At 63.8% G+C, this 112,137-nt stretch carries 113 protein-coding genes, 1 tRNA gene, 1 other RNA gene and 2 pseudogenes (1 of these 117 only partly in view); 61 read left to right on the top strand and 56 right to left on the bottom strand.

Translation table 11 applies throughout. The features are described from left to right. Positions 1–1,149, bottom strand: a 1,149-nt coding sequence (gene dnaX, locus HV796_RS16060; protein WP_175227501.1) for a DNA polymerase III subunit gamma/tau, incomplete at its 3' end; no start/stop codon positions are given. 413 nt (positions 1,150–1,562) lie between these two features. After that, positions 1,563–1,661: signal recognition particle sRNA small type (gene ffs / locus HV796_RS16065), an RNA gene on the bottom strand. Between the two features lie 466 nt (positions 1,662–2,127). Here ffs and trxA point away from each other — a divergent pair. The 6 genes from trxA (at position 2,128) to HV796_RS16095 (ending at position 9,480) form a co-directional block, all read left to right on the top strand. After that, positions 2,128–2,454, top strand: coding sequence for a thioredoxin TrxA (gene trxA, locus HV796_RS16070; RefSeq protein ID WP_006048864.1), 327 nt, complete (start codon positions 2,128–2,130; stop codon positions 2,452–2,454). 353 nt (positions 2,455–2,807) lie between these two features. Next, positions 2,808–4,070 carry a transcription termination factor Rho gene (gene rho / locus HV796_RS16075; RefSeq protein WP_175114899.1) on the top strand — a complete coding sequence of 421 codons (1,263 nt, stop codon included), beginning with the start codon at positions 2,808–2,810 and terminating at the stop codon, positions 4,068–4,070. 231 nt (positions 4,071–4,301) lie between these two features. Next, the gene (locus tag HV796_RS16080) at positions 4,302–5,141 is read left to right on the top strand and encodes a M90 family metallopeptidase (RefSeq protein ID WP_175227502.1); all 840 of its coding nucleotides are present in this window, start codon (positions 4,302–4,304) and stop codon (positions 5,139–5,141) included. A 224-nt stretch (positions 5,142–5,365) separates the two neighbouring features. Continuing rightward, positions 5,366–5,629, top strand: coding sequence for a type B 50S ribosomal protein L31 (locus HV796_RS16085; RefSeq protein WP_175227503.1), 264 nt, complete (start codon positions 5,366–5,368; stop codon positions 5,627–5,629). Between the two features lie 601 nt (positions 5,630–6,230). After that, positions 6,231–7,991, top strand: coding sequence for an ArnT family glycosyltransferase (locus HV796_RS16090; protein WP_175227504.1), 1,761 nt, complete (start codon positions 6,231–6,233; stop codon positions 7,989–7,991). A gap of 73 nt (positions 7,992–8,064) precedes the next feature. Further along, positions 8,065–9,480 (top strand): MATE family efflux transporter, encoded by a 1,416-nt coding sequence (locus HV796_RS16095; protein ID WP_175227505.1) that lies wholly within the window; start codon positions 8,065–8,067, stop codon positions 9,478–9,480. Between the two features lie 92 nt (positions 9,481–9,572). Here the strand turns inward: HV796_RS16095 and HV796_RS16100 are convergent, their stop codons facing one another. After that, complete coding sequence (locus tag HV796_RS16100) at positions 9,573–9,995, bottom strand: carboxymuconolactone decarboxylase family protein (protein ID WP_175227506.1); 423 nt, start codon at positions 9,993–9,995, stop codon at positions 9,573–9,575. A gap of 43 nt (positions 9,996–10,038) precedes the next feature. Beyond that, positions 10,039–10,428, bottom strand: coding sequence for a MerR family transcriptional regulator (locus HV796_RS16105; RefSeq protein WP_175227507.1), 390 nt, complete (start codon positions 10,426–10,428; stop codon positions 10,039–10,041). A gap of 189 nt (positions 10,429–10,617) precedes the next feature. On the opposite strand from HV796_RS16105, the pseudogene HV796_RS16110 reads away from it, so the two are divergent. From HV796_RS16110 to HV796_RS16125, 4 genes and pseudogenes are all read left to right on the top strand, one after another. After that, positions 10,618–16,794: pseudogene (locus HV796_RS16110) on the top strand (alpha-2-macroglobulin family protein). 62 nt (positions 16,795–16,856) lie between these two features. Beyond that, positions 16,857–19,217, top strand: a complete 2,361-nt coding sequence (pbpC, locus tag HV796_RS16115; protein WP_175227685.1) for a penicillin-binding protein 1C — start codon at positions 16,857–16,859, stop codon at positions 19,215–19,217. A gap of 171 nt (positions 19,218–19,388) precedes the next feature. Then, positions 19,389–19,832, top strand: a pseudogene (locus HV796_RS16120) (ComEA family DNA-binding protein); the annotation flags it as partial. A 242-nt stretch (positions 19,833–20,074) separates the two neighbouring features. Then, positions 20,075–20,515: a YidB family protein gene (locus HV796_RS16125; protein WP_175227509.1), complete on the top strand. Its 441-nt coding sequence runs from the start codon at positions 20,075–20,077 to the stop codon at positions 20,513–20,515. A 125-nt stretch (positions 20,516–20,640) separates the two neighbouring features. On the opposite strand, the gene HV796_RS16130 is transcribed toward HV796_RS16125, so the two are convergent. From HV796_RS16130 to HV796_RS16140, 3 genes are all read right to left on the bottom strand, one after another. After that, positions 20,641–21,228, bottom strand: coding sequence for a hypothetical protein (locus tag HV796_RS16130; RefSeq protein ID WP_175227510.1), 588 nt, complete (start codon positions 21,226–21,228; stop codon positions 20,641–20,643). 359 nt (positions 21,229–21,587) lie between these two features. Continuing rightward, positions 21,588–24,185 (bottom strand): ATP-dependent chaperone ClpB, encoded by a 2,598-nt coding sequence (clpB, locus tag HV796_RS16135; RefSeq protein ID WP_175227511.1) that lies wholly within the window; start codon positions 24,183–24,185, stop codon positions 21,588–21,590. A 185-nt stretch (positions 24,186–24,370) separates the two neighbouring features. Beyond that, positions 24,371–24,862, bottom strand: a complete 492-nt coding sequence (locus tag HV796_RS16140) for an Rrf2 family transcriptional regulator (RefSeq protein WP_175227512.1) — start codon at positions 24,860–24,862, stop codon at positions 24,371–24,373. Positions 24,863–25,135: 273 nt separating this feature from the next. Between HV796_RS16140 and HV796_RS16145 the strand changes: the two genes are divergently transcribed. Continuing rightward, a complete protein-coding gene (locus HV796_RS16145) occupies positions 25,136–25,693 on the top strand; it encodes a group III truncated hemoglobin (RefSeq protein WP_175227513.1) in 558 nt (185 codons plus the stop codon). 176 nt (positions 25,694–25,869) lie between these two features. Here the strand turns inward: HV796_RS16145 and HV796_RS16150 are convergent, their stop codons facing one another. The 6 genes from HV796_RS16150 to HV796_RS16175 form a co-directional block, all read right to left on the bottom strand. Then, on the bottom strand, positions 25,870–26,346 hold the full coding sequence (locus HV796_RS16150; RefSeq protein WP_175227514.1) for a molybdenum cofactor biosynthesis protein MoaE: 477 nt from the start codon (positions 26,344–26,346) through the stop codon (positions 25,870–25,872). 10 nt (positions 26,347–26,356) lie between these two features. After that, the gene (moaD, locus tag HV796_RS16155; RefSeq protein WP_175227515.1) at positions 26,357–26,614 is read right to left on the bottom strand and encodes a molybdopterin converting factor subunit 1; all 258 of its coding nucleotides are present in this window, start codon (positions 26,612–26,614) and stop codon (positions 26,357–26,359) included. A gap of 25 nt (positions 26,615–26,639) precedes the next feature. Next, positions 26,640–27,902, bottom strand: a complete 1,263-nt coding sequence (locus HV796_RS16160) for a molybdopterin molybdotransferase MoeA (RefSeq protein ID WP_446687032.1) — start codon at positions 27,900–27,902, stop codon at positions 26,640–26,642. 349 nt (positions 27,903–28,251) lie between these two features. Beyond that, positions 28,252–29,703, bottom strand: a complete 1,452-nt coding sequence (gene thrC / locus HV796_RS16165) for a threonine synthase (RefSeq protein WP_175227517.1) — start codon at positions 29,701–29,703, stop codon at positions 28,252–28,254. 55 nt (positions 29,704–29,758) lie between these two features. Next, entirely contained in the window at positions 29,759–31,102 is a 1,344-nt protein-coding gene (locus HV796_RS16170; protein ID WP_175227518.1) for a homoserine dehydrogenase, read from the bottom strand. Between the two features lie 58 nt (positions 31,103–31,160). Further along, positions 31,161–32,399, bottom strand: coding sequence for a pyridoxal phosphate-dependent aminotransferase (locus HV796_RS16175; RefSeq protein WP_175227519.1), 1,239 nt, complete (start codon positions 32,397–32,399; stop codon positions 31,161–31,163). Between the two features lie 465 nt (positions 32,400–32,864). Between HV796_RS16175 and HV796_RS16180 the strand changes: the two genes are divergently transcribed. The 12 genes from HV796_RS16180 to HV796_RS16235 all read left to right on the top strand — a co-directional run bounded on the left by HV796_RS16180 (position 32,865) and on the right by HV796_RS16235 (position 46,512). Continuing rightward, positions 32,865–33,239 carry an Mth938-like domain-containing protein gene (locus tag HV796_RS16180; RefSeq protein ID WP_175227520.1) on the top strand — a complete coding sequence of 125 codons (375 nt, stop codon included), beginning with the start codon at positions 32,865–32,867 and terminating at the stop codon, positions 33,237–33,239. Between the two features lie 299 nt (positions 33,240–33,538). Next, positions 33,539–35,326, top strand: coding sequence for a glycosyltransferase family 39 protein (locus HV796_RS16185; RefSeq protein ID WP_175227521.1), 1,788 nt, complete (start codon positions 33,539–33,541; stop codon positions 35,324–35,326). Between the two features lie 19 nt (positions 35,327–35,345). Continuing rightward, a complete protein-coding gene (locus HV796_RS16190) occupies positions 35,346–35,717 on the top strand; it encodes a DMT family transporter (protein ID WP_175227522.1) in 372 nt (123 codons plus the stop codon). 135 nt (positions 35,718–35,852) lie between these two features. After that, entirely contained in the window at positions 35,853–37,004 is a 1,152-nt protein-coding gene (locus HV796_RS16195; protein ID WP_175227523.1) for a DegT/DnrJ/EryC1/StrS family aminotransferase, read from the top strand. Positions 37,005–37,075: 71 nt separating this feature from the next. Continuing rightward, on the top strand, positions 37,076–38,119 hold the full coding sequence (locus HV796_RS16200; RefSeq protein WP_175227524.1) for a glycosyltransferase: 1,044 nt from the start codon (positions 37,076–37,078) through the stop codon (positions 38,117–38,119). Then, positions 38,116–39,102 carry a formyltransferase gene (locus HV796_RS16205; protein ID WP_175227525.1) on the top strand — a complete coding sequence of 329 codons (987 nt, stop codon included), beginning with the start codon at positions 38,116–38,118 and terminating at the stop codon, positions 39,100–39,102. The genes HV796_RS16200 and HV796_RS16205 overlap by 4 nt, the downstream gene beginning before the upstream one ends. Then, the gene (locus tag HV796_RS16210) at positions 39,102–40,145 is read left to right on the top strand and encodes a bifunctional UDP-4-keto-pentose/UDP-xylose synthase (RefSeq protein WP_175227526.1); all 1,044 of its coding nucleotides are present in this window, start codon (positions 39,102–39,104) and stop codon (positions 40,143–40,145) included. The genes HV796_RS16205 and HV796_RS16210 overlap by 1 nt, the downstream gene beginning before the upstream one ends. 39 nt (positions 40,146–40,184) lie before the next feature. Beyond that, the gene (locus HV796_RS16215) at positions 40,185–41,081 is read left to right on the top strand and encodes a polysaccharide deacetylase family protein (RefSeq protein WP_175227527.1); all 897 of its coding nucleotides are present in this window, start codon (positions 40,185–40,187) and stop codon (positions 41,079–41,081) included. Between the two features lie 104 nt (positions 41,082–41,185). Further along, on the top strand, positions 41,186–41,647 hold the full coding sequence (locus tag HV796_RS16220; RefSeq protein ID WP_175227528.1) for a peroxiredoxin: 462 nt from the start codon (positions 41,186–41,188) through the stop codon (positions 41,645–41,647). Positions 41,648–42,061: 414 nt separating this feature from the next. Continuing rightward, entirely contained in the window at positions 42,062–43,933 is a 1,872-nt protein-coding gene (locus tag HV796_RS16225; RefSeq protein ID WP_175227529.1) for a PhoH family protein, read from the top strand. A gap of 327 nt (positions 43,934–44,260) precedes the next feature. Continuing rightward, positions 44,261–45,517 (top strand): C40 family peptidase, encoded by a 1,257-nt coding sequence (locus HV796_RS16230; RefSeq protein ID WP_175227686.1) that lies wholly within the window; start codon positions 44,261–44,263, stop codon positions 45,515–45,517. A gap of 188 nt (positions 45,518–45,705) precedes the next feature. Then, positions 45,706–46,512 (top strand): SDR family NAD(P)-dependent oxidoreductase, encoded by an 807-nt coding sequence (locus HV796_RS16235; RefSeq protein WP_175227530.1) that lies wholly within the window; start codon positions 45,706–45,708, stop codon positions 46,510–46,512. A gap of 44 nt (positions 46,513–46,556) precedes the next feature. Here the strand turns inward: HV796_RS16235 and HV796_RS16240 are convergent, their stop codons facing one another. The 9 genes from HV796_RS16240 to HV796_RS16280 form a co-directional block, all read right to left on the bottom strand. Then, positions 46,557–47,486 (bottom strand): inorganic phosphate transporter, encoded by a 930-nt coding sequence (locus HV796_RS16240; RefSeq protein WP_175227531.1) that lies wholly within the window; start codon positions 47,484–47,486, stop codon positions 46,557–46,559. Then, the gene (locus HV796_RS16245) at positions 47,486–48,112 is read right to left on the bottom strand and encodes a DUF47 domain-containing protein (RefSeq protein ID WP_175227532.1); all 627 of its coding nucleotides are present in this window, start codon (positions 48,110–48,112) and stop codon (positions 47,486–47,488) included. The genes HV796_RS16240 and HV796_RS16245 overlap by 1 nt, the downstream gene beginning before the upstream one ends. Before the next feature lie 136 nt (positions 48,113–48,248). After that, positions 48,249–50,678: a replicative DNA helicase gene (gene dnaB, locus HV796_RS16250; RefSeq protein WP_175227533.1), complete on the bottom strand. Its 2,430-nt coding sequence runs from the start codon at positions 50,676–50,678 to the stop codon at positions 48,249–48,251. A 136-nt stretch (positions 50,679–50,814) separates the two neighbouring features. After that, entirely contained in the window at positions 50,815–51,267 is a 453-nt protein-coding gene (rplI, locus tag HV796_RS16255; protein WP_175227534.1) for a 50S ribosomal protein L9, read from the bottom strand. 28 nt (positions 51,268–51,295) lie between these two features. Beyond that, complete coding sequence (gene rpsR, locus HV796_RS16260) at positions 51,296–51,571, bottom strand: 30S ribosomal protein S18 (protein ID WP_175227535.1); 276 nt, start codon at positions 51,569–51,571, stop codon at positions 51,296–51,298. Between the two features lie 2 nt (positions 51,572–51,573). Further along, a complete protein-coding gene (priB, locus tag HV796_RS16265) occupies positions 51,574–51,873 on the bottom strand; it encodes a primosomal replication protein N (protein ID WP_175227536.1) in 300 nt (99 codons plus the stop codon). A gap of 17 nt (positions 51,874–51,890) precedes the next feature. Then, positions 51,891–52,265 carry a 30S ribosomal protein S6 gene (rpsF, locus tag HV796_RS16270; RefSeq protein ID WP_175227537.1) on the bottom strand — a complete coding sequence of 125 codons (375 nt, stop codon included), beginning with the start codon at positions 52,263–52,265 and terminating at the stop codon, positions 51,891–51,893. Between the two features lie 194 nt (positions 52,266–52,459). Then, positions 52,460–53,473 carry an anti-sigma factor family protein gene (locus HV796_RS16275; protein WP_175227538.1) on the bottom strand — a complete coding sequence of 338 codons (1,014 nt, stop codon included), beginning with the start codon at positions 53,471–53,473 and terminating at the stop codon, positions 52,460–52,462. Further along, positions 53,463–54,308 (bottom strand): RNA polymerase sigma factor, encoded by an 846-nt coding sequence (locus HV796_RS16280; RefSeq protein ID WP_175227539.1) that lies wholly within the window; start codon positions 54,306–54,308, stop codon positions 53,463–53,465. The genes HV796_RS16275 and HV796_RS16280 overlap by 11 nt, the downstream gene beginning before the upstream one ends. 146 nt (positions 54,309–54,454) lie before the next feature. Between HV796_RS16280 and HV796_RS16285 the strand changes: the two genes are divergently transcribed. Together HV796_RS16285 and HV796_RS16290 are read left to right on the top strand one after the other, a co-directional pair. Next, positions 54,455–55,351 carry a metallophosphoesterase family protein gene (locus HV796_RS16285; protein ID WP_175227540.1) on the top strand — a complete coding sequence of 299 codons (897 nt, stop codon included), beginning with the start codon at positions 54,455–54,457 and terminating at the stop codon, positions 55,349–55,351. A 9-nt stretch (positions 55,352–55,360) separates the two neighbouring features. Continuing rightward, positions 55,361–55,750 (top strand): cupredoxin domain-containing protein, encoded by a 390-nt coding sequence (locus HV796_RS16290; protein WP_175227541.1) that lies wholly within the window; start codon positions 55,361–55,363, stop codon positions 55,748–55,750. Positions 55,751–55,868: 118 nt separating this feature from the next. Here HV796_RS16290 and HV796_RS16295 read toward each other — a convergent pair whose 3' ends face one another. Further along, positions 55,869–56,780: a LysR family transcriptional regulator gene (locus HV796_RS16295; protein ID WP_175227542.1), complete on the bottom strand. Its 912-nt coding sequence runs from the start codon at positions 56,778–56,780 to the stop codon at positions 55,869–55,871. A 325-nt stretch (positions 56,781–57,105) separates the two neighbouring features. Between HV796_RS16295 and gcl the strand changes: the two genes are divergently transcribed. From gcl to HV796_RS16310, 3 genes are all read left to right on the top strand, one after another. Beyond that, positions 57,106–58,890 carry a glyoxylate carboligase gene (gcl, locus tag HV796_RS16300; protein WP_175227543.1) on the top strand — a complete coding sequence of 595 codons (1,785 nt, stop codon included), beginning with the start codon at positions 57,106–57,108 and terminating at the stop codon, positions 58,888–58,890. A gap of 145 nt (positions 58,891–59,035) precedes the next feature. Next, positions 59,036–59,839, top strand: coding sequence for a hydroxypyruvate isomerase (gene hyi / locus HV796_RS16305; RefSeq protein ID WP_175227544.1), 804 nt, complete (start codon positions 59,036–59,038; stop codon positions 59,837–59,839). 73 nt (positions 59,840–59,912) lie between these two features. Continuing rightward, positions 59,913–60,821 carry a 2-hydroxy-3-oxopropionate reductase gene (locus HV796_RS16310; RefSeq protein ID WP_175227545.1) on the top strand — a complete coding sequence of 303 codons (909 nt, stop codon included), beginning with the start codon at positions 59,913–59,915 and terminating at the stop codon, positions 60,819–60,821. A 274-nt stretch (positions 60,822–61,095) separates the two neighbouring features. Here HV796_RS16310 and HV796_RS16315 read toward each other — a convergent pair whose 3' ends face one another. From HV796_RS16315 to HV796_RS16365, 11 genes are all read right to left on the bottom strand, one after another. Then, positions 61,096–62,700 carry a hypothetical protein gene (locus HV796_RS16315; RefSeq protein WP_175227546.1) on the bottom strand — a complete coding sequence of 535 codons (1,605 nt, stop codon included), beginning with the start codon at positions 62,698–62,700 and terminating at the stop codon, positions 61,096–61,098. Positions 62,701–63,021: 321 nt separating this feature from the next. Next, positions 63,022–64,443 (bottom strand): UbiA family prenyltransferase, encoded by a 1,422-nt coding sequence (locus tag HV796_RS16320; RefSeq protein WP_175227547.1) that lies wholly within the window; start codon positions 64,441–64,443, stop codon positions 63,022–63,024. Positions 64,444–64,634: 191 nt separating this feature from the next. Further along, the gene (locus HV796_RS16325; protein ID WP_246355892.1) at positions 64,635–65,063 is read right to left on the bottom strand and encodes a GtrA family protein; all 429 of its coding nucleotides are present in this window, start codon (positions 65,061–65,063) and stop codon (positions 64,635–64,637) included. Then, a complete protein-coding gene (locus tag HV796_RS16330) occupies positions 65,060–65,800 on the bottom strand; it encodes an SDR family oxidoreductase (RefSeq protein WP_175227549.1) in 741 nt (246 codons plus the stop codon). Before HV796_RS16330 ends, HV796_RS16325 begins: the two co-directional genes overlap by 4 nt. Further along, the gene (locus HV796_RS16335) at positions 65,797–67,119 is read right to left on the bottom strand and encodes an FAD-binding oxidoreductase (RefSeq protein ID WP_175227550.1); all 1,323 of its coding nucleotides are present in this window, start codon (positions 67,117–67,119) and stop codon (positions 65,797–65,799) included. Before HV796_RS16335 ends, HV796_RS16330 begins: the two co-directional genes overlap by 4 nt. 113 nt (positions 67,120–67,232) lie before the next feature. Beyond that, on the bottom strand, positions 67,233–68,279 hold the full coding sequence (locus tag HV796_RS16340) for an asparaginase (RefSeq protein WP_175227551.1): 1,047 nt from the start codon (positions 68,277–68,279) through the stop codon (positions 67,233–67,235). 36 nt (positions 68,280–68,315) lie between these two features. After that, a complete protein-coding gene (locus HV796_RS16345) occupies positions 68,316–69,242 on the bottom strand; it encodes a CysB family HTH-type transcriptional regulator (protein WP_175227552.1) in 927 nt (308 codons plus the stop codon). Between the two features lie 93 nt (positions 69,243–69,335). Continuing rightward, entirely contained in the window at positions 69,336–70,433 is a 1,098-nt protein-coding gene (locus HV796_RS16350) for a sulfate/molybdate ABC transporter ATP-binding protein (protein WP_175227553.1), read from the bottom strand. Positions 70,434–70,447: 14 nt separating this feature from the next. Further along, a complete protein-coding gene (gene cysW, locus HV796_RS16355; protein ID WP_175227554.1) occupies positions 70,448–71,428 on the bottom strand; it encodes a sulfate ABC transporter permease subunit CysW in 981 nt (326 codons plus the stop codon). Next, a complete protein-coding gene (gene cysT, locus HV796_RS16360) occupies positions 71,425–72,315 on the bottom strand; it encodes a sulfate ABC transporter permease subunit CysT (RefSeq protein ID WP_175227555.1) in 891 nt (296 codons plus the stop codon). Before cysT ends, cysW begins: the two co-directional genes overlap by 4 nt. 131 nt (positions 72,316–72,446) lie before the next feature. Beyond that, positions 72,447–73,484: a sulfate ABC transporter substrate-binding protein gene (locus tag HV796_RS16365; protein WP_175227556.1), complete on the bottom strand. Its 1,038-nt coding sequence runs from the start codon at positions 73,482–73,484 to the stop codon at positions 72,447–72,449. A gap of 298 nt (positions 73,485–73,782) precedes the next feature. On the opposite strand from HV796_RS16365, the gene lexA reads away from it, so the two are divergent. The 3 genes from lexA (at position 73,783) to HV796_RS16380 (ending at position 75,659) form a co-directional block, all read left to right on the top strand. Further along, entirely contained in the window at positions 73,783–74,433 is a 651-nt protein-coding gene (gene lexA, locus HV796_RS16370) for a transcriptional repressor LexA (protein ID WP_175227557.1), read from the top strand. Positions 74,434–74,525: 92 nt separating this feature from the next. Next, positions 74,526–74,885 carry a hypothetical protein gene (locus tag HV796_RS16375; protein ID WP_175227558.1) on the top strand — a complete coding sequence of 120 codons (360 nt, stop codon included), beginning with the start codon at positions 74,526–74,528 and terminating at the stop codon, positions 74,883–74,885. 105 nt (positions 74,886–74,990) lie between these two features. After that, positions 74,991–75,659 carry a DUF2939 domain-containing protein gene (locus HV796_RS16380; RefSeq protein WP_175227559.1) on the top strand — a complete coding sequence of 223 codons (669 nt, stop codon included), beginning with the start codon at positions 74,991–74,993 and terminating at the stop codon, positions 75,657–75,659. A gap of 20 nt (positions 75,660–75,679) precedes the next feature. On the opposite strand, the gene HV796_RS16385 is transcribed toward HV796_RS16380, so the two are convergent. Beyond that, entirely contained in the window at positions 75,680–76,138 is a 459-nt protein-coding gene (locus tag HV796_RS16385) for a universal stress protein (RefSeq protein WP_175227687.1), read from the bottom strand. A gap of 330 nt (positions 76,139–76,468) precedes the next feature. Here HV796_RS16385 and nodI point away from each other — a divergent pair, with 330 nt between their 5' ends. Beyond that, positions 76,469–77,383, top strand: coding sequence for a nodulation factor ABC transporter ATP-binding protein NodI (gene nodI, locus HV796_RS16390; RefSeq protein ID WP_175227560.1), 915 nt, complete (start codon positions 76,469–76,471; stop codon positions 77,381–77,383). 6 nt (positions 77,384–77,389) lie between these two features. Further along, positions 77,390–78,220: an ABC transporter permease gene (locus HV796_RS16395; RefSeq protein WP_175227561.1), complete on the top strand. Its 831-nt coding sequence runs from the start codon at positions 77,390–77,392 to the stop codon at positions 78,218–78,220. Between the two features lie 83 nt (positions 78,221–78,303). Here HV796_RS16395 and HV796_RS16400 read toward each other — a convergent pair whose 3' ends face one another. The 3 genes from HV796_RS16400 to mnmH all read right to left on the bottom strand — a co-directional run bounded on the left by HV796_RS16400 (position 78,304) and on the right by mnmH (position 81,386). Next, on the bottom strand, positions 78,304–78,726 hold the full coding sequence (locus tag HV796_RS16400; RefSeq protein WP_175227562.1) for a hypothetical protein: 423 nt from the start codon (positions 78,724–78,726) through the stop codon (positions 78,304–78,306). A gap of 370 nt (positions 78,727–79,096) precedes the next feature. After that, positions 79,097–80,149 carry a permease gene (locus HV796_RS16405; protein WP_175227563.1) on the bottom strand — a complete coding sequence of 351 codons (1,053 nt, stop codon included), beginning with the start codon at positions 80,147–80,149 and terminating at the stop codon, positions 79,097–79,099. 154 nt (positions 80,150–80,303) lie between these two features. Beyond that, the gene (gene mnmH / locus HV796_RS16410; RefSeq protein ID WP_175227564.1) at positions 80,304–81,386 is read right to left on the bottom strand and encodes a tRNA 2-selenouridine(34) synthase MnmH; all 1,083 of its coding nucleotides are present in this window, start codon (positions 81,384–81,386) and stop codon (positions 80,304–80,306) included. A gap of 231 nt (positions 81,387–81,617) precedes the next feature. Here mnmH and HV796_RS16415 point away from each other — a divergent pair, with 231 nt between their 5' ends. Together HV796_RS16415 and HV796_RS16420 are read left to right on the top strand one after the other, a co-directional pair. Beyond that, positions 81,618–83,060, top strand: a complete 1,443-nt coding sequence (locus tag HV796_RS16415) for a DHA2 family efflux MFS transporter permease subunit (RefSeq protein ID WP_175227565.1) — start codon at positions 81,618–81,620, stop codon at positions 83,058–83,060. Continuing rightward, positions 83,057–83,272, top strand: a complete 216-nt coding sequence (locus tag HV796_RS16420) for a DUF3820 family protein (RefSeq protein ID WP_175227566.1) — start codon at positions 83,057–83,059, stop codon at positions 83,270–83,272. The genes HV796_RS16415 and HV796_RS16420 overlap by 4 nt, the downstream gene beginning before the upstream one ends. A gap of 203 nt (positions 83,273–83,475) precedes the next feature. Here HV796_RS16420 and HV796_RS16425 read toward each other — a convergent pair whose 3' ends face one another. From HV796_RS16425 to dusA, 4 genes are all read right to left on the bottom strand, one after another. Further along, positions 83,476–83,760 (bottom strand): hypothetical protein, encoded by a 285-nt coding sequence (locus HV796_RS16425; RefSeq protein WP_175227567.1) that lies wholly within the window; start codon positions 83,758–83,760, stop codon positions 83,476–83,478. A 132-nt stretch (positions 83,761–83,892) separates the two neighbouring features. Next, positions 83,893–84,264 carry a phage protein NinX family protein gene (locus HV796_RS16430; RefSeq protein WP_175227568.1) on the bottom strand — a complete coding sequence of 124 codons (372 nt, stop codon included), beginning with the start codon at positions 84,262–84,264 and terminating at the stop codon, positions 83,893–83,895. Between the two features lie 121 nt (positions 84,265–84,385). Further along, positions 84,386–84,461 (bottom strand) — tRNA-His (locus tag HV796_RS16435). 86 nt (positions 84,462–84,547) lie between these two features. Next, positions 84,548–85,561 (bottom strand): tRNA dihydrouridine(20/20a) synthase DusA, encoded by a 1,014-nt coding sequence (dusA, locus tag HV796_RS16440; RefSeq protein WP_175227569.1) that lies wholly within the window; start codon positions 85,559–85,561, stop codon positions 84,548–84,550. A gap of 181 nt (positions 85,562–85,742) precedes the next feature. Between dusA and HV796_RS16445 the strand changes: the two genes are divergently transcribed. Beyond that, entirely contained in the window at positions 85,743–86,855 is a 1,113-nt protein-coding gene (locus tag HV796_RS16445) for a site-specific integrase (protein WP_175227570.1), read from the top strand. A 53-nt stretch (positions 86,856–86,908) separates the two neighbouring features. Here HV796_RS16445 and HV796_RS16450 read toward each other — a convergent pair whose 3' ends face one another. The 12 genes from HV796_RS16450 to HV796_RS16505 form a co-directional block, all read right to left on the bottom strand. Then, positions 86,909–87,151, bottom strand: a complete 243-nt coding sequence (locus tag HV796_RS16450) for a helix-turn-helix transcriptional regulator (RefSeq protein ID WP_175227571.1) — start codon at positions 87,149–87,151, stop codon at positions 86,909–86,911. Between the two features lie 2 nt (positions 87,152–87,153). Further along, complete coding sequence (locus tag HV796_RS16455; protein ID WP_175227572.1) at positions 87,154–87,381, bottom strand: hypothetical protein; 228 nt, start codon at positions 87,379–87,381, stop codon at positions 87,154–87,156. A 167-nt stretch (positions 87,382–87,548) separates the two neighbouring features. Further along, positions 87,549–87,743: a hypothetical protein gene (locus HV796_RS16460; RefSeq protein WP_175227573.1), complete on the bottom strand. Its 195-nt coding sequence runs from the start codon at positions 87,741–87,743 to the stop codon at positions 87,549–87,551. Continuing rightward, entirely contained in the window at positions 87,736–88,293 is a 558-nt protein-coding gene (locus tag HV796_RS16465) for a hypothetical protein (protein ID WP_175227574.1), read from the bottom strand. The genes HV796_RS16460 and HV796_RS16465 overlap by 8 nt, the downstream gene beginning before the upstream one ends. 12 nt (positions 88,294–88,305) lie before the next feature. Beyond that, positions 88,306–88,467: a hypothetical protein gene (locus HV796_RS16470; RefSeq protein WP_175227575.1), complete on the bottom strand. Its 162-nt coding sequence runs from the start codon at positions 88,465–88,467 to the stop codon at positions 88,306–88,308. After that, positions 88,460–88,975: a hypothetical protein gene (locus HV796_RS16475; protein ID WP_175227576.1), complete on the bottom strand. Its 516-nt coding sequence runs from the start codon at positions 88,973–88,975 to the stop codon at positions 88,460–88,462. Before HV796_RS16475 ends, HV796_RS16470 begins: the two co-directional genes overlap by 8 nt. Beyond that, the gene (locus HV796_RS16480) at positions 88,975–89,208 is read right to left on the bottom strand and encodes a hypothetical protein (RefSeq protein ID WP_175227577.1); all 234 of its coding nucleotides are present in this window, start codon (positions 89,206–89,208) and stop codon (positions 88,975–88,977) included. Before HV796_RS16480 ends, HV796_RS16475 begins: the two co-directional genes overlap by 1 nt. After that, positions 89,205–90,245: a hypothetical protein gene (locus HV796_RS16485; protein WP_246355893.1), complete on the bottom strand. Its 1,041-nt coding sequence runs from the start codon at positions 90,243–90,245 to the stop codon at positions 89,205–89,207. Before HV796_RS16485 ends, HV796_RS16480 begins: the two co-directional genes overlap by 4 nt. An 89-nt stretch (positions 90,246–90,334) precedes the next feature. Further along, positions 90,335–90,568 (bottom strand): hypothetical protein, encoded by a 234-nt coding sequence (locus tag HV796_RS16490; protein ID WP_175227579.1) that lies wholly within the window; start codon positions 90,566–90,568, stop codon positions 90,335–90,337. Continuing rightward, positions 90,565–91,473, bottom strand: coding sequence for a YqaJ viral recombinase family nuclease (locus HV796_RS16495; RefSeq protein ID WP_175227580.1), 909 nt, complete (start codon positions 91,471–91,473; stop codon positions 90,565–90,567). Before HV796_RS16495 ends, HV796_RS16490 begins: the two co-directional genes overlap by 4 nt. A gap of 191 nt (positions 91,474–91,664) precedes the next feature. After that, a complete protein-coding gene (locus HV796_RS16500) occupies positions 91,665–91,904 on the bottom strand; it encodes a DNA-directed RNA polymerase subunit alpha C-terminal domain-containing protein (RefSeq protein WP_175227581.1) in 240 nt (79 codons plus the stop codon). After that, positions 91,901–92,137, bottom strand: a complete 237-nt coding sequence (locus tag HV796_RS16505) for a hypothetical protein (protein WP_175227582.1) — start codon at positions 92,135–92,137, stop codon at positions 91,901–91,903. The genes HV796_RS16500 and HV796_RS16505 overlap by 4 nt, the downstream gene beginning before the upstream one ends. A 502-nt stretch (positions 92,138–92,639) precedes the next feature. Between HV796_RS16505 and HV796_RS16510 the strand changes: the two genes are divergently transcribed. From HV796_RS16510 to HV796_RS16535, 6 genes are all read left to right on the top strand, one after another. Next, the gene (locus HV796_RS16510; protein WP_175227583.1) at positions 92,640–92,969 is read left to right on the top strand and encodes a helix-turn-helix domain-containing protein; all 330 of its coding nucleotides are present in this window, start codon (positions 92,640–92,642) and stop codon (positions 92,967–92,969) included. A gap of 278 nt (positions 92,970–93,247) precedes the next feature. Next, on the top strand, positions 93,248–94,006 hold the full coding sequence (locus HV796_RS16515; protein WP_175227584.1) for a hypothetical protein: 759 nt from the start codon (positions 93,248–93,250) through the stop codon (positions 94,004–94,006). Further along, complete coding sequence (locus HV796_RS16520; RefSeq protein WP_175227585.1) at positions 93,999–94,310, top strand: hypothetical protein; 312 nt, start codon at positions 93,999–94,001, stop codon at positions 94,308–94,310. The genes HV796_RS16515 and HV796_RS16520 overlap by 8 nt, the downstream gene beginning before the upstream one ends. 12 nt (positions 94,311–94,322) lie before the next feature. Continuing rightward, positions 94,323–95,288, top strand: a complete 966-nt coding sequence (locus HV796_RS16525) for a hypothetical protein (RefSeq protein WP_175227586.1) — start codon at positions 94,323–94,325, stop codon at positions 95,286–95,288. Continuing rightward, a complete protein-coding gene (locus HV796_RS16530) occupies positions 95,266–95,796 on the top strand; it encodes a hypothetical protein (protein ID WP_175227587.1) in 531 nt (176 codons plus the stop codon). The genes HV796_RS16525 and HV796_RS16530 overlap by 23 nt, the downstream gene beginning before the upstream one ends. Positions 95,797–95,807: 11 nt before the next feature. Then, complete coding sequence (locus HV796_RS16535) at positions 95,808–96,305, top strand: RusA family crossover junction endodeoxyribonuclease (protein WP_175227588.1); 498 nt, start codon at positions 95,808–95,810, stop codon at positions 96,303–96,305. Positions 96,306–96,331: 26 nt separating this feature from the next. On the opposite strand, the gene HV796_RS16540 is transcribed toward HV796_RS16535, so the two are convergent. Next, the gene (locus HV796_RS16540) at positions 96,332–96,622 is read right to left on the bottom strand and encodes a hypothetical protein (protein WP_175227589.1); all 291 of its coding nucleotides are present in this window, start codon (positions 96,620–96,622) and stop codon (positions 96,332–96,334) included. 104 nt (positions 96,623–96,726) lie between these two features. On the opposite strand from HV796_RS16540, the gene HV796_RS16545 reads away from it, so the two are divergent. The 3 genes from HV796_RS16545 to HV796_RS16555 are packed head-to-tail and all read left to right on the top strand — an operon-like array spanning position 96,727 to position 97,557. Beyond that, positions 96,727–96,942, top strand: a complete 216-nt coding sequence (locus tag HV796_RS16545; RefSeq protein WP_175227590.1) for a hypothetical protein — start codon at positions 96,727–96,729, stop codon at positions 96,940–96,942. Then, positions 96,939–97,169, top strand: a complete 231-nt coding sequence (locus tag HV796_RS16550) for a hypothetical protein (protein ID WP_175227591.1) — start codon at positions 96,939–96,941, stop codon at positions 97,167–97,169. Before HV796_RS16545 ends, HV796_RS16550 begins: the two co-directional genes overlap by 4 nt. Further along, the gene (locus HV796_RS16555; protein WP_175227592.1) at positions 97,156–97,557 is read left to right on the top strand and encodes a hypothetical protein; all 402 of its coding nucleotides are present in this window, start codon (positions 97,156–97,158) and stop codon (positions 97,555–97,557) included. The genes HV796_RS16550 and HV796_RS16555 overlap by 14 nt, the downstream gene beginning before the upstream one ends. Here HV796_RS16555 and HV796_RS16560 read toward each other — a convergent pair. Continuing rightward, positions 97,547–98,218: a hypothetical protein gene (locus HV796_RS16560; protein WP_175227593.1), complete on the bottom strand. Its 672-nt coding sequence runs from the start codon at positions 98,216–98,218 to the stop codon at positions 97,547–97,549. The two genes, HV796_RS16555 and HV796_RS16560, sit on opposite strands and share 11 nt — an antisense overlap. A 234-nt stretch (positions 98,219–98,452) precedes the next feature. On the opposite strand from HV796_RS16560, the gene HV796_RS45400 reads away from it, so the two are divergent. From HV796_RS45400 to HV796_RS16635, 16 genes are all read left to right on the top strand, one after another. Continuing rightward, a complete protein-coding gene (locus HV796_RS45400) occupies positions 98,453–98,746 on the top strand; it encodes an HNH endonuclease (RefSeq protein ID WP_175227594.1) in 294 nt (97 codons plus the stop codon). A 231-nt stretch (positions 98,747–98,977) separates the two neighbouring features. Next, the gene (locus tag HV796_RS16570; protein ID WP_217477921.1) at positions 98,978–100,369 is read left to right on the top strand and encodes a DNA methyltransferase; all 1,392 of its coding nucleotides are present in this window, start codon (positions 98,978–98,980) and stop codon (positions 100,367–100,369) included. After that, positions 100,359–100,697 carry a phage terminase small subunit P27 family gene (locus HV796_RS16575; RefSeq protein WP_246355895.1) on the top strand — a complete coding sequence of 113 codons (339 nt, stop codon included), beginning with the start codon at positions 100,359–100,361 and terminating at the stop codon, positions 100,695–100,697. The genes HV796_RS16570 and HV796_RS16575 overlap by 11 nt, the downstream gene beginning before the upstream one ends. A gap of 145 nt (positions 100,698–100,842) precedes the next feature. Continuing rightward, positions 100,843–102,468, top strand: a complete 1,626-nt coding sequence (locus HV796_RS16580) for a terminase large subunit (protein ID WP_246355896.1) — start codon at positions 100,843–100,845, stop codon at positions 102,466–102,468. Positions 102,469–102,479: 11 nt separating this feature from the next. Continuing rightward, positions 102,480–103,061 carry an HK97 family phage prohead protease gene (locus tag HV796_RS43380; protein ID WP_217477923.1) on the top strand — a complete coding sequence of 194 codons (582 nt, stop codon included), beginning with the start codon at positions 102,480–102,482 and terminating at the stop codon, positions 103,059–103,061. Beyond that, the gene (locus HV796_RS16585) at positions 103,058–104,455 is read left to right on the top strand and encodes a phage major capsid protein (protein ID WP_217477924.1); all 1,398 of its coding nucleotides are present in this window, start codon (positions 103,058–103,060) and stop codon (positions 104,453–104,455) included. The genes HV796_RS43380 and HV796_RS16585 overlap by 4 nt, the downstream gene beginning before the upstream one ends. Before the next feature lie 68 nt (positions 104,456–104,523). Beyond that, the gene (locus HV796_RS16590; protein WP_217477925.1) at positions 104,524–104,796 is read left to right on the top strand and encodes a hypothetical protein; all 273 of its coding nucleotides are present in this window, start codon (positions 104,524–104,526) and stop codon (positions 104,794–104,796) included. Position 104,797: 1 nt separating this feature from the next. Then, positions 104,798–106,264: a phage portal protein gene (locus HV796_RS16595; protein ID WP_246355897.1), complete on the top strand. Its 1,467-nt coding sequence runs from the start codon at positions 104,798–104,800 to the stop codon at positions 106,262–106,264. Positions 106,265–106,287: 23 nt separating this feature from the next. Beyond that, positions 106,288–107,058, top strand: a complete 771-nt coding sequence (locus tag HV796_RS16600) for a hypothetical protein (protein ID WP_217477926.1) — start codon at positions 106,288–106,290, stop codon at positions 107,056–107,058. Beyond that, positions 107,055–107,372 carry a head-tail connector protein gene (locus HV796_RS16605; RefSeq protein WP_175227598.1) on the top strand — a complete coding sequence of 106 codons (318 nt, stop codon included), beginning with the start codon at positions 107,055–107,057 and terminating at the stop codon, positions 107,370–107,372. Before HV796_RS16600 ends, HV796_RS16605 begins: the two co-directional genes overlap by 4 nt. Beyond that, positions 107,369–107,767 (top strand): phage head closure protein, encoded by a 399-nt coding sequence (locus tag HV796_RS16610; protein ID WP_175227599.1) that lies wholly within the window; start codon positions 107,369–107,371, stop codon positions 107,765–107,767. Before HV796_RS16605 ends, HV796_RS16610 begins: the two co-directional genes overlap by 4 nt. Then, positions 107,764–108,267 (top strand): HK97-gp10 family putative phage morphogenesis protein, encoded by a 504-nt coding sequence (locus HV796_RS16615; RefSeq protein ID WP_175227600.1) that lies wholly within the window; start codon positions 107,764–107,766, stop codon positions 108,265–108,267. The genes HV796_RS16610 and HV796_RS16615 overlap by 4 nt, the downstream gene beginning before the upstream one ends. Beyond that, positions 108,264–108,623 (top strand): tail completion protein gp17, encoded by a 360-nt coding sequence (gp17, locus tag HV796_RS16620; RefSeq protein WP_175227601.1) that lies wholly within the window; start codon positions 108,264–108,266, stop codon positions 108,621–108,623. Before HV796_RS16615 ends, gp17 begins: the two co-directional genes overlap by 4 nt. After that, positions 108,620–109,822 carry a phage tail tube protein gene (locus tag HV796_RS16625; RefSeq protein WP_175227602.1) on the top strand — a complete coding sequence of 401 codons (1,203 nt, stop codon included), beginning with the start codon at positions 108,620–108,622 and terminating at the stop codon, positions 109,820–109,822. Before gp17 ends, HV796_RS16625 begins: the two co-directional genes overlap by 4 nt. Before the next feature lie 10 nt (positions 109,823–109,832). Further along, a complete protein-coding gene (locus HV796_RS16630; protein ID WP_175227603.1) occupies positions 109,833–110,165 on the top strand; it encodes a hypothetical protein in 333 nt (110 codons plus the stop codon). A gap of 192 nt (positions 110,166–110,357) precedes the next feature. Continuing rightward, positions 110,358–112,137, top strand: partial view of a phage tail tape measure protein gene (locus tag HV796_RS16635; RefSeq protein WP_175227604.1) — the 5' portion only. The gene runs 311 nt beyond the window's last position; only the first 1,780 of its 2,091 coding nucleotides appear in the window; it begins with the start codon at positions 110,358–110,360; its stop codon lies beyond the right edge, outside the window.

Here is a 112,137-nt window from a genome sequence, read left to right on the forward strand (position 1 = left end):
AGCCGCGCCGCCCTGCGCAGCCGGCCGCGCCGCGGGCACCGGCCCGCCGCCGGCCGCGCCGTTCAAGGCCGGCTCGAACGCGAGCATGCGCAATAGCGTCATCGTGAAGCCCGCGTATTCGTCAGGTGCAAGGCCCAACTCGCTTCGGCCAATCGTCGCGATCTGGTAGAACAGCTGCACCTGCTCGGGGCTCAATGCATCGGCAAAGCGTCGCAGATCGCCCGCCTCGGGCCATTCGGCGAGCACTGACGAGGGCGCAAACTGCGCCCATGCAATCCGGTGCAGCAAGCTCGCAAGATCTTGCAGCGCGGTGGAAAACGACAGGCTGCGCAACGCCATCTCGTCGGCAACGGCCAGCACCGTGGCGCCGTCATTTGCCGCCAGTGCGTCGAGCAGCCGGATCAGATAGCTCTGATCGAGCGCACCCAGCATGCCGCGCACCGCCTCTTCGGTCACCTGGTTGGCCGAGTAGGCAATCGCCTGATCCGTCAATGACAACGCATCGCGCATCGAACCGTCCGCCGCGCGCGCAAGCAGACGCAGCGCCTGCGCCTCGAACGGGATCTGCTCCTCGCCGAGAATCCGCTCGAGATGCGACACGATATGCCCGGCAGGCATCTGCTTCAGATTGAACTGCAGACAGCGCGACAGCACCGTGACCGGAATCTTCTGCGGATCGGTGGTCGCCAGAATGAATTTGACATGCGGCGGCGGCTCTTCGAGCGTTTTGAGCATTGCGTTGAACGCGTGGTTCGTCAGCATGTGCACTTCGTCGATCATATAGACCTTGAAGCGCGCATCGACCGGCGCATACACCGCGCGCTCGAGCAGCGCGGCCATTTCGTCGACCCCGCGATTGCTCGCCGCATCCATTTCGACATAGTCGACGAAGCGCCCTTCGTCGATCTCCCGGCACGCGCGGCACACGCCGCACGGCGTGGCGGTGACGCCCGTCTCACAGTTGAGCGCCTTCGCGAAGATGCGCGACAGCGTGGTCTTGCCGACGCCGCGTGTTCCGGTGAACAGATAGGCGTGATGCAGGCGGCCGCCGTCGAGCGCATGCGTGAGCGCGCGCACGACGTGCTCCTGTCCGACGAGCGACGCGAAATCTTTCGGCCGCCACTTGCGTGCGAGAACTTGATAGGTCATCGGGAAATTGTATCAGCAACGCATAGGCGCACAGGCCGTTCAGCCGGACGCCACAAAGGGGCTGCGAAAAACAGTTGCCGGGGTGACAAACGCGGATCCTGTCATCCGATAGATATCGGAACCACGCGGCAACCGCCAGCGCTCTATTGTATTTGGCTAATTGGCCGATAGAGAAAGACTTCACGTGCGCGCCGCGAAACCACGCGCATCGATGACCCGCGGGCCCAACGCTCAATGAATCGCAGGTCAACCCGACAAAACGCAGACAGCGCACCGACGAACTCCAATGCAATATCTGCGCGACGCGAGGTCCGTCAATTGAAATACGCAGGGAAGATGACGCAGCAACGACGTGACGCAGAAAGACGCGCCAGGGAAAACACGCGAGGGAAACACAACGAAGGAAAGAGGAAGGTGACGAGCCCGACCCTCGGCACTGGTGGAAAACGGCTGTGGCTGCTTCGTTCCCGACCTGACCAGGTTGACCGCCCCTCCATGCGAGGAGGCCCGTCACGAAGCATTCTATCATTGCCGACCGCGCCGCGCGACTGGAAAATCGGGCGGCACGGCTTGCGCGCGTTGCGCAGTGTGCCCGGCCGCGCGCCGCCAGGCCCGTCGAAAGCGCGGCTGCGATGCCTTGCGCACGTCCTCGAGCGCCTCTTGTGTTCGGCCGCCGCCACCTCCAGATAGGTGCCGGAAAGGACCGGTGCACCATGGCGGCAACACACCGATCCTGCTGCCCAAATGGGTACTATCACCACGGGCAGCACATAGCGAATTAGGCTAAACTGCGTGCAAGTGACCCGTAAAGTCAAGCGCCGAGTGCCTTCGCAGGTTCTTTGCAGCGAGTCCCCACAGACCTCGAAAGTCATTCGGTTGAGCGTTTCTTTGCGGTAAAGCGAACGGAGATTTTCTTCAGTTTTGATGTATCGTGGCGAGCATTCAGGCAGGCCTCGAACCGAATGAGGTATTCAGACAATGAGCGAACAAATCAAGCACATCAGCGACGCATCGTTCGAACAGGACGTCGTGAAATCCGATAAACCCGTATTGCTCGATTTCTGGGCAGAATGGTGCGGCCCTTGCAAGATGATTGCACCGATCCTCGACGAAGTCGCGAAAGACTACGCAGACCGTCTGCAGATCGCGAAGATCAACGTTGACGAGCATCAGTCGACGCCGGTGAAGTTCGGCGTGCGCGGCATCCCGACGTTGATCCTCTTCAAGAACGGCGCGGTCGCCGCGCAGAAGGTCGGCGCACTGTCGAAGTCGCAACTCACCGCGTTCCTCGACGGCAATCTTTAATTGCCGAACCGTGATTGCGATGCGTAATCAATTAACCGGCGCATACCGTTAGTTCATCGCCGGTTAATCTTTGCCCGCCCGGCGCGCTGCGCGGCAAGCGGTCGCACCGGGCAAAGTCCAGCGCCGCCGGCATCACGCAAAGGTTGTCCCCGCGCCGATTGCCTGTCCCGGTCTGTTGTCGGTTGACAACACGGACAAAGCAAAGCTGCCGGTCCGCCACGCAGGCCGGATCAGGCGTGTGCTATGCTAGAATCCACAAAACGTCGAAAAGACGAATAAGTCCCTGAGCGGTCCCGCTCAACCCTCCTCCCAGATTCATTTCAGGTCGCACCTTCTCCCTGCGGGTTCTCCGTATGCATTTATCCGAGCTTAAGACTCTGCACGTCTCACAGTTGATCGAAATGGCCAATGGCCTCGAGATCGAAAGTGCGAACCGCCTGCGCAAGCAGGAGTTAATGTTTGCCATTCTCAAAAAGCGCGCGAAGACGGGCGAAACGATCTTCGGTGACGGCACGCTCGAAGTGCTGCCGGACGGCTTCGGTTTCCTGCGCTCGCCCGAAACCTCGTATCTCGCGAGCACGGACGATATTTACATCAGTCCGTCGCAAATCCGCCGTTTCAATCTGCATACGGGCGACACGATCGAAGGCGAAGTGCGCACGCCGAAAGACGGCGAACGCTATTTCGCGCTGGTGAAAGTCGACAAGGTCAATGGCCAGCCGCCGGAGGCGTCGAAACACAAGATCATGTTCGAGAATCTGACGCCGCTGCACCCGAACAAGGTGCTGCTGCTCGAACGTGAAATGCGCGGTGAGGAAAACGTCACCGGCCGCATCATCGACATGATCGCGCCGATCGGCAAAGGCCAGCGCGGGCTGCTGGTCGCATCGCCCAAGTCCGGCAAGACCGTGATGCTTCAGCACATCGCGCATGCGATCAAGCAGAACCATCCGGACGTCGTGCTGTTCGTGCTGCTGATCGACGAACGTCCGGAAGAAGTGACGGAAATGCAGCGCTCGGTCGCGGGCGAAGTGATCGCATCGACGTTCGACGAACCGGCCGCGCGTCACGTACAGGTCGCCGAGATGGTGATCGAAAAGGCCAAGCGCCTCGTCGAAATGAAGAACGACGTCGTGATTCTGCTCGACTCGATCACGCGTCTTGCGCGCGCATACAACACTGTTGTGCCGGCATCGGGCAAGGTGCTCACCGGCGGTGTCGATGCGAACGCGCTGCAACGGCCGAAGCGCTTCTTCGGCGCGGCGCGCAATATCGAGGAAGGCGGGTCGCTGACTATCATCGGCACCGCGCTGATCGAAACCGGCAGCCGTATGGACGACGTGATCTACGAAGAGTTCAAGGGCACCGGCAATATGGAAGTGCACCTCGAGCGCCGTCTTGCGGAGAAGCGCGTCTATCCGTCGATCAACCTGAACAAGTCCGGCACGCGCCGCGAAGAACTGCTGATCAAGCCCGAGATCCTGCAAAAGATCTGGGTGCTACGCAAGTTCATTCACGACATGGACGAAGTCGATGCAATGGAATTCCTGCTCGACAAGATCCGCCAGACAAAGAACAACTCCGAGTTCTTCGATATGATGCGCCGCGGCGGCTAAGGCCCTGTCGCGCGGCATCACCGTGTTTCACCAGCTGGCCGTGACGCCCGCCTTCGCGGGCGCTTTTCGTTGAACGGCGCACTTCGACGGCCGCGCGTTTAACACTTCGCAGGCCGTCGGCCACGCGTTTAAAATTGTCGACGTTCGGATACCCGACAGCCAGACAATCCGTCGCCGCGCGCGAGGCACCGCTATTCGCCAGCGTCACGCGCGGCCCAACCAGCGCTAGCGATGCTCTCGAAACTCACTCACTGGATCGGCGCACGCCGTCGCGAGCGCGCGCTGCGCACCCATGCGATTTCCGACGCGCTGTGGCAAAGAACACTCGCCGGGCTGCCGTTCCTTGCGTGGCTCGACGCGCCGGATCAGGCGCGCCTGCGCGATATGACATGCCTCTTTCTCGCGCAGAAGGAGTTCTCAACCGCGCATGAGCTTGAGCTCACCGACGAGATCAGCGTCGCCATCGCCGCTCAGGCTTGCTTGCCGGTGCTCAATCTCGGCCTCGAACTGTATCGCGGCTGGGTCGGCATCATCGTTTATCCGGGCGAGTTCGTGATTCGCAAGACGGTCGAAGATGAAGACGGCATCGTTCATGAAGTCGAACACGATGCGAGCGGTGAAGCGTGGGAAGGCGGGCCGGTCGTGCTGTCGTGGGAAGACGCGCAAATGACCGATGGCAGCGACGCATACAACGTTGTGATCCATGAGTTCGCGCATAAGATCGATATGGTGACGGGCGCCGCGGACGGTCACCCGCCGCTGTTCCGACGGCTGCACGCGCCGCTTGACAGCAACGCGTGGGCGGACGTGTTCGACCACGCGTACGACCAGTTCTGCGCGAAGGTTGACGCGGTATCGGATCGCCGTTGGGCGCGTTTCGAGCGCGAGTCGCTGATCGACCCTTACGCGGCGGACCATCCATCGGAGTTTTTCGCGGTTTGCAGCGAGGCGCTGTTCGTGAAGCCGCGCGAGTTCGACGCGGAGTACCCGGAGTTGTACCGGCTGCTTGCGCGCTACTATCGGCAGGATCCTGCCCGGACCGGCGCGTTGCAGGCCGATACGCCGGGTTGAGGAGCCGGGGCTGACGAGCCGCAGGCTTGATCAGCCGCGAGGTGATTAGCCTCACGGCATACCAGCATGGGAGCCACGGCCGGCCGACCCGCACGCGGATCGCGAAAAAACCGACGAGATTCTCGCCAAGCGACTGATTTTCTGGCATAATCTCGCGTTTTCGACCTTAGGCAAGTGGCTCGCGAACCCCGCTGGCTGGCTACCGCCCGATCAAAGGAAAAACCATGAAAGAAAACACCCACCCGAATTACCGCGAAGTCGTGTTCCAGGATATGTCGATCGACTTCAAGTTCATCACGCGCTCGACCATCCAGACGCGTGAAACCATCGAATTCAACGGCAAGACCTACCCGCTCGCGAAAATCGAAGTGTCGTCGGAATCGCATCCGTTCTACACGGGTCAGCAAAAGATCATGGACACGGCTGGCCGCGTCGAGAAGTTCAACAAGAAGTTCGGCGCCCGCGCAACCGGCAAGGCCACGAAATAAAGCGTCACGACATTTCCGCGCGCCGGGGCCGGCTGATCATGCTCGACCCGCGCAGCAATCCCCGAGAAAGGGCAGCATCCGCTGCCCTTTTTTGTCGCTGTCTTTTCTGTCGCAGCTTTTTTTATCACCGCAGTACAGGCCGCCACGCGGCCAGCCTCCGTCGCGCCCGACCAGCGCCGACTTTTCATGAAAGCGTGCGAAGCCTGACAAGTGTCACGCTGTTGCAGCCGGTATTTGCACACCGACACGTCGCACGCACGAATCGCAAGCACGATTCGCACGCCGTTCGTACAGCCATGTGCGGCGCGGGCGGCGTCAACGTTTTGCAAGATCCGCGGCGGCTGCACGGTCAACCACGCGTCGTTGTCAACACCCAGTTGTCAGCACACCATGCCCCTTGTTACATGCTCATGACGCGCAGCGCCGCGCACGTCTACAATGCCGGATGCTCAGCATCGGCCGGGTTTCCGAGCTGCGTGCGCGGGTCACGTCGTTGTCCGACCCGCGGGTCACCCCGTCGGCCAACCCGCTGGCCAGCCTGTTAGCCGCCGCGTGCCCATCGCACCACGGAAAAACGCTTCATCACGATCAATAACATCGCATGCGACCCGTTGTCCGACTCACTGCCTCCGCAACCAGCGCGCTGCCGCGTTCGTTGCTGCTTGCCATCTGCGTGATCTATGCATCGTTCGGGCTATTCGGCCGCGATCCATGGAAAAACGAGGATGCCGCCGGCTTCGGCGTGATGTGGACCATGGCGAACGGTAGTCTGCATGACTGGCTACTGCCGAACCTCGTCGGCAAATACATCACGTCGGACGCGCCGCTCGGCTATTGGCTCGGCGCCGCCACGATCCGGGCGCTCGCGCCATGGGTCGACGCGAGCAACGCGTCGCGCGTGTTCACCGGCCTGCTGTTTTGCGCGGCCTGCGCGTTCGTCTGGTACGGCGCCTATCTGCTCGGTCGGCGCCCTGAGGTACAGCCGTTCAAGTACGCGTTCGGCGGCGAACCGGAACCGCGCGACTACGGCCGCACGCTGGCCGACGGCGCGCTGCTGATCCTGCTCGCGTGCTTCGGCCTCGCGGAGCGCGGCCACGAAACCACCCCCGCGCTTGCGCAGTTCTTCTGTATCGCGATGCTCGTTTATGGGCTCGTGCGGCTGCTCGACAAGCCGATCCAGGGCACGCTGATCTGGGGCTGCGGCCTGGGCCTCGTGATGCTGACAGCGAGCCCGGTGCTGGTCGGCGCGCTGCTGATCGGCACGCTGACGATGATGCTGATCGTGCGCGAAGCACGCACTCGCTGGCTGCTACTGACGGGTCTTCCGGTCGCGCTCGTGCTGTCCGCGTCGTGGCCGATCGCGGCACTCGTGTTCTTCCCGGCGGACGCGGTGTGGTTCCTGAATCAGTGGATGCGCGGCAGTTTGAATTCGTTCACCGGCCCGTTCGGCCCCGTGCTGCTGTATGCATTGAAGAACCTGCCGCTTTTCACATGGCCCGCGTGGCCGCTCGCGATCTGGGCATGGATCAGCTGGTCGGGGCTGCGCCGCGCACCGCACATTGCGATTCCGCTGGCGGTGATCGGGCCGCTGTTCGCGCTCGTCATCCTGCAAAGCTCGGAAACGAACCGGCTGTATATGCTCCCGCTGCCCGCGCTGTCGGTGCTCGCCGCGTTCGCGCTCCCCACGTTGAAACGCGGCGCGATCAACGCGTTCGACTGGTTCGCGGTGTTGAGCTTCACTGTGCTCGGTTCATTCGTGTGGCTGGTATGGCTCGCGTCGATGACCGGCTTCCCGTTCTTCCTCGCCCGTAACCTGTCGCGGCTGGTCCCCGGCTATGCGCCGCAATTCAGAATCGTGTCGCTGATATGCGCGATTGCGGTCACGCTCTGCTGGATGGTGCTGGTGCAATGGCGCGTCGCGCGGCATCCGAAGGTGCTGTGGCGCAGCGTCGTGCTGTCGAGCGCGGGCACGACGCTGATGTGGGTGCTGCTCATGACGTTATGGCTGCCGATCGTCAACTACAGCCGGACCTATAAGGACGTCGCGCAACAGATCGCCGCGCACTTGCCCGACGACTACTCGTGCATTTCGCCGGTCCGTCTGGGCAATGCGCAGATCGCGACCTTCGCGTATTTCGGCGGCATGCACTTTTCGTTCACCGACGACGACTGCGACGTGATCCTGCGTCAGGACACGCAGGACTTCGGCGCACCGAGCCCGATGCCGGACTTCGTCTGGAAGCTGGTCTGGGAAGGCCGGCGCGCGGCCGACCGCGACGAGCGCTTCCGCCTGTACGTGCGCATCGACCGCCCGAAGCCCCCCGTCAAGCGACGCAACGTGCGGCCTAAAGCTATACAGTGAGCGGCGCATCGATCGGCACACGAGCCCGCGCAGGCTCCGTGACCCACCGCACGCCACGCGCAAATCATTCGTCATGACGCCAACCGATCAATCGACGCACGCCGCTTCCCTCTTCGCCGACGCGCGCAAGATCGCGGTGCTTGCCTGGCCGGTGCTGATCGGCCAGCTCGCGATCATCGCGTTCGGCGTCATCGATACCGCGATGGTCGGCCGCTATTCGGCGACCGATCTCGCGGCGCTCGGACTCGGCGCGTCGATCTACGTATCGGTCTACATCGCGCTCACGGGCATTCTCACCGCATTGCAACCGATCGTCGGGCTGTCGTACGGCGCGGGCCGTCATGGCGAAATCGGCGAGGATGTGCGGCAGGCATTGTGGCTTGCGGGGGCACTGACCGTTATCGGCTTTCTGATTCTGTACTTCCCCGGGCCGCTGCTGCGACTCGCGCATGCGCCCGACGCGCTGCGCGAGCGCACCGTCGCCTATCTGCAGATTCTCGCGTTCGGTCTACCCGCAAGCCTCGTGTTTCGCGTGTATTCCGCGCTCGCCACCGCGGTCGGCCAGCCAAGACTCGTGATGTTTCTGCAGGTTGGCGCGCTCGCGTTGAAGATTCCGCTGAACCTGTGGCTCATTTTCGGCGGCCTCGGTGTGCCGGCCGCCGGCGGACCGGGCTGCGCGCTCGCGAGCACCGTGCTCAACTGGCTGCTCGGGGGCACCGCGCTGCTGCTGCTCATGAAACTCGAGGTGTTCCGGCCGTTCGCGATTTTCGCGCGCCTGTGCTGGCCGGTCTGGCAACGCCAGTTCGCACTGTTGAAGCTCGGCATTCCGATGGGGGTGTCGTACCTGATCGAAGTGACGTCTTACACGTTCATGGCGCTCTTTATCGCCCGCTTCGGCACGACCACACTCGCCGGTCATCAGATCGCGGCAAACCTCGGCGCGGTGCTGTATATGACGCCGCTGTCGATCGGCATTGCGACCTCGACACTCGTCGCCCGTGCGCTGGGCGCACAGCACATCGCGGCCGCGAGCACGCTCGCGCGGCACGGCATTCTGATGGCATGCGCGATTGCGTGCTGCTTCTGCGCGACCGTGCTCGCGCTGCGGCCGTTGATCATCGCCGGCTATACGACCAACGCGCATGTCGCGGCCGCGGCAATGCCGCTCGTGCTGATCGTGGCGTTCTATCACATCTGCGACGCGCTGCAGATCACGTCGGCATTCGTATTGCGCGCGTATCGGATCGTGCTGGTGCCGACCGCGATCTACGCCTTTGCGCTGTGGGGCGTCGGACTCGGCGGCGGGTATCTGCTCGGCTTTAACGTCGGCGGGGTCGTGCCGGCGTGGTTGACCGGTGCGCGCGGCTTCTGGGTAGCCAATACCGCAAGCCTCGCTGTCGCGGGCCTCGGATTGCTGTTTTACTGGCGCAGCGTGGGTGGCCGCTACGCCAGCAGCGCCGACGCGCCGCGCGACGAATTGCGCACGTAACCGCTCTCGCGTCCCCCGCCCGTCGCATGCTCACGTCGGTCAGGGGAGCGCTACGCGGATTGACCTTGACGGTGCCCGCGTCGTATCGCGCGTCACACCGCGTCGGCTTTTGCATGCGAAATACGGTCGAGTCGGTCGAATACCTCGCGTGCCGCGAATAACGCATTCAACGCCGCCGGAAAGCCCGCATAGACCGCCATCTGCATAAACACTTCGACGATTTCATCACGCGTGCAACCGACGTTCAGCGCCGCCTCGATATGCACCTTCAGTTGCGGCTGCGCGTTGCCGAGCGCAGCGAGTGCGGCGATGGTCGCGATCTCTCGCGCGCGCAAGTCGAGTTTCGGACGGCTATAGATGTCGCCAAACGGAAACTCGATCAGTAAGCGTGCGAAATCCGGCGCGATCGGCGCCAATGCCGAGAGCACCTGCTCCCCGGCCGAACCGTCGATTTCCTTCAGCTTGTTCCAACCTCGTGTGTAGCGCTCATTGCCTTCGTGCTGGTGCTGTTCCATCGTGAAGCCTCGCTCCGTTCGGTGTTTGTCGACATGTCATGTCTCACTGCACGGGATCACGCCGAGCGCTGCGCTCGACCGCTTCGTAGTGGTCGATCTTGTCGCTGATCGCCGCGAGGTTGGTCTGCAACTGCGCGATGCGAGCCAGTACCGCATCGCGATGCGCGACCAGCATTTCGCGACGTGCGCTGACCGTCGCATCACCGTGCGCACGCAAGGCCGCGAACGCCTGCATCCCGGAAATCGGCATGCCGGTGGCCTTCAGGCGCATCACGAACTGCAGCCAGTCGAGGTCGGCCGGCGCATAGAGACGATGTCCGGCTCCGCTGCGGCCGACCGCCCGCAGCAGGCCGGCCTGCTCGTAGTACCGCAGTGTGTGCGTGGAGACGCCGCTCAGCGCGGCGACCTGACCGATCGTAAGTGCTTTGGACATGACGGAACTCAGGTTAGGGCTTCGAGTGCACTCTAAGTCAAGTGCGCAGGCTCGTGAATCGTTGCGTGCGTGGTTGCGTGCGTCGTAGGATACCGGCTACACCCTCTGAGGGTTGGGAAGCCGCATCGCACTCGGTTAGAATCGCCAGCGTTCTGTAAGCAATCAGGAGCACGACCGATGCGAACGCCGATGCAACCTGGCACCCGTCAACGGATAGCGCGATCGGCATGCATGGCGGCTGTCGTGCTCTGCAGCCTCGCGGCGCTCACCTGGCAAGCCCATGCGGCTCGCATCGCACAGGTGTCCCCGCAGGGCACAGTCGCGCAGGTGCGACAGGTCGTCGTCAAATTCGACGAAGCCATGCTTGCATTCGGCACCGCGAACGCCGCGGCTCCCGCGCGTGTGCACTGCGACGATGCGTCGGCCAGCGCTGGCACGGGCCGCTGGATCGATACGAAGACATGGGCGTGGGACTTCAATGCGGATCTGCCGCCGGGCATGCGATGCACGATCGATCTGAACGATGCATTGAAATCGGCGGCGGGTCAGGTGTTGAGCGGCCCGCGTCACTTTGCGTTCGAAACCGGCGGCCCGTTCGTGCAAAGCGTGATGCCGTACAGCGGCGAGATCGAGGAAGATCAGGCGTTTATCCTGCGTCTGAACGGGCCGGCGACCGATGCTTCGGTTCACGAACATATCTGGTGCGAATCGAGCGGTCTCGGCAATCGCATTCCAGTCAAAGCCGTCGACGCATCGGCGCGTACCGCCCTGCTGTCCCACTTTCGCCTGCAGAAGGTCGCGGCGCGCGTGCTCACGCTGCAATGCCAGCAAACGCTGCCGTCCGGCACGAAGATGCAGCTTGTCTACGGCGCTGGTGTCGCCAGTCCGAGCGGCCTCGCGAACGACGTCGAGCGGCGCTTCGACTACACGGTGCGCGAGCCGTTCGCCGCGAGTTTCTCGTGCGAACGCGAAAATGCGAAGGCGCCCTGCACGCCGCTGCGCCCGCTACGTGTGCAGTTCAACGCGCCGATCGCGCGCGCCGACGCCGCGAAGATCCGCCTGAAGGGGCCGAACGGCAGCGTCGCCCCCACCTTCCCGGCTGGCGATAAAAGCCCGGAAGTCGATGCGGTCGAGTTCGCCGCGCCGTTGCCCGAGCACGCCGAACTCACGATCGACGTGCCCGCGCACCTGAGAGACGCGAGCGGCCGCGCGTTGTCGAACGCCGATCTGTTTCCGCTGAAGACCACGACCGCACCGCTGCCGCCGCTCGCGAAGTTTTCATCGGGCACATTCGGCATCATCGAACGCTTTGCGGAACCGGATACGCCTGCGCTCGTGCCCGTCACGCTGCGTAATGTCGAAGCGGACCTGCACGTCGAGGGACTCAACGCGGGCACCGCGCGGTTCAGCCAGCTGCGCGTCGACGCGGACACGGACATTCGCCGCTGGATGCGCGTCGTCGAGCGCTTCGACCAATACGCGATGACCCGCGAGTCGATCGCGAAGCTAATGCCGGGTCTGCTCGATCACGGTCAGCATCCGGTGTTTGTGCCGCGCGCACCGCAGGACACCCCGGAAAGCGGTGACGCCGGCGAATCGAACCGCCTGATCGATGTGCGCTCGGTTTCGTTGCTCGCGGGGCAGCACGGCGTAGAGACGCTGACGCTGCCGAAGGCCGACCCGAAGACACTGCGGCCATTCGAAGTGGTCGGCGTGCCGATCAAAAAACCGGGCTTCTACGTGATCGAGCTGGCGTCGCCGGCACTCGGTGCGTCGCTGCTCGGCAAGCCGGCGCCCATGTATGTGCGCACGGCCGTGCTCGTGACCAACCTCGGCGTCCACTTCAAGCAGGGGCGCGAAAACAGCGTCGTCTGGGTGACGACGCTCGACAAGGGCCAGCCGGTACCGAATGCCGACATCCATGTGAGCGACTGCAACGGCAGCGAACTCGCGTCCGGCAAGACCGACGCACGCGGCCTGCTGACCCTCAACCAGCCGTTGCCAACGCCCGAGCGATGCAACGACGACCACTACGAGGGACTATTCGTCTCCGCGCGCATCGACGATCCGAACACCGGCGCCGACATGGCGTTCGTGCGTTCCGAATGGAACCGCGGCATCGAGTCGTGGCGCTTTAATGTGCCGACCGATATGAGCCGCGAAGAAACGGTGCGTGCGCATACGATTTTCGATCGCACGCTGCTGCGCGCGGGCGAAACGGTCTCGATGAAACATCTGCTGCGGGTCGAGACGTTGAACGGCCTTGCGATGCCGAAGCGCTATCCGACGCGCGTGACGATCCGGCACCTCGGCAGCGGACAAACCTAGCATCTGCCGCTGCACTGGGCCGCCGATCACACCGCCGACTCCACCTTCCCGATTCCCGCCGCGGCCAAGCTCGGCGAATACAACGTGTCGCTCGACGACGGCGACCCGAGCGCCGCCGACACCACGGACGCCACCGGCGCCACCGATCACGCCGACGACGAAAACAACGGCGACACCGCACCGCGCGCGAGCTACGAGTCGGGCAGCTTTCGCGTCGAAGCATTCCGTCTGCCGGTCTTCAAAGGGTCGATTGCCGTGCGCGATGAAAAGACGCATCCGCTGATCGCTGCGCAACAAGCGCCGCTTGCGTTGCAGATCGACTATGTATCGGGCGGCGCGGCGTCGGGCTTGCCGGTGCAGGTATCGGCCCTCGTGAAAAGCGCGTCACCCGCATTCGCCGGTACATACCCCGACTTCAGCTTCACGCCCTACCGCAAACCGGCCGACGACAACGCATCGTCATCCGGTAACGACGACGGCGAAGACAGCGGCGCGTCATCGTCATCGAGCGAAGACACCGCGAAGCTCGTCGCCGACAAGCAGCTGGTGACACTCGACCGCAACGGCTCCGGCACGCTCACGCTAAAGAACCTGCCGCCGCTCGATGCGCCGAAACGCCTTGTGCTCGAAGCGACCTTCGCCGACCCGAACGGCGAAGTGCAAACGATCAGCGGCGGCGCGATGCTGTGGCCGGCCGCAGTGGTGGCCGGCATCCGGTCCGGGCAATGGGTGTCGGTCGGCCATACGGTGCCGGTCAAGGCGCTCGCCGTCGATCTGCAAGGCAAGCCGCTCGCCGGCGTCGCGCTCGACGTGCACGGCATCGCGCGCATCATGACGAGTTCGCGCAAACGGATGGTCGGCGGCTTCTATGCGTACGACAACCATACGGAGACGCGCGACCTCGGCACGCTCTGCAGCGGCGCGAGCGATGCGCGCGGACTGCTGTCGTGCGATGCGAAGCTGCGCGACGCGGGCAATATCGATCTCGTCGTCACCGCGAAAGACCATGACGGCCGGCAGTCGACCGCCACAACGTCGGTCTGGGTCACGCGCGCCGACCCGCTATGGTTCGGCGGCGACAATACCGACCGCATCGACGTATTGCCTGAGAAGCCCAGCTATGAACCCGGCGAGATCGCGCGCTTCCAGGTGCGCATGCCGTTTCGTTTCGCGACCGCGCTCGTCGCGGTCGAACGCGAAGGCATCATCGATACGCGCATCGTGCAGCTCAACGGCACCGACCCGACCATCGAGCTGAAAGTCGAAGAGGCATGGGGGCCGAACGTCTATGTATCGGTCCTCGCATTGCGCGGGCGGATTCGCGACGTGCCGTGGTACTCGTTCTTCACATGGGGCTGGAAAGCGCCGCTCGAATGGGCCCGCGCGTTCTGGTACGAAGGGCGCCAATACGAAGCCCCGACGCCGCTCGTCGATCTGTCGAAGCCCGCGTTCCGCTACGGACTCGCGCAAATCAAGGTCGGCACCGCCGCACACCGGCTTGCAGTTAGCGTGACCCCCGACGCGCAGACCTACACCGTGCGCGGCAACGCACACGTGAAGCTGCGCGTGCGAATGCCCGGCGGCCAACCCGCGCCGGCCGGCACGCAGATCGCGGTGGCCGCGGTCGACGAGGCTTTGCTCGAACTGATGCCGAACCGCAGTTGGGACCTGCTCGACGCGATGCTGCAGCAACGCGCGTACGGCGTCGAAACGGCGACGGCGCAAATGGAGATTGTCGGTCGCCGGCACTTCGGCCGCAAAGCGGTGCCCGCGGGTGGCGGCGGCGGACACGCGGCGACCCGCGAACTGTTCGATACGCTGCTGCTATGGAACCCGCGCGTGACGCTCGACGCGCAGGGCGCCGCATCGCTCGACGTGCCGCTCAACGATTCGCTGACGAGCTTCCGGATCGTCGCGATTGCCGCGGTCGGCACCGGTACGTTCGGTACAGGCAGTGCATCGATTCGCAGCACGCAGGATTTACAGCTGATTTCAGGGCTGCCGCCGCTCGTGCGCGAAGGCGACCTGTTCCGCGCGCAATTCACGGTGCGCAACACCACCGCGCGGGCGATGAAGGTGCTCGTGAAGGCGACTATCCCGGGCCTCCCGCTGCCCGCGCAAACCGTCGATCTTGCGCCCGACTCCGCGCGTGAAGTCGCGTGGACCGTCACGACGCCGGAGGGCCTCGCCGACGCGTCGCAGCCAGCGTTGACGTGGAACATCAGCGCGGCTGAGCAACCGGCGATGCGCTCGGCCGGCCCGCCTGCGAGCGACACGCTGAAGATCACGCAGCGCGTCGCCGCCGCCATCCCGATCACAGTTCAGCAGGCCACGCTTGCGCAAGTCGATGGCACGCTGTCGGTGCCGGTTGCCGCGCCACCTGATGCGAGCGTCGCCAGCAACGGCGCACTACGCGGAGGTATCGCGATAGCGCTGCAACCGACGCTGGCGGACGGCCTGCCGGGCGTGCGCCGCTGGCTCGAACGCTATCCGTACACGTGCCTCGAACAGCTGAGCTCCCGCGCGATCGGGCTGCGCGATGCGCAGCAATGGCAGGCCGTGATCGCGAAGATGCCGGTGTATCTGGATCGCGACGGACTTGCGAACTACTTCCCGCCGGGCGACGACAGCCGCAATACCGGCAGCACAGTACTCAGCGCGTATCTGCTGTCCGCCAGTGACGCAGCATCGAAGCTCGATGCGCGCTTTGCGTTGCCCGACGATCTGCGCGGCAAGCTCACATCGGGCTTGACCGCTTTCGTCGAAGGCCGTATTGAACGCAATGCATGGGCGCCGCGCAAGGATCTCGATCTGCGCAAGCTCGCCGCGCTTGAAGCGCTGTCACGCTATGGCGCCGTCCAGCCGCGCATGCTCGATTCGATCGAAATCGCGCCGAACCAATGGCCGACGTCGGCGGTGCTCGACTACTACGCGGTGCTGTCGCGCGTCAAAGGCGTCGCGCAGCGCGACGCCAAGCTCGCGCAACTCGAGCAGATCCTGCGCGCGCGGCTCAGCTTTCAGGGCACGCGTCTGACCTTCTCCACCGAGTCCGGCGATGACCTGTGGTGGCTAATGACCGGTCCCGAAACCAACGCGGCGCGGCTCGCGCTGATCTTCGTCGACGCGCCCGGCTGGAAGGACGAGATGCCACGCATCGTCGGCGGTCTGCTGGCATTGCAGCGCAACGGCGCATGGCAGACGACGACAGCGAACGTATGGGGCTCGCTCGCAGTCGAGCGGTTCTCGCGCACGTTCGAAAGCGAGCCGGTCACCGGCCGCACCACGCTGCGGCTCGGCGCGATCGACAGGACGATCGCGTGGAATGTCCCACCTGCCGATGCTTCGGCAGCGGCCCGCGCTTCCGTTGCATCGGCAACGAACGCCGCAGCGGCGAAAACCGCCACTCATACCCACAGCGCGCTGCTGCCGTGGCCGCCTGCGACGCACGGCAGCGCGCCGCTGCCGTTGACGCTCACGCACGAAGGCACCGGCAAACCCTGGGCGACGCTCGAAAGCCTCGCCGCCGTCCCGCTGAAAGCGCCGTTCGCCGCCGGTTACCGGATCACGAAGACCGTCACGCCGCTCGATCCTGCCGTCAACGGCGTCTACACGCGCGGCGACGTCGTGCGTGTCCATCTGGACATTGATGCGCAAAGCGACATGACGTGGGTGGTCGTCAACGATCCGGTGCCGGCCGGGGCGACGATTCTCGGCTCCGGCCTTGGCCGCGATTCGCAAGTCGCCGTGCAAGGTGAAAACCGCGACGACAACACGCCACGCAACGCGTGGCCGACGTTCGTCGAACGCGGCTGCGACGGCTATCGCGCGTACTACGAGTACGTGCCGAAAGGCCGCTTCTCGATCGAGTACACGGTTCGGCTCAACAACCCGGGCACCTTCGGCCTGCCGCCGACGCGCGTCGAAGCGCTGTATGCGCCGTCAACTTACGGCGCGTTGCCGAATGCGCCGGTGGTCGTGCGGCCAGCCGCGCTCGCGCCGACGCCGGCGGCCGCCGCTGCTTCGGCCGTCACGCAGTAGCCTCGCATGAGACCGTCATGAACCGCCCGCTCATCCCGCCGCAACCGAACGGACCCGCGCGCATGCGCGCGTTCGCGCGCGCGGCGGTTGTGTGCGCAACCTTGCTGACCGTGCCGCTCTGCGCGCACGCGCTGCCCACCTTCGACGACGTACGCACCCAGTGGCACAGCTCGGACTGGCTGCTGCTGTCACGCGATGGCGAGCCGCTGCAGCGCACGCGCATCGATCTGGCCGAGCGGCGCGGCGAATGGGTCGCGCTCGCCGACGTCTCGCCGGCACTGCGCGAAGCGATTGTCGTGTCCGAAGACAAGCGCTTTTACGCGCACAGCGGCGTCGACTGGCGCGGCGCTGCCGCGGCCGCATGGGGCAACCTGTGGAATACACGCACGCGCGGCGCATCGACGGTGACAATGCAATTGTCGGGCCTCCTCGATGAGGGCCGTCAACGCTCCGGACAACGGTCGATCACGCAAAAGGCAGGCCAGGCCTTCGACGCGCTGCGTCTCGAACGCAACTGGCGCAAGGATCAGATCCTCGAGGCTTATCTGAATCTCGTGCCGCTGCGCGGCGAGACCGTCGGGCTGTCGGCGTTATCGTTCACGCTGTTCGGCAAACTGCCGTCGGGACTCGACAATCGTGAGGCCGCGGTCGCCGCCGCGTTGGTGCGCGCGCCAAACGCACCCTATGCGAAAGTCGCTGCGCGTGCATGCCGGATCCTGCGTGATATGCATGACGCCGCGCAGTGCGCGAATCTGGACAGCTTCGTACAACTGGCGTTCGCACGCCCGACGCCCGCGTTGCTGAGTCCGGCGCCCGATAACGAATCGCTCGCGCCGCACTTCGCACGGCGTGTCGCCAATGACGCACATCCGGCCGCGGGCGCGCGCATCCGCTCGACACTCGACGCGCAACTGCAACGCTTCGCGCGCGAAACGCTCACGCGCACGCTTATCGAACTGAATGCGCGCGCACAGCCACGCAATGTGCATGACGGCGCGGTCATCGTGCTCGACAATGCGAGTGGCGACGTGCTCGCCTGGGTCGGCTCGTCGGGCAATCTGTCGGCTGCGCCCGACGTCGACGCGGTACTCGCGCGCCGCCAGGCCGGTTCGACGCTCAAGCCGTTTCTGTACGCACAGGCAATCGACGAACGGCGCGTGACCAGCGCCACGCTGCTTGACGATGCGCCGCTCGATCTGCCGGCCGGCGGCGGCCTCTATATTCCGCAAAACTACGACAAGGGCTTCAAGGGCTGGGTCAGCGTGCGTACTGCGCTCGGTTCGTCACTGAACGTGCCCGCGGTGCGCACGCTGGTGATGGTCACGCCGCATCGCTTCGCGGACACGCTTGTCGCGCTCGGACTGCCGCTCGAACAGAGCGGTGACTACTACGGTTACAGTCTTGCGCTCGGCAGCGCCGACGTCACGCTGCTATCGCTGAGCAACGCGTATCGCGCGCTGGCGAACGGCGGCATCGCGTCGCCAACCTGCGACCTCGCGATGCAGCGACCCGCCGCCGTGCGCTGTGGCCGCGCCTCGCCGGATGCTCATCGTGTGATCAGTGCCGACGCGAGCTTTATCGTCACCTCGGTGCTGTCCGACAACAATGCGCGCACGCGCACGTTCGGGTTCGACAGCCCGCTTGCGACGCGTTTCTTCTCCGCCGTCAAGACCGGCACCAGCAAGGATATGCGCGACAACTGGACGATCGGCTTCACGTCGCGCTATACGGTCGGCGTCTGGGTCGGCAACGCGGACGGCACGCCGATGTGGGACGTGTCGGGCGTAACCGGTGCGGCGCCGATATGGGCCGCGCTCGTCGGTTATCTGCATCGGCGTGTGGCCAGCACGCCGCCTACCGCGCCCGCCGGTGTGATCCGCACCCGTGTGACGTTCGAGCAGGCGCTCGAACCGACGCGCGACGAGTGGTTCCTGCGTGGCACGCAAATGCCCGTGGTTGCGCTGTCAGCGGGTGCGCGCGGCGACGCAGCCGCCACCGCGGTCACACGACACCCGACGCATGCGGTATCCGGCTCGCCTGCCCCGCCGCGCATCGGCGCGCCGGCCGACGGCACCCTGTTTGCGCTCGACCCCGACATCCCGCCCGCCAACCAGCGCATTGCATTCGAACGGGCAAGCGGCACGTCCGCGCAAAGCCTATGGCAGCTCGACGGCAAGCGACTGGGTCATGCACAGCGGGTCATGTGGCCGCCGTGGCCGGGTCGGCATGTGCTTGAACTCGTCGACGACAACGGCCGTGCCACCGATGCCGTGCGCTTCGAAGTGCGCGGCGCCACTGCGCGTGAGGTCGCGACGCGCTCCCCTTATGGACGATCCGGTCCGTCGGGCCCCGCCTCCGCCGACGCCTCGGCAGCGCCAGCCAACCCAGCGGCGCTGCCCGCACTCGACCCATTGCGCAGATGATTCGAAACGGCGGGTGTGCCTGACACGCAGTCGACCCGCTGCGCATCGCGCGATCGATCACCGGTTTTCGCAATAATGCCGCACAAAGTGGTCTATGCTTGAGTCGCAGTGCTTGCTGACTGGATGCGCGGTCCGTTCCCGGCCTGTTCCGCCCTCAATGGAGTGCTTACCATGTTGAAGAAGCTCTGGATGCTAGGCATCGCGCTGATTCTCGCGCTGTGCGCCGGCCTTGCAGTGGCGGTCGAAGTGAATACCGCCGATCAGGCCGCGCTCGAATCGGTGAAGGGCATTGGCCCGGTTCATGCGAAAGCGATCATCGACGAACGCACGAAAAACGGCCCGTTCAAGGATGCCGACGATCTCGCCGCACGCGTCAAGGGCATCGGCCCGAAATCGGTGAAGAACCTGGAAGCGGCGGGCTTGACCATCAACGGGTCGGGTGCACCGCCATCGGGTGCGGCAAAGTCGGCGTCGAAGTCGACCAAGTCCACGCCGCAGACGACCGCGACGACAACGGAAGCGCCGGCTGCAACCGCGCCTGCAGCCGCATCGGGCGCCAAAGCATCGAAATCGAAGAAGAAGAGCAAGGCGGCCGCGTCCGCAGCCGCCGCATCGGGTACCTGACGATCGATGGCGCGCCGCGGCGCACGCACGCCGGCTCGATCGGCGTCGTTCGCGGCGGCACCATTCACCACAGTGTTCTGTATCGCCCTTTGACGTTGCTTTTACGTCCGCTGCCGCCGCGCCTTTCGTTGCATCTGCAACGACAGTGCGCGGCAATCCGATGCCGCGCGTTGCTCGCGGCGTTTTCCCCAACCGGTGGGCATGGCGCTCGCCGGCCTTCAGGAGAGACAGTCATGAGCCTACTCGATACGATCGGTTCGATGTTCGGCAACTCGCCGCAAGGCGGGGGAAGCCAACAGGCGCTCGTCGCCAGCGCGCTCGAATTCATCAACAACCAGCCGGGCGGTCTGAACGGTCTGGTCCAGCGCTTCCATGAAAACGGCGCGGGCGACATCATCAGTTCATGGATCGGCACCGGCGAAAACAAAGCGATCAGCCCCGATACGCTGCAGAACGTGCTGGGCTCGGAGACCGTCACGAATATCGCGGCGAAAGCGGGCGTCGAACCGGAACAGGTGACCGGACTGCTGTCGCAAGTGCTGCCGCACGTGGTCAACGCCGCGACACCGAACGGCGAAGTGCCCGCCGACGGCAAGGTCGAGCCGTCGAGCGTGTCGGGCGCGATGGGCGCGTTGAGCGCGCTGTCGGGGTTGTTTGGAAACAAGAACGCATAGCGGCCGCAACCTGACCCAACGATCCGCGGGCGGTCGCGCGAACCACTCGTGCGCCGTCCGATCGATTGATGGTTGCGACGCGTCGACCATCGCTTTCGAAGATCGATTGCGCGACGGGATCACGCTCACAGCCGCTGTAGCTGCTGATCGACTGCGACCCGCTCGCGCTCCGCCCGCTCCAGATCTGAAGTCAATGTGCGCAGCGTACTTTCAAGTTGCGTGAGTGACTGCTGGTATCGATCGACCTCGCGCTGCGCTCGCTGCAATTCCGTTTCCCAACCGCGCACTTCGGTGGTCTGCGTATCGATCGTCGGCTGAAGGTTTGCCTCGCCCTCTTGCTGTTTGCGCTTCAAATCCTCGAGCCACTGCTCTGCAAGCCGCTTGCCCGTTTCGCGAGTGGACACCGCCTGCTGTGCATCGTGCTTTTTCCTTCTCTCCTCCTCGATCGACCGTTCCAACGACGTTTTCACGCCGGATAACTCAGCGGCCTTCTGTTCGATTTCCGTTTTGCGCTGTCCGAGTTGCCGGCGCTGCGCTGACGGGTCCGTGTCGCCTCCTCCCTTGAGCCCAATCGAGCCGCGAGGCCTGACATTCGGCGCGTCGACAACCCGATACGCTTTGCCATCCTTAATAATAAAATGCCCTCCGGTGTTCTGATCGACGAAAACGCCAGGAACATCCGACGACCGGTATTCGGATGGAATCGCCGCCAACGGACCCGCACCAGGCCACGATGGCTGCGGCGCACTGGACGGCGGCCGCAAACCACGCCCTGCGGCGGGCAGCGCCGCCCCTTCCGGCGCTTTCGCACCCTGCGCGTGCGCGCTAACGGGCGAATGCATACCCGCCCCCTCCGCCGGCCGCACTTCCGGCACGCTGACCGCCCCCTCATGGATTGGCATGGGACACATCGCTCATCTCCCGCTGATGACATCAATTGAATGCTAGAGATAGGTCGCCAACCTCGGGCAATGTGTATTCAATGGAAACAAAAAAACGGACAACGAATTTCTTCGTTGTCCGCGTTGTTTTCCACCCGCGGTCCGAGCCGCAGCCCGAACCGCATTCCGTCTTAGTGCACGACCCGCTCGAACACCAGCTTGCCGTTCTTCACATCGACCGGTATCACGTCCTTCGGACCGAACTTGCCCGCGAGAATCAGTTTCGCCACCGGGTTCTCGATTTCCTGCTGGATCGCGCGCTTTAACGGCCGCGCGCCGAACAGCGGGTCATAACCGACCTTACCGATCAGTTCGAGCGCGTCGTCGGACACAACCAGCTGCATATCGAGCTTTGCCAGCCGCTCGTGCACCCGATCCAGCTGGATCTTCGCGATCGACTCGATATTCGACCGGTCGAGAGCATGGAACACGACCACATCGTCGATCCGGTTCAGGAACTCGGGCCGGAAATGCAGCTTCACTTCTTCCCACACCGCATCCTTCACCGCTTCCTGCGGCTGTCCGACCATCGACTGGATCACCTGCGAACCGAGGTTCGACGTCATCACAATGACCGTGTTCTTGAAGTCGACGGTACGGCCCTGGCCATCGGTCATGCGGCCGTCGTCGAGCACTTGCAACAGCACGTTGAACACGTCCGGATGCGCCTTCTCGATCTCGTCGAGCAGGATCACGCTATACGGCTTGCGCCGCACCGCTTCGGTCAGGTAGCCGCCTTCCTCGTAACCGACGTAACCCGGCGGCGCGCCGATCAGCCGCGCGACGCTGTGCTTTTCCATGAATTCGCTCATGTCGATCCGGATCAGGTGGTCTTCCGAGTCGAACAGGAACGACGCCAGCGCCTTGCACAGCTCGGTCTTGCCGACGCCCGTCGGCCCAAGGAACAGGAACGAACCATACGGACGATTCGGATCCGACAGACCCGCACGCGAGCGCCGGATCGCATCGGCCACCGCGCTGATCGCTTCGTCCTGGCCGACCACCCGCTGATGCAGCTTCTCTTCGATCTGCAGCAGTTTCTCGCGTTCGCCCTGCATCATCCGTGAGACCGGAATGCCGGTCGCGCGCGACACGACCTCGGCGATTTCCTCCGCGCCGACCTGCGTGCGCAGCAGCCGCGGCCGGGTCGGGTTGTTCTGCTCCTGCGCTTCGGCCTGCGTGACCTGCTTCAGACGTGCCTCGAGCTGCGGCAGCTTGCCGTACTGCAGCTCTGCCACCTTTTCGAGCTTGCCCTGGCGTTGCAGCCGCGCGATTTCCGCACGCGTCTTCTCGATCTCTTCCTTCAGTTGCGCGCTGCCCTGCACCGCGGCCTTTTCGGCGGTCCAGATTTCTTCGAGGTCCGAGTATTCCCGGTCGAGCCGCTCGATTTCTTCCTCGATCAATTGCAGGCGCTTCTGCGACGCTTCATCCTTTTCCTTCTTCACCGCCTCGCGCTCGATCTTCAGCTGGATGCGGCGGCGATCGAGCCGGTCCATTTCTTCCGGCTTCGAGTCGATCTCCATCTTGATCTTCGACGCCGCTTCGTCGATCAGATCGATCGCCTTATCCGGCAGAAAACGGTCGGTGATGTACCGGTGCGACAACTCGGCCGCGGCGACAATCGCCGGGTCGGTGATATCGACGCCGTGGTGCAGTTCATAGCGTTCCTGCAAGCCGCGCAGAATCGCGATGGTCGCTTCGACGCTCGGTTCGTCGACCAGCACCTTCTGGAAGCGCCGCTCGAGCGCCGCATCCTTCTCGATGTACTTCCGGTATTCGTCGAGCGTGGTCGCGCCGACACAATGCAGTTCGCCGCGCGACAGCGCCGGCTTCAGCATGTTGCCCGCGTCCATCGCGCCCTCGGCCTTGCCCGCGCCGACCATCGTGTGAATCTCGTCGATAAAGACGATGGTCTGGCCTTCGTCCTTCGCGATGTCGTTGAGCACCGCTTTCAGACGCTCTTCAAATTCGCCGCGGTACTTGGCACCGGCGAGCAGCGCCGCCATGTCGAGCGACAGCACGCGCTTGCCCTTGAGCGTTTCCGGCACTTCGCCGTTGACGATGCGCTGCGCGAGCCCTTCGACGATCGCCGTCTTGCCGACGCCCGGCTCGCCAATCAGCACCGGGTTGTTCTTCGTGCGCCGCTGCAGGATCTGGATCGAGCGCCGGATTTCGTCGTCGCGGCCGATCACCGGGTCGAGCTTGCCGGCGCGTGCGCGCTCGGTCAGGTCGATCGTGTACTTCTTCAACGCTTCGCGCTGGCTTTCGGCGTCCTGGCTGTGCACCTGCGAACCGCCGCGCACCGCGGCGATCGCCGCTTCGAGCGACTTGCGCGTAAGGCCGTGCTCGCGCGCGAGACGTCCGGCCTCGCTTTTGTCGTCGGCGACGGCCAGCAGAAACATTTCGCTCGCGATGTACGTGTCGTTCAGCTTTTGCGCTTCCTTGTCGGCCTGATTGAGCAGACCCGTCAGTTCGCGGCCGATCTGCACGTTGCCGTCGGTCCCCCGCACTTGCGGCAGACGCACGATCGCGTCGTTCAATGCGGCTTGCAGCGCCTGGGTATGCACGCCCGCCCGCGACAGCAGCGAGCGCGCGGAACCGTCCGGCTGCGCGGCGAGCGCCGCCAGCAGGTGGACCGGCTCGATGTACTGATTGTCATGGCCGACCGCGAGGCTTTGCGCGTCCGCCAGTGCTTCCTGGAATTTGGTGGTGAGTTTGTCGATTCTCATCTAGAGACCTCCAGTTTCGAATGTCATCAAAATGAGGCGGATTCCACGCGTTTCAAGCGGTTATTGGCATCCACAGATAACAATTCGGGCAATTAGCCGCGCTGGCGGCACTAATCCGCCGTCGGCGGCCGCCGGCGGGCAACGCGTACGGTATCAGTAGTATGCCGATCCGGCTGCGGCGACGCTCAGGCGTCCGGGAAGATCGGGATGATCGAGGCGACCGGTGTCGCGGTGGGCATCAGGCCGAGCAGAGTCAACAACGGATCGCTCGGCTGCGCGATGTCGCCGATCGTGTGGCGGTCGAGTTCCGCGAAAAACGCGTCGCGCGCGCCCTCGAGCACGCCTTTCAGCCGGCATTGAGGGCGAATCGCGCAGTCGCGATGCGCGCCGTCGCCATCCGGGAGACAGGCGACCAGCGCGAAGTCGTTTTCGGCCGCGCGCACCACTTCGCCGACCGTCAGCGCCGACGAATGTTCGTATAGTCGAAGCCCGCCATTGCGGCCGCGCACCGTCTCGACCCAGCCGAGTTCGGCGAGCCGCTGGACGACTTTCATCAGATGATTTTTGGAGATTCCGTACGAGTCGGAAATATCCTGGATCGTTGCGAGTCCCTCAGGACGTACGGCGAGGTAGAGCAGCACACGCAACGAGTAGTCGGTATAGTCTGTCAGTCTCATGTATGCCAAGTCGCGATCGGCGAAGACGTAGCCGCAGAGAAGCCGGGCTGCGTCCTATCCAAGGTTGCCGTGAACGCTTTTATCGCGTGCTGTATCGCACTGCTGATTGCAATAAGATGCTTGTATTGCGCATCTTATTGTCGCGTTTGTCGTCTTATTTCGCGTAACTATAAACGCTATGGTTTATTTGCATACGGTCTTTTTTACGAGAATCGCGATGTCTTTTTACAATTGACCGTAAATAGCTATCGCCAGCCTGACTTGTAACGACTGATGAACCCTTCTTTTGAACCTGCCGCGGCGGTTGCGCGGCAATCCGAACCAACCGAAGCGAACATTCGCCAACTGGTTGATGCGTTCTACGACCGCGTGCGTGCCGACGCGCTACTGGGACCTGTTTTCGAGCAGACGATCGCCGGACGCTGGGACGAGCATCTGCCGAAGATGTGCCTGTTCTGGGGCAGCCTGGTGCTCGGGTCGAAGCAGTACCGCGGCAATGTTCAGCAGACGCATCAGCCGTTGGCAGGCATCGAGCCGCGCCATTTCAGCCGCTGGCTGTATCTGTTTCTCGATACGGTCGAAGCGCGCTATGAGCCCGCCGCGGCCGTGCGGTTTATGGAGCCCGCGCTGCGCATCGCGCAAAGCCTGCAATTGAGCCGCTTCGGCTGGGACTACACGATTCCCGACGAGCAGAAGGCGTTACTCGAACGCGTCGCGCCACGTCGGCGCAACGGGGACGCCGATGACGATGCCACGCACCCAGGTCCGCCCAGGTCGCGCGGCGAGCCGTTTCCGGCGAAGATTATCGGGCGCGGGGTCGACGAAGAGTAAGAGTAAGTCGCGGCGGGGCACGCTGCGCCTGTCAATCGAGCGTGCAAAATCGCGGATGTCGGTCGGTGGTCGAGTTGTGGGGCCATGCGAGCGGAACGTGCTGGGCCGCGCAGCGCCGATCAGGCGTCAGGAACGACGCACATGGCCGTCACAGCGCGGGCACACCACCCGGTGCGCTATTGCGCTTTCGCGTTGCCGGAACTCAGCCCCCACCGCTCGAGCGCCGCATCGTCGGTCACGCGCGCATCCACCCAGTGCTCGCCGCTCTCGGTCCTTTCCTTTTTCCAGAACGGCGCGTGGCTCTTCAGGTAGTCCATCACGAACTCGCACGACGCGAACGCATGACCGCGATGCGCGGAAGTCGTCGCGACCAGCACGATCTGATCGAGCGGATAGAGCTTGCCGACGCGATGCACGATCAGCACGTCGATGCCGGGCCAGCGCTCGCGCGCCGCATTGACGATGCCTTCGAGCGACTTCTCGGTCATGCCCGGGTAGTGCTCAAGCTCCATCGTCTCGACGGTCCGGCCTTCGTTCAGGTCGCGCACCGTGCCGACGAAGCACGCGACCGCGCCGACCTTCGGATTCTGCGCGCGCAGCGCGGCCACCTCGGTGGTCAGGTCGAAGTCCTCGGTCTGGACACGCACTGTCATCGCTCGTCCCTTAACCGCCGGTCACAGGCGGGAAAAACGCGACCTCACAGCCGTCGGTAATGCGTGTGCCGGCGTCGGTCATCACGTGATTGCACGCCATACGCAGCGCGCGTCCGTCGGCCAGCGTGTCGGCCCAGATGCCGCCGCGCACGCGCAGCCACACGCGCACGTCGCCGACGGTCACCACTTCAGCCGGCACCTCGACCGCTTCGTCGGCCAGACCGAGCGCTTCACGCACGCTCGCGAAATATTTCAGCTGGATCTTCATCGGCAGCGTTGATTCAGTGTCAGTCCTAGTTCAGCAGTTCCGAGAACGGAATGAAGCGCACGGTCTCGCCGGCGCTTATCGCGTGGTTCGGCGGATTGTCGATCAGCCCGTCGCCCCAGACAGTCGACGTCAGCACCGCGGAACTCTGGTTCGGGAACAGGTCGAGCCCGCCCGCCGCATTCACGCGCGCGCGCAGAAACTCATTGCGGCGATCGGCCTTCTGCTGGGTAAAGTCCGCGCGCAGCGACAGCGCACGCGGCGTGACGGTGCGCACACCGGCGAGCCGCAACACGAACGGCCGCACGAACAGCACGAAGGTCGCGAAGCTTGACACGGGATTGCCCGGCAAGCCGATAAAGAATGTCTCGGCCGGCACGGCTGAGTCACTTGCCGCGCCCGCGGCGCTCACCGTGCTTGCGGCGCCGGCGGACGCGCGACGCACCGCGCCGAAGGCGAGCGGTTTGCCTGGCTTCATCGCGATCTGCCACATCGACAGGCGCCCTTCGGCCTCGACGGCCGGCTTCACGTGGTCTTCCTCGCCCACCGACACGCCGCCGCACGTAAGAATCAGATCATGGTCGCGCGCCGCGTCGCGCAGCGTTGCGCGGGTCGCATCGAGCTTGTCAGGAACGATGCCGTAGTCGGTCACGTCGCAGCCGAGCTTGTCGAGCAACCCGCGCAGCGTGAAACGGTTCGAGTTGTAGATCGCGCCCGGCTTCAGCGGCTCGCCGGGCATGGTCAGCTCGTCGCCGGTGAAAAACACCGCCACTTTCACGCGGCGCACGACGCGCAGTTCCGCGCAGCCCACCGATGCGGCCAGTCCCAGCGCCTGGGGCGTCAGACGCGTGCCAGCCGGCAGGATCACCGCGCCGCGCCGGATATCCGCGCCTTGCTGCGTGATCCATTCGCCGGCCTTCGGCGTATGCAGCAAGGTCACTTCGTTGCCGGCGACCTCGGTTTGTTCCTGCATCACGATCGCGTCCGCGCCGGGCGGCACTGTCGCGCCGGTGAACACGCGCGCGGCGGTGCCCGCCGCAAGCGGCTGCGGCGCGTGACCCGCCGGCACGCGCTGCGACACCGGCAAGCGGCGGTCGCCATGTGCGAGATCGGCGATGCGCACCGCGTAGCCGTCCATCGAACTCGTGTGCATCGGCGGGACGTCGAGCGGCGAGATCACGTCTGCGGCAAGTACGCGGTTTAGCGCGTCGAGCGTCGGCAGCGTGGCTTCGCCGACGATTTGCACGGCCGCGCCCAGCAAGGTCGCGAGGGCGTCGGCGGTCGACAGCATCGGGGCGCGAGGTGCGACAGGCGTGGGTGTGGACATCGGGTGAGTGGCGCGGGGCAGGACGGGAAAGACTATTGTAGCGGGCGGCGAGCGATGGCGGGGTCGGCCGGTGTGGGATAGCGGGCCTATCGCAGATACGGAATGGTGAAGGGCGCGGTGAAAGCGCGCTGAACGGCGGCTGGCCCTTATGACCGGCAACACGGCAAACCGCTACGCAGAGGGTGGCGACACCTCGGCCGTGGTAGCCCTGGCAGAGGCCCTCGCGCGCCGTGGTGCAACGAGCGGGCGGCAAGCCTTCAGACATGGCTGCCACCCGACGTGTGACGCTATTACGCGACGCCGCACGCGTGCATCAAGCGCCCGTCTTCGACGCGACGAACGCCTTCACCTGCTGCGCATCCGCCGGCAGCACTTCGAAACGCTGCGGCAACGCTTCGAGCCCGACAAACGCCGCAGGACGCCCCGGCTCGCGCAGCAGCGCCTCACGAATCGTCTCACCGAACTTGATCGGCTGCGCGGTCTCCAGCACGATCATCGGAATGCCGCTCTGCAGATGCTCGCGCGCCACTTTCAGGCCGTCCGCCGTGTGCGTGTCGATCATCGTGTCATAGCGCTCGAACACGTCGCGAATCGCGTCGACACGGTCCGTGTGCGTGCTGCTGCCCGACACGAAACCGAACGCCTTCACGCGCGCGAAGTCTCCGCTGGCGGCCAGATCGAAACCGCCCTTCTCCTCGACATCGCGGAATAGCTGCAGCACACGCGCCGGGTCGCGGCCGAGCAGATCGAACACGAAACGCTCGAAGTTCGACGCCTTCGAAATGTCCATGCTCGGACTACTCGTGTGATACGTCTCGGCCGCCTTGCGCACGCGGTAGATGCCGGTACGGAAGAACTCGTCGAGCACGTCGTTTTCGTTGGTCGCGACGACCAGCTTTTCGATCGGCAAACCCATCATCCGCGCGATATGCCCCGCACAGACATTGCCGAAATTGCCCGATGGCACGGCGAACGACACGCGCTCGTCGTTGGACTTCGTCGCGGCAAAATAGCCTTTGAAGTAGTAGACGACTTGCGCCACCACGCGCGCCCAGTTGATCGAATTGACCGTGCCGATCTTGTGCGCGGCTTTGAACGCGTGATCGTTGGACACCGCCTTCACGATGTCCTGGCAATCGTCGAACACGCCTTCGATCGCGATATTGAAGATATTCGGATCCTGCAGGCTGTACATCTGCGCAGTCTGGAACGCGCTCATCTTCTTGTGCGGCGACAGCATGAACACGCGCACGCCGCGCTTGCCGCGCATCGCGTATTCCGCCGCACTGCCGGTGTCGCCCGACGTCGCGCCGAGAATGTTGAGCGTTTCGCCGTGTTTCGCGAGCGTGTACTCGAACAGGTTGCCGAGCAGTTGCATCGCCATGTCCTTGAACGCAAGCGTCGGCCCGTTCGACAGTTCGAGCAGCGCGAGCGGCGCGCCGTTCTCGACGCCGAGCGTCTTCAACGGCGTGATCTGCGCGGCCTGTTCGTCGTCGCGCACGTTGCAGTAAGTCTGCGCGGTGTACGTGCGGCGCGTCAGTTCGCGCAGGTCGGCAGCGGGGATGTCGTCGCTGAATTTCGACAGGATCTCGAACGCAAGGTCCGCGTACGGCAGCGCGCGCCAGCGCGTCAGCTCGTCCGCGGACACGCGCGGGTACGCGGCCGGCAGGTACAGGCCACCGTCTTTCGCCAGACCGCCGAGCAGGATGTCGGAAAACGTATGGCGCTCGCCCGCTGCGGCGCCGCGCGTGGAAATGTAGTTCATCAGAAAAGTCCGCTCAGTGTGCTTGCCATGTGCCCGGATTGCGCATGCCTCTCGCCTAGTTCAGCGTTTCCATGCGCAGCTTCGTCACCTTCGATACGACGGTGCGCAACGCCTCGATCTCCGCGATCGCCGTGTTCACATTCTTCTCGACCGTCTCGTGCGTGATCAGCACGATGTCGGTTTCGCCCTTGCCGTGATCGTCGACCTGCTCCGATTCCTTCTGCAGCAGCGCGTCAATCGAAATTCCGGTATTCGCGAGAATGCGCGTGATATCGGCCAGCACGCCGGTCACATCGGCCACGCGCAGACGCAGGTAGTAACCGCTCGTCACTTCGTCGATCGGCAGGATCGGCGTGTCCGAGAGCCGGTCGCGCTGGAACGCCAGATGCGGCACCCGATGTTCCGGATCGGCGGTGTGCAGCCGCGTCACGTCGACCAGATCCGCGACCACCGCCGACGCCGTCGGCTCCGCGCCCGCACCCTTGCCGTAGTACAGCGTCGCGCCGACCGCATCGCCGTGCACGACCACCGCATTCATCGGGCCTTCGACATTCGCAAGCAACCGCTTCGACGGAATCAGCGTCGGGTGCACGCGCAGCTCGATGCCCTTGCCGGTGCGGCGCGTGATGCCGAGCAGCTTGATCCGGTAGCCGAGCTCTTCCGCATAGCGGATATCGATCGCCGCGAGCCGGCTGATGCCTTCGACGTAGGCCTTGTCGAACTGCACCGGCACGCCGAATGCAATCGCGCTCATGATGGTCGCTTTGTGCGCGGCATCGACGCCTTCGATATCGAAGGTCGGGTCCGCTTCGGCATAGCCGAGTTCCTGCGCGCCTTTGAGCGCGGTCGCGAAATCGACGCCGCGGTCGCGCATTTCCGACAGGATGTAATTGGTCGTGCCGTTGATGATGCCCGCGATGTACTCGATGCGGTTCGCGGTCAGTCCCTCGCGCAGCGCCTTGATGATCGGAATGCCGCCCGCGACCGCTCCTTCGAACGCGACCATCACGCCATTCGCGTGCGCGGCTTCGAAAATCTCGGTGCCATGCACCGCGAGCAGCGCCTTGTTGGCGGTCACCACGTGCTTGCGATTCGCAATCGCACGCAGCACGAGTTCACGCGCAACGCCCGTGCCACCAATCATTTCCGCGACGATATCGATCGACGGATCGTCGACCACCGCATTAAAGTTGTCGGTCACGATGGCGCTGCCCGCATCGGTCACACCGATGTCATTCAGCGCTTTCGCCGCCTTCGCCGGATTGCGCACCGCGATGCGCGCAATTTCAATGCCGCGCCCCGCCCGCCGTTTGATTTCTTCCTGATTGCGGCGCAGCACCGTGTAGGTTCCGCAACCAACTGTGCCGAAGCCCAGCAATCCAACTTTGATCGGTTCCATGCAGCGTGTGTGTTTCTATTAAAAGTTTGAGGGAACGGACAGGCGCGGGACGCGTGCGTCAGACCGCGTGCCGTTTGCGGTAACCGTCGAGAAAACGCGCGATCCGGTTGATCGAGTCCGCGAGGTCGTCGACGTTCGGCAGGAACACCACGCGGAAGTGATCCGGCGCTTTCCAGTTGAAGCCCGTGCCCTGCACGAGCAGCACGCGCTCCTCGAGCAGCAGATCGAGGATGAACTGCTGATCGTTCTGGATCGGGTACAGCTTCGGATCGAGCCGCGGAAACATATAGAGCGCCGCTTCCGGCTTCACGCAACTCACGCCCGGAATCGCGGTAAGCATGTCATACGCGAGTTCGCGTTGCCTGAAGAGCCGCCCGCCGGGCGCGATCAGATCATTGATGCTCTGATAGCCGCCCAGCGCGGTCTGGATCGCATATTGGCCAGGCACGTTCGGGCACAGCCGCATCGACGCGAGAATGCCGAGCCCTTCGAAATAGTCTTTCGCGCGGCGCCGGTTCTCGCCGGTCAGCCCCGACACCCACATCCAGCCGGCGCGGTAGCCGCACGAGCGGTAGCTCTTCGACAGGCTGTTGAACGTGACGGTCAGCACGTCTTCCGACAGCGCCGCGATGGCCGTATGCTGGCGGCCGTCGTAGACGATCTTGTCGTACACCTCGTCGGCGAAGATCACGAGGCCGTGCTCGCGCGCGATGCCGATCAGTTCGAGCAGCAGCTCGTTCGAATACAGCGCGCCGGTCGGGTTGTTCGGGTTGATCACGACGAGCGCGCGCGTGTTCGGCGTGATCTTGCGGCGGATATCGTCGGGGTCGGGCATCCAGCGGTTCGACTCGTCGCAGATGTAGTGCACGGGCGTGCCGCCGGAGAGACTCACGCCGGCGGTCCACAGCGGATAGTCGGGCGCCGGCAGCAGCACTTCGTCCCCATCGTTGAGCAACGCCTGCAGCGCCATCACGATCAGTTCGGACGCGCCGTTACCGATGTAAATATCGTCGAGTTCGACGCCGTGCACGCCTTTTTGCTGCGCGTAATGCATGATCGCCTTGCGCGCCGCGAACACCCCTTTCGAATCCGAGTAACCCGACGACGTGGGCAGATTCAGGATCATGTCCTGGATGATCTCGTCGGGCGCATCGAAACCGAACGGCGCAAGGTTGCCGATGTTCAGCTTGATGATCCGGTGGCCTTCCTCTTCGAGCCGTTTCGCGTGTTCGAGAACGGGCCCGCGAATGTCATAGCAGACATTCAACAGCTTGTTGGATTTGAGTATCGGTTTCACGGCAGGGTTTCACGGCAGGTTGCAGTCGGGCACTTCGCCTGGATTCGAGTCTGGCCGGGACGCCGCTGCCGTCCTCCTGAGTGGAGGGCCGCACCGCGCAGGCAGTCGTGGCCCGGCACGCGAGGTGAAGCGCAGCGAAATCGCGGGATAAAACGCGCGGAACGGACAACGCGCGGGAACAAAAAATCGGGCGATTAGCCCAACCCGTGACCAGGAAGCGGGGCAGCGAGCGCCGGGCGGCGCTTTTGACGCTCGCCGGTTTTAATGCTCCCCGGTTTTGACGCTCCGTTTTAACGCTGATGGCGACGCGCGCAGCGCAAGGCGCCGCCGGGCGGCTAAAAAGCTATAATTTAGCGGATTTTGCCCCACTTCCGCAATGCACCAAAGCGCCGGCACGGCATACGGCATCGACAATTTCGCAACCTATTTCGTCGCCCCCATTGGCGACCACCACGGAACACCGGTTTGAAATTACATCAGGATTCGAGCGGCGCGCTCAATACCGTCACGGCTTACGGCGCCGACTATGTCGAAATCAATCTCGAACGTCACGCAGGCAGCATCATCGTCATGCCGCAAGAACCGGTTATCCCATGGCCGGTTTCGTCGTTCGAGGCCCTTGCCCCCGAGCACTTCGAGCTGCTGATCGAACCGGCTCCGGAGGTCGTGATCTTCGGGAGCGGCGACCGGCTGCGCTTTCCTCATCCGCGCCTGACGTCGGCGCTCGCCGCGCAACGCATCGGCGTCGAAACGATGGACTTCAAGGCCGCCTGCCGGACCTACAACATCCTGATGGCCGAAGGGCGCAAAGTCGCCGCCGCGCTGCTGATCGAGGCATAACCCGGCGCGCACGTCGGCAGCACCGCGCCGATCGAGTAAACTGCGCGGCATTTGCGCAAAAGACGCACGCCGGTTCGGGCGCCACGCGTGCGGCCTATGCATCGCCCCTGCGCGCGGCCGGATGCACCAGACGGCGCACCAGAAGCACCAGACGCACCGGATGCACCGCTAAGGCCCCGTTAAGCTTCGCTCAGGCATGCTCGCGGCGCGCGTTCGCGCGCCACCGGCCGCCATTGGCCATTGGCCGTTGCCCGAAATAAGAATGATGCCGCCCGTCGGCGCCGAAAAGGTTGAAATCAATGAACGATGTGCCGTCCCGGCTACCGCTCAATCGCACCGTCATCCTGCTGTTGCTGATCGCGCTTGCGCTGATCTGGTTCGTGCCGCTTGGCTGGCGCCATCTGCTGCCAAGCGATGAAGGCCGCTACGCCGAAATGGCGCGCGAGATGTTCGTCACCGGCGACTGGATCACGCCCCGCTACAACGGCTACAAGTATTTCGAGAAGCCGCCGCTGCAAACCTGGGCGAACGCGCTGACGTTCGCGTGGTTCGGTCTCGGCGAATGGCAGGCGCGTCTCTATACCGCGCTGACCGGCTTCGCGGGCGTGCTGGTGGTCGGCTTCACCGGCGCGCGTGTGTTCAACGCGGCGACCGGCGTGTTCGCGGCAATCGTGCTCGCATGCTCGCCGTACTGGAACCTGATGGGCCACTTCAACACACTCGACATGGCCCTGTCGTTCTGGATGGCGCTCTCGCTGTGCGCACTGCTGCTCGCGCAGCGCCCGGGCTTGCCGGCCGGTGCGGTGCGCGGCTGGATGTGGGCGTGCTGGGCGTCGATGGCATTGGCGGTGCTATCGAAGGGACTGATCGGCGTGATCCTGCCCGGCGCCGTGCTGGTGCTGTACACGCTGATCGCGCGCGATTGGGCGATCTGGAAGCGCCTCTATCTGGTGAGCGGGCTGATCGTATTCTTCGCGATCGTCACGCCGTGGTTCGTGCTCGTGCAGCAGCGCAACCCCGAGTTCTTCAATTTCTTCTTTATCGTCCAGCAGTTCAGGCGCTATCTGACGCCCGAGCAGAACCGCCCCGGCGCGTTCTACTACTTCGTGCCGGTCATACTCGTCGGGTTTCTGCCGTGGCTATCCGTGAGCGTGCAGAGCATTCGGCGTGCGCTTCGAACGCCGCGCCAGGCGAACGGCTTTGCGCCGGTCATCCTGTTGCTTGTCTGGTCGGCGTTCATTTTTCTGTTCTTCAGCGCGTCGCATTCGAAGCTGCTGTCGTACACGCTGCCGATCGCACCCGCGCTCGCGCTGCTGATCGGCATGTATCTGCCGCTCGTCACGAAGGAGCAGTTTCATCGGCATCTGACGGGCTATGCGGTATTCCTGATCGCCGCCGCGTTCGGCGCGGTGTTCCTCGGCCGCTTCGGCGACGAGCGCAATCCGACCGCGCTCTACGTCGAATTCCGCAGCTGGGTGTTCGCGGCGCTCGCCGTTGCGTTCGTGCTGACCTTGCTGGCGATCTGGATCAACCGCCGCAGCCGCGGCGGCATCGTCGGCGCCACCGCCGCGTTCGGCGCCGCATGGCTGCTGCTCGGCACCATCGCCGGCACCGGTCACGATGTGTTCGGCCGGCTCAGCTCAGGCGCGCCGCTTGCGCCCGCGGTGCGCGCGGCGCTCGCGAAGCTGCCGCCCGACACGCCGTTCTACTCGGTCGGCGTGCTTGACCATACGATGCCGTTCTATGTCCGTCATACGATGATCATGGTCGAGCATGCGGACGAGTTGAGCTTCGGCGTGTCGGTCGAACCGCAGAAATGGATACCGACGGTCGATGAATGGATCAAGCGCTGGAACGCGGATCGCTATGCGCTCGCGCTATTGCCGCCGGACCGCTATGCCGATCTTGCGGCGCAGCATCTGCCGATGCAGGTGATCGCGCGCGATGCGCGACGCGTGATCGTGGAAAAACCCGTTATGGAAAATCCGTCGGCCGCTCAACCGGCGGTGCCGCAGCCCGGCTTGCCGAGCCCCGCCGCGCCGGGCTCGGCAGCTGAACCGGCCGCCCCTACAAAAACCACGCCCTGACCTCCATATCACACGCTCGATGAACCCGATCTCCCTTTTCTGCATCCTCGCCGGCGTGACGCTGAATGCATGCGCGCAACTGTTGCTGAAGGCCGGCACGAATGCTGTTGGACACTTCGAATTCACCCGTGCGAACATCCTGCCCATTGGCATCAAGCTCGCGACCCAATGGCCGATCATCGGTGGCTTGGCCTGCTATGTGGTGAGCGTTGCGGTCTGGATTGTCGGGTTGTCGCGCGTCGATGTTTCGATCGCCTATCCGATGCTGTCGCTCGGCTACGTGCTCAATGCGGTCGCCGCGTGGTATCTGTTCGGCGAAGTGCTGTCGGTGCAGCGTCTGATCGGCATCGGCATCATTCTGGTCGGCGTCTTCGTGCTCGCGCGCAGCTAGGCACGCAGCGCGCCGGCCACGGCCACGGCCGCCACGCGCGCGACGCGACACGTCGCCTGAAGGCTCGCGTCAACAGATTGAAAGTTTTCTTATGCTGTCAGCATCGGCCCGTCATCCTTATCGTTCAAGGCTCTCATGACCCAGTCATCCGTCCCGTTTTTGCCGTTCGTTCGCCCGGATATCGACGAAGAAACGATTCGCGGCGTCGCCGACGTGCTCCGCTCCGGCTGGATCACGACCGGTCCGCAAAACCAGGCGTTCGAAGCGGCGTTGTCGGAGTTCTGCGGTGGCCGCCCGGTACGCGCATTCAACTCCGGCACGGCGACGCTCGAAATCGGTTTGCGGATCGCGGGCGTGGGTCCCGGCGACGAAGTGATCACGACACCCGCATCATGGGTCGCGACGGCGAACGTGATACTTGAAACCGGCGCGACGCCGGTGTTCGCGGACATCGACCCGCAGACGCGCAATATCGATCTCGATCTGCTCGAAAAAGCGATCACGCCACGCACGAAGGCGTTGATTCCGGTGTATCTCGCGGGCCTGCCGGTCGATATGGACCGGCTTTACGCGATTGCACGCGAGCACAAGCTGCGCGTGATCGAAGACGCCGCGCAAGCGCTCGGTTCGACGTGGAAAGGCGAGCGCATCGGCAAGCTCGGCGACATCGTGTCGTTCAGCTTCCATGCGAACAAGAACCTGACGTCGATTGAAGGCGGCGCGCTGGTGCTGAACAACGAAGAGGAAGCCGTGCTGGCCCAGAAATATCGTCTGCAAGGCGTCACACGCACCGGCTTCGACGGCATGGATTGCGATGTGCTCGGCGGCAAGTACAACCTGACCGACGTCGCCGCGCGCGTCGGCCTCGGCCAGCTGCCGCATCTCGAGCGTTTCAATGCGCAACGCAAGAAGCTGGCGCGCGCGTACTTTGCGGGATTCGCGGGCGGCGTCGCGGAAAAACTCGGTGTCGGCTTGCCGCTCGCCGATTTCGAGAACAGCAACTGGCATATGTTCCAGATCACGCTGCCGCTCGAGCGGCTGTCGATCGACCGCGCCGGCTTTATGGGCGCGCTCAAGGAACGCGGCATCGGTTCGGGCGTGCACTATCCGGCGCTCCATCTGTTCTCGCTGTATCGCGCGCGCGGTTTCAAGGAAGGCATGTTCCCGCACGCGGAGCGCTTCGGCGCGACCACGGTCACGCTGCCGCTCTTCACGCAGATGAACGAAGGCGATGTCGCGCGGGTATGCCGCGCGGTCAATGAACTCTGCGAACAGTACGGACGCTAGACGCCATACAAGCAAAACCACCGGGCACAACCAGGCACAACCAGGGACCACCAAGCGGAACACAAGCGGATATGAGCCAAACGGAACACCGCCGGGCACGACCGGAAGTCACGGTCATCATCCCGGTCTACAACGAGGAAGCCGGGCTGAACGCGCTCTTTGAGCGTCTCTATCCGGCGCTCGATGCGCTTCACGCGGACTACGAAGTGATTTTTATCAACGACGGCAGCCGCGACAAGTCGGCCGCGCTGCTCGCCGAGCAGTTCCGCGCGCGCCCGGACACCACGCGTGTGATTCTGCTGAACGGCAACTACGGCCAGCACATGGCGATTCTCGCGGGCTTCGAGCAATCGCGCGGCGATATCGTGATCACGCTCGACGCGGATCTGCAGAACCCGCCCGAGGAAATCGGCAAACTCGTCACGAAGATGCGCGAAGGCTTCGACTACGTCGGCACGATCCGCATCCAGCGCCGCGACAGCCTGTGGCGCCGCAAAGCATCGCGGGCGATGAACCGGCTGCGCGAGCGCATCACGCGCATCAAGATGACCGATCAGGGCTGCATGCTGCGCGCCTACAGCCGGCACATCATCGATACGATCAACCGCTGCGGCGAGATCAACACGTTCATTCCCGCGCTCGCGTACACGTTCTCGCAGAATCCGGTCGAAATTGAAGTCGCGCATGAAGAACGCTTCGCCGGCGAATCGAAGTATTCGCTGTACAGCCTGATCCGCCTGAACTTCGATCTGGTCACGGGCTTCTCGGTCGTGCCGCTGCAATGGCTGTCGTTTATCGGCGTGATCCTGTCGATGGGCTCGGCGGGCCTGTTCGTGCTGCTGCTGATTCGCCGCTTTATCATCGGCGCGGAAGTGCAAGGCGTGTTCACGCTGTTTGCTATCACCTTCTTCCTGCTCGGCGTGATTATCTTTGCGCTCGGGCTGCTCGGCGAATATATCGGCCGCATCTATCAGCAGGTGCGCGCGCGGCCACGCTATCTCGTGCAGACCATCCTCGAGCAGCGCAACGGCGAAACCGTGGCGGGCATGCCGAGGCAGACGGTCGTGCAGGCGGTGCAGCCGGCGCCGATCATCGACCAGGGGCCGACGCCGTGAAGCCGCGCGCCGTCGTCTTCGCCTATCACAATGTCGGCGTGCGCTGTCTGCAGGTGCTGCTCGCGCGCGGTGTAGACGTCGCGCTGGTCGTCACGCATGAGGACAACCCGCACGAAAACATCTGGTTCGGCAGTGTCGCCCAGGTCGCGGCCGAGCACGGTATTCCGGTCGTGATGCCCGCCGACCCGCGCAGCACCGAACTGCGTGAGGCGGTGAGCCGCGCGCAGCCGGACTTTATTTTCTCGTTCTATTACCGGCACATGTTGCCGCTCGATCTGCTCGCGCTCGCCGCGCGCGGTGCGTACAACATGCACGGTTCGCTGCTGCCGAAATACCGCGGCCGCGTGCCGACGAACTGGGCGGTTCTCAACGGCGAAACGGAAACCGGCGCGACGCTGCACGAAATGGCCGCGAAGCCCGACGCCGGCGCGATCATTGCGCAGACCCCAGTGCCGATTCTGCCGGACGACACCGCCGCGCAAGTGTTCGACAAGGTGACGGTGGCCGCCGAACAGACCTTGTGGCGCGTGCTGCCCGCGCTGCTCGCGGGCGAGGCGCCGCATCTGCCGAACGATCTCGCGCACGGCAGCTACTTCGGCGGGCGCAAACCGGAAGACGGCCGCATCGACTGGACGCAGCCCGCGCAAAGCGTCTACAACCTGATTCGCGCGGTCGCGCCGCCGTACCCGGGCGCGTTTACCGACATCGGCGGCGAACGCTTTATCGTCGCCCGCGCGCGGCTGATGGCGCCCGGCAGCGCACCTGCGGATTTGCCGCCGGGCCTCCACGTAAGCGATAATGTCATTTTTGCGACATGCGGCGACGGCCGCGCAATCGCGATTCACGAACTTTGGCACCCGAGCGGGCAAACCAGCGGGCCACAAAGCGGGCAACCCGGCGGCGCGATCAGCGCCGGTGGCGGCGCCCTCCTTTCCGTCACGCCCGCCGAATTCACCCGGCTCACCCAACCTTCCCATCACTGATGAAAAAAGTCCTGATTCTGGGCGTGAACGGCTTTATCGGCCATCACCTGTCCAAGCGCATCCTCGAAACGACCGACTGGGACGTGTTCGGGATGGACATGCAGACCGAGCGCCTCGGCGATCTGGTCAAGCATGAGCGGATGCACTTCTTCGAAGGCGACATCACGATCAACAAGGAATGGGTCGAGTATCACGTGAAGAAGTGCGACGTGATCCTGCCGCTGGTTGCGATCGCGACGCCCGCCACCTATGTGCAGCAGCCGCTGCGTGTGTTCGAGCTCGACTTCGAAGCGAACCTGCCGATCGTGCGTTCGGCGGTGAAGTACCGCAAGCACCTCGTGTTTCCGTCGACCTCCGAGGTGTACGGGATGTGCGCCGACGATGAGTTCGATCCGGACGCGTCCGCCCTCACCTACGGCCCGATCAACAAGCCGCGCTGGATCTACGCGTGCTCGAAGCAGTTGATGGACCGCGTGATCTGGGGCTACGGGATGCAGGAAGGCCTGAACTTCACGCTGTTCCGTCCGTTCAACTGGATCGGCCCGGGCCTCGATTCCATCTATACGCCGAAGGAAGGCAGCTCGCGTGTGGTCACCCAGTTCCTCGGGCATATCGTGCGCGGTGAGAACATCAGCCTCGTCGACGGCGGCGCGCAAAAACGTGCGTTCACCGATATCGATGACGGCATCGGCGCGTTGATGAAGATCATCGACAATCCGAACGGGATCGCGTCGGGCAAGATCTACAACATCGGCAACCCGAAGAACAACTACTCGGTGCGCGAACTCGCGCACAAGATGCTCGCGCTCGCGGCCGAATTCCCCGAGTACGCGGACAACGCGAAGAAGGTGCAGCTGGTCGAGACGTCGTCGGGCGCCTACTACGGCGCCGGTTATCAGGACGTGCAGAACCGCGTGCCGAAGATCGACAACACGATGCAGGAACTCCACTGGGCGCCGAAGTCGACCTTCGACGAAGCGCTGCGCAAAATCTTCGAAGCGTATCGCGGACACGTCGCCGACGCGCGCGCGCTCGTCGAATAACGCTGCGTCGAACCCGCTCTCCAGCAAGGCACGCTTCCCTTGGCTCGCATCGTTCTCAAGATCGACGTCGACACGCTGCGCGGTACACGCGAAGGCGTGCCGAACCTTGCGCGCATGTTCGACCGCTTCAAGGCGCGCGCGACTTTCCTGTTCAGTCTCGGCCCCGACCACACCGGCTGGGCGATGCGCCGCGTGCTGCGGCCGGGCTTTCTGAAGAAGGTGTCGCGCACGTCGGTGGTCGAGCATTACGGCATCCGGCAATTAATGTACGGCGTGCTGCTGCCGGGACCGGATATCGGCGTGCGCGCGGCCGCCGAGATGCGCGCGATCCATGAAGCGGGCTTCGAATGCGGCATCCACACGTGGGACCACGTGTACTGGCAGGACAATGTGCGTCAGCGCGAGCGCGAATGGACCACCGCGCAGATGCAAAAGAGCTACGCGCGCTTTCACGATGTGTTTGGCGCGCCGCCCGCGACGCACGGCGCCGCCGGCTGGCAGATGAACAGCCATGCGTTCGGGCAGATCGATGCCTGGGGGATGCGCTACGCGTCCGACGGACGTGGACACACGCCGTACTTTCCGGTGGTCGACGGTAAAACGCTTACGCACGTGCAGATGCCCACCACGCTGCCGACGCTCGACGAAGTCCTTGGCGTCGACGGGATCGACGAACACAGCGTTGCGAAATGGCTGCTGAAACTGACCGCCGCCAACCCACACGACCAGGTCTTTACGTTGCACGCGGAGCTCGAAGGACAAAAGCTCGCGCCGGTATTCGAGCAACTGCTTGACGGCTGGCGCGCACAAGGCCACACGTTCGCAACGATGGGCGATTATCACGCCGCGCTAGACCGTGACACGCTGCCATCGTACCCTGTCACGTGGGGCGAAATTCCAGGCCGCTCCGGTGAGCTGATCGTCCAGCCCGACTGATGCGCGCTGCCCGATCCGAACCGGCCGCGCGTGTCGTCGCGCCGCCCGGCGCACCGGCCTGATTGCGCCTCGGCCCTGCCAAGCCATAACAATCGGAGAAACCCGTGCCCATCGCAGTCGACCAGCCCATCCCCGACTTCACCGCCCCGGCAACCGGCGGCGATTTCACGCTATCCCGCCTTCGGGGCAAGAAGGTGGTGCTGTATTTTTATCCGAAGGACAACACGCCGGGCTGCACGACCGAAGGTCTGCAGTTCCGCGACCTCTATCCGAAGTTCAAGGCGGCCGGCGCCGACATTGTCGGCGTATCGCGCGACAGCGTGCGTTCGCACGAGAACTTCAAGTCCAAGCTGGAACTGCCGTTTACGTTGGTATCGGACCCTGAGGAAACGCTGTGCACGCTCTTCGGCGTCATGAAATTGAAGAAAATGTATGGCAAGGAAGTACGTGGGATCGAACGCTCGACGTTCGTCATCGACGCAAAAGGCGTGCTGCGCCTCGAGTGGCGCGGTGTGAAAGTGCCGGGTCACGTCGATGAGATTCTGGAGGCTGTACAAGCGCTGTGAGGCGCGTTATATTGGGCCGCAATGAGTGCCTGTTCCCACTATTTTCCCCGCAGCTGCGCCCGTCGTCATCACGTTCGTCACACGCTTGACACCTATGCAAGCCACCGCGACGTGAGAGCCGAAAGGCTTATCAGGCGCAACGCGACGACTCAAGTCGAGCCGCTTGCCCCGTTCACCGGGGCGGCGGCTTTTTTAATTGCGCGCGGCTGTTCTAGCGAAACACCGCGTGCGCTCGTCAAGGAGCCGATCGAAAACCAGGCGAACCGGCATTACTAAACGAAGCGCGCCTGCCGGCGCAAACTGCGTGCGCAGCATCGGCACGTTCAGAATGCGGCAGCCGGCGCACACGACATGTTGCACGGATCGCCGCATCGATCACCCGCGATCCGTGCCCCGATTCCTTCGAGGGAAACCATGCCTTTGCCTACTCCGCCCAGCAAGCTCGGAAATCTGTTGTCGCCTGACGAATACAAGGCCAAAGCTCATCCGGCGCGGCCTGCCCGAAAACAGGCGAACGAAGGGGAGCAAGCAGAGTCGCCCGAATTCGGGCGTGCCAATGTCGCCGTGCCTATGTCGGACGCGGCGAATGCGGCGACCACGCTGCGGCCGGTGCCGGTTGCCGCCGCGACCTTGGCCGGGATTGACGCTCCCGCTGTAACGCCTGACTTGCCCGGTGCGGGTGGATCGGCACGAGGCCGCAAGACGAAACAGACCGCCGCGCTGCTGCAGCCGGTGCCGGCCGTGCCCGTTACCGCGGACGAAGAAGACCTCGCGACACGCCCCGTCGCGCGCCGCGGCAAAGCGCCGGCCGGCGCCGACAGCGACGCCGCCGCTACCGCGTCCGCGACACGCGGCGGCACGAAGAAACGCGATACGCGCGGCGCGGCGACCGAGGTTCGCAAGCTTTTTGTGCTCGACACGAACGTGCTGATGCACGATCCGACGTGCCTGTTCCGCTTCGAGGAGCACGACGTCTATCTGCCGATGATGACGCTCGAGGAGCTCGACAATCACAAGAAGGGGATGTCGGAGGTCGCGCGTAACGCCCGCCAGGTGAGCCGCACGCTTGACGCGCTGGTCGCGAACGCGGGCCCGATGACCGAGGGCATTCCGCTCGCGCGTCTGGGCAGCCGCGAGGCGCTCGGGCACCTGTACTTCCAGACCAAGCTCACCGATATCGAGCCGGTCGAAGGCCTGCCGCAAGGCAAGGCCGACAACCAGATTCTCGGCGTGGTGCGCGCGCTGCAGCGCGACCGCGAGGACCGGCAGGTCGTGCTGGTGTCGAAAGACATCAACATGCGGATCAAGGCGCATGCGCTCGGCCTGCCCGCGGAGGATTATTTCAACGACCAGGTTCTCGAAGACAAGGACCTGCTCTACTCCGGCATTCGCGCGTTGCCGCAGGACTTCTGGACCCGCCACGCGAAGGGCATGGAAAGCTGGCAGGACACAAAGACTGGCACCACGTACTACCGCGTGACCGGGCCGCTGTGCGCATCGATGCTGGTCAACGAGTTCGTGTATCTGGAGCCGCAGAACGGCGAACCGGCGTTCCATGCAATCGTGCGCGAGCTCAATGGCAAAACCGCGCTGCTGCAGACGCTGCGCGACTACGGCCACCACAAGAACAACGTGTGGGGCATCACCGCGCGCAACCGCGAGCAGAATTTCGCACTGAATCTGCTGATGAATCCGGAAATCGACTTCGTCACGCTGCTTGGCCAGGCGGGCACCGGCAAGACACTGGTCGCGCTTGCAGCGGGCCTTGCGCAGGTGCTCGACGACAAGCGCTACAACGAGATCATCGTCACGCGCGCGACGGTGCCGGTCGGCGAGGACATCGGCTTTTTGCCGGGCACCGAAGAAGAGAAGATGCAGCCCTGGATGGGCGCCTTCGACGACAACCTCGAAGTACTGCAAAAGACCGATGACGCAGCCGGCGAATGGGGCCGCGCAGCGACGCAGGAACTGATCCGCTCGCGCCTGAAGATCAAGAGCATGAACTTCATGCGCGGACGCACGTTCGTCGACAAGTATCTGATCATCGACGAAGCGCAGAACCTGACGCCCAAGCAGATGAAGACGCTCGTCACGCGCGCCGGTCCGGGCACGAAGATCATCTGCCTCGGGAATATCGCGCAGATCGATACGCCGTATCTAACCGAAGGCAGTTCAGGGCTCACGTATGTCGTCGACCGCTTCAAGGGCTGGGCGCATAGCGGACATGTGACGCTGGCGCGCGGCGAGCGCTCGCGCCTGGCGGACTACGCGTCGGAGATTCTGTAGGCGGCGTCCCCGCTTTCTGTCGAGTGGGTTGTCACGAGCCGCTTCCGGTGGATGCCGGAAGCGGCTTTTTATTGCTTTTTACTCTGCGACACGACCAGCGATCCGTCCCCGGACTCGGCAGAGATACCCAAGCTCAAAAGCAACAGTTAGCGCGTAAACTTCAAGTAATTCATCAGCTTTTCTTGCCGGAGCCAAACCAGACGGGCTACCATCGGGCATCGTCCGCTATGGGCGAGCTCGGCGCTCGCCTCGCCTGGTATGCGCCGTGCCGGTTTTTTGCCTTTGGGTTGTTCGTCCCCGGGTGCTGCATTCCCGGGTGTGACGGCCATCCTGCGGCTGCTGACGCTGCTCCTCGTTGCGTTGCTCGCGGCCTGTTCCAGCGCACCGCAACGGACCGTGCGTTCGAGCGGCGCATCGTCGACAGCCGGCGCCTACCGGACCCCACCCGGCTTCCCGGATTTCGTTGACCACAGCATCGGCCGCGAGGAAATCTCGATCCAGGCGATGAGCCTGGTCGGCGTGCCATACCGATGGGGTGGCAATACGCCGGACAGCGGCTTCGACTGTAGCGGGCTCGTGCACTACGTCGTGCAGCGCGCGGCGTCGGTCAATTTGCCGCGCACCACCGCCGACATGAGTTCGCGTGGCGCGTCGATCGAGCCGGACGAGATCGCGGCCGGCGACCTCGTCTTTTTCAATACGACCGGACGGTCGCATTCGCACGTCGGCATCTATGTGGGCAAGCTGCGCTTCGTGAACGCCCCTTCGACGGGTGGCACCGTGCGCCTCGACTACCTGACCAATCCATATTGGGCAAAGCGCTTCGATGGCATCCGGCGCGTCGCGCCGCCGCTCGCGCCATCGAAGCCGACGCCGTTCGACGGTGCGACCTACGACGCATCGGCACCGTCCCCTCGTGATGGCGATCCGGCCGGTGTGCCACTCGCTGCGCCGGCCGCTGCGCAAGTTGCGGTGGACGGACGCCAACAGGTGCCCGTCACTGCGCAGCGCGATAACCGTATAACAGCCGCGCGTGCGCCGGCGGCTGCGATGGCTGGCCCGGCCGCCGTTGCCACGACAGGCACCACGACAGGCAGCGCGACAGGTGCCACGACGGCCGCCCCGGCCAGCACCGCCGCCGACGCGTTCGAACCGCCGCCGGCCGCGATGAGTGCGGCGCAATCGCAGGCACGTGACGCGGGCGCGGTGTCGCCGGTACGCGTAGCGTCGCCGGCGTCCGCGCCCGTTAACGGCACAGGAAACGGCGCGGCAAGCGCCAATATGATGGCCACTCAAACAACGCAGCCCGCGCAGTCAGGCGCTGCCTACGCCGACGCGCCAGCTCGCGTATCGGCTCAGGCACCCGACCCGATCGACGCGGCCGCGGATGCTTACGAACCTCCGCCTTCCGCGGCGCTCGCCGCGCGTCAGGCACAGCAAGCTCAGCAAACGCCATCCGAATGGCAACGCCCGGCGAGCGGCAGCGCGCGGATCATGCGCGCGTCGACCGTATCGCCCAGTCTTCCCGCCCCCACGCAAACCAACGACGATCCGATCGCCGGCTTCGCAAACAGCAGTTACTGATCGCGCGACCCAGCGTGACGACCAAAGTCGTGCACCCATGTCGCCACACCGATGCGCACCGTATCGTGGATTGAAAGTGCATTGTCAGCGCCGAGCGATGCTGCGCGATGACAAGCAGCCCACGCGCAAGCACAGCGAATGCGCGTCTGCTATCGTGTCCGATATTCCAAGACAAGCAGGTGAACAAGATGGATCTCGGACTGAAAGGCAAGGTCGTTCTGATCACAGGCGGCAGTAAGGGCATCGGCCTCGCGTGCGCGCGCGCATTTGCGGTCGAAGGCGCAAAAGTCGCGATCGTGTCGCGCAATCCGGCTAATCTCGCCCGCGCTCGCGAGCAGTTGAAGAGCGAAGGCTTGCAGGTTCACCTCGCGCGCGCGGATCTGCATGAACAGCACAGCGCCGCGGATGTCGTCGAAGAAGCAACCCAGGCATTGGGCCCGATCGACATCCTCGTCAACAGCGCCGGCGCCGCACGCCGCTACGATCCGGAAACGCTCGACGCCGACGCGTTCAAGGCGACGATGGACGCGAAATACTTTCCGTACATCTATCCGCAGCAGGAAGTGCTGCGCCGCATGGTCGCGCGCGCGAAGTCAGGCGACGCGTCGGAGCCTGGCACGATCGTCAATATCATCGGGATGGGCGGCAAGTACGCGACCGACATTCACATTGCGGGTGGCGCGGCAAACGCGGCGCTGATGCTGGCGACCGTCGGCCTCGCGCACTATCACGCGCGCTACGGCATCCGGATCAACGCGATCAATCCGGGCGCGACGCTGACCGAGCGCGTCGAAGACGCGCTGGCGCTCGAGGCGCAACAACAAGGTGTCGATATTGCCGAGGCGCGCTCGCGCGGCGAAGCGAAGGTGCCGCTCGGTCGTTTTGCGAAGCCGGAAGAGATTGCGGATGTCGCGCTGTTTCTGGCGAGCCGCCGCGCGAGCTACGTGTCCGGCGCGATCATTCCGATGGACGGCGTAAGTACGCCGATGATCTGACCGGTGTGGGCGGTGTGCGCTTCCCGCGCGGCCGCCCTGCATGACTACAGGAACCGATGTCCGAACCACCAGCCGGCGCCCGCGAGCACCGCGGAGGCCGGGATCGTCAGAATCCACGCCCACACGATATTGCCGGCGACACCCCAGCGCACCGCGGACAGCTTGCGCGTCGCGCCGACGCCGACAATCGCGCCCGTGATGGTGTGGGTCGTCGACACGGGAATGCCGAGCCACGACGCGAAAAAGAGCGTCAGCGCGCCGCCGGTCTCCGCGCAGAATCCACCGACCGGTTTCAACTTCGTGATCTTCTGCCCCATCGTGCGCACGATGCGCCAGCCGCCGAATAGCGTGCCCAGGCCCATCGACAGATAGCAGCCGCCGATTACCCAGATCGGCGGCGCGTCGGCGCTCGCCGATGCGTAGCCGGTCGCGATCAGCAGCATCCAGATGATGCCGATCGTCTTCTGCGCGTCGTTGCCGCCGTGACCAAGACTGTAGAGCCCGGCCGACACCAGCTGCAGCCGCCGGTAGCGCCGGTCGACCTTGCTCGGCGGCGTGCGGAAGTACAGCCACGACACGTTCAGCATGAAAAACGAACCCAGCACGAAGCCCAGCAGCGGTGAGACAAAAATAAACGCGATGGTCTTCAGCAGTCCATCGACATTCAATGCACCCCATCCCGATTTCGCGAGCGCGGCGCCGACCAGCGCGCCGAACACCACATAGTGATCGACGATGGCCGGATCGATCGTGCCTCTGCCGACGGTCTCCGCGACCTTCAGGTGAAAGATGAAATACGCAATGACATTGAACATCGCGGCAAACGCGACCGCCTGTTGCGGCTTGAGCACACCGGTCGACACGACCGTCGCAATCGAGTTGGCCGCATCGTGAAAACCGTTCATGAAATCGAATACCAGCGCGACCGCGACCAGCGTCGCGACAGTCCAGATGGCGAGTTGTACCGAATGCATCAGGCGTTTTCCAGCACGATGCCTTCGATGATGTTCGCCACATCCTCGCACTTGTCGGTGACCGCTTCGAGCAGTTCGTAGATGGCCTTCAGCTTGATCAGCGTCTTCACATCGTCTTCTTCGCGAAAGAGCTTCGACATCGCCGCGCGCAGCACACGGTCCGCTTCGGACTCGAGACGGTCGATGTCTTCGCATGCCTTCAGGATCATGCGCGCCTGCTTCATGTCCGGCAGCATCTCGACCGCCGCCTGCACGCGTTCGCAGCACGACGTGCAGATATGCGCGAGCTGGCTCGCCTCCGACGTCACAGCCTGCACGTCGTACAGCGAAATTGCAGTGGCGACGTCCTCCATCAGGTCGAGGATGTCGTCCATCGTGCCGATCAGTTTGTGGATTTCGTCGCGATCGAGCGGCGTGATGAAGGTTTTGTGCAGCAGGTCGATCGTTTCGTGCGTGAGCTTGTCGGCGGCTTTTTCGGCGGCCTGCACGTTCCGTTTGTGAATTTCCGCGTCGCCGAGATTGTCGATCAGCAGCTCAAGCTCATGGCTCGCCGAGACAATGTATTTCGCATGCGCATTGAAGATTTCGAAGAATTTGCCCTCGGTGGGCATGAAACGACCGAACATTGGGTTCCTGAAGGAAGGCTATCGGACCGGTGACCGACAGATGGTACGAACGTATGACAGCGCGTCTGTCATAAATCCGACATATTGTACCGCTCACGGAGCGTCGCGACACCGGCTTCGATGGCCTGCCGTGGCCCTACTCGCTGCCGTAGAAGGTCTGCGCGCCGGCAAAATTATCGAACTTCGTATATTGGCCAATGAACGTGAGCCGAACGGGACCGATCGGGCCGTTACGCTGCTTGCCGATGATAATTTCGGCGGTGCCTTTGTCCGGGCTGTCCGGGTTATAGACTTCGTCGCGATAGATAAACAGGATCACGTCGGCATCCTGCTCGATAGCGCCGGATTCGCGCAAATCGGACATGATCGGCCGCTTGTTCGGACGCTGTTCGAGACCGCGGTTGAGCTGAGACAGCGCAATGACCGGCACGTCGAGCTCTTTGGCAAGGCTCTTCAGCGAACGCGAGATTTCGGAAATTTCGGTTGCGCGGTTCTCGCCCGACGACGACGCGCTCATCAGCTGCAGGTAGTCGACGATGATCAGACCCAGCTTCCCACATTGCCGCGCGAGACGCCGCGCGCGCGAGCGCAATTCCATCGGATTCAGACCGCCGGTTTCGTCGATGAAGATCTGCGCTTCGCTCATTTTCTGCACGGCGTGCGTGAGCTTCGGCCAGTCTTCATCGGTGAGACGGCCGGTACGCATCCGGTGCTGATCGAGACGGCCGACCGAGCCGAGCATACGCATCGTCAACTGCGTGCCCGGCATTTCCATCGAAAACACCGCGACCGGCAAACCGTACTCGACTGCGACGTATTCGCCGATGTTCATCGAGAAGGCGGTGTTATGGGTCACCACGTAGTCGTCGGTGATGTAGAGGCGCGACGGATGCGATACGGAGATGCATTGGGTAGCCGTCTGTCGGGTCGGTTCGATCGCGGCGATGACTGGCAGCTTGCGTCGCGCGCGCCCCGCCGTCAGCCGCGCACGCTTGCCTTCGAACAGAAACAGGTTTTGCGGATCGGGGTGGCTGATCGTGCATTGATAGACCATTGCACCGGCCATGCTCACACCGTCACGGGTAAAACGGCCCTGCTTCCCGGAAACTGTGCACCAACCGCCGAGCGAGCGCACCAATTCGCACACGTCACGCGCCAGATCCGGACTGGCGGTGGAGTAGCGCACCGTGCCCCATCCTTCAACCCAGCCATCGGTATCGAGCAGCCCACGGAGCAAATCAAGCCGCACCGATTTACTCGCATCGAGGTAGGGACGTGGAATGAACTTGTTATCGCTGGTCCGCCCCCACAACCCTAGCTGCTCGAGCGCCTGCCTGATTGGATTGACCGGCGCACGGGCTATTCCGCCTTCGGCCGGGCGCCGCTTGATGCGCCAGTCGTAGCGGCCGGCCCGGCTGAGTTCGAGCACGCCGCCGACGCGCGTGCGCATCCGTTCCAGCGTTTCCTCGGCCTTCACGCTGAAGCGCACCGCAGTGCCGCCGATCGCGCCATCGCCAAGCAACGCGCCGAGTACCCAGGCATCGACGGGCAACGCATCCTGATGACCGAAATCACCGCTCGGCATGTCGATCCATAAGCGGTTTCGATAGCGTTCGCGCGTCAGCAATGTGCGGATTTCCGCCGTGCTGAGAATGCGCGGCGTCGGCCAGTCGCGGTAATGAACGCACCACAGATGTTCGTCGCAGCATTCGGCCGAGCGCCCATCGGAAAAGCTCAGGCGATACACCTGCCGCTCACCCTGCGGATAGCATCCCGTGACCATCGACGGCGCGCCGTCGACCGACGCGAGTGCGTCGCCGACCGCGAGTTCATCCATGCGCTTCCAGCCAGTCAGCGTCCTGACGCGCGCATCGAGCGGCTGCGCCTTGCCCATCGACGGTCTGCCCGCGACGATGATCAGTTCACCGCCATGCATGCCGGAGGTCATCCGGTCGAGGTCGACAAAACCGGTCGGCGTGCCGGTCACGTCGCTCGGGTTCGCGGTGTGATAGAGCGTGTCGATTCGCTCGACCACTTGCGTGAGCAGCGGCCCGATCTCGAGAAAACCTTGCGTGCCGCGCGCGCCGTCTTCGGCGATCGAAAATACTTTCGATTCCGCTTCGTCGAGCAGTTGGCGGACTTCCTTGCCTTGCGGATTGAAGGCATCCGCCGAAATTTCATCGGCCACCGACACGAGCCGCCGCAGCACCGCGCGGTCGCGCACGATTTCCGCGTAGCGCCGGATATTCGCGGCGCTCGGCGTGTTTTGCGCGAGTGCGTTCAGATACGCGAGGCCGCCGACCTCCTCCGCCTTGCCCGACGTGCTGAGCGCCTCGAACACCGTGACCACGTCGGCCGGACGCGTTGCCGCGATCAATCGGCCGATGTGTTCGTAGATGACCCGGTGGTCATAGCGGTAAAAATCGCTTTGCGACAGGAAGTCGGCAATGCGGTCCCATGCGGCGTTGTCGAGCAGCAGACCGCCGAGCACCGATTGCTCGGCCTCGATCGAATGCGGCGGGACTTTCAGCGACTCGATTTGGGGGTCTTTCGACGGTGCGTTCATGGGGTGGGATTATCGGGCAAATGGACGCGCGCGCAAAGTTCACCGGCAGGCGCCGGGCAATAAAAAAGCAGGGGCGGTTTCCCGGCCCCTGCCCTCGCGCCAGCGACTGCCTGGCGCTTTTTTCTGCATGCGGTGCTTAGACGTGCTCGCCGAGCACCGACACCGTCAAGTCGACATGAACGTCCGTGTGCAGCGAAACCTGCACCGGATGGTCGCCGACCATCTTCAGCGGGCCTTCCGGCATGCGCACTTGCGCCTTTTCAACCGCGAAGCCTTGCTTGGTCAGCGTGTCGGCGATGTCCGCGTTCGTCACCGAGCCGAACAGGCGGCCGTCGACGCCAGCCTTCTGGCTGATCTGAACCGTCAGACCGGCCATCTTTTCGCCGAGCGCCTGAGCGGCAGCCAGCTTTTCAGCCGCGACTTTTTCGAGTTCCGCGCGACGGACTTCGAATTCGGCGATCGCGTCCTTCGTCGCGCGGCGGGCGCGCTTGTTCGGGATCAGATAGTTACGTGCGTAGCCGTCCTTCACCTTGACGATATCGCCGAGGTTGCCCAGGTTGACGACTTTTTCGAGAAGAATGATCTGCATTCAAATGCTCCTTATGGCGCCGTCGGGTTTAGGCCTTGTGCTGGTCGGTGTACGGCATCAGCGCGAGGAAACGCGCGCGCTTGATCGCCGTATCCAGCTGGCGTTGATAGTGCGACTTCGTACCCGTGAGGCGCGCCGGCGTGATCTTGCCGTTTTCGCCGATGAAGTCCTTCAGCGTTTCGATATCTTTGTAGTCGATCTGTTCGACGCTGGCAGCCGTGAAACGGCAGAACTTCTTGCGCTTGAAGAGCGGGTTTTGTTGCTGGCGACGCTTGTCGAATTTCTTACCAGTCGGGCGGGGCATGTTCAGTCCTTTCCTATGTCCTGCAAATCTGTGATGTGAAACACCAGAGTTCTCGCGTTGCGGCTTTTCTTCGCCAGGAAGCCGGTGAAGAGCGTTTCGACGCCCATCGCACAGCGTTCCAGCCTGCCGCTCGCTTCACCGGCTGCCACCGCGGGCATCGTCAGTTCAACCTGGCGGGCAATGCCCGCTTCGACGACTTCCGTACGGTGTTGCAACATGCAGCCTGCAATCGGAACGCCGGCGGGGGTGTACCGCAACGGTTCGCGTTCGACGACGCTGGCTGTGAGTTGCAGCCGGTTCACTCTGATGGCTTAGAGTCTTAAGCCTGCGCTTCGGACGGTTGCGTAGCAGCCGCCTTTTTGGCTTCTTCGCGCTGCACTTCCTTCATCATCGGCGACGGGCCGGATTCGGCCTTCTTCATCTTGACGATCAGGTGGCGCAGCACCGCGTCGTTGAACTTGAACGCGTGCTCGAGTTCTTCGAGCGTGGTCTGGTCGCATTCGATGTTCATGCAGACGTAGTGAGCCTTCGCGAGTTTCTCGATCATGTAGGCCAGCTGGCGACGGCCCCAGTCTTCGATACGGTGGATCTGGCCGCCGTGCGACGTGATCGTGGACTTATACCGGTCGATCATCGCGGGCACTTGCTCGCTTTGATCGGGGTGCACGATAAAGACGATTTCGTAATGACGCATACACACTCCTTGTGTTCTTGCAGCGCTTATGGATATAAAGCCACCCGGGCGTCGAACCGGTGTGGCAAGTGAGAAGCCGGAAAGTGTAACCCGGATGGGGCGCGAACGCAATACCAAGTGCGTCCGATCGGGTTATTTCGGTCTTGTTTTCAAGTATTTACGTCCGGCGCGCGCTCATCCTACACCCCGCACGCTCAACCGCCGCTCTGCAGCCGCGCGCGCAGCGCCGCCTCGAGCTGCGTCAGCGATTCCGGCGCCGCGTCGGTCACCGCCCACCACATCATCCCGGCATCGCGCCAGCGCGCCAGCGAGTAGCCGTCGCTCGTCAGCGACGGGCCGGGCGTGCCCGCCGCCGGGTCGTTGTCCGGAAACACATAGACATCGATCACGTGCTTCCGATGCATGTAGGTCAGCACGGCAACCCGCCGATGCCCGACATAATCGAGCCGCCCGCCCGCCAGCGGAAAACCGCTCGAGGCGAGATCGACCACCGGCGGCGCATAGTCGATGCGGCCGTTGAACCACGGCTTCACCGTATGCTGGTCCGACGAGATCACGTCGATGTCGCGCCCCGAAATCTGCGCGCGCACGTGACTCGAGACCAGTTCGTCGACGAGCCCGGCCGGCGCGGCCGAACGCTGCTGCGTGTAGATCACGCCGGCCGCGACCGCCGCGCACACCGCCAACGCCAGCGCGCCGCCGCGCCACGCGGCACCGGACGGTAGCGCCAGCGTCCCGGCACGACCCGAGCCGCCGAGGACCGGGCCGCGGGCGGTGTCGCGCGCGTCACCGTGAGCCGACCGCTTGCCGCGCAGAAAGTCGAGCCAGCGGTTTCTCGTCGGTGAATTGCGCCTGCCACCGCGCGCATCGTCGCGCGGGCTCTCCGAGGTTTGGTCCCGGGTTTGGTCGCGGGTGTGATCCCGATAATCGCCATGATTCCGCTCTGCGGCGGATCGGCTGGTCTCCTCGCGCTGCGCAACGACGTCAGTCGCCGGCAGCGCCCCGATGATCCGCGCACGCAGGGCCTGCGGCGCGCGATGATATTGAGCCGCGGCGCGCACCGCGGCGCTCAGCGCGCGCACCGCTTCGCTTTCGCGCTGGCAGACCGCGCAGCCGTCGATATGCTGCTGCAGCGCGTGCGCATCGGGCGGCGAGAGTTCCCGGTCGACGTTCGCGTCGATCAGCGGGCGTGCGTCGTTACAGTCCATCTGGGCTCTCCTGAGCGATACCGCCCGACGTCGCGCCGGGATTGCGTGGCGATGATCCGGACGGGTTACCGGCCGGCGGGTGCTCGCCGCTCCGGTTGGCAAGCGCGGACGGCGGCAGCCCGCCGGGCGGCGGCATCGAACCCGGCGCCCCGGCTGGAGCCGCGGCGGATACGCCAGCCGCACTGGCCCCGCAGCGCTTGTCGCGGACGCCGCGCCCGTCTGCCGCGGCCGTACCCGCGCTCATGCCCGCCGCGGACCCGCGCGACGGCGCCGGCTTGCCCGCTGCCCGCGCCTGCATTGACGCGAGCGACTCCGCGAGCCGCCGCCGCCCGCGCGCAAGACGCGACATCACCGTGCCCACCGGCAAATCGGCAATCGTCGCAATCTCGCGATAACTGAGCTCCTCCAGTTCGCGCAGCACCATCACCTCGCGATACTCGGCCGGTAACTGCTCGAGCGCCGCATGCACGAGCCGAGCGTCCTGTTCGCGGATCATCAGCGTCTCGGGGTCGGCGTTCGCCTCGCTCCACCCTTCGAAGGTCCGGTCGTCGAGGTTCTCGTCGAACTCGACCGAATGACGCGACATCTCGCGCTTTTGCCATTCGGTGTACCAGGTGCGCCGCACGATTGTCAGCAGCCACGGCCGCGCGTTGTCGCCGTGGAACATATCGAAGTAGCGGAATGCGCGGATATACGCGTCCTGCACGATGTCTTCGGCATCGTTCGGATTGCCGCACAACCAGCGCGCAAGGTTAAAGGCCGCATCGAGATGCGGCAGCGCCATCTGTTGAAAGCGGGCGCTGCGCTGTGCGGCATCACTGTCGGTTTCAATCACCGGAGCCCTCCGAACGTTACCGCTGCTGTACCGGCTACGCGACGAGTTTATTCCCGCTGCAGGCGTCGTTCATCAAAAATTAAACGGGAATAAAAGACCCGCGCGCCCGGTTCGACAGGCAGACCCCCACACTGCGAGGAGCGAGCATGTCATCCACCCTTGGTCATCTGAAACGGCGCGATTTCCTGAAGCTGGCCGCGGTCGGCGGCGCGGCGTTCGCATCGGCGCTGCCCGGCTTCACCTACGGACGCGATCAGGACTTTTACTTCGTGCAACTATCGGACGCGCACTGGGGCTTCGAAGGCCCAGCGGTCAATCCGGATGCGAAAGGCACGCTGCCCAAGGCGATCGCGGCCGTCAACGCACTGCCGGCCAAGCCGGACTTCGTGATCTTCACCGGCGACCTGACGCATACGACCGACGACCCGATGCTGCGCCGCGAACGGATGAAGCAGTTCGCCGCGATCGTCGGCGCACTGAACGTGAAGCCGCTCTATCTGATGCCCGGCGAACACGACGCGAGCCTCGATGCGGGCGCCGCGTACAAGGAGAACTTCGGCCCGACCCACTACACGTTCGATCACAAGGGCGTGCATTTCATCACGCTCGACAACGTGTCGGACCCGGCCGGCCGCGTCGGCGCCGAGCAGATCGCGTGGCTCGCCGCCGATATCGACAAACAGCCGCAGGACGCGCGCATCGTCGTCTTCACGCACCGGCCGCTGTTCGATCTTGCACCGCAATGGGACTGGGCGACGCGCGACGGCGCGCAGGTGATCGACGTGCTGACGCGCAGGCAGAACGTGACGGTCTTCTACGGCCATATCCATCAGGAACACCACACGATGACCGGCAACATCGCGCATCACGCGGCGCGCTCGCTGATGTTCCCGCTGCCCGCGCCCGGCTCGCAGGAAAAACGGCTGCCGGTGCCGTGGGATGCCGCGGCGCCGTATCGCGGACTGGGCTGGAGACAGGTCGACGTGAACACGCAGCCGCGCTCGTTTGCCCTGAACGAAATGCCGATCCGCAACATTTCCTGAGGACGCGCGATGTCAACCACAACCCACCGCTCGCCGCCAAGCGCCGCGCGGCGCAGATGGCTTACCCTCGCCGGCACGGCCGTCGCGCTCGCGGCGATGTCGCACATCCCGGCGCGCGCAGCCGCGCCGCGCGTGATCCAGGTGCACGCGAGGCGCTTCGTGTTTACGCCGAATCAGATCAAACTCGCGCCGCATGAATCGGTGGTGTTCGAACTGACCTCGGAAGACATCACGATGGGCTTCTCGATTCCGCAATACGGCGTGCGTGCCGATGTGCCGCCGGGACCGCCGGTACGGGTCGCGGCGCAAGCGGGCGACGCCGGCACGGTCGAATTCCTGTGCGACATCTTCTGCGGATCGGGGCACGAAACGATGAACGGCGCGCTGATCGTCGGATGAAACCGTGCGCGGCAGATGGGAGCCGCACACTCGGCGGGCGCGAATCGGCCTCCACCGCGCCCGCGATTCACCTTCAATCTGCCCTTCAGGCCGCCTGCAACCCGCTCGCTCCGCGCGGCTAGGCGTCGCCCGCCCAGTATCCGGGCCGCGCGTACACCACCTTCAGATAATCGATGAAATAGCGCACCTTGGCCGGCACGAAGCGCTGCTGCGGATACACCGCAAGGATGTCGTAATCGGGCAGCGCGTAGTCGTCGAGCACGGTTTCGAGTTCGCCGCGCGCGATCTGTTGCTGCACTTCCCACGTCGAGCGCCAGCCAAGCCCGAGCCCTTCCGATACCCAGCGGTGCAACAGCTCGCCGTCGTTGCAGTCGAGCGTGCCGCCGACGCGCACCGTCACAAGCTTGCCGTTGCGCCGGAAATACCAGCCGCGGTTTTGCCCGCCTTGCAGATTGAATGCGAGGCAATTGTGCGCAGGCAGGTCTTCGAGCGTCTTCGGCCGGCCGTGCCTGTTGAAGTACGCGGGCGTGCCGCAGACGACGCGCGAATTCGACGCGAGCTTGACCGCGACGAAGTTCGGATCGACCGCGCCACCGATGCGGATCGACAGGTCGTACCCCTCGCGCACGAGGTCGACGACCCGGTCGGTCAGATTGAACGACACCTGCAATTCCGGCTTGTCGGCCAGAAAGACCGGTGCGAGCGGCGCCACATGCTTGCGGCCGAACGCCGCCGGCGCCGACACGATCAGATGGCCGCTCACCGCGCGATGCCCGGCGCTCAGCTCGTTTTCCGCCTGATCCCATTCGGACAACAGTCCGCGGCAACGCTCCAGAAACGACGCGCCCTCTTCGCTGACGACCAGACGCCGCGTCGACCGGTACATCAGCTTCACGCCGAGCCGCTTTTCGAGCGCGTCGATGCGCCGCCCGAGGATCACCGGCGACACCCCCTCCTCGAGCGCCGCAGCGGCGAGGCTGCCGGCATCCGCGACGCGCACGAAGGTTTCGATCTGTTTGAAGCGGTCCATCTTCGTCTCCGTTGTCGAATCGGCGATGTCGAATCGGCGTTATACCGGTTACCGCGCACGGCGCAGCGCCACGACCCGAAGCGGCAATCCAGCGCCGACGGGACTTGCGCCGCGCATCGATCAGCGCCCGCCTGTTAGCGCTACGCTGATTGCTCGCCATACCCACCGCGATGCCCGTGCCGCCAGCCTGCCCCTCATCCGGCAATTCGATACTTTTTGTATCGGAATAAACGACCCGGACTGATCTTATCAAACCTTTGGTGCAGACCTAAAGTGCGAACAACGCCCCCTTTCCCACATTCGCAGTACACCCCAGGAGACATTCATGGCCAAGATGAGAGCCGTCGACGCAGCCGTACTCGTGCTCGAAAAGGAAGGTATCGACACCGCGTTCGGTGTGCCGGGCGCCGCGATCAATCCGTTCTATTCGGCCATGCGCAAAGCGGGCAACATCAGCCACGTGCTCGCCCGCCACGTCGAAGGCGCGTCGCATATGGCCGAAGGCTATACACGGGCTGCCCCGGGCAATATCGGCGTGTGTATCGGCACGTCAGGCCCCGCCGGCACCGACATGATCACCGGCCTCTATTCGGCATCCGCCGACTCGATCCCGATTCTCGCGATCACCGGCCAGGCACCGCGCGCGCGGCTCTATAAGGAAGACTTCCAGGCGGTCGACATCGAATCGATTGCCAAGCCGGTCACCAAATGGGCCGTCACGGTGCGCGAGCCGGCGCTCGTGCCACGCGTGTTCCAGCAGGCCTTTCACCTGATGCGTTCAGGCCGTCCGGGTCCGGTGCTGGTCGACCTGCCGATCGACGTGCAACTGGCCGAAATCGAATTCGACATCGCGACCTACGAACCGCTGCCGGTCTACAAGCCGAAAGCGAGTCGCGTACAGATCGAAGCCGCGCTGACGATGCTGAACAACGCGGCGAAGCCGCTGATCGTGTCGGGCGGTGGCGTGATCAATGCGGCGGCTGAAGACCTGCTCGTGCAATTCGCCGAAACGCTCGGCGTGCCGGTGATTCCGACGCTGATGTCGTGGGGTGCGATTCCCGATGACCATCCGCTGATGGCCGGCATGGTCGGTTTGCAGACGTCGCACCGCTACGGCAATGCGACGATGCTCGCGTCGGACTTCGTGCTTGGCATCGGCAACCGCTGGGCGAACCGCCACACCGGCAGCATCGACGTTTACACCAAGGGCCGTAAGTTCGTGCATGTGGACATCGAGCCGACGCAGATCGGCCGTGTCTTCGGGCCGGATCTGGGCATCGTGTCGGATGCCAGGGCCGCGCTCGAACTGTTCGTCGAAGTCGCGAAGGAATGGAAAGCGGCGGGCAAGCTGAAGAATCGCGGCGCGTGGGTTGAAGAATGCCAGGAGCGCAAGCGCACGATGCTGCGCAAGACCCACTTCGACAACGTGCCGGTCAAGCCGCAGCGCGTCTACGAAGAGATGAACAAGGTGTTCGGCCGCGATACCTGTTATGTCAGCACGATCGGCCTGTCGCAGATTGCCGCCGCGCAGTTCCTGCATGTGTTCAAGGCGCGCAACTGGATCAACTGCGGCCAGGCAGGCCCGCTCGGCTGGACCATTCCGGCTGCGCTCGGTGTGCGCGCCGCGGACCCGCAACGGCCGATCGTCGCGCTGTCCGGCGACTATGACTTCCAGTTCATGATCGAAGAGCTCGCGGCGGGTGCGCAGTTCAAGCTGCCGTATGTGCATGTGGTGGTGAACAACTCGTACCTGGGTCTGATCCGCCAGGCGCAGCGCGCATTCGACATGGACTACTGCGTGCAACTCGCATTCGACAATATCAATGCGCCGGAAATCGAAGGCTACGGCGTCGACCATGTCGCGGTGGCCGAAGGCCTCGGCTGCAAGGCGCTGCGCGTATTCAAGCCGGAAGAGATCGCACCGGCGCTGAAGAAAGCGCAGTCGATGCTCTCCGAGTTCAACGTGCCGGTGGTCGTCGAAGTAATTCTGGAACGCGTGACCAACATTTCGATGGGCGCCGAAATCGACGCGATCAACGAGTTCGAAGAACTGGCGGCCTCGCATCAGGACGCGCCGACTTCGATCAGTGCACTCAGCGCGCTCGATTGAACACCGTTGAGGCGGCGCGGCGCGCGGTCGCCGGCGCCCGTCACGCTGCGTTTATCCGTTGCTTCCTTTTTTGCAGAGCTTGTCCGGGCGGCTTGCGAAAGCCATCCGGAAGGACGCTGTCCACCTGACCGACCCGAGAGAAACAATGCCTCAATTCGCTGCAAATCTCACGATGCTGTTCAACGACGTCCCGTTCCTCGAGCGCTTTGCCGCCGCGGCTAGCGCGGGCTTCGATGCCGTCGAATTTCTGTTTCCGTATCCGTACCAGCCCGCCGAGCTTGCAGAGCGTCTGCAGCAAAATCGCCTGAAGCTGGTGCTGCACAATCTGCCGGCCGGTAACTGGGAAGCCGGTGAACGCGGGATCGCGTGCCTGCCGGATCGGGTTGGCGAATTCCAGGAAGGCGTAGGCCGCGCAATCGAATACGCGAAAGCGCTCAAGGTGCCTCAACTGAATTGCCTCGTGGGCATTCCGACTGCTGGAGTCGACGCGGACAAGGCGCGCACGACGATCGTCGGCAACCTGCGTTTTGCCGCCGCCGCGTTGAAGAACGAAGGCATCCGTCTGCTCATCGAGCCGTGCAACTCGTACGATATTCCCGGCTTTGCGCTGAACCGCTCCGCCGACGCGCTCGACGTGATCCGCGCAGTGGGCTCGGACAACCTGTTCCTGCAATACGACATCTATCACATGCAGCGGATGGAAGGCGAACTCGCCGCGACGATCAAAAAGAACTTCGCCTCGATCGCGCACATCCAGCTAGCCGACAATCCCGGCCGCAATGAACCCGGCACCGGCGAAATCAACTATCCGTTCCTGTTCGACCTGCTCGATTCGCTCGGCTATACGGGCTTTATCGGCTGCGAGTACAAGCCGCGCACGACGACCACAGAAGGTCTCGGCTGGTTTCAGAACGCAAAGACGAAAAAAGTTGCAAACGCAACCGCATAAGCGCGACGGCGCCCGGCGCGCCGGCAACGGCAAGCGCATCAATTTTTTCTGGATTCCACTGGAGAGTATGTAAATGGCAAAGATCGGCTTTATTGGCCTTGGCATCATGGGCTCGCATATGGCGCGCAACCTTCTGAAAGGCGGCCACACGCTGATCGTGAACGGCGCGTACCCGGTGCCGGACGATCTGACCCAAACCGCGACCGTGGTCAAAAATTCGACTGCCGTCGCGCAAGCGGCGGAGATCGTCGTGGTCATGGTGCCGGATACGCCGGACGTCGCGAACGTGCTGTTTGCCGATGACGGCGTAGCCGCAGGCCTGAGCAAGGGCAAACTGGTAATCGACATGAGCTCGATTTCGCCGCTCGAAACACAGGCATTTGCGAAGAAGATCAACGAGCTCGGCTGCGATTATCTTGACGCGCCGGTGTCCGGTGGCGAAATCGGCGCGCGCGATGCGACGCTGACGATCATGGTCGGCGGTCCGCAGAAAGCGTTCGATCTCGCGAAGCCGCTCTTCGATCTGATGGGCAAAAACATTTCGCTGATCGGCGATAACGGTGCGGGCCAGACCTGCAAGGTCGCCAACCAGATCATCGTCGCATTGAATATCGAAGCGGTTGCCGAAGCGCTGCTGTTCGCCGCGCGCTCGGGCGCCGATCCGGAACGGGTGCGCCGCGCGCTGATGGGCGGCTTTGCCGCATCGCGGATTCTCGAAGTGCACGGCGAGCGGATGACGAAGCGCACGTTCAATCCGGGTTTCCGCATCGAACTGCACCAGAAGGACCTGAACCTCGCACTCGATGGCGCGCGCAAGCTCGGCATCGCGCTGCCGCACACCGCCAGCGCGCAGCAACTGTTCAGCGTGTGCGCGGCGAATGGCGGCAAGGCGTGGGATCACTCGGCGATGGTTCGAGCGCTCGAGATCATGGCGAACTTCGAGGTCGCGCAGGCGCCCGCCAGCGACGCGAAGGCGGCCTAGCCCCCGTCGCCCGGCACAGCCAACCACGCCAGACTCGGGCTGCCGCGCAGGCGTCGCGACAGCCCACAAGTGGGGCGTCCGGTTCGAAGCGCGCAACGCGACGGACTGGACAAATCGGGCCGCTCTGGGCTGAGGGCGGCTAGTGGGGTCCGCAGCGGCACCCGGCGGCGACGGGGAAGCCTTGGTCGGTCAGACGCCGTCGTCGGGTGTCCGCCTGTCGGATCGCATCACGCGCGTGCCACGCGCGCCACCGCTTGTGCCACGCGAGGGCAACCTAGCACGGCGCATAGCGTCCCGGTTGGAAAATCCTCAACAGATAGTCTCTGACGGACGGGTCAAAGTCCGGCCGCTCGATCGTATCGAGCACACGGGTCAGCGACGCGAAGCGGAATTCGACCGGATACGTCTGGTCGACATAGTCCTGCAAATCCTTGCGTGTCTGGAACGGCGTGAAATCGACGACGCACGAACCGGCGTGCTGGCTCGCGATACGCGACTTCAGGTCGGCGACCGTATCCGGAATGCCATAAGGCGCCGACAATACATTGACGATCGCCTTGCCCTTCGGATAGTAGAGACCATAGAACCCGTCCACCATCGGCGACACATCGGGCAGCTGCAAGGTCACGATCACGTCCGCATTCGTCCCTTCACTCTGATAGCGGGTCAGCGCCTGCGACGGAAAGATGTAGTTGCCCGACAACGCCTCTTTCAGCTGGAACGGCAGCAACCCATCTTGCGCGACGAGCAGGATAAGCCCGCCATAGAGCGCGAGCGGCACAGCCGGAAACGTACGTGCCCTCGCACGGGTCATCATCCCGATCCATGCGGCTGCAACGAAGGTCAGGCCGTAGCTGACGGTGCGCGGCGAATACAGGTCATATTGCGTTTGCGTACGCAGATAGAACGCCAGCAGCAAAAAGCCGAGGCCCGCGACCATCAGCAGCCGGCACGCGCGCACATCATTACCGCCACGAGCCGCACTGCCCGGCTGTGAAGGCCACGACCAGTGTTTTCTGGCCAGCCACAGGAACAGCACAGCGGCCACGCCAAACCAGACACCTTCTTTCGCCAGCTGGAGAATGAATTTGAATGTCAGGAAGCCGAACGTTTCAGGCGCCGGAATACGTGCGATGCCTGTGCCGAAGCCGGTCGTGTGGACATTGAATGACTGATACGCGATAAAGAAGACTGCGGAGACGACAAATGCCGGCAACGCGAAGAGCGCGGTTTTTCTGCCATACGCGAGCCACGCGCCGATAAAAATGGCCGCCGCGAACGGCGCAAAGAAGTAACGCGCGGAACAGCCGATCATCAGGAACATCGCCAGCAGGAACACATTCCAGTACCGCTGTTCGCTTCGATGGAGTCGCGAAATCGCATACACGGCGCCGCAGAATGCGAACAGAAAAAGATTTTCAGACCACGTGTATTGATACAGCCCGAACGACAGCGGGTTGATGATGACCAGCGCAGGAACGAGCACATTGCGGAAGGAGTTCATCAGCAACCAGAACCCACCGAACGCGAGCATCAGGTTGGTCGCCTTGCTGCTCAGGATCAGGTCCGCAATTTCGTGTGACGGCGCCGTCAATGCAATCGCAAGCGGATAGCCGCATGGGAAGATCGCGAAATACGAGCCGTCGACCGTGCATCCGTCACCCTGAAGAATCGATTGGGCGAGGTGCAGATAATTCCACGAATCGACCGTCAGGAAGCCAAATGCGCAGGCCGCGAGCGCGCCCGCCGCAAGCACGAAAAAGATGGCCAGAAAATACGCGAATCTCGTTGAAGTCCAACTGCTCGCGGTGGCCCGCTGCCGTTCCTGTCGCGCGGGCATCGCCCCCGCGGACTCCATCCCGGTGGACGTGGGAGGCATGATGGTCGGTCCCTGCAAGCCTCCCGACACCCACCGACATAACTGAGCCGCTAGCATCTTCGCATGTCCTCCAACAGCGCAACAGGCCTCGTGCGACGGCTGCTGCACGAGCCGTCGCATCGATCGGGATAGCCGCACAATGCGGCTCATGGTCAGTCAAGGGGATGCACCGCCGCGCGATGCTGCGAGCGGGCAATATCGAACCATCGCGGCCGTCACCGGTGTTATTCCGGCGCCGCGACTCCCCCCGCCAGTGTTGCGGGCGCTGTGCGCTCCGCTGTGTCACCGCTGCTCACTGCTGTATAACACCTGTGTACCCGCTTAGATCGCGAGCACCACGCTGATCGCGCACAGCCCGATCACCGCACCGCTCACGCGGTCCTTGAACGTGAACACGATCGGGTCGTCATGCATCTGCCCTCGAAACGCAAACATCCAGATCCGGCTGACCCAGTAAAGCGTCAGCGCGAACACCGCCCACAGCAATTGAGGATGCCGGTACAACTGCGACATTTCCGGCGAATTCAGATAAAGCGCCAGCACCAGCACCGCGAGATACGCCGACGACGTGCCGAACGAACGCAGAATCGACATGTCCTGCGTGATGTAGCCGCGCCCTGCCGCTTCCATCTTGCCCTGACGCAGGATGTTCTCGAGCTCGACGTAGCGCTTCACCATCGCGAGGCTCAGGAAAATCGGCACGCAAAACAGGATCAGCCAGTACGACAGCGGGATATGCGTCGCCGCACCGCCCGCGATCACGCGCACCGTGTACAGGCACGCGAGCATGAAGACATCGATCAGCGCCATGCGCTTCAGGCTGAACGAATACGCGACGGTCGCCGCCATATACGCGGCAAGCACCGCGCCGAAATGCCATGGCAGCAGCAACGCGAGCCCTGCGCCCGCGGCAAGCAGCAGCACGGTCATCACAATGCCGAACGACAGCGACAGGTTCCCCGACGCAAACGGGCGGCTGCACTTTCGTTCGTGGCGGCGATCCGCGTCGAGGTCGAGCATGTCGTTGAGCAGGTACACCGACGATGCGCACAGACTGAACGACGCGAACGCGATGCAGGCGGCGAGCACCGCTTGCAGATCGGTGAAACGGTGGGCGGTCAGCATCGGCACGAAAATCAGCACGTTCTTCACCCACTGGTGCACGCGCATCTCTTTGAGCACCAGCGGCACGATGCGGCGCTTGCTCTCGAAAAAGATAATCGCTTCATTGACCTTGCGCGCGGCCGCAGCGATATGCCGGTCGCCCACCACGATCGCCTGGCGCGCCCGCCGCCACACCGGCACATCGGCAAGCGCATCGCCGCAGTAGTCGAACCCGTGGTCGCCGAACTCCGCGACCAGCGCGTCGGCCTTGTTGCGGCCAAGCAGATTGCGCTCGGCCGTGCTCGCGAACACGCCTTTGAACAGGCCAAAGTGGTCGGCCACCTGGCTCGCAAAGCGATGATTCGACGCGGTGCACAGGTATAACGGCCGCCCGGTGGAGTGCTCGTCGCGCAGATAGTCGACGAGCTGACTGTTATACGGCAACACGCCGACATCGAGGGTGACGCGTTTTGCGATCTGATCCTTCAGATAGGCCTTGCCGCGCAGCATCCATCCGATGCAGAGAAAAATCGCCCACGGGTTGTGCTTGACCAGCACCAGCAACCCTTCGAGCAGGAAGTCCGTACGCGTGAGCGTGCCGTCCAGATCGACGCATAACGGAATTGCCGTGTTCGCCATGTGCTACCTCGCAGGCTTGACTTCTTTTTCGGTCCACCCTGTGTGCCTCAAAAGCGGATCTCATACCCCATCGATCCGCAAAGCCAACCACAGCGGCAGCTGCCGTCACGCACAATCCGCATAGGAAATCCCGCGCGACCTTGTCATGCTATCGACGCGACACGGAAGGCTCTGTGCGGCACCGCACCCGATCAAGCGAACACAAAGCGTTTATCGAGGTGGTACTTCGCGAAATAGCCGAGCGTCAGTCCGATCGCGCCGCCGGCGAGGCGCGCCGGCTCGGTATGGAAGATCGCCTGCGCACTGAATTCGACGGCCCAGAAGAGCGCGGTCGTCCCGAGGCCCATCACGACGTACATCGTGAAGGTCTGCAGACCGTGTGCGACGCTGCGATGCGGGTAACGAAAAATCCAGACCTTGTCGAGCAGGTATTTGACGACGAGGCCGACGCCCGTGCCGACGCATACCGACAGCGGCACCGCGAGCCAGCCGCTGTACAGCCAGAACGCGAACTTCTGGCTGGCGAGGTTGGCAAGGATCGACAAGGCCGCGAACACCGCGTACCAGACCACCAGTTGTGAACGGCCAAGCGGCGCCGCCGCCACGGCAGGGCCGCTCACAGCGACACTCGCTTGAAAACAAAACCCGGCAGCGAGCGGATGATCAGCATGATCCCGCTCCAGAACCATGGCGTGTACAGCGCATCCTTGCCGCGTTCGATCGCGCGCACGATATCGGCCGCGACCCGCTCCGGCGACGCGACGAGCGGCCCCGGCAGCGACAAACCCGCGGTCATCGGCGTATCGACGAACCCGGGCTTGATCGTCAGCACGCGCACGCCGTGTTTGAAGAGCCGCGCGCGCAGACCTTCGCAGAAGGTCGCCACCGCCGCTTTCGCCGCGCCATAGACGTAATTCGACGGCCTGCCGCGGTCGCCCGCGACCGACGCGATCACCGCGAGCGTGCCGCTGCGCTGGCTCTCGAACACGCCGGCGAGCAAGGTCAGCAACGCGATCGTCGAGATCGCATTGGTCGACAGTTCGTGCAGCGCGGCGCCGACGTCGCGCTCGCATTGCGTCTGATCGGGCAGCGACCCGTGCGCGATCAGCACGATGTCGATCTGCCCGAGTTCGCGACGGCACGCTTCGAGCATCGCCGGGTGCTGCAGATGGTCGTTCATGTCGAGCACGTGCGTAAAAACGTTGCCCGCGCCGCGCACGCGCAGGTCCTGCGCGACCGCGTCGAGCCGCAGCGGTTGACGGCCCGTCAGGAACAGGTTCGCGCCCTGCTGCGCCCAGCGCCGCGCGCAGGCGGCCGCAATCGCGGACGAGCCGCCGATGATCAGAACGTTTTTCATTGCTGTGTGGTCCGTAGCCAGAATCGCGACATCAATGCCGGGTCGCGGTTTCGTTCGAGTTGCTGCCAAGCCGGATACGCGGCACGAAAACAGGCGCCGCCCATATGCGCGTCTTTCGCCGGATACTGCCGGCCGCCCGCTTCACCGACGATCGCGTCGAGCCGCGCAAACAACGCGTCATTGCGGCGCGCGTGTTGCGGAAAGTCCAATGCGAGCGACACGCCCGGCATCGGAAACGAAAGCAATCCCGGTGACTCGAGCGTTCCGCAACGCTTGAGCACCGCGAGAAACGAGCCTGAGCCGCTTTGTGCGATGGTCGACAGAATTGCTTGCAACGCATCGCGCGCGGCCGCCTCGGGAAGCACGCACTGATGCTGCTGAAAGCCGCGCCGGCCGTAGATGCGGTTCCAATGCAGGATGCTGTCGAGCGGGTACAGGAAGCGAATCAGATCGACCTGCGCGTGCGCGGTCCGATGCAGCTGACGACGGTAATACAGCGCGTTGAACGGCTTGAGCGTATAGCGGTTGATCAGCGAAAGCGGCAACGCGAAAGGCACGGTACGCACGCGCGCCGCGGGCATCGACAGATCGCCGTCGCTCGCGTGGTCGCCGCACATATAGAGGCCGCGCCCGAGCGCCGCGCCGCGCGCGAGACAATCGACCCACGCGACCGCATATTCGTGCTGCGCATCGAGTTCGTCCGACAGCGCGAAAAAACCGTCGAGATTGTCGAAGCGAATGGACGTCGTCGAAATGCGGCTCGATCGCACCGGCATCAACTGGATTTCGACCCACTCGATCACGCCGGTCAACCCGAGGCCACCGATCGTCGCGCGAAACAGTTCGTCGTTTTCGCCGGGCGCGCATTCGGTCGGCGCTCGATCGGAGCGCAGCAGCGAGAAGCGCCTGACATGCCGGCCAAAGGTTCCGCGCAGATGATGGTTTTTGCCGTGGACATCGTTCGCGACCGCGCCGGCGAGCGTCACAAACTGCGTGCCGGGCGTGACCGGCAACATCCAGCCACGCGGAACGGACAGCGCGAGCACGTCGCCCAGCGTCACGCCCGCCTCGGCCCTGAGAACGCCGGCTGTCCAGTCCGCGTCGATGAAACGGCCGACGCCGCGCATATGCAGCACATGGTCGGTTGCCGCGAGGCAGCTGTCGCCATAGCTGCGGCCGTTGCCGAATGCGAGGGTCGTGCCGAAGCGGGCGCTCACGCGCTCCAGTTCCAGCTGGATTGCGTCGCGCCACGATAGCGGATGACTCGATTGGGGCGCGTGGGGATAGTGTCCCCACGACTGCAGCTTCGACGCGCTCATTGGCTCCCGCCCTGGTCCGGATGAGCGCGATATTAGCGGCGCGGGCCGCGCGTGACCGTGGGTTGCCTCACAAAGGCGGGTGAAAGTTTCGCGCGCCGGCGCGGCCGTGCAGGCTAGTAGAGATCGAACACCCGCTGCAACTCGGCCGGCCCTGTGCCGCCGGCCGCCAGCGCGAGCATCAGCAGCACGCGTGCCTTGTAAGGATTGAGCGAGTTCGCGGTGACGAAGCCGAGCGCGTCGTCCGACGCCGCGCCATTGTGCATCACGTGCCCCGAGCCCACGCGCGAAGCGCGCACGACCGCGACGCCCTGTGACGCCGCATCGGCGAGTCCCTGTTGCAACGCTGCGTGAATCGAGCCATTGCCGGTGCCGGCGACGACGATGCCGCGCACGCCCGCCTGCACGAGCGCATCGACGATCGTGCGTGTGGCGCCCGCATAACTCGTGACGATCTCGACCGCGGGCCACGCATCGGCCGACGCCGGCCCGCTCGCAAACTCGGTGGCGACCGTGTGAGGCCGCACGACGCTGCGCTGAAACTCGACCCGTCCGTCCTGCACCCAGCCAAGCGCGCCGACTTCGGGCGACTGAAAGGTATCGACGGCGAACGTGCTCGTCTTCACGACGTCGCGCGCGCTATGAATCCGGTTATTGAACACCACCAGCACACCCTGCCCGTGTGCCGCGCGATGGCCCGCGACGCTCACCGCATTGAGCAGGTTCAGCGGTCCGTCAGCCGACAGCGCACTTGAGGGCCGCATCGCCGCGGTAAGCACCACAGGTTTGGTGCTCCTGACAGTCAGATGCAGCAGATACGCGGTTTCTTCGAGCGTATCGGTGCCGTGCGTGATCACGACGCCATCGATGTCTTCGGTGGCAAGCAGCGCATTCACGCGCTGCACCAGCGTCGTCCACAATGCGAGCGACATGTCCTTGCTGTCGACGCTCGCGATTTGTTCCGCGTGAATATTCGCGACGGTCGATAACGCCGGCACCGCCGCCAGCAGTTGCCCAACGCCGACTACGCCGGCCTGGTAACCCGCGGTGCTGGTCGCGTCCTGCGCCGAGCCCGCGATGGTGCCGCCGGTCGCAAGCACGGCAATGCGCGGCAGCGCCGCGTAGAGGGTCGAAAACGGCGACGAAGCAGGAGAGGTATTCATGGCGGCGATTGTAAGCGATGCGCCACGCGGCGCCCGTCAGGCCGCTTCGCGCATTTGCGCCGCGATTTCCGCCTCGCTCAATTGCGGCGCGAACATTTCGATCAGACGGTACGCGTAGGCACGCAAGAACGCCCCTTTGCGCAAACCGACCCGCGTCGTACTCGCTTCGAACAGATGCTGCGTATCGAGTGCGACGAGCTCGCTGTCGCGCTTCGGATCAAACGCCATCGCCGCGACAATGCCCACGCCCATGCCGAGTTCGACATAGGTTTTGATCACGTCGGCGTCGATCGCGGTCAACACGACATCCGGCATCGCGCCGACCTTCGAGAATGCCTGGTCGACATGCGCGCGGCCGGTGAAGTCCTGCTCATATGTGACGATCGGGTATTCGGCAATCTCTTCGAGCGTCACATTTGCGCGGCCAACCAGCGGATGCCCCTTCGGCACGACGACCACGTGATGCCACGAATAGCACGGAAACGTCACGATATCCGGGTAACGGTCAAGCGCCTCGGTCGAAATGCCGATATCCGCTTCGCCGTTGATGATCATCTGCGCGATCTGCTGCGGGTTACCCTGGCGCAGCGCCAGATGCACTTTTGGAAACACGTCGGTGAACTGACGAATCACCTTGGGCAGCGCGTAGCGCGCCTGCGTATGCGTCGTCGCGACCACGAGGTGGCCATTGTCCTGGTCCGCGTATTGGCGCGCGACGCGGCGCAGGTTCTCCGCATCGAGCAGCATCCGCTCGATCAGCTGATGCACCGCCTTGCCCGGCTCGGTCAACCCCGTAAGCCGCTTGCCGCGGCGAATGAAGATATCGACGCCCAGTTCGTCCTCGAGGTCCTTGATCTGTTTCGACACGCCTGACTGCGACGTGTACAGCACGTTCGCGACTTCGGTCAGGTTCATGTTCTGGCGCACGGCCTCACGCACGAAGCGCAACTGCTGGAAGTTCATGGTCGTCTCCAATCTCGCTGCGACAAAGCGCGCGAAGGGGCATTGGTATCGGTGAATGGCATCATGTTGCACTCGTTGCCGGTCGTGCGCGAATCACTGCGCGCGGGCGGGAAATACGCGCAGCACGCGCGGCACCGCGGTGACCGGGTCGCCGACCGCGAGCCGCAATTCGCGCCACGCTTCGCGATCCAGCTCCGCTTCGAGCACGGATGGGCCGCGCCCGTCCGCCGCCGCCCATCCGTCCAGCCCTTCGAGCTCGACGCGCACCGAGCCGCCGAGCGTCACGACACGCCGCACGCCGAGCGTGATGCCATCGCGATGGCCGCCGCCGGCTGCGCGCGGGTACAGCACCAGGTCGTGCGGCCGCACGTACGCGAACGCCGGGCCTTCGAAGCCCGCGGCAATCGCGATCGGCTGCGCGGCGCCGTCGGCCACGAAGCCACGCCGATCGACCGTGCCGCGCAGACGATTCGCCGCGCCGAGAAATTCGTAAACGAACGACGTCTGCGGATGATCGTACACGTCCTGCGGGCTGCCGACCTGCTCGACATGCCCGTGATTCATCACGACGATGCGGTCCGCGACTTCGAGCGCTTCTTCCTGGTCGTGCGTGACGAAGATCGTCGAGATGTGCAGATCGTCGTGCAGGCGGCGCAGCCAGCCGCGCAGTTCCTTGCGCACCTTCGCGTCGAGCGCGCCGAACGGCTCGTCAAGCAGCAGCACCTTCGGTTCGACGGCCAGCGCACGCGCGAGCGCGATGCGTTGCCGTTGCCCGCCCGACAACTCCGACGGGTAGCGCGGCGCAAGCCAGTCGAGTTGCACGAGCTTCAGCAGCTCATGCACCTTTTCGCGAATCACCGCTTCCGTTGGCCGCTCGCCGCGCGGCTTCACGCGCAGGCCGAATGCGACGTTCTCGAACACGGTCATATGCCGGAACAGCGCGTAATGCTGAAACACAAAGCCGACCTGGCGCTCACGCGCGCGCACGTCGGCGACATCCTGTCCTTGCAGCACGACCTGCCCGTCGTCCGCGAATTCGAGGCCCGCGATCACGCGCAACAGCGTGGTCTTGCCGCAGCCGGACGGCCCGAGCAGCGCAACCAGTTCGCCGGGCGGAAAGTCCAGCGACACATTGTCGAGCGCGGTGAAATCGCCGAAGCGCTTGTGCAGGTTACGAACGGTGATACCCATCTGTAGCGACTCCTTTATTGGACCTGGCGACCGGCGCCCGCGCCGGACGACGCGGGCGTACCCGTGATGCCGGATGCGGCGGCCCCCGCCGCAAGCGCGCCGCCGCGCGGCGAGCGCGCCTGCTCCGACATATGACGCTCGGCAAGCAGTTTGAGACCAAGCGTCACCAGCGCCAGCAATGCAAGCAGCGACGCGACGGCGAACGCGGCCGAGAAGTTGTATTCGTTGTAGAGAATTTCGACGTGCAACGGCATCGTGTCGGTCTGGCCGCGGATATGCCCCGACACCACCGACACCGCGCCGAACTCGCCCATCGCACGCGCATTGCACAGAATCACGCCGTACAGCAAGCCCCACTTCACGTTCGGCAGCGTCACGCGGCGAAAGATCTGCCAGCCCGACGCGCCGAGCACGTGCGCGGCTTCTTCTTCGTCGGTGCCTTGCGCTTGCATCAGCGGAATCAGCTCACGCGCGACGAACGGGAACGTGACGAACACGGTCGCGAGCACGATGCCGGGCACCGCGAACACGATCTGCACGTCGTGCGCCTGCAGCCAAGGACCGAACCAGCCTTGCGCGCCGAACAGCAGCACATAGATCAAACCGGAAATGACCGGCGACACCGAAAACGGCAGATCGATCAGCGTGGTCAGCAGCGCCTTGCCTTTGAAGTCGAACTTCGCGATACACCATGACGCGACGAGCCCGAACACCAGATTGAGCGGCACCGCGATCGCCGCGGTCAACAGCGTCAGCTTGATCGCGGACAACGCGTCCGGGTCCGCGAGCGATTCGAAGTAGAACCCAAGGCCCTTGCTCAACGCCTGATAGAACACGGCGGCAAGCGGCACCACGAGGAACAGCACGAGAAACAGCAGCGCGATGCCAGTCAGCACCCAGCGCACCGCGCGCGGCTCGGTGACCGGGTCGTTGTGGCGTGCGGCCCCGGACGCCGCGCGGCGTGTGCTCGACAGCACGACCGAATCGTCGCTCATCGCGCCCCTCCGTCCTGCGTGGCGGCCAATGCGCGCGCCGGCGCGGCGGCGCTACGGCTCGTGCGCCGCTGCAAATACCATTGCAGCGTATTGATGAAAAGCAGCATCAGGAACGACACGATCAGCATCACGACCGCGATCGACGTCGCACCCGCGTAGTCGTATTGCTCGAGTTTCGTGATGATCAGCAGCGATGTGATTTCGGATTTCATCGGCACATTGCCCGCGATGAAAATCACCGAGCCATATTCACCGAGCGCACGCGCGAACGCGAGCGCGAAGCCGGTCAGCAGCGCCGGGAACACCGCCGGCAACACCACACGCCGGAAGGTCAGCCAGCGCGATGCGCCAAGGCACGCGGCCGCTTCCTCCTGTTCACGCTCGAACTCCTCCAGCACCGGCTGCACGGTGCGCACGACGAACGGCAAACCGATAAACGTCAACGCGACCAGCACGCCGAGCGGGGTGAACGCGACCTTGAGACCGAGCGGTTCGAGAAACTGTCCGATCCAGCCGTTGCCCGCATAGACCGCAGCGAGCGAAATACCGGCCACCGACGTCGGCAGCGCGAACGGCAGATCGACGATCGCATCGATCACGCGCTTGAACGGGAACGTATATCGCGTCAGCACCCACGCGACCAGAAAGCCGAACACCGCGTTGATCAGCGCGCCCCCGAGCGCCGCGCTAAATGTCAGCCGGTACGACGCGAGCACGCGCGGTGACGCCACCGCGCGCACGAACTGGCTCCAATCGAGCGTCGCCGTTTTCAGAAAGGTGGAGGCGAGCGGAATCAGCACCACGAGGCTCAGATACGCCACCGTGATACCGAGCGTGAGGCCGAAACCCGGTAGTGCGCTCGGCTTGCGGAAGGTCAACATCGTCATGCCAGATACTCTTTTCGGTTGTGCGCGGCAGGCCATGGACAGCCTGTCAACCACGCGAGCCTTGGATGACAAGCTCAAAAGCGCGCCCGAAGGCGCGCTTGCCGGCTTCATCCGCCGCGATCGTTGCCGGACTACTGCGGCTGGTAAATCGAATCGAATACGCCGCCATCGGCAAAGTGGGTTTTCTGTGCGTTCGCCCAGCCGCCGAAGGTGTCGTCTACCGTATACAACTTCAGCTTCGGAAACTTCGCAGTCAGCGCTGCAGGCACTTTGTTCGAACGGGGACGGTAGAAGTTCTTCGCGGCGATCTCCTGTCCCTCCTCGCTATACAGAAAGTTCAGGTACGCGTCGGCAAGCTTGCGTGTGCCATGCCGGTCGACGACCTTGTCGACGACCGCGACCGGCGGTTCCGCAAGGATGCTGACCGACGGCACCACGATCTCGAACTTGTCCGGTCCGAACTCCTTCAGCGACAGGAACGCTTCGTTTTCCCACGCGATCAGCACGTCGCCGATCCCGCGCTGCACGAAGCTCGTGGTCGCGCCGCGCGCGCCGGAATCGAGCACGCCCGCGTTCTTGTACAGCTTCGACACGAATTCCTTCGCCTTCTGCTCGTTGCCGCCCGGCTGGTGCAGCGCGTACGCCCACGCGGCCAGATAGTTCCAGCGCGCTCCGCCCGATGTCTTCGGGTTCGGTGTGACGATCGACACGCCCGGCCTCGTCAGATCGTCCCAGTCCTTGATGTGCTTCGGGTTGCCCTTGCGCACCAGAAACACGATCGTCGACGTGTACGGCGACGCGTTGTCGGGCAAACGCTTCTGCCAGTTGCTATCGATCAGCCCTTTGCTGGCGAGCGCGTCGATGTCGTAGGCCAGCGCCAGCGTCACCACGTCGGCCTGCAGGCCGTCGAGCACCGAGCGCGCCTGCGCGCCCGACCCGCCGTGCGACTGCTTGAACGTGACCGACTCGCCGGTCTGTGCCTTCCATTGCTTGCCGAAAGCCGCATTGATGTCCTGATACAGCTCGCGCGTCGGGTCGTACGACACGTTCAGCAATGTGGTATCAGCATGCGCCTGTGTGGCGAGACCAAGCGTCGCGGCCGCACTAACGGCCAGCAATGCGAAGAATTTTTTTGCGTGTGCCGCCAACCCCGTACTTCGATTGCTCATTCCTGTTCTCCGCTTGTCGGTCATTCCAAGGCCCGGCGGCCGGCGTGTCCGCCTTGTCTGCCGCGCCTGTCATCGATTTGCGGCCAGTCTATCCGCGCGGCTTCATCATTAAAAATAATGTTTCTTCATTTTTTAATACGCAAAAGTGGTAATGACGGCCGGATGCGGCGTTCCAGCGCGAATTCTGCTGTCGACGCGTCGGCGATCGACGATGTTGGCGAGCAACTTAAAGTAAAACTTGAATTGCGCCCGATACTGTATAAAAATACAGGCACCTGTCTATCCATACAGTGGCGCCATGACCAAACTCACCGCACGACAGCAGCAGGTTTTTGAACTGATCCGCCGCGCCATCGAGCGCACCGGCTTTCCGCCCACGCGCGCCGAAATCGCGGCCGAACTGGGGTTCAGCTCGGCGAACTCGGCGGAAGAACATCTTCGGGCGCTGGCCCGCAAAGGCGTGATCGAGCTCGCGGCCGGCGCGTCGCGCGGCATCCGGCTGCTCGCCGGGCAGGACGACGCGCCCCACCAGTTCACGCTGCCGCACGCGGCGCTGATGCAGTTGTCGCTGCCGCTGATCGGCCGGGTCGCGGCCGGCAGCCCGATCCTCGCGCAGGAGCACATCGCGCAGCACTATGCGTGCGACCCGGCGCTTTTCTCGAGCAAGCCGGACTACCTGCTGAAGGTGCGCGGTCTGTCGATGCGCGACGCGGGCATTCTCGACGGCGACCTGCTCGCGGTGCAAAAGCGCAGCGAAGCGAAAGACGGCCAGATCATCATTGCGCGGCTTGGCGACGATGTGACGGTCAAACGGCTAAAGCGTCGGCCGAACGGCATCGAGCTGATCGCCGAAAACCCCGATTACGAAAACATTTTCGTCGAGGCCGGCAGCGCGGATTTCGCGCTCGAAGGCATCGCGGTGGGCCTGATCCGGCCGACCGAATTCTGATACCCCTGCTTTTGCCCGCGTTTTTGCACGCTGTTGCGCGCTTTTTGCCCGCCGGCGCCGCGCGGTATTTATTGCACTGTCTGGAGAAATTCATGGAACGCCTTGCCCGCCTGCTGCCCTTTCGCCAGTTCGGCCGTTTGCGTCACCTGCGCAAGCTCGCGCCATGCGCGCCGCTCGACGCTGCCGAAGCGCCGCGCACGGGCTCGCTGTTCGATTTCGACGAACACGAACGGGCAGTGGCTGCGTCATTGCGCCCGTCGCTACCGTCAGCGTTGCCCGCATTCGCGCGCGTATCGCTGAATGCGGGGCTGAACGCCGAACCCGCCCGGCGTGCGCCGGTGCGGGTGTACCACGGGCCATCGCGGCTCATCATGGTCGGCACGGTCGACGCAGTATGCAGAATGATCGACCGCGCGATCGCGGAGGAGCACGCCGCCGCGCAACCGGCCTGATAAAAAAGTCAGCCGGCGCGCACGTGACGAACACATTGCACGGAATCATTTTTGCGAGAATGGGGTCCACGTTAAGTCCGCCCATTTGAAGGAATGTCCCGCACGATGACGTTTCGTACAGGCCGCGCAAAGCGCGCGATCAATCACCGCCATAACGGCAGCGTCAAGCGGTCGATGCTGGTCGCGCTGGTCGCGATCGCCGTTCTGATTGCATTGGCATTTGTCTACGCGTCGCCGTATATCGCGCTTGATCGCCTGAAGCGTGCCGCCGACGCGCGCGATGCCGCAACGGTCAATCAATATGTCGACTTCCCTGCTTTTCGTGACAGCCTCAAGGAGCAACTCGTCGTGCTGCTCAAACACCGGCTCGGCGCCGAAAGTCACGGCAATCCGTTCGCCGCGCTGGGTGCGATGATTGGTGTCGCGTTGGTAGGGCCGCTCGTCGATGCGTATGCGACGCCGGACGGCGTCGCTGCGTTGTTGAACGGTATGCCGCCACGCGGTGAGCCCGGCGAGCGGCCGCCTCCACCGCCGGATACGCGTGCGTCGACCGATGGACCGAATACGCAGGCCGGCGCCACGCCGCCGCCCGCGCCACCCGCTGACGAACCATCGAAACCGCCCCAGCCGCCGCAAACCACGGCTGGTTATCGCAGCGTCAATGAATTCGTCGTCACCTACCAGCACGGTGTCGGCGATACGCGCTATTCAGCGATTTTCCACCGCGAGGGGCTATTCACATGGAAGCTCGCGGCCGTCGATCTGAACGGTTGACGCCGACGGTCGACGTCGCCTTATGCGGCGGCCGGTTGCTGGTCGTCGGAACACGCGACCAGAATGCTGCACGACACACGATCGAGCAGCGGCGTATTGCCGGCGCCCATCCACCATCGCGACAAACCGTGACGGCAGCGATGGCCGACCACGACCAGATCGACCTTCAGTTCATCGGCGAGCGCCGCGATTTCATCGATCGGATGACCGAACGCGAAATGCCCGTGCGCCTGGACGCCGCGCTCGGTCAGCCAGTCGACGCCTTCCTGCAGGATGTCGCGTGCGGTCTTCTCGAAGCTGCCGCACGCAACATCGGTTAGCAGCCCCGCGCTTTGCGCGATGCTCGAGCGCATGTCGACCACCGACAGCAAGTGCGTCTCAGCCTTCAGATCCAACGCCAGATCCGCGCCGCAACGCAGTGCCTTGCGGCCTTCGCGCGAGCCGTCGTAGCACAGCAGAATTTTCTGGTAGCTCGCCATCGTGGTTCTCCCTTCCGCGCCGATCGCGGACGTCGAATCAATCATGGTGCGCCGCAATTGCGCTTGCAAGGGATGGAAAACGCTAACTGTGCGCAGCACCTCCGATACGGGATGCCGCAGCGCAAGAAAACCCCTGGCGCGGGTGTGGCGGCGCTCGCGGCGCTCGCGGATCATGGCCTAGAATAGGCAGCCTTTCGAAAGACCTCGCCGTTGCCGTTTGCCCCGATCCAGCGCTTCATTCAGTTGGACACACCATTGCGTCCGCTGTTTCGCGATCGGGCGCCAGGTCTTCGAGGCCGAACCCGACCACCGCCACTGGACAATCCGCCCATGCCTGAAGCCGCTATCGAATTTCATCGGGTCGAAAAACGCTACGGCGGCAAGAAGGTCGTCGATGGCCTGTCATTCGATGTGCGCGTCGGCGAATGCTTCGGTCTGCTTGGCCCGAACGGCGCCGGCAAAACCACCACGCTGCGCATGCTGCTCGGCATCGCGGCGCCTGACGCCGGCGCGATCCGTCTATGCGGTGAACCGATTCCCGCACGTGCACGAATCGCACGTGCGCGCGTCGGCGTGGTCCCGCAGTTCGACAATCTCGACCCGGACTTTACCGTCCGCGAGAATCTGCTCGTGTTCGGCCGCTACTTCGGCCTGTCCTCCCGCGAAATGCGCGATCTCGTGCCGTCGCTACTCGAATTCTCGCGGCTCGAGAACAAGGCGGACGCGCGCGTCGCCGAGCTGTCGGGCGGCATGAAGCGCCGGCTCACGCTCGCCCGTGCGCTCGTCAACGACCCCGATGTGCTGGTGATGGACGAACCCACCACCGGCCTCGATCCGCAGGCGCGCCACCTGATCTGGGAACGGCTGCGCTCGCTGTTGTCGCGCGGCAAGACCATCCTGTTGACCACGCACTTCATGGAAGAAGCCGAGCGGCTGTGCGACCGGCTGTGCGTGATCGAAGAAGGCCGCAAGATCGCCGAGGGTGCGCCGAAGGAACTGATCGCATCGGAGATCGGCTGCGATGTGATCGAAGTCTATGGCCCCGATCCGCTTGCGCTGCGCGAAGAACTGGCGCCGTTCGCGGTACGCATCGATATCAGCGGCGAGACGCTCTTCTGCTATGTCGACGATCCACAGCCCGTGCATGCGCGGCTCAAGCAGCGCGCCGATTTGCGCTATTTGCACCGCCCCGCGAACCTCGAAGATGTATTTCTGCGGCTTACCGGCCGCGAGATGCAGGACTGAACGACCATGGATGCACGCTCATACGACACGCCCGATCGCCCGCTCAAACCGACCCGTGAACGTTTCGCCGCACTGCCCGCCAATGCGCTCAACTGGGTCGCTGTGTGGCGCCGCAACTATCTGGTCTGGCGCAAGCTCGCGGTCGCGTCGATGTTCGGCAATCTCGCCGATCCGATGATCTATCTGTTCGGTCTGGGCTTCGGACTTGGGCTGATGGTCGGACGCGTCGACGGCGTGTCGTATATCGCGTTTCTGGCAGCAGGCACCGTCGCCTCGAGCGTGATGATGTCGGCAAGCTTCGAATCGATGTACTCGGGCTTTTCAAGAATGCATGTGCAGCGCACGTGGGAAGCGATCATGCATACCCCGCTCACGCTGGGCGACATCGTGCTGGGGGAGATTGTCTGGGCAGCGAGCAAATCGCTGCTGTCGGGCGCAGCGATCCTGATCGTCGCGGGCCTGCTCGGCTATGCGGAATTTCCGTCGACCCTCGTCGCCCTGCCGGTGATCGCACTGGCGGGGCTGTCTTTTGCGAGCCTCGCGATGATCGTCACCGCGCTCGCGCCGTCGTACGATTTCTTTATGTTCTATCAGACGCTGGTGCTCACGCCAATGCTGCTGCTGTCCGGTGTGTTCTTTCCGGCATCGCAACTGCCGCCCGCGGCGCAGTACGCAACGCAGTTGCTGCCGCTTGCGCATGCGGTGGACCTGATCCGGCCGGCGATGCTCGACCGGCCGCTGGATAACGCGGCGCTGCACATCGCGGTGCTCGCCGTCTATGTGATCGTGCCGTTTCTGATTTCAGCGGTGCTGCTGCGCCGCCGGATGATGCGATAGTCGCTCACGCGTATCGCGGCAGGCATCCTGCGGCGAGCGCGTCAATGCCGGTCGCGACGCGGATGCCAGCCGTCGGTGTTCGGTCAGTCTTCGTCGTCCGACCACGGAATATCGACGTCGGAGATAAACGCGACCGTCGCGAACGGCCCGCCTTCCTGACGCCCGATCTTGCCGTCGGCGCGATGCCATTCGACGCGAAACACCGTGCCGGGATCGTCGGCCAGCAGCCGAACGGTGCGCACTTCATCCGGGTCCGCCTCTTCGACCGCACCGTCGAGCGAGACCAGCAGCACCTGCGGCCACAAGCCGTCCGCCGGGTCGTAGATGCGGTCGCCGTCTGGAATCAGCGTGGACACCTCGACGCCGATCGTCGCGGATGCGTCGATGATCATCTTGCCGAGCGCCCGCAGCAGCGCGGTCGCGCGCGCTGAATTGGCCTGGCGGATCGCGAGGTCTCCACGCGTGAGCGCCTGCTCGAGCTTCGGATTGGTCTTCTGTTGCGCCATGCGATGTCCTGTGTGGGATCGTCTTGTTGACTGTGTGACTATGAATAATTGCCGGACCGGCTGTCGCGCTGCGCCACCCGCTTGCGGCAACTGACAAACGGCGGAACCGTCACCGCCATCGGTCCCGCTTTCGTGCTTGCAGCGGTTCACCGGCAACTCGCCGCTCCCCGTTCACACCGATTCCGGTTCACCCAGTTTAGTTCGAGATTCGACCGTTTGACGTGGCTTGAAACTGGCTGAAACTGTTGAAACCACCTGAAACGGGTTTGAAACCACTTCGATGCGACGCAATAAGACGCGTTTACGCGCGTCAAGTCACGTTCACAGGCCACTGTATAGCCCATTTCGCCGATTGTTTCAGAGCCCACGTTCACAAACCAAGCGCGACCGCCAGCAGGCCCGACACGACGCCCAACCCGACCACCGCCGCCGCGACGATGGCCAGCATGCGCGCCCGGAACGAGCGTGCGAGCATCACGAGCGACGGCACGCTGATCGGCGGCAGGGTCATCAACAGCGCGCCGGCGGGGCCCACGCCCATGCCGAGCGCCAGCATCGCCTGGATAATCGGCACTTCGCCTGCGGTCGGAATCACGAAGAGCATGCCGGCGACCGCAAATGCGACGATCCAGCCGATGTCGTTACCGATCGCCGGGCCGATATGCGGGAACAGCCATGCGCGTGCCGCGCCGAGCAGCAGGATCAGCACCACGTATTCCGGCACGAGGCGCACGGCCATGCGCGCGAGGATCGATAGCCAGCGGGTGAACGCATTGCCATCCGGCTGATGCGCGACGAGTTCGGCCAGGTGCGCGTCGGCGGCACGCGCTTCGCCCGGCGTCACGAGCCGGTTCACCACGTAGCCGAGGCCGAACACCATCAGCACACCCAACGCAAGGCGCAGGCCCGCCCATTGCCAGCCCAGCACGAAGCCCATGAACACGAGGGTCGCCGGATTCAGCACCGAGTTGCCGAGCCAGAATGCGATCGCGCCGCCGGGCGACGCCTCGCGCGCGCGCAGCCCGACGACGACCGGCGCCGCGCAGCAGGTGCACATCATGCCCGGGATCGCCAGCAGGCCGCCTGCCGCGACACTGCCGAAGCCGGTCTTGCCGAGCACCTTCGCGACCCAGTGCGCCGGCAACAGGGCCTGCACGGCAGAGCCGAGCAGCAGGCCGAGCACCATCGCCTGCCAGATCGCCTTGCCATAGGCCCACGCATAGCCGAGCGCCGCGTCGAATGACGGCGCGGGCGGACTTGCCGCGGTGCCCATCAGGATCGACGCGCCGATCGAATGGGTCGACGCCGCGGTGAATGCGCGGTGATAGTACGGAAACCACTTCACATAAAAGAGTCCTGCGACCGCCAGCAACAGGAAGATCAGCCAGCCCGACGCTGGGGCGGCTTGCCGCGTAGTGTTCATCTGGGTTGTCCTCTGATGCGTTTATTGTTCGTTGATTCGCTTGTTGGTGGTTCGGATGCTTTTCTTTGCCGGCCAAAACGGATGCGTGATGCATCTTGCCGTGGCGTTTCAGCGCTGCTTGCTTCCGGTATCGGCTGGCCCGTTCATGCGGCCATCATGTCGGCGCATGCATCGCTGTCGCTTCGCCGGTGGTCACCGACAACTGCGCGAGCAGCGCTTTCGCCTGGCTCACCGTATCGCCGGCACTCGGCCTGAACGTGAAGTGCTGCGCGTGCGCGAGCTGGCTGAAGTGCTGCCGGCTGCTGCGCTGATACGCGGGGTCGTAGTGCCGCTCGAGCAGCTGGTGGAGCAGTTCGCCGCGTGCGCGTTCATCGATCAGTTGCTGCCAGTGCATGATCTGCGCACGGCTATGCAAGCCGATTAACAGACTGAGCTGCCGCTTGAACCCCGCCGGATCGTCCAACAGGTGCCCGTAGTCTTCGAGCAGGAACGCGACCCGCTCGTCGAGCGCCGCGCGAATTTCGACGCACGCCCCCTGATGAAAACGCTCGAGCAACGCATCAGGCAACGTAATCGCACCGATGCGCCGGCTTTCGGATTCGACGAACACCGGTTGCGCCGGGTGGAATTGCGCAAGCGCGCCCACGAGTGCGCTATCGAACGCCTTTTGCGACGGCTGCGGCCGGCCCGGCCATGCGCCAAGCAACGAGCCGCGATGACACGCGAGACCTTCGAGGTCCAGCACCTGCGCGCCGACGTCGCGCAAAGCATGCAACAGCCGCGTCTTGCCGGTGCCCGTATGACCGACGAGCGCGATATAGGCGAAGCGCCTCGGCCATGTCGCGAGCTTTTCGACCACCGCGCGACGGTACGTCTTGTAGCCGCCGTCCAGTTGCCGCGCCTGCCAGCCGATCATGTTGAACACGTTTGTCATTGATCCCGAGCGCTTGCCGCCGCGCCAGCAATAGATCAGCGGACGCCAGTTGCGCGGCCGGTCGGCGAAGGTCGTGTCCAGATGATGGGCAATGTTGCGCGCTACGAGCGCGGCGCCGTGGCGCGTCGCTTCGAACGGCGACTGCTTGTACATCGTGCCGACGATCACGCGCTCTTCGTTCGACAACACCGGCGCGTTAAGCGCGCCCGGAATGTGATCTTCGGCGAATTCGAGCGGCGTGCGCACGTCGACGATTTCATCGAAGCGCGCCAGCTCGGTGAGCGGCACAAGCAGACTTTTCAATTTGGCAATATCAAACGAAGGGGGATTCCGTGCGCAAGCGACGCCCGCGCCCGATTCTGAGAATTCGTGATTATCTCATGCGGCGGCGTTCGCACACTGCCTCTGCCGATCAACCGTTCACGCGACGAAAGCTGCCGCGATCAGTAGAATGTCGGTCCGACGCCCGCGCGCCGCTGTATCGCGATTCGCGATGCATGGTTCGCCTGTTTTCACATCCACCCCGTCCGCCCGATGCCAGATTCGCCGTCCGCCGCCACACGTTCAGAAGGCTCGTCGTTGATCGTGATGCTCGTCGCGGCCGCGTTCTTCATGGAGAACCTCGACGGCACGATCATCGCTACCGCGTTGCCGCAGATGGCGCGCTCGTTCGGCGTGCATCCGGTCGATCTGAGCATCGGCATCACGTCGTATCTGCTCACCCTCGCGGTGTTTATCCCGATCAGCGGCTGGGCCGCCGACCGCTTCGGCGTGCGCAACGTGTTTACTGCCGCACTGGCCGTGTTTACCGCGGCATCGATCGTATGCGGGATGACCGACGGCCTCGTCAGCTTCACCGCGGCGCGTATCGTCCAGGGCATCGGCGGCGCGATGATGGTGCCGGTCGGCCGGCTCGCGGTGCTGCGCGCGACACCGAAGGACGATCTGATGCGCGCGATCGCATTCATCACCTGGCCGGGGCTCGTCGCGCCGGTCATCGGGCCGCCGCTCGGCGGGTTCATCACGACGTACTCGTCGTGGCGCTGGATCTTCTATCTGAATCTGCCGCTGGGCCTCGCCGGCATCGCCCTTGCATGGCGCTTTATCCGTGCCGCCGGCGACACCGAACGGCGCCCGTTCGACGGGCTCGGCTTCGTGCTGTGTGGGCTTGCCGGCACGGCGATCATGTACGCGATGGAGCTGCTGGGCCGCGTCGATACGCGCTGGTCGCAAGCACTCGCCTTTCTCGCGGTCGGCGCGCTGGCCGGCACAGCAGCCTTCCTTCACGTGCGGCGCACGTCGCATCCGGTCATCGATCTGCGCGCGCTGCGCGTGAAGACATTCGCGGTATCGATGGCGGGTGGATCGCTGTTCCGCGTGTCGATCAGCGCGGTGCCCTTTCTGCTGCCGCTGATGTTTCAGATCGGCTTCGGCATGAACGCGTTCCGCTCAGGGCTGCTGACGCTCGCGGTATTTGCCGGCAATCTGTTGATGAAGCTTGTCACGACCCAGGTGATGCGGCGCTTCGGCTTTCGCTCGGTGCTGCTTGTCAACGGCGTACTGGCCGCGCTGTCGCTCGCCGCGATGAGCCTGCTCAAGCCCGACACGCCGTACTGGATCATCGTCGCGGTGCTGTTCGCGAGCGGACTGGTGCGTTCGCTGCAGTTCGGTGCGATCAACACGTTGAGTTTCGCCGATGTGCCGAAACAGCAGATGAGCGGCGCATCGACGCTCTCGAGCACGATCCAGCAACTGACGATCGGCATGGGCGTCGCGCTCGGCGCAATCGCGCTGCGCGTGGCCGCGTGGCTTCATGGACATGGCGCGCAGTCCGTGACGACAGCCGATTTCAACGTCGCTTTTCTGCTGGTGGCCGCAGTCGGTCTCGCATCGATTTTCGACGTGTTCGGACTCGACGCGCGCGCCGGCGCACATGTCAGCGGGCATCGCACGTCCCGCACGGAGGCCACGCAATGAAGACCGAAGACCTTGAACTGCTCGTGACACGTGTGATGCCGTTCGGCAAGTACAAGGATCGGGTCATCGCCGACTTGCCGGGACACTACCTGAACTGGTTTGCGCGGGAAGGCTTTCCGACCGGTGAAATTGGGCGGCTGCTGGCGCTGATGCACGAAATCGATCACAACGGCCTCAAGTCGATACTGGACCCGTTACGCCGCGCGACATAGCGCCGGCTCAAATTTGTCAGAAGGGCGATAACTGTCGTATTCCCGACATGAAGCCGTCTGAAGCCGTCGGTTTCGTAACCGTTTGTTATTTTCAACGGCTTGAAATCCCGTTTTTAAGCGGATACTGTAGTGCTGCGCTTGATCTCCAAGGAACCTTTTTCATGCGCAGCCCCGCTCCCGACTTTCGGCGGGGTTTTTTTTCGTCAGCGCGCGGTATGCGTTGCAGCGCTTGTGCGCGGTCCGACTACTGGCAGCAGGTCGACCAGTCGGTGCCCTTCTGCGTAACCCGCGTCGCGCGCTTCGTCCTCGCTGCGAAACGTCGTGACCATTTCCTGGAAGCGTGTGCTCTGGCCGGCGAGATGAGCGTCCGCGCCATGCCGGCAAAAGTATGCGGTGTAATGCCAGAGGGTATCGGGTGCGGGTGGTCCATACGCCAGCACGGGCAATACCCAGATTTCGTAGCCGTTATGCTCGATTCGATCCCACATGGTCGGCTCCTGATGGCGAATCATCAGGAATCCTAGCATGCGGTATGGGCCTGGAACGAGGATGAGTCGCTGAGTCGCGACATGCGCGTGCGCGACATGTGCATCCGCCATGCGGTTGTGACGCCGGTGGCGTTAATCGGCTGCGGGCTCGGTTTCGTCGGGCACGTTGTTGCCGAACTTGATCGCAACGTAGTAACGCATCGCGGCGACCAGCGGCGTCGCGCCGTGCGACTGGAATTGCGGCGCATCCGCGGTCGGTCCGGCACCCCATCCGCGCGCTTCGGAATAGCCGACACAGATCTGCGCGCGCTCGATAATCGGACCGCCGTGCGTCCAGTCGGTTGACGGCGTAAACGCGGCTTCCAATGCACCCGCGGGATCGCCATCGCAAGCCGGTTCTTCGATCCAGCAAAAGCCGTCATCGACACGCGGCTTGGGCAACTGCGCGACACGCGCCACCCAGAAATCGAGCAACGGACCTTCCAGATCGGCAACGTTCTTCATTGGTTCTCCCCTGGTTCGACGCCAAAGATAAATAGTAGCTTTTGTTGGACGTCGATGCCGGATCGGCGCGTGAGCCAGGCGTGAAATGGCATGCGGACTAAAACGGTGCGGGGAAACAGTATGGGGTGGCTGATGGGACTCGAACCCACGACGACAGGAATCACAATCCTGGACTCTACCAACTGAGCTACAGCCACCACTGGAACATCAACCTGGCTCGCCAGAACTGGCTCACCGATGAAGAAGCGAGATTATACAAATACGTTCCGCTTTTGCCTAGCCCTTATTCCAACATTTCGATCGCGGCGCGTTGTGTCGGCTCGCTTTCGACGGATTCGCGCAAATGCTTTCGCGCTTCATCGAAGATCGACAGATCGCGTGCCGCGAGCTTGCGGTTATCGGACAACACACGACGCCAGCCGCGCGCGCCGGCCACACCGCGATACAGACCGAGCGCATGACGCGTGATCGCACCCGGATACGTGCCGCGCGCGAGCTCCGCCGCACAGTAGTCGATCAGCCTGGCCTCGACTTCGTCGCGCGTCGGCGCCGCTTCGGTCGAACCGTAGAAGCGCGCATCGACACCCGCCAGCACGTAAGGATTGTGATAAGCCTCGCGCCCGAGCATCACGCCGTCGACGTGTTGCAGATGCGACGCGACTTCGTCGAGCGTCTTGATACCGCCGTTGATGATGATCTCGAGATCCGGAAAGTCGCGCTTCAGCCGATACGCGTATTCGTACTTCAGCGGCGGAATCTCGCGATTCTCCTTCGGGCTCAGGCCTTTCAGAATCGCGTTGCGCGCATGCACGATAAACACGCGGCAACCCGCGTCGGCAATCGTCCCGACGAAGTCGCGCACGAACTCGTAGTTCTCGACGGTATCGACACCGATCCGATGCTTGACCGTAACGGGCACCGACACCGCGTCACGCATCGCCTTCACGCAGTCGGCGACCAGTTGCGGCTCGTTCATCAGACACGCGCCGAACGCGCCGCGCTGCACACGCTCCGACGGACAGCCGCAGTTCAGATTGATTTCGTCATAGCCCCACTGCTCGCCCAATCGCGCCGAATGCGCGAGGTCGTCGGGTTCGCTGCCGCCCAGTTGCAATGCGACAGGCGCCTCATCCGCGGTGAACGCGAGATGGCGCGCGACATCGCCGTGAATCAGCGCGCCGGTCGTGACCATCTCGGTATACAGCCACGTATGGCGCGAAATGGCCCGATGAAATGAACGGCAGTGACGATCCGTCCAGTCCATCATAGGTGCAACGCTTACTTTTCGTGCGGTCATAACTTGCCTAAAATCCTTATCTGGCGGGCCTTTCGGCTGATTCGACTGGACCAACCAGTGCGACTATAATTGCTGCGACGGCCCCCGTTTTTTCCCGGTTTTTCCCAACATCACCTTCCAAGTGCGACGGGAAAATGCGACGGGCCACCCCCCGAATACGGAAAAGTGGACTGGACCAACAATGGCCTCGATACGGAAAGTCAACGGCAAGTGGCGTGCCGAAATTCGCCGCAAGGAGTACCCCCCACAAGTGCGTAGTTTCCTTACTGAAAAGGAAAGCCGCAAGTGGGCACGAGACGTCGAAATCGCGATGGACGAAGGCAACTTCGAGCCGGTCGACAAGGACGGGCACAAGCTGACGGTCGAGGGCCTTATCAACCGCTTCGTCGAACACCGTGAGGCGCGCCACCGAACCAAACTGAAAGCTCGCAAGGCTGGCTCGGAGGTCGAGTCGCCCGCTATCGGGCGCTCGACAATGGGCGCGCTTGCCAACCTCAAACGCCTGCTCGGGGACCGGAACGCCGCTCGCCTGACGGCGGACGGCGTACTCGCCTTCGCGCGGGACCGTGCCAACGAAGGTGCGGGGCCGGTTACGGTTGCGCTCGACATCTCGACCCTTGGCACCGTCTACAAAACGGGTCGGAGCATTTTGCACTTGCCCGTAACCAATCCGGTGCCCGAGGCGCGGGCGCGACTCAATGACGCGGAACTCGTCGGCAAAAGCAACGAGCGCGACCGCCGCCCGACCCTTCCCGAACTGAAGCGCATCAAGGCATGGTTCGCTGCCAAGAGCCGCCAGAAAATTCCGATGCCCGACATTATCGACTTCGCCGTGGCCAGCGCCATGCGGGCATCTGAAATTACCCGGCTCGCGTGGGATGACCTTGACGAAAAGAACTGCACTATTTTGGTGCGCGACCGCAAGGACCCGAAGAAGAAGATAGGCAACAATCAAGTGGTGCCACTGCTGCCCGATGCGATGGAGGTCATCCTGCGCCAGCCGAAGGTCGCGGGCGAGCCGCGCATCTTTCCTTACAACCATAAAAGCTTCTCTTCCATCTTCCCGCGTGCCTGCACCGCGCTGAAAATCGAAGACCTGCGCTTTCACGATATGCGGCATGAAGGCATCAGCCGCCTTTTCGACATGGGGATGCAGATTGCACAGGTGGCGCTGATCAGCGGCCACAAGGACTGGAAGCAACTCGCGCGCTATACGCAGGTTAAACCCGCAGCCGTACACGAGCAGTTCAAACGCCTGAAGTTGCTCCAAGACCAGAGCGAACAGGCCGCGTAGGATATCACGGGGGAGAAACGGGGTGCCGGGAGACTGGCACCCCGTTTTTTTGTTCAATGTGTGCGCTCGAAGGCTTCGCGGGCCGTTGCGCGCTCGCGGTCGAGATATTCCGCGACGTCGCGCACGTCGATCAGCACCCGCTTTCCCTGCTTGCGATGCGGCAACGGAAAGGTGCCCATCGAGATCTGGTTATAGCCGGTCTTGGTGGCGATACCGATTGCTTCGCACGCTTCATCCAGCGTCAGCACGACGCGCCCATCAAATTGCGCGGCGAGATAGAACATCGAGCTTGCCATCGCTAGTCTCCTTTCGCCCGGTGCCGCCACGGCATCACGCTCGGCAACTCGCCACCTTTGACATCGAAGCGCACGAGCCGCAGCACCAGCACCGGCACCTCGCCTGATTCAACTTCAAGCACCGCACGCGACACGCCTTCGAGCACCTCGCCGTCGATCAGCACGAGGGGGTGCGCGCCCGAAAGGTCCAGTTCAGCGATCGGTCCCATCGCTTTCGTTTCGTTCGTCATCGTCCGCATCCCCTGCAATCAGGTCCGCGATCGTGTCGAAGCACACCTCGCACAGCCCGCTGATGCGCGTCTCGATCCAGCCCGCCTCGCTGTAGACATTGGCGTCGCTGAATGGCTGACCGCAGCAGCGGCAGCGTGTACGAGGTGGGCGGAACACAATCATCGCCTCACCAGTTCGCGGGGTCGAGGCACGCGTCCTCACCCCACGTACAGGCACCGCACATCGATCCGTCATAGACCACCTTCCCGTCACGCACGCCGCTCACGCATGGCGTCTCGCCGCATACCTCACACTGCCGACCGTAGTTCGGCACCCACTCGTCGACGGCCATGCCCTGCGCGTCGCTGACGGGTTCAGGCACAGCAAACTTCTCGCGGCGCTTTGCGTTCCTCGCGGCCATGATCCACTCCAGTGTTGACGGGCGCGAGCAGCTTCGGGAAGTCGAGCAGATACGCGGGCGCAACGGGCCGCACATGCTCGGGCTGCGAGCGCGTCACAAAACCAAGCTGGCGCTCGCAGTGCGTGATGACGGTCGTGTTCAGCCGGTGACGCCGTGCGATCGTGCGCAACGCGACGGGCCACTCGACGGGCAGGTTCGCGTCGTGCATCTCCTGCAGGTCGCGCAGCAGCGGCATGTGGATGTACAGGAAGCGAGCGAACTTCGCGCCGTAGTCCGTCTCGATCAGGCGCGCGGCGATATCGCGCACGCCGAAGAACTCCAGCGCCTTCGAGTAGACGTCATCGGGGATCAGCCAGCCGATCGCGCACCGCTTGCCGTCCGGTGCGCGGTACAGACACTTCACGCGGTCGAAGGCGGTCGCGCGCGCGTTCTGCCGCAGCAGGTTCCAAGCGACGATATCGAACACGTCCTGCCGGTCAAGTGTGCCGAGCATGGTTGTCGTCAGTTTCATGACGGACCTCCTTTAAATGGGACAGACTGCGAATACGGTGATCAGCCAGCGCACGATGGCGACAACGCCTGCAAACGTGCCAACGATCAGCAGCAGCGTCAGGCCGAACGACGCGAGCAGGAGCAGCCCGAAGAGCGCTCTCGCCAGCGGCGGCATCGGGCGCGTGCTATTCATCGTCCTCGTCCTCGTCTGAGTTGACCGCGTTCGACATATCGATCGTTGCAGGCACCTGCCGCTTGAGCAGGCCGACGAGCTTTGCGGTCTCGTCGGGCGTGGGCAGCACCTGCGCGCGCGCCTCGCACGAGCACGTACCGCCTTCCTTCGCGATGAAGATAAACTTGCCGAGCGTCGACTCGACGAACAGCAGGTCGCCCTTGCCGCGCCCGTTGCCAAGATGCAAGTGCAGGCCGACCGCATCCCATTCGCCCGCCCACTTCTGCTTGCCGAGTTGCGGGAACCGCACGTGCGTGAGGTGATCGGCATCGTCGAGCAGCGACGGGTCCGCGCCCGGATCGATCTCGTACAGCGACTCGCGCAGGCCCGGGCCGAGCGATTCGAGGTAGGTGTTCGGCACATCGAAGCCGAGTTTGATATCGACGGCGGTGCGTTCCACGTCGCCATGCTGTTCGGTCCTGACGTTCAGGTGCAGGATCTTCACCGGATGCTTCTCAAGGGCGATCATCAGCTTCTCCTCTGATCAAGAGACGCACCGAACCGACGCGCCTCGATGTGAAACCTCTCAAGCAGGAACACGGCGGACAGTTCATCGAGTCCGGCCAGTTCGAAATTCACGTCGAGCATCGACTTGAAGCCCGCATAGAACGCGAGGCGCATCTCGTCGCGTTGCAGCGGCGGCGCATCGGGTGCGACCACACGCGCCTCGAAGTCGGTCCAGCGATCCGCGATCGTCTTCATGACTGTCCCTCATCGAACTCGGCCATGCGCGCGTGGTACAGACTCTCGAGTTCGGTGCGCTGCTGCTGGTCTTTGATGTGCTTGATCAGATCTGCTGCCTCGCTGGCAGCATCGGCGCTCGTCGCCGCGTTCAGCGCATCAGCCACCTCGGCGTAGGTGACGACCGGCGCGGCGCTCTTGCCAGCGGCATCCGGCTTCGGATCGGCCTTGCCAGCCGTGTCTGTTTTTGCCGCCGCTTTTGAGGCCGCAGCACCTTTGCCCTTTGCCCCGGCCTTGATGCGCTCCTTCGCGGCAGCGGTGCCCTTGCTACTGGCGGGTGGCGGCGCACCCTCACCAGCGGCTTCGCCAGCGGCCTCGCTCATGTCGAACCACTCGTCGGGCGTGCTCATGTCGTCGCGCAGCGACGCATAGACGCGCTTCAGACTGACCACCTGCGCGGGCGTGATCGCATCGAGCCTGCGCTGGATACGCTTCTCGATGTGCTCCTTCGTGACGCCGAACGGCGCGAACGCTTCGAGCATCTTGTCCATCGCCTCGGGGCTGGTATCGGCCTTCGCCTTGAGCGTGGCATCGGCCTGCGCCATCGCCGCATCGATCACATCGCCGGGGATCACGGCTTCCAGACACGCGCGCACGCGACGCTGCGCCATGTTCGCGCACAGCTCGTAGATATCGCGCTCGTCGCGCAGCGCGTAGCCACCCTGCTTGGTATCGCGCCAGTGCGGCACGATGAAGGCGATACGCTTGCGCGTGCGGCTCTGCATGTCGACGGCCACGGCCTCGACCTCGGAGTACGCGATACCGCGCCCGTCGATGCCGCGAGAGCGCTCACGCCATGCCGCGTCGATGTTTTCCCACTCGGCGGCGATCGCCTCCATCGCCTTGATGCTCGGGCCGCGAATGTCGGTGCCGCCGCGCGAGAACTGGTACTGGCTTTTCTCCGCGAGCGCGGGCCGCGTGAAGGCGTTCAGGATGCGGTCCATTGCCTTGACAGGATCGCGCGGGAACTGCCGTGCCATCAGCGCCATCACCTGCATGTCCGCGAGTTCGCGGCTCTGGTCCTGACGCGCCCCAGCCGTTTCTGCGACCTCCTTGCGCGCGCCGAACGGCGACTCGACAAGATCGTTCATTGAGCATCTCCTTGGTTGAGCACCGCACGGCCAGCGTCCGTGATAGTGACGGCGCGGTACATGAGGCCACGTCCCTTTGCGATGAAGCTGTTTTGCGTCTCGGTCTGCGGGCCGAGCACGCGCACGAGGCCCTGCTCGATCAGCGAGTCGAGCGCAGCACCTTGGCACTCGCCGTACTGCCCGTCGTCGTATCGGAGGAAGTCGAGCAGCACGCGTTCGTCGTCGGTCATGACTTCTCTCCCTTGCGCGCGGAAAAGCGGAAGTCGACATACGAGGCCGGATCGACGGAGTAGCCGTCACGCTTGATCACCTTTCGCGTATAGCCACCGCCGTTCGGCAGGAGGCCGACCGAGGCGTCGCCCATCAGGTGCATGATCCTGGCCTTGGCAGCGTCCGCGCCTTTCTCCATCAGGTCGCGCTGCTCGGAGAAGTCGAGACGCGCATAGTGCAGCGCCTCGGCCTCGGGCGGCAGCTTGACCGTTTCTCCGCTCGTGCCGGGGTACATCTTTTTCAGCAGACCGATGGCGCTCGCGTGGGTGTAGTCGAGCGATGGCGGTTCCTTTTTTTCGATGTGCTTCCAGAAATCACCTTCGCCCGATTCGACAAGATCGATCATCTCGGGATCGCGCTCGATGTGATAGACCTTGAGCGAATTGCCACCGACGCAGGCGGCGAGGTGCCATACCTCATAGCCCGACACCGCGAGGTAGTGGTGGCACTGCATGAGGTACTCGGTCGGCACCTGATCGGAGTGCTCGTCGCCCCATTCACCGAAGCGGTACGAGAGCGAGTCGACGTTTTTGCATTCGACGCCTTCGCGTTTGCCGTCGACCGTGCGGTCGTAGGAGCCGAGCATCCACGGCAGCTTCGCGTGCTGCGCCAGCTTGTTATGCCGACGCAACTTGACGCCATAACGCTTGGCGTACATATCCGCGATCACCGCTTCGATTGCCTGCCCGAACTCCATGCGTTCGACCGCGTCGGGCGCAACGAGCATGTCACCGGGGATCAGGCCGAGCTTTTCCTGATAAAGCTGGAACGCGGTCTTGTGCCGCGACTGACCGAGCGCCGCCGCCGCATCGCTGCCGCCGATGCCGCGCTTGCGATCGGTGAGCCATTCCTCACGCGCATTCATAACGGACTCCTTTACTGTTCCCGAGGTGGGATGTGTCAGATGGGGCCTCACGCCACTCAGGCGTGAGATTGCGACGCGCGGTTCGCTGTACTGCCAGCGCATCGACCACCATTGCCGGTGCAGCGTTTTCGGGATCGTGCGCAACACCGCGCGATAGCTCATGGGGCTGCGGCTCGTGAAGCGATAGCAGGTCATGAGCGCTGCTCTTCGGCTCGCAGCGAGCGGCCTGCGCGTTGCAACGCGGCCTCCACCTCGTGCAGTGACTTCGTACCGAACCCGGGCAGCTTCATCAGGTCACGCGCGGTGGTTCGGCACAGATCGCCCACGCAAAAGATGCTTGCCGCGCGCAGCCGGTTCGTGATGCGGCAGTGCAGGCCGAGCACTTCCACCGCGTCGGAGTCCGCGACGACCTCGACGGGTGTCGCATTCATGAGGTCCTCCGCGTGCGCACGCACGCGCACCAGCTTCCGTTGCTCACGTCCTGCCGGACCTTGCCCACCTCGGGGCACTGCTCGACGGGCAGCACGTTCTTCACGTCCAGCGCGCTCGCAAGCACCGCGTCGTAGTCAGAACCGCAGACCATCACGCGCACCGCGCCGTCCTCGTCGGTATCGAGGTCGAACGTAATGCCGGGGATATTTGAGAACTTCAATGGCGATTGCATTTTCTTTAGCCTTTTCCCGATTGAATCGGGATTGGTCTTTAGCGTTGTTCATTACCGATCCCACCGCAAGTGGCTAAACCGGCACGCAATGCGGAATTAATCGCCTTATTAACTCGCAATTCAGATGGCCATAATGTGCAAATATCTGAAACGAAGCATCCTTGACTGACATGACTTGGACCTCAATCCGCGCCCCGACCGCGCCCAAGACCCGCGCCCCGAGCGCGCCCGAACCGCGCCCAAAACCACGTCAAACCCTAAGCGGGAAAACACCTAGGACTCCGTCGCATCCGGTAGGGAGACCGGGGCATCGTCGACGGCGCGGGCCTCACTCACGGCGCATGATATTTTTTTGAAAGGCGGAATCCCTGTCACATAAGGCGAAGACAGCAATCCGCGCCCAAGCCGCGCCCAGACTTGATTTGCCGGTGTTGGCAATCCGCAGACCACAGGTCTACACTCTTCGGACGTCCCACTTTCTGAACGACAGAAGGAGGCAGGCATGGCAGGCAAGGACACCCCGGCGCTGCGCGCGCTGAACACTGCGATCGCACTCTGCGGCGGGTCGCGGCGGGAGCTTGCGCGCCGTATTGCCGAGACCGGCTATCGAGGGGTGCGGGCACCGATCAGTTCGCAGCGCATCGACAACTGGATCAACCGCGACGGCGCTGTGCCCATCGAGGTCGCGCCGTTCGTGGCTGCGGCGGTCGACGGCAAGGTCTCCGTCTATGACCTCTGTCCCGGCTATGAGGGCTGGCAGGTGCTTCGAGCGTTACTGCTCAATGAGGCGGGAGAGTCATCGGAGCTACAGCAGGAGCGGGAGAGCGCGTAAGGAGCACGCGCCGTTGCATCCCCAAGGCCCGGGACTGAGGGGGCCTGACTAACGACTCCAATTACAGCATTGAGTGCCGCGATTAGTACTGGCGTGGGCTTTGTTGCGTCCGTTCGCCCTGAAAAAAACACCGGAGATGCTAACTCCGGTGCTATCAGGCTTTGCCGAATCGATTAATCCGGTAAAGAGGACCGGCCAAAAGTATCACGAAGGCTTTGCAATTGAAACCGGAGAAGTTTCTAACCCCGGCGAGAGAAGCGATTAACGAGGACTTGCAAGTGGATAAGGATATCTTCTTCGTCGAGGGCGCGGAGTTGCGATCGCTCAAGGAGCATCCCCTCTGCGTGTTCGTGCCCGCGAGTGCGGGCGTGTCGGCTGCGCGCAATCGCAAGATCGTGATGCCGGTCGTGCTGATCGGCAGCGACATTGTCGATGGGCGCGCACGCGTGCGTGAGGCCGTGCGTCTCGGCCTGACATGTCCATGCCGTCTGTTCAATCCCGAGTTCGACGGGCACCCCGCGACGTTCATCGCGGAGATGGCGCGCGAGCAGCGCAAGCTCACCACGCCACAACGCGCGGTGCTGGCAGCGAGCCTCGTGCATCAGATCATGCAACGGCCCCAGTGGCTGGAGCGATACGACAACGGCCTCACGAACCAGCTGCGCACCCAGCGCGGGCGCGAGCCCTTCCTGCAAGCCTGCGGGATCTCGTCGCGCACGTACCAACGCGTGCAGGGCATCTTCGACGCCGATCTGTTGCAGGCCATCAGTGACGAGCGCGTGTCGCTGCGCGATGCACATGCCGCGCGTGATCTCGGTGCGGTCAAGCGTCGCCGCATCTTCGCGCTGCCTCATGCCGAACAGACCGCAGCATTCGAACGCGCGATCAGCCGCGCAAAAAAACGCGTGCCCAAGACGCGTCCGCTCGACCTCCCGAGAACGGAGGCCATCATGAAATTCGTGCGCCGCATGCGCACCGACTTCTATCAGGGTTCGTGGGCAAGCGCCATCAAGATCAAAGGAGACAGCGATGAATGACGATGTGAAGGTGACCATCAAGATCAGCGTGCCGCCCGCCAAGGACCTCGTGCAATGGCTCGCGGCAGCACGCCTCGTGCGCGAGGACGCGCCGCAGCTTGTCGAGTATGTCGAGCGCCGTTTTCGTGAAGGGCTGCACGTCGCGCATGTGAGCGACACCGGCCACTGCCATACGATCAACGACCCGGGCCATTCGCACGGTCTGGAGCGTGGCCTGTTCGAATCGTTCGTCGTCGATCAGGAGCGCGAGAGGATGGCGCGCAACCTGACGATCGTGCGGCCCTTGCCGTGCGACCGTGAATGAGGCTCGACTGCCATGCCGCGTATCCGCACCATCAAACCGGAGTACTGGACCAACCCGCAGGTCTGTCGTTGCATCCACGCGGCACGCCTGCTTTTCATCGGCACATGGAGCTTCGCGGACGATCATGGCAACCTGCCTCGTGACCCCGAGAAGCTCAAGATGCAGGTGTTCCCGAGCATGCATGACTCCGGTATCGACGTCGAATCGCTGATCACTACACTGATTGCACAGGGATTGCTCATGGAGTACTCAAGCGCCGATGGACAGCGCTTTTTGCACATCCCGACGTTCACGAAACATCAGGTGATCAACCGGCCTTCAAAGCCGCAATATCCGCAGCCTGAAAAAACACTCATTGAGCAGTACATGAAAGCCGTCAACGCCATGCTGGACAAGGCAGAGCGGGAATCACGCGTGTCTACTCAAAACGGCAAGGTCGAGGAAAATCACACACCACTCACGGAGCACTCACGTCTGGAAAGGAAAGGAAAGGAAAGGAGTAAACCTAAAAGCAAGAGTGCTAACGCACTCTGTCGATCTGAGATCGACCGCGCGAACGGTCACGGCGACGAGGTGACGAAAATTTTCGTCTACTGGCAGGAGCGCATGTGCTCGCCGCGCTCGAGTCTGAGCGACAAGCGCAGGCGGCTGATCCTCTCCGCGCTCCGGCAGCACACGCCTGCCGACCTGTGCAGGGCGATCCGTGGCTGCTCGAAGGACGCGTGGCACATGGGCATGAACGATCGCGGCAGAGCGTTCAACTCGATCGAACTGATCCTGCGCGACGAGCAGCACATCGAGCAGTTCATGGCCTACGACTCAAACCCGCCGCTGCCGGTGCGCAATGACGGTCCCGTCTCGCGGCAGGAACGCCGTCGCAAGACCGCCGCAGCGTTCGGCTTTGTACCGGGTGCGCAGGACGATTCGACGATCGATCTGCCACCGGAGGATGCCCATGTTGTCGACACCAAGCACTGAGACGCGCGGTGCGTGGCTCTGGCGAAAAATGATGAACGTCTACGGTGCGAGGTTCCTCGACATGTGGGAAGGCGTCGACGTGAGCGAGATGCAGGTCACGTGGACCGAGGGTTTGCGCGGCCTGTCGCGCGAGGCGATCCAGCGTGGCGTCTCCCGGCTCTATCACGCCAAGCACCCGCCGACGCTGCCCGAGTTCATCGCGCTATGCGAACCGTCGCCTGCGATGCACCGGCAGAACACGCTCGCGCTCACCAACGAGGCGAACCGCACGCCACCCGAGCAGGCGCGCGAACAACTCGTGAAGGTGCGCGAAGTCGCGCAATCGCTCGTGCGTCCGGTCGAGCGCGGCAGTGGCGTCGCCTGGGCGCAGCGGCTGATCGACCGTGCTCAACGCGGCGAGCACGTGACGCTGCACCAGCTTGCGTGCGCGAAGGCCGCGATCGAACAGTGGCAGATCACGCACGGCACGATGCGGCACACGCGCGAACCCGGCAGCGACGACGAATGAGGACCACAGCCATGCGAATCGAGTTCACGATCCTCGGACAGCCGGCCTCGAAGGCGAACAGCCGCGAGATCGTCGCGCGCAAGGTGCGGAACAAGTCGACAGGCGAACTGCAGACGCGGCCCATGTCGATCAAAAGCGACGCTGCGCGCGATTACGAGAAGACGTGCCTCAAGCAGATTCCGCCGAAGGCCCGACAGCGCCTCGAAGGTCCATGCCGCATCGCCGTGCGCGTCTGGTACGCGACCGAGCGGCCCGACCTTGATCTGTCCGTGCTCATGGATTGCCTGCAGGACCGCTACGAGTGGGTGAAGCGCGGCACCGGCGAAAAGCGTGTGCTCGTGCATCGTGGTGTGGTGCGCAACGATCGCCAGTTTCGCCAGCAGGTTTTCCTGCATGGCATCGATCGCGCGAATCCGCGCGCCCACATCATCGTCGAACCGCTTCACGCGCAGCAGCTTACGCTTGCGCTCGACAGCAATATCGACCCTTTCGAACTGCTTGCGCTATGAACAGCCATCAACTGAAAACTTTTAGCTCACGACTCGCAGTCCGGTTTGTCGGGACGCGGTGGGAAAGCCTGCCCATCGGGCGAGATCCCCGCACGTTTGGCGTGCTGGAAATACAGCCAGTAGTGGCAGGTCGAGATGTGCGAATGGAACTCGCCATGACGCTCCGTCAGACAGGCGATCCACTCGTACACGTCCGCAACGGACGGCTGCGGGAATTCCTCGTGGCAAAGACATGCCAGCAGAAAGGCGTCGACTTCCTTCGGGGTGCCAGTGGCGATGACAGCGGGTATGGCTGTCGATTCACGTTGATCAGGCATTGCCGCTCACCGTTCAGGTTTTGCCGGGATAGCCATTTTATTCCCACTTCTGCCGACCCCGCTTCTGATGCGGCTATCGCAAGCTCGTTTTCAAATTGCACACCATGAACCGCCAGCACCTCACACGGCATGCCCTGTCTGCGCACCTGCGCGTCTCGCATGAGAACGATCGCTTGCGCGAAGTACTCGCGCTGATCGCAGACATCGCGGAAGGTAGCACCACTGCCAACAGCCTGCCGAACATCGCGCGCCTTGCCCGCGTCGCGCTCGTCGGCTCGCCGCCCGCCGACCCGACGCTTCAACACCCGGAGGTCTCATGACCCACCGTTGCCTCTGGCCCGGTTGCGAGCGCAACGTGTCGGCCTCGATGTGGGGATGCCGCACGCACTGGTTCGCGCTGCCCGCTAGACTTCGGTCACGTATCGGTCACGCATATCGCGATGGCGTCGACGTTGGAGAGCATCCGACACGGCGCTGGCGTGAAGCGCATGCCGATGCGCTCGCATGGATCGCGCAACACGAAGAGGAGCTTCATGGACGGTATTGATCGGCTGCTGCTCGACTGGCACGAGTGGCAACTTGGATACGAACCTGTGCGTGGCTATCCGCCTGATGCGGGATTCGGTGAGGCATTTCAAAGCAGCAGGCAATGGATGGACGTCGACGACCTCAACGAAGAAGTCGAACTGCGCCTGCGCGAAAGCGTCGGACGGTCTGTCGACCCGTTGGTAATGGCACTCGATCTGCGTCTGCGCATTGCCGTTTCAACCGCTGTGCGCAACCTTTATGCGGGCACGACCGTGTGGGTGAATCCGCGATGGCCAGCAACGCAGGAAGCCGACTATGCCCGCGCGAAGGCGACGCTCGCCCCGTCGCTCGTCTCGCGCGGTCTACTCCCTAAGACAGATCTTCAGGCGATGAAGGTCACACTTTGATCGGGCCGAACATGCCCGTATAGATCAACGCTTCCCAGATTTTTTTCATAGCTTGTCCAGTTTCCTGATTGATGAACAAGGATGACCTGCTGCCGTGCGGACGCCCGATAAAGTATGAACGCATCGACTCCCATGTTTCCGCGACCTGCGCGTCCCAGACGCAGGGAAGCTCCATTTCCAAAAGCATGGGCATCGCGACCCGCAAAGGGATCGTGCCATCACTGTTGAGCGGCTGGAACCAATCGCACTTGACCAATATCGGCGTGCATTCAGGGTTATAGAGCTTGACGTCCAGCCGCTCTGCAGTGACGGATGCAGCCGGATGGTACGGAAACGCCTGCACCGAGTCCAAGACCTCCTGCCCATCGTTGTACGGACAGGTGATGAAGCCATTAACGAAATACCTCGTGTGGTCGAGACCCTTGTAACCGTATTCCATGCTGGGAGTTGTGGTCGGATAGCTTCTGCGTTCGTAGTTTCGGACCAATGGATGCCAGCTCGGATACGCATCAACAACGGGTCCGAGCGTCACGGAAAGATCATGCAGGGCCTCTCGACTCCGTGCCCGTTCCTCTTCGCCGAGGTACTGCGGGCGCGGAACAAGGTAATCCATCACGCTTGCAAGTCCGGCCCGCGCCGATTCGTCTGCCCGAAAAGCCATTTGATCCCTCTCCATGATCGTTTAGATTTGTGCATGATATCGACACACAACGCACAACACAAGTACATCACGCACAAGATCACTGTTTCATGCGTGGATTGCTAGGCTAGAAGTTTTGGTGTTTAATCCAAAGCGCTGCCGCATTGCGTCCAGCAAAAACGCAAGGCCCCGTCAGGAAACTGTCGGGGCCTTTTGTTTTGGCCCACAGCCCTCTTTCCTTCGTCCCCCACGATCATGTCCGCAGCCACGCCTCGCACAGTCGGGAGCCGGTGGAGGGTCATCCGTGCGCGTCAGCTACGGCACCACCCGCTTTGTGCGGAGTGCCTGCGCCGTGGACATGTCACCGAGGCAACCGAAGTGGATCACATCATCCGGCTGGAGGACGGCGGCACCGACGCCGACACGAACCTCCAGTCCCTCTGCCACGACTGTCACGCCCGCAAGACCGCGAAGGAGAACGGCGCGCGCCCTCGCGGGTGCGACGCCAATGGCATGCCCACCGACCCGGAGCATCCGTGGTCGCGCTGACCTTCATGCCGTCGCGCGCGCGGCTCGCCGGGGACGCCCCTCGGGGGGGATTGTGTGAATTTTTCGCAACACTTTCCGTCACCCCGTGGCCTCCTCTTTTTTCAACGCGCCACATCTCGATCGGGGGGGCGTCACAGGCCGGCAAACGCCCGCGTCGCGTGACGTGCGGGCGCACGTGCCAACACAAACCGGAGGTCGGCTATGTGGGCTGACGCCATCGAGCAGCGGCCTGTGGCGGCGCTGAACGCCTACGCGAAGAACGCGCGCACGCACAGCGAGGCACAGCTCGCGCAGCTTGCCGATTCGATGCGGGAGTGGGGGTTCACGATCCCGGTTCTCGTAGCCGAGGACGGGACGATCATCGCGGGTCACGGACGGGTCGAGGTGGCGAAGCGCCTCGGTTATGAGGCGGTGCCGGTGATCGTTGCGCGCGGCTGGAGCGCGCAGCAGATACGCGCCTACGTGCTTGCGGACAACCGGCTCGCGGAGAACGCGGGATGGGACAACGCGCTGCTCATCTCCGAACTCGAAGCGCTCACGCTCGACGGCTTCGCGATCGGGCTGGCGGGTTTCAGCGAACTCGACATGGACCGGCTGTTGCGCGGTGCGCGCGGTCGGGACGACGAGGACGATATCCCGCCAGTGCCCGAGCAGGCCGTCACCGTCGAAGGTGACGTGTGGGTGCTCGGCGGGCACCGGCTGGCCTGCGGCGACTCGACCAAGGCCGAAGTGGCGGCGGTGGCGCTGGCGGGCGTGCGGCCTTCGCTGATGATCACCGATCCGCCATATGGCGTGGACTACGACGCCGACTGGCGGAACCGCGTCGTGATGGTCGAAGGCGAGCGGCGCGGCACGCATGGCACGCGCTCGACGGGCAAGGTGCTCAACGACACGCGCGCCGACTGGCGCGAGGCTTGGCAGCACTTCGCGGGCGACGTTGCCTACGTGTGGCACGCGGGCATCTACGCGGACGTGGTGGCGGGTTCATTGCGCGCCTGCGGGTTCGGCATCCGCAGCCAGATCATCTGGGCGAAGCACACGTTCGTCGTCTCGCGTGGGCACTACCACTGGCAGCACGAGCCGTGCTGGTACGCGGTGCGCGAAGGCAAGACGGCTGGCTGGACGGGCGACCGATCGCAATCGACGCTCTGGCAGATCGAGCACCGCAGGAGCGAGTCGGGCCACTCAACGCAAAAGCCCGTCGAGGCCATGCGCCGTCCGATCGAAAACCACACCTCTCCCGGGCAGGCCGTCTACGAACCGTTCTCCGGTTCGGGCACGACGATCGTCGCCGCCGAATCGGTGGGCCGCACGTGCCACGCCATCGAACTCAATCCCGCCTACTGCGACGTGGCGATCCAGCGCTGGCAGGTCGCGACGCGGCAGCAGGCAGTCCGCGAGCGCGACGGACTCACTTTCGCGCAGGCCGCACAGGCCGCAGGCATCGAGGTCAGCAATGGCAAGGACACGACCACCGCTTCCAACGGAACTGAAGCTGGTGCAAGGGACGCTGCGTCCGTCCCGCGCAAACAAGCGGGAGGCAAAGCCCGAAAAGGCGATGCCGACACCGCCCGCCCATCTCGGCGCGATCGGAAAAACGGAGTGGCGGCGCATGGCACGTGAGCTATTCGATCTCGGGCTGCTCACGCGCATCGATCGCGCGGCGCTCGCCGCCTACTGCATGGCATACGAGCGGTGGGTGCTGGCCGAGCGGGCGCTCGCCAAGATGGCCGAGCGCGACATGCTCACTGGTGGCCTGATGATCAAGACCACCAACGGCAACGCGATCCAGAACCCGCTGGTCGGCACCGCGAACAAGGCGATGCTGATCATGGTGCGTTTCTGCACCGAGTTCGGCATGACGCCCGCTGCGCGTGCTGGCATCGAGGCGGGCAAGCCCGGAGAAGGTGATGGCAAGCAGCGCGACGTCCGGCAGAAGTACGGCTTCTGATCCGGCGACGCAGTACGCGCGCGATGTGGCAAGCGGGAAAATCGTGGCCGGTCCCGATGTGCGCAATGCCTGCAAGCGGCACCTCGACGACCTCGTGAATGCGAGCGCGCGAGGTTTCACATGGAACCCGGCAGTCGCGCAGCGCGTGATCGACTTCTTCCCCGAGGTGCTGTGCCTGAACGGCGGCGACTTCGAAGGCGCACCGTTTCACCTGCTCGACTGGCAGAAGTTCATCGTCGGCTCGCTGTTCGGCTGGCTACGCGCCGACGGCTCGCGGCGCTTCCGTGAGGCATACGTCGAAGGCGGCAAGGGCTGTGGGAAGTCGCCGCTCGCGGCAGGCATCGGGCTTTACATGATGCTGGCCGACGCCGAGCAGCGCGCCGAGGTCTATGCGGCGGCAACGCGTCGCGATCAGGCAATGGTGCTGTTCCGCGACGCGGTGGCGATGGTGCAACTTTCACCGAAGCTGCGCGAAGCCACCAGCATGCAGGGCCGCGACGATCGCGTGTGGAACATCAGCCATCGCAGGAGCGGCTCGTTCTTCCGTCCGATCGCCAGCGACGAGAGTGGTCAGAGCGGGCCGCGCCCGCATTGCGGCCTGATCGATGAAATCCACGAGCACCGCAATGGCACCGTCATCAACATCATGCGCGCGGGTAAGAAGGGTCGCCGCCAGCCGCTGATTTTCATGATCACGAACTCGGGCTTCGATCGCACCTCGGTCTGCTACGAGCAGCACGAGTACGCGACCCGCATCGCCAGCGGTGTGCTGGCCGACGACGCCTTCTTCGCCTTCGTTTGCTCGCTCGACGAGGACGACGACCCCTTCGAGAGCGAGGACTGCTGGAGCAAGGCCAACCCGTCGCTCGGGCAGACGATCAAGCCCGACTACCTGCGCGAGCAGGTGCATCAGGCGCGCGGCATGCCGTCGCTCGCCTCGACCGTGAGGCGCCTCAACTTCTGCCAGTGGGTCGACGCTGAAGATCCGTGGATCGAAGGGCCGCTGTGGTTCGCCTGCGAAGTGGGACGCCCGCCCGAGTCGGGCGACGTGCTGCGCGGCGATGCCGGTGCGCACGAACTGATGCGGCGGGCCGAAGCGGCGAGGCTCGACCTGCGCGCCTCGTTCAAGGGCAAAAAGGTCTCGGGTGGTCTCGACCTGTCGGGCACCCGCGACCTCACCGCTGCCGCGTTCGTTGCGGTCAACGAGGACGAGACGGTCGACGCGTTTGTCGACTTCTGGACGCCCGGTGAAACGATGATCGAGCGCGGCAACCACGACAAGGTCAGTTATGACGTGTGGGATCGCGCGGGCTTCATCCATGCCACCGAGGGTCGCTCGGTGGCGTACCGCGAGGTCGCACGCACGCTCGCCGCGCTCGATGCCGAGATGGAGATCGAGGGCATTGCCTGCGACCCGTACCGGCTGAAGGATTTCGAACGCGAGTGCGATGCCGAGGGCGTGGTGCTGCCGTTCGTGACACACGGTCAGGGCTTCGGGCGCTCGTCCGAGTCGGGCCTGTGGATGCCGCGCTCGATCGAACTGGTCGAGCAGCTGATCTTCGAAGGCAGGCTGCGCGTGGTGTTCAACCCCTGCCTGCGATGGAACGTGTCGAACGCTGTTGTCGAGGCGGATGCGAAGGAGAACCGCATCTTCCGCAAACGCAAGGCGATCGGACGTATCGACGGACTCGTGGCTCTCACGATGGCCGTGGGCCTCGCGCTCAACAAGAGCGCCGAGCGCGAACCCGAATACCAGATGTACTTCCTCTAAGGACGCCGATCATGGAACGTGCTTACTCGCTGCTCACCGTTCGCAGCGCGGATGATGCTGCCCGCGTGATCGAGGGCATTGCCTCGACACCGACGCCCGATCGCTATGGCGATATCGTCGAACCGCTCGGCGCGAAGTTCAGGACGCCCATGCCGCTGCTCTGGCAACACGACGCGCGAGCGCCTGTGGGCCAGGTCGAGTTCGCCACGGCGACTGCAGACGGCATCCCGTTTCGCGCATCCATCGCGATCATCGACGAACCCGGCACGCTCAAGGAGCGCCTCGACGAAGCATGGCAGAGCGTCAAGGCGCAACTCGTGCGCGCCGTCTCGATCGGCTTCCGGCCTATCGAGTACGCCTTCATGGATGACGGTGGCATGCACTTCCTCGAATGGGAGTGGCTCGAACTGTCGCTCGTCACGATCCCCGCGAATAGCGAAGCAACGATTCAAACCATCAAGTCAATCGATACGACCACCCGCGCCGCGCTCGGTATCGGTGGTGGCCATGTCGTGCGCCTGAGTCAACCCGCGCGCGCCCGCGCATCGAAAGCGTTCGTCATCCAGACGATCCATCGGGAGAACCAGCAATGAAGCCCACTATTGCAGAACAGATCGCCGCGTTCGAAGCAAGACGCGCGGCATCGTGCGCGCGGATGGCCGAGATCATGGACACCGCAGCCGCAGACGGCGCGACGCTCGACGCCGCGCAGCAGGAAGAGTTCGACACGCTCGAAAAGGACATCGAGTCGATCGATGGCCACCTGCGCCGCCTGAAGACCATCGAGGCGCATGTCGTGAAGAGCGCCACGCCCGTCAATGGCGACAACCCGCAACGCTCCAGCGTGACGCGCTCGGTCGGTGCTGGCCCGAATCCGATCATCACGATTCGCGGCAACCTGCCCAAAGGCACCGCCTTCACGCGGTACGCGATCGCACTGGCGCGCTCGCAGGGCAATCTGATGCAGGCGGTCGAGATCGCCAAAAGCTGGCACGACTCGACACCCGAGGTCGAGAGCGTGCTGCGCGCTGCCGTCGCCGCTGGCACCACGACCGATCCGGCGTGGGCCGCACCGCTGGTCGACTATCAGAACATGACCGAGGAGTTCATCGCGCTGCTGCGGCCTGCCACGATCATCGGTCGGATCAACGGCTTCCGCCGCGTGCCGTTCAACGTCGCCATGCCCGCGCAAACCTCGGCCTCGTCCGCGCAGTGGGTCGGTGAAGGCAAGGCCAAGCCGGTGAGCGCGCTCGGCTTCGAAACGATGCGCCTCGGCTTCGCGAAGGTCGCGGGGATCGTCGTACTGACCGACGAGCTTGTGCGGTTCTCGAATCCTTCGGCAGAGCCGATCGTGCGGCAGGACCTGATCGACACCATCACGCAGCTTATCGACCACGACTTCATCGATCCCGACAAGGCCGAGGTCAAGGACGTGTCGCCGGAATCGATCACGCATCAGGCGACGTATATCGAAGCCTCGGGCACCGATGCCGACGCATTGCGCAACGATATCCGCGCGCTGTTCTCGGCCTTCACCGCGAACAACGTCTCGGTCGCGGGTGCCTACTGGATCATGGACCCGGTGATGGCGCTGACCATCGGCATGATGCAGAACGCGCTCGGCCAGCCCGAGTTCCCCGGCATCGACATGAACGGCGGCACGTTCTTCGGCCTGCCTGTTGTCTGCTCGACGAACGTGCCGAAGGACGCGACCGACATGACGCGCATCATCCTCGTCCAGCCGAAGGAGGTCCTGCTGGCCGATGACGGTGGCGTGACGCTCGATGCCTCGCGCGAAGCGTCCCTGCAGATGGACAGCGCGCCGAACGGCAACGGCACCGGCCTCGTGTCGCTCTGGCAACAGAACATGGTCGCGCTGCGTGCCGAGCGCTTCATCAACTGGAAGGCCCGTCGCGCCCTCGCGTGCGCGTACATCCGTGGTGCCAACTATGGTGCGCCGCCCGTCGATGATGGCGGCGGTGCCTGATGCGCTTCATGTGCTGACGTGGGTGGACCCTTCGCGGGTCCGCCCGTTTTCATAAGGAGCGCACCACCATGAAGATGATCGCGACAAAGAGCTTCACCTATGCCGGGAAGTCGCGCAGGCCGGGAGACGAGTTTGACGTGGCCGATCGCGATGTGAAGCTGCTCGCGGCGGTCAAACGGGCCAAGCCGGCGCCGCAGTCGCCGCCACCCGCAAAGCCGGTGAAAAAACGCGACATGACACCCGAGCAGCCCGACACTCCGCAGGCCGATGAAGGCAAGCCGCGCAAGGGCCGTTATCGCCGCCGCGACGTGCGTGCCGAAGACGACGCGACGGAGGAATGACATGCGCATCTTCGGCCTTCAGATCACGCGGGCCGCGCCGCGCGCCGCTGTCGCGCAACACGCGTCGCCGGTCAGCGCATGGGGCGGCAACGGTGGCTGGTGGCCGTTGATCGTCCGCGAACCCTTCTCGGGCGCGTGGCAGCAGAACCGTGAACTCGCGCCCGAGACGACGCTCGCCTATTACGCGGTCTATGCGTGTGTGACGCTGATCAGCGCGGACATTGGCAAGCTGCAGATCAACCTCATGCAGCGCGACCCCTCCGATATCTGGAGCAAGGCGCAGTCGCCCGCGTTCTCGCCGGTGCTGCAGAAGCCGAACACTTACCAGACGCACATCCAGTTCATCGAGAACTGGATCATGTCGAAGCTCACGCGCGGCAACGCGTATGTGCTCAAGGAGCGCGACCAGCGTGGCGTCGTGATCGCGCTGTACGTGCTCGATCCTTCACGCGTGACGGTGCTGGTGGCCGACGATGGCTCGGTCTATTACCGGCTGAACAGCGACAAGCTCGCAGGCATCCCCGACGACGATATCGCGGTGCCCGCCAGCGAGATCATCCATGACCGGATGAACTGCCTGTTCCATCCGCTGGTGGGGACCTCGCCGCTTTTCGCCTGCGCACTCGCGGCACGGCAGGGCCTCGCGATCCAGAACAACAGCGCGTCGTTTTTCGAGAACGGTGCGCAACCGGGCGGCATCCTCGTCGCGCCCGGTGCGATCAGCGATGAAACCGCGAAGCGCCTCAAGGACAAGTGGGAAGAGAACTTCGGTGGTGTGAATCGCGGTCGGCTCGCGGTGCTCGGTGACGGTCTGAAGTACGAGGCCCTCACGATGAACGCGGTCGATGCGCAGCTGATCGAGCAGCAGAAGATGACTGCCGAGATCGTCTGCTCGGTGTTTCATGTGCCCCAATACATGGTCGGTGTGGGCACCGCGCCCACTTATAACAACATCGAGGCGCTGTCGCAGAACTACTACTCGCAGTGCCTGCAGGCGTTGATCGAGTCGCTGGAACTGTGTCTCGATGAAGGGCTGACGCTGCCGAAGGACTATCGCACCGAACTCGACCTCGACGGCCTGCTGCGCATGGATACAGCAGCGCTGATCAAGACGCTGACCGAAGGCGTCGGCGGCGGCATCGTTGCACCGAACGAGGCGCGCAGAAAGATCAACCTCAAGCCGGTCAAGGGTGGCGCGACGCCATACCTGCAGCAGCAGAACTACTCGCTGGCGGCACTGGCCGAGCGCGATGCAAACGAGCCCTTCTCGAAGCCCGCGCCGACGCCCACGCCCGCGCCCGATGATCCTTCCGCCGAACCTGCTGCCGGTCCTCCTGCCGATCTGAACGCGACGCAGGCTCCAGAGGGCAAGGGCCTCGATGCATTGACCATCGAGCGTGAAGCGCAGCGGCTGATGGCCGACGCCATTGCCGAAGCAAAACGTTCAGGAGTGCGCGAGCCATGCTGACCAGAGACGATATCGCCGCACTCGTGCGCGGCCTGCTGCCTTCCGTCATGGATTACGCCAACGGGCTGGTCGACACGATCACCGCTCGCGTGAAGGCCCTCGAAGAACGCCAGCCCGAACGCGGCATCGATGGCAAGGATGGCATCGATGGTCGTGATGGCAAGGACGGCGATGCCGGTCGCGATGGCGTCGACGGCAAGGACGGCATCAACGGGATCGACGGCACGCACGGCGGCGACGGCGAGAACGGTCACGATGGTGTGGATGCCAAGGATGGCCGGGACGGACGCGACGGACGCGACGGCATTGATGGCAAGGACGGTCGCGACGGCATCGATGGGCGCGATGCGTCCGACCTCGATGTGCTGCCCGCGATCGACTTTGGCAAGGTCTATGGGCGCGGCACGCTCGCCAGTCACCGGGGCGGATTGTGGCGTGCCTTCACGAACACCGATGGCGAGCGTGGCTGGGCCTGCATTGTGGATGGAGTGGACGGTATCGCGATCGAGGCCGAAGAGCGTGGCTTTGTGATCAGCATCACGCGCTCCACCTGTGCGGTGCAGACATTCCGCTGCGCGCTGCCGGTGCTGATCTATTGCGGTGTGTACGAGTACGGACGCCGCTATGACGCGGGCGACGTGGTCACCTTCGGCGGCTCGCTCTGGCATTGCAACGCGGCAACAGGTGCGAAGCCCGACGAGCACACCGACGACGCGGTGAAGCCGTGGACGCTCGCCGTCAAGCGCGGGCGCGATGGCAAGGACGCTCGCCTTTCTCAAGGAGAGCACGCATGAGCACGCCCGCATACGAAATCGTCTCGATCGACGACGCGAAGAAGTGGATGCGCGTCGACGGCACGGCGATGGAAGCCGACATTGAACTCGCGCTCGCTGGTGCGACGGCTTCCGTCTACGCGTATCTCAAGCGGCCCGCGCCGTACTCGGAGTCGGACCCCGCACCCGCCAATGTCGTGCAGGCGATCGTCCTGCTGGCGGGCATGTTCATTCGTGATCCTGATATCGCGGACGCATCGTCATGGCAGGCGGGTTATCTGCCCGCGCCGATCGTCTCGATCCTGTATCCGCTTCGCGACCCGGCGCTCTCATGATCAGGCAAAGCGGCATCAAGGCTGGTCCGCTGAACCAGCGCATCACGATCCAGCGGCCTGTGGTCAGGGTCGACCCGGCCTCGGGCGAGCCGCTGGTCGACGCATGGGAGGACTTGCCGGTGGACCCGGTGGTGTGGGCCGCGATCGAGACATTGAAGGGCATGGAGTACCTCGCATCCGCCGAGTTCCGTGCGGGCGTGACCACGCGCATCCGCGTGCGCTGGCGCGACGACCTCACCTCGGCCATGCGCGTGCTGTTCCGCTTGATGAAGGGCGACGTGCTGGTGCGCGAGACGGTGTACGAAATCCAGTCGGTGCTTCTGCAGTACCAGTCGATGTCCGAGGTGCATCTGATGTGCGCCGATGGCGTGATCACCGAGGGAGGTCAACCGTGAAGATCGATCTGGAGGTCAAGGGCCTCAAGGAGGTCGAGCAGTTCCTCAAGACGCTGCCCGACGAGGTGTCGCGAAAGATGCTCTATGGCGCGCTCATGGGTGGAGCGAAACCGATCATGGATCAGGCGAAGCAGAACGTGGTCGCCAACTTCGGCAACTCGGCGCGATTCACGCACACGCTCGCAGAGTCGTTGGTGCGCGGTCGCACCCGCAAGACGGGCCTCGCCGCCCGCGTGGACGTGAAGATCAGGAAGGGAAAGACGAAGGACCGGATGGTCAAGGCAGGCGTCATCAAGCCGCACGGCGACGATGCGTTCTATGGCCGGTTCCTCGAGTTCGGCACCTCGAAGATGCCCGCCTACCCTTTCCTCAAGCCCGCCGCCGATGCGAAGGCGGGCGAGTCGATCAAACGCTTCAACGACACGCTCATGAAGCGCATGGCGAAGTGGTGCAAGGAGAACGGTGTGGTCTACCGCTCGCCGGGAGGCATGACATCGTGACCGGCGACGAACTCTTCGCGCTGCTCGATCAGGCGCTGCCCGGTCGCGTGTTCAAGACGCTCGCACCGCAGGGCACGTCCGAGCCGTATGTGATCTATGCGCTCACCTCGGGCATGCCGCGCAACACGATGTGCGGCAGCGCCCACGCCGCGCAGATGAGTTACCGCGTGGACTCGTATGCAAAGACGCAGCGTGACGCGCTGGGCGTAATCGATGCGATCGGCGCGCTGGTCGATGCTTGCGAAGGCGATCCGATCATCGAGAACCGGCAGGACATGTACGAGCAGGACACGCGCATCCACCGCGTGAGTGTGGTCCTTTCAACTTGGCAGCTTGACGACGAGGTGCAGACATGAAGAAGGCAATCAGCGCGCAGAAAACGCGCATGTATCTGGAGAACCTTGATGCGCCCGCCGCTGCGACGGGCCTGCTCAGAGGTGGCTCGAAGTCCAAACCTTGCGTCGTGCAGTTCGATGACGCGACGAAGCTGCGCAGCGGCGCGGCGATCTTCATCATCGGCAGCGGATGGTCGAGCATCGATCTGAAGTCGTGGGTCGTGCAGAACATCAACCTCGATTCGAAGACCGCCGAACTCGCCAACAGCGACACGAGCGCCGAGACCGAGACCTTCGGTGCGAACGCGGCATGGCTGCTGCGCTCGTACATCGACGTCTGTGCGGTGTCCTATCAGATCAACCAGAACGCCGCCGCAGATATCGACACGACGACGCTCTGCGACGATGAAAAGACTTCGCTGGTGGGCTTCGGTGACCCCGGCACGCTGACGTTCGACTTCTTCATCGATCCCACCGACCCGGACTATCAGGAGCTTCGCGACGCGCAGAAGGATGGCAGGACGCGCATGTTCGAGATCGTCTACCGGAACAAGGCCACGCGCACGCTGCCGGTGATCGTGCAGTCGGTCAACGAGTCGGGTGGCGTCGATCAGGCCGTGCAGGGTTCGGCCACGCTGAAGATCACCGGCCCCGATGTGCTCACGATGCCGCCCGGGCAGACGACCGATAACTATGTGCTGATCCCGGTGCTCGCGCCAGTCACAGGTCAGACGCCGCTCGACGTGACGCTCACGCTCAACGAGGCAGGCGGCGCTGCGAGCAAGTATGCGATCGACTGGAAGGACGGCGGCTCCGTCGAGCAGGCGACGACCAAGGTGATCTCCCACACCTACATCAAGGCAGGCAGTTTCACGCCGTCCGTGATCGCCACAGTCGCCGGGTCGCTCACGGCACCGTTCAAGGCGCAGACGACCGCCGTGGTCTCGGCCCCGCCCTATGCGCTGACGGTCGACGTTGCGCCGCTCGCGGGTGTTGCGCCGCTCGCGGTCACGCTCACGCTCGACGAGACGAATGGCGAGGCCGACTTCTTCGACGTCGATTGGGGTGACGGTGGCGCTTCCGAGCGAGTGTCGGACCTCACCGCACCCCACACGTATGCGGCGGCGGGCAGCTTCACCGTGTCGGTTGCGCCGACGATCGCTGGCGTGGCAGGCTCGCCGGTCGCAGCGGCTGCGCCTGTCGTGCCGACTGCTGCATAAGGGGCATGCCATGAACGATCGGCTACCAGCTACGCAGCGCGAGAAGCTCTTCGTCGTGCAGCCGAAGGAGACGGTGGTGGAGACGGACTCCTTCGGCGCGGTCACGCTGCGCGCGATGAACGTGCGGCGCTTCCGCGAGCTATCGCAGAAGCTCACCGACGACCGGCCCGAGGACTTCGGCTACGACCTGCTGTGCGAGATGGCGCGCGGCCCGAACGGCGAGCGCTTCACGCCGTCCGCGATCGCGGGCCTGCCCGCGCATGTACTGCCCGACCTGCGCAAGCTGGTCGACGCGACGGTGCTGCTCTGTGGTCACAAGCCCGCCGATGCAAAAAAAGACTGACCGACCCGGTAACGCGCCTCGTCTTTGCGGTGGCCTCGCACCTGCACATGACGGCCGGGGAAGTTGAAGCGCGCATGGATTCGGACGAGCTTTTCATGTGGGCGAACGTTCTCTTCGGATGGGGCAACGTACCGGGCGATGACGCCGAGGTGCTCGCCGTCGAGGATGAAATAGCAGCGTGGAGGTAAGGCAATGGCATCCGCTGGTTCGCTGATCTTCGAGCTTGCCGCTGACGTGGCGCACTTGCGTCAGGACATGGCGAAGGCGAACGACACGATCACATCCTCGCTCAAGGGCATATCGAACTCGGTGGCAGGCATCGCTGTGCTACAGGGCGCGCAGTTCGCCATGAGCTTCGCGCGTGGCTTCGCAGACAAGGTGAAGCAATCCATCGACGAGATGGACGCGCTCGGCAAGCTGGCACAGCGCATCGGCACCAGCACGGCTGAACTCTCCGCGCTGTCCTACGCCGGTGAGTTCGCGGGCGTGTCGCTCGACGATCTGTCGACCGCGTTCAAGGGGCTAAACAAGTCGCTTCTCGAAGCGCGCGATCCGTTGAGCGATAGCGCCGCCGCATTCAAGGCGCTCGGCCTGAACGCAGACGAGTTGCGCAAGATGGACCCGGGCAAGGCGTTCGAAGAAATCGCAGGCGTCTTTCCGAAGTTCGCGGACGGAGCCGAGAAGGCCGCGGTGGCGACGCAACTGTTCGGCAAGCAGGGTCAGGCATTGATCCCGTTGCTCAACGGAGGCAAGGAAGGCATCGAGGCGATGCGCAAAGAGGCCGAGGATATGGGCCTCATCGTGTCGAGCACGACCGCGCAGGCGATGGGTGATCTGAACGACGACCTCACGCGCATCAGCAACCTCGGCAAAGGTGCCGCCGCTGTGATGGCAACGGAGATGCAGCCCGCGATCTCCGAGGTCGTGAAAATCCTCAAGGAAGCCGCGACCGAGGGCACCGTATGGAATGGCGTGCTCGACGGGATCGTCGGCACCGCGAAGATCGCCATGCAGGTGATCATCGGTCTGACGGGCACGCTCTCCGCGTTCGCGAAGCTCGCCTCCGCAGTCGGGCAGGCGCTCAATCAGGAGGCGTCCTTCGAGGGCATGAAGAACGCCGCGAAGATCGTCTCGGACGCGTGGAACACGGCGCGCGACGATCTCACGAAGGTGCATGACGCGCAGGTGCGCATCGGCAAGTCGGCCTCCGAATCCGAGAAGGCTGCGAAGGCCCAGGCCGATGCATACCGGTCGATCGACTCGCGGCCCGTTGTGCAGTTCACCGCGAACCTCGATGCGAACGCAAAGGCCGCGAAGAGCGCGAAGAAGGAGGTCGACGAGTACGGGAACATGCTCAGGTCGTTGCAGGACCAGTACCGCGCCGCGCAGGCGAACGGCGACGAGATGCTCATGCTTCTCACCGATCCGAAGTTCGCGAAGTTCACTACCGAGCAGCAGCGCAACCTGACCGACCTCAAGCAGGCCACGCTCGATCTGACTGCCGCCAACGAAGCCGCGAAGCAGGCCGAAGAAGATCTGCAGAAGGTTCGCGACGACGCTGACAAGGCCGAGATCGCGCGTGTCGAAGGGCTGCGCACGCTGGCCGACAGCACGCTCGATGCGCTCGATCCGACGCGCGAGTACGTGCGCACGATGACCGACCTCGTCGCCGCGCAGCAGGCCGGGTTCCTGTCGACCGAGCAGCTTGCCGCCGCACAGGAACTGCAGGCGAAGAAGCTGCAGGAGGCGATCGACAAGACCGATCCGATGAAGGAGCAGCTGAAGTCGCTGCAACAGGCGGTCGAAGGCTTCGGCAAAAAGTCGAGCGACGCGCTGGTGGACTTCATCTTTTCGACCAAGGACGCGAGCGTCAGCTTCTCCGAGATGGTGACCGCGATGCTCAAGGACATCGCGAAACTGCTCGTCTACAAAAACGTGTTCGAACCGCTTGTCGGCAGCATCAATAACAGCG

The organism is Paraburkholderia humisilvae (assembly GCF_902859855.1).
In the GTDB taxonomy this organism is placed as follows: domain Bacteria; phylum Pseudomonadota; class Gammaproteobacteria; order Burkholderiales; family Burkholderiaceae; genus Paraburkholderia; species Paraburkholderia humisilvae.

What these genes read in the sequence shown, in the direction of transcription:
- HV796_RS16430 (WP_175227568.1), bottom strand. Translation starts at nt 84,264, where the DNA reads ATGAAGAACGTTGCCGATCTGGAAGGTCCGTTGCTCGATTTCTGGGTG.
- HV796_RS16240 (WP_175227531.1), bottom strand. Translation starts at nt 47,486, where the DNA reads ATGCATTCGGTACAACTCGCCATCTGGACTGTCGCGACGCTGGTCGCG.
- HV796_RS16425 (WP_175227567.1), bottom strand. Translation starts at nt 83,760, where the DNA reads ATGTGGGATCGAATCGAGCATAACGGCTACGAAATCTGGGTATTGCCC.
- HV796_RS16090 (WP_175227504.1), top strand. Translation starts at nt 6,231, where the DNA reads ATGCGACCCGTTGTCCGACTCACTGCCTCCGCAACCAGCGCGCTGCCG.
- HV796_RS43380 (WP_217477923.1), top strand. Translation starts at nt 102,480, where the DNA reads ATGGAACGTGCTTACTCGCTGCTCACCGTTCGCAGCGCGGATGATGCT.
- HV796_RS16545 (WP_175227590.1), top strand. Translation starts at nt 96,727, where the DNA reads ATGAACCGCCAGCACCTCACACGGCATGCCCTGTCTGCGCACCTGCGC.
- HV796_RS16245 (WP_175227532.1), bottom strand. Translation starts at nt 48,112, where the DNA reads ATGTTCGGTCGTTTCATGCCCACCGAGGGCAAATTCTTCGAAATCTTC.
- HV796_RS16625 (WP_175227602.1), top strand. Translation starts at nt 108,620, where the DNA reads ATGAAGAAGGCAATCAGCGCGCAGAAAACGCGCATGTATCTGGAGAAC.
- HV796_RS16330 (WP_175227549.1), bottom strand. Translation starts at nt 65,800, where the DNA reads ATGAAAAACGTTCTGATCATCGGCGGCTCGTCCGCGATTGCGGCCGCC.
- HV796_RS16630 (WP_175227603.1), top strand. Translation starts at nt 109,833, where the DNA reads ATGAACGATCGGCTACCAGCTACGCAGCGCGAGAAGCTCTTCGTCGTG.
- HV796_RS16145 (WP_175227513.1), top strand. Translation starts at nt 25,136, where the DNA reads ATGAACCCTTCTTTTGAACCTGCCGCGGCGGTTGCGCGGCAATCCGAA.
- HV796_RS16505 (WP_175227582.1), bottom strand. Translation starts at nt 92,137, where the DNA reads ATGCAATCGCCATTGAAGTTCTCAAATATCCCCGGCATTACGTTCGAC.
- HV796_RS16310 (WP_175227545.1), top strand. Translation starts at nt 59,913, where the DNA reads ATGGCAAAGATCGGCTTTATTGGCCTTGGCATCATGGGCTCGCATATG.
- HV796_RS16495 (WP_175227580.1), bottom strand. Translation starts at nt 91,473, where the DNA reads ATGAATGCGCGTGAGGAATGGCTCACCGATCGCAAGCGCGGCATCGGC.
- HV796_RS16485 (WP_246355893.1), bottom strand. Translation starts at nt 90,245, where the DNA reads ATGCAGGTGATGGCGCTGATGGCACGGCAGTTCCCGCGCGATCCTGTC.
- HV796_RS16285 (WP_175227540.1), top strand. Translation starts at nt 54,455, where the DNA reads ATGTCATCCACCCTTGGTCATCTGAAACGGCGCGATTTCCTGAAGCTG.
- HV796_RS16150 (WP_175227514.1), bottom strand. Translation starts at nt 26,346, where the DNA reads ATGACAGTGCGTGTCCAGACCGAGGACTTCGACCTGACCACCGAGGTG.
- HV796_RS16590 (WP_217477925.1), top strand. Translation starts at nt 104,524, where the DNA reads ATGAAGATGATCGCGACAAAGAGCTTCACCTATGCCGGGAAGTCGCGC.
- HV796_RS16275 (WP_175227538.1), bottom strand. Translation starts at nt 53,473, where the DNA reads ATGGACTGTAACGACGCACGCCCGCTGATCGACGCGAACGTCGACCGG.
- HV796_RS16560 (WP_175227593.1), bottom strand. Translation starts at nt 98,218, where the DNA reads ATGGCTTTTCGGGCAGACGAATCGGCGCGGGCCGGACTTGCAAGCGTG.
- rplI (WP_175227534.1), bottom strand. Translation starts at nt 51,267, where the DNA reads ATGCAGATCATTCTTCTCGAAAAAGTCGTCAACCTGGGCAACCTCGGC.
- HV796_RS16335 (WP_175227550.1), bottom strand. Translation starts at nt 67,119, where the DNA reads ATGAGCGCGTCGAAGCTGCAGTCGTGGGGACACTATCCCCACGCGCCC.
- HV796_RS16510 (WP_175227583.1), top strand. Translation starts at nt 92,640, where the DNA reads ATGGCAGGCAAGGACACCCCGGCGCTGCGCGCGCTGAACACTGCGATC.
- HV796_RS16520 (WP_175227585.1), top strand. Translation starts at nt 93,999, where the DNA reads ATGAATGACGATGTGAAGGTGACCATCAAGATCAGCGTGCCGCCCGCC.
- HV796_RS16475 (WP_175227576.1), bottom strand. Translation starts at nt 88,975, where the DNA reads ATGATCGCCCTTGAGAAGCATCCGGTGAAGATCCTGCACCTGAACGTC.
- HV796_RS16125 (WP_175227509.1), top strand. Translation starts at nt 20,075, where the DNA reads ATGAGCCTACTCGATACGATCGGTTCGATGTTCGGCAACTCGCCGCAA.
- HV796_RS16365 (WP_175227556.1), bottom strand. Translation starts at nt 73,484, where the DNA reads ATGAGCAATCGAAGTACGGGGTTGGCGGCACACGCAAAAAAATTCTTC.
- dnaB (WP_175227533.1), bottom strand. Translation starts at nt 50,678, where the DNA reads ATGAACGCACCGTCGAAAGACCCCCAAATCGAGTCGCTGAAAGTCCCG.
- rpsR (WP_175227535.1), bottom strand. Translation starts at nt 51,571, where the DNA reads ATGCCCCGCCCGACTGGTAAGAAATTCGACAAGCGTCGCCAGCAACAA.
- HV796_RS16420 (WP_175227566.1), top strand. Translation starts at nt 83,057, where the DNA reads ATGAAGACCGAAGACCTTGAACTGCTCGTGACACGTGTGATGCCGTTC.
- HV796_RS16100 (WP_175227506.1), bottom strand. Translation starts at nt 9,995, where the DNA reads ATGGAACAGCACCAGCACGAAGGCAATGAGCGCTACACACGAGGTTGG.
- hyi (WP_175227544.1), top strand. Translation starts at nt 59,036, where the DNA reads ATGCCTCAATTCGCTGCAAATCTCACGATGCTGTTCAACGACGTCCCG.
- HV796_RS16480 (WP_175227577.1), bottom strand. Translation starts at nt 89,208, where the DNA reads ATGAAGACGATCGCGGATCGCTGGACCGACTTCGAGGCGCGTGTGGTC.
- rpsF (WP_175227537.1), bottom strand. Translation starts at nt 52,265, where the DNA reads ATGCGTCATTACGAAATCGTCTTTATCGTGCACCCCGATCAAAGCGAG.
- HV796_RS16195 (WP_175227523.1), top strand. Translation starts at nt 35,853, where the DNA reads ATGACCCAGTCATCCGTCCCGTTTTTGCCGTTCGTTCGCCCGGATATC.
- HV796_RS16405 (WP_175227563.1), bottom strand. Translation starts at nt 80,149, where the DNA reads ATGAACACTACGCGGCAAGCCGCCCCAGCGTCGGGCTGGCTGATCTTC.
- HV796_RS16585 (WP_217477924.1), top strand. Translation starts at nt 103,058, where the DNA reads ATGAAGCCCACTATTGCAGAACAGATCGCCGCGTTCGAAGCAAGACGC.
- HV796_RS16380 (WP_175227559.1), top strand. Translation starts at nt 74,991, where the DNA reads ATGACGTTTCGTACAGGCCGCGCAAAGCGCGCGATCAATCACCGCCAT.
- clpB (WP_175227511.1), bottom strand. Translation starts at nt 24,185, where the DNA reads ATGAGAATCGACAAACTCACCACCAAATTCCAGGAAGCACTGGCGGAC.
- HV796_RS16350 (WP_175227553.1), bottom strand. Translation starts at nt 70,433, where the DNA reads ATGGGTATCACCGTTCGTAACCTGCACAAGCGCTTCGGCGATTTCACC.
- HV796_RS16185 (WP_175227521.1), top strand. Translation starts at nt 33,539, where the DNA reads ATGAACGATGTGCCGTCCCGGCTACCGCTCAATCGCACCGTCATCCTG.
- HV796_RS16290 (WP_175227541.1), top strand. Translation starts at nt 55,361, where the DNA reads ATGTCAACCACAACCCACCGCTCGCCGCCAAGCGCCGCGCGGCGCAGA.
- HV796_RS16610 (WP_175227599.1), top strand. Translation starts at nt 107,369, where the DNA reads ATGATCAGGCAAAGCGGCATCAAGGCTGGTCCGCTGAACCAGCGCATC.
- HV796_RS16190 (WP_175227522.1), top strand. Translation starts at nt 35,346, where the DNA reads ATGAACCCGATCTCCCTTTTCTGCATCCTCGCCGGCGTGACGCTGAAT.
- HV796_RS16315 (WP_175227546.1), bottom strand. Translation starts at nt 62,700, where the DNA reads ATGCCTCCCACGTCCACCGGGATGGAGTCCGCGGGGGCGATGCCCGCG.
- HV796_RS16160 (WP_446687032.1), bottom strand. Translation starts at nt 27,902, where the DNA reads ATGCTGTCGACCGCCGACGCCCTCGCGACCTTGCTGGGCGCGGCCGTG.
- HV796_RS16320 (WP_175227547.1), bottom strand. Translation starts at nt 64,443, where the DNA reads ATGGCGAACACGGCAATTCCGTTATGCGTCGATCTGGACGGCACGCTC.
- HV796_RS16490 (WP_175227579.1), bottom strand. Translation starts at nt 90,568, where the DNA reads ATGACCGACGACGAACGCGTGCTGCTCGACTTCCTCCGATACGACGAC.
- thrC (WP_175227517.1), bottom strand. Translation starts at nt 29,703, where the DNA reads ATGAACTACATTTCCACGCGCGGCGCCGCAGCGGGCGAGCGCCATACG.
- HV796_RS16340 (WP_175227551.1), bottom strand. Translation starts at nt 68,279, where the DNA reads ATGAATACCTCTCCTGCTTCGTCGCCGTTTTCGACCCTCTACGCGGCG.
- HV796_RS16375 (WP_175227558.1), top strand. Translation starts at nt 74,526, where the DNA reads ATGGAACGCCTTGCCCGCCTGCTGCCCTTTCGCCAGTTCGGCCGTTTG.
- HV796_RS16085 (WP_175227503.1), top strand. Translation starts at nt 5,366, where the DNA reads ATGAAAGAAAACACCCACCCGAATTACCGCGAAGTCGTGTTCCAGGAT.
- HV796_RS16555 (WP_175227592.1), top strand. Translation starts at nt 97,156, where the DNA reads ATGGACGGTATTGATCGGCTGCTGCTCGACTGGCACGAGTGGCAACTT.
- HV796_RS16450 (WP_175227571.1), bottom strand. Translation starts at nt 87,151, where the DNA reads ATGGCAAGCTCGATGTTCTATCTCGCCGCGCAATTTGATGGGCGCGTC.
- lexA (WP_175227557.1), top strand. Translation starts at nt 73,783, where the DNA reads ATGACCAAACTCACCGCACGACAGCAGCAGGTTTTTGAACTGATCCGC.
- HV796_RS45400 (WP_175227594.1), top strand. Translation starts at nt 98,453, where the DNA reads ATGTCCGCAGCCACGCCTCGCACAGTCGGGAGCCGGTGGAGGGTCATC.
- HV796_RS16595 (WP_246355897.1), top strand. Translation starts at nt 104,798, where the DNA reads ATGCGCATCTTCGGCCTTCAGATCACGCGGGCCGCGCCGCGCGCCGCT.
- moaD (WP_175227515.1), bottom strand. Translation starts at nt 26,614, where the DNA reads ATGAAGATCCAGCTGAAATATTTCGCGAGCGTGCGTGAAGCGCTCGGT.
- gcl (WP_175227543.1), top strand. Translation starts at nt 57,106, where the DNA reads ATGGCCAAGATGAGAGCCGTCGACGCAGCCGTACTCGTGCTCGAAAAG.
- HV796_RS16550 (WP_175227591.1), top strand. Translation starts at nt 96,939, where the DNA reads ATGACCCACCGTTGCCTCTGGCCCGGTTGCGAGCGCAACGTGTCGGCC.
- HV796_RS16605 (WP_175227598.1), top strand. Translation starts at nt 107,055, where the DNA reads ATGAGCACGCCCGCATACGAAATCGTCTCGATCGACGACGCGAAGAAG.
- HV796_RS16105 (WP_175227507.1), bottom strand. Translation starts at nt 10,428, where the DNA reads ATGTCCAAAGCACTTACGATCGGTCAGGTCGCCGCGCTGAGCGGCGTC.
- cysW (WP_175227554.1), bottom strand. Translation starts at nt 71,428, where the DNA reads ATGAGCGACGATTCGGTCGTGCTGTCGAGCACACGCCGCGCGGCGTCC.
- HV796_RS16530 (WP_175227587.1), top strand. Translation starts at nt 95,266, where the DNA reads ATGTTGTCGACACCAAGCACTGAGACGCGCGGTGCGTGGCTCTGGCGA.
- HV796_RS16575 (WP_246355895.1), top strand. Translation starts at nt 100,359, where the DNA reads ATGGCACGTGAGCTATTCGATCTCGGGCTGCTCACGCGCATCGATCGC.
- HV796_RS16415 (WP_175227565.1), top strand. Translation starts at nt 81,618, where the DNA reads ATGCCAGATTCGCCGTCCGCCGCCACACGTTCAGAAGGCTCGTCGTTG.
- nodI (WP_175227560.1), top strand. Translation starts at nt 76,469, where the DNA reads ATGCCTGAAGCCGCTATCGAATTTCATCGGGTCGAAAAACGCTACGGC.
- HV796_RS16470 (WP_175227575.1), bottom strand. Translation starts at nt 88,467, where the DNA reads ATGAATAGCACGCGCCCGATGCCGCCGCTGGCGAGAGCGCTCTTCGGG.
- rho (WP_175114899.1), top strand. Translation starts at nt 2,808, where the DNA reads ATGCATTTATCCGAGCTTAAGACTCTGCACGTCTCACAGTTGATCGAA.
- HV796_RS16080 (WP_175227502.1), top strand. Translation starts at nt 4,302, where the DNA reads ATGCTCTCGAAACTCACTCACTGGATCGGCGCACGCCGTCGCGAGCGC.
- HV796_RS16095 (WP_175227505.1), top strand. Translation starts at nt 8,065, where the DNA reads ATGACGCCAACCGATCAATCGACGCACGCCGCTTCCCTCTTCGCCGAC.
- HV796_RS16455 (WP_175227572.1), bottom strand. Translation starts at nt 87,381, where the DNA reads ATGACGAACGAAACGAAAGCGATGGGACCGATCGCTGAACTGGACCTT.
- pbpC (WP_175227685.1), top strand. Translation starts at nt 16,857, where the DNA reads ATGCGCGCGTTCGCGCGCGCGGCGGTTGTGTGCGCAACCTTGCTGACC.
- HV796_RS16385 (WP_175227687.1), bottom strand. Translation starts at nt 76,138, where the DNA reads ATGGCGAGCTACCAGAAAATTCTGCTGTGCTACGACGGCTCGCGCGAA.
- trxA (WP_006048864.1), top strand. Translation starts at nt 2,128, where the DNA reads ATGAGCGAACAAATCAAGCACATCAGCGACGCATCGTTCGAACAGGAC.
- cysT (WP_175227555.1), bottom strand. Translation starts at nt 72,315, where the DNA reads ATGACGATGTTGACCTTCCGCAAGCCGAGCGCACTACCGGGTTTCGGC.
- HV796_RS16540 (WP_175227589.1), bottom strand. Translation starts at nt 96,622, where the DNA reads ATGCCTGATCAACGTGAATCGACAGCCATACCCGCTGTCATCGCCACT.
- HV796_RS16465 (WP_175227574.1), bottom strand. Translation starts at nt 88,293, where the DNA reads ATGAAACTGACGACAACCATGCTCGGCACACTTGACCGGCAGGACGTG.
- HV796_RS16200 (WP_175227524.1), top strand. Translation starts at nt 37,076, where the DNA reads ATGAGCCAAACGGAACACCGCCGGGCACGACCGGAAGTCACGGTCATC.
- dusA (WP_175227569.1), bottom strand. Translation starts at nt 85,561, where the DNA reads ATGACCGCACGAAAAGTAAGCGTTGCACCTATGATGGACTGGACGGAT.
- HV796_RS16295 (WP_175227542.1), bottom strand. Translation starts at nt 56,780, where the DNA reads ATGGACCGCTTCAAACAGATCGAAACCTTCGTGCGCGTCGCGGATGCC.
- HV796_RS16345 (WP_175227552.1), bottom strand. Translation starts at nt 69,242, where the DNA reads ATGAACTTCCAGCAGTTGCGCTTCGTGCGTGAGGCCGTGCGCCAGAAC.
- HV796_RS16140 (WP_175227512.1), bottom strand. Translation starts at nt 24,862, where the DNA reads ATGAGACTGACAGACTATACCGACTACTCGTTGCGTGTGCTGCTCTAC.
- HV796_RS16445 (WP_175227570.1), top strand. Translation starts at nt 85,743, where the DNA reads ATGGCCTCGATACGGAAAGTCAACGGCAAGTGGCGTGCCGAAATTCGC.
- HV796_RS16535 (WP_175227588.1), top strand. Translation starts at nt 95,808, where the DNA reads ATGCGAATCGAGTTCACGATCCTCGGACAGCCGGCCTCGAAGGCGAAC.
- HV796_RS16170 (WP_175227518.1), bottom strand. Translation starts at nt 31,102, where the DNA reads ATGGAACCGATCAAAGTTGGATTGCTGGGCTTCGGCACAGTTGGTTGC.
- HV796_RS16210 (WP_175227526.1), top strand. Translation starts at nt 39,102, where the DNA reads ATGAAAAAAGTCCTGATTCTGGGCGTGAACGGCTTTATCGGCCATCAC.
- HV796_RS16525 (WP_175227586.1), top strand. Translation starts at nt 94,323, where the DNA reads ATGCCGCGTATCCGCACCATCAAACCGGAGTACTGGACCAACCCGCAG.
- HV796_RS16395 (WP_175227561.1), top strand. Translation starts at nt 77,390, where the DNA reads ATGGATGCACGCTCATACGACACGCCCGATCGCCCGCTCAAACCGACC.
- HV796_RS16235 (WP_175227530.1), top strand. Translation starts at nt 45,706, where the DNA reads ATGGATCTCGGACTGAAAGGCAAGGTCGTTCTGATCACAGGCGGCAGT.
- HV796_RS16225 (WP_175227529.1), top strand. Translation starts at nt 42,062, where the DNA reads ATGCCTTTGCCTACTCCGCCCAGCAAGCTCGGAAATCTGTTGTCGCCT.
- HV796_RS16500 (WP_175227581.1), bottom strand. Translation starts at nt 91,904, where the DNA reads ATGAATGCGACACCCGTCGAGGTCGTCGCGGACTCCGACGCGGTGGAA.
- HV796_RS16400 (WP_175227562.1), bottom strand. Translation starts at nt 78,726, where the DNA reads ATGGCGCAACAGAAGACCAATCCGAAGCTCGAGCAGGCGCTCACGCGT.